Consider the following 100,485-nt stretch of genomic DNA (forward strand, 5'->3'; position numbering starts at 1 on the left):
TTATATCAACTACTACAACAAAGACAGGATCAGGCTTAATTTAAATGGAATGAGCCCGGTACAATACCGAGCTCATCACACTAATCGTTAATTCTTAAACTCGTCCAACTTTTGGGGTGCAGTCTAATGCTGTTCCGTGCTTCTTCTTTTATATTTAAATCAAAAACTTCTTTATCTAAAAGCCAATTCCTGAAAGCTAATAGCCAAAAGCCAGCCAATCAGCCTTCTACAACGCTTCCGTTTTCACATTTTAAAACGCGTGCCGGATAACGTTTCAGAAAATCATGATTGTGCGTTGCCATCAGAATGGCGGTTCCGGCATTGTTGATCGTCCTGAAAACCTGCATAATTTGTTCACCAACTTCCGGATCAAGGTTTCCCGTTGGCTCGTCGGCAATCAGGATTCTCGGTTCGTTCAGCATGGCGCGTGCAATAACCACACGCTGCTGCTCGCCGCCGGAAAGCTGATGCGGCATTCTTTTCTGAGCCGTTCCCAACCCGACCTGCATCAAAACTTCTGCAATACGTTTCGCAATTTTCGCCTGCTGTTTCCAGCCGGTTGCACGCAGAACAAAAGAAAGGTTATCCTCAACAGAACGGTCGGAAAGCAACTGAAAGTCCTGAAAAACAATTCCGATGCGCCGGCGGAGAAAAGGAATGTCGGCACGCTTGATATTATGAAGTTCATAACCGGCAACTTTGGCAGATCCGGTATGCAGCCACAAATCGGCGTACAGGGTTTTGAGAAGTGAACTTTTACCGCTTCCGGTACGGCCAATCATATACACGAATTCGCCGTTTTTTATTTCAAAATGGACATCGTTCAGAACAGGCCGCTCACCTTGATAAATATCTGCCCTATCCAGTACAATAATTGGCTCTGTTGACTCAATCATGTTAATTCAAGAAAATAATTTCTAGACTAGGAATTTCCCTTATTATAATCTGCAAGGAATTTCTCCAGACCAATATCCGTCAGCGGGTGCTTCAGCAATGCCTCCATTGCGCTCAACGGGCCTGTCATTACGTCTGCTCCTACTTCTGCACACTGAATGATATGCATCGGGTGGCGAACGGAAGCTGCAAGCACCTGCGTATCAAAACCGTAATTTCTGTAAATGGTAAGAATCTGTTCAATAAGCCCGATTCCGTCCGTGGAAATATCGTCGAGACGGCCAATAAACGGAGACACATACGTTGCGCCTGCTTTGGCAGCCAGCAATGCCTGTCCTGCAGAAAAAATCAATGTACAGTTGGTACGTATGCCTTTGGAGGAAAAATATTTCAAGGCTTTTACGCCTTCTTTGATCATTGGAATTTTTACTACAATTTTATCATCTATTTCAACAAGTTCTTCTCCTTCACGAATCATTCCTTCAAGATCAACTGAAATAACTTCTGCACTTACGTCGCCATCCACAATATCACAGATTGCCTTGTAATGACGCATAATGTTGTCCTTGCCGCTGATTCCTTCCTTGGCCATTAACGAGGGATTGGTAGTAACGCCATCCAGCACGCCAAGCGCTTGTGCTTCCCGGATTTCGTGCAGGTTAGCCGTATCAATAAAAAATTTCATATAGGGAATTGATTGTTTTGAATATTCACAAAAGTAGAAAACCCTGGCCAAAAGCAAAAAGAATGAGGATAATTGAAGGGGAAGGGCATAAAAAAAGGCAAACCGAGAATCTCACCGCATCGACCACCTACCCTTGCTTCCGTCAGGACCTGGGGGATTCGGAAGGAGCTGGTAGTTCCGATTTGCCGCTGCAAAGATAAAGACATTTTATTGACAAAAAGAAAACAATCGTTTCATCTTTCGCTTTACTTTTGTGCGAATCAATTAGAAATGAAGCCATATGCCCCGATTATTTTTTTTATTTTTTTTAATTTCCCTGTTTTCCTGCTCCGAATCTGCCGATGCTTTCCTCCAAAAAGCCAAGGAACTGATGCATGAAGGGAAATCCCGTGAAGCCATCGAATACATTAACAAAGCCATTGAAAAAAGTACGGATAATGCCGAGGCTTTCAATCTGCGCGGCGTAGCATATTATGAACTGAAAGAATACCCGAGTGCCCTGCTGGATTTCAATCAGGCCATCAGAATACAGCCAGATTCCTATCGCCCTTACTTTAACCGCGCTTTGCTGTACACCGATGAAAACCGCCTTGATTCTGCCTTTGCGGATTACAGCAAATCGGCTGCGCTGGCGCCGGATACCGCCGATATTTTCCTGAACAGAGGCCAGCTTCTGGTTTTGATGGAGAAAAATCAGGAAGCCATTGCTGACTTTGAAAAAGCTACCAAACTGGATGAAAACAACAAACAGGCATGGTATAATCTCGGAAACACTTATTACCGCAGCAAGGATTACACAAAAGCAGCACTGGCTTTTCGCCAGACGGTAAAACTGGATGCAGCGTACAGCAAGGCATTTTACGGCCTCGGACTTGCGCAATGGAATTCCGGCGAAAAGGATCTTGGCTGCATAAACCTCAAACAGGCTGCAAACCTGGGCTATGCCGATGCTGCCGGGGCAATTGCGCAGTTTTGTCAATAAAATTGTGGAAAAATAACTCGCAAATGATTAATAATTGTTACTATGCGGCTTATTACAACAGCATCCATTTTATACATTCAACAAGTTTGAACAATGAGATTCTTCAAAATATTTTTCGGAATTGTATTTGTAATTTTTGCTTATCTTCAGTGGAACGATCCCGATTCCGGCATTTGGATTGCCACCTACAGCTTTGCCGCACTGGCCTGTTTTATGAGCATCCGGGATTTATGGCCCAACTGGGTTTTTTACGTACTTGCCGCCGGTTATCTCGTTGCCGCCATCCTGCAATGGCCGCCGGAATTTGAAGGTATTTTCTTTGGTGAAACCGCCATGCGCAGCCTGAACATTGAACTCGCCAGAGAATCACTCGGGCTGGGAATGTGCGCTCTGGTTATGGCCGTTATCGGAAAGTGGGGCCAAAGTCCGGTTATTGAATAATCCATTCGATTTCTTTCAATCCCAGTTCCAGTATTTCAGGTTCGTTTTCCAGTTTCACCATGATTTTCCCAATGGCTGTAACGCCGGTTACCGTTCCTTTTACAATTCGGTTTTGGTAGTTGAATGTCACGGTTTCATTGTAACCGTACAAGTGGCTGAGGTATTCCTGACGCAGGTCATTGTGTCTCCGCAATGACTTCATTTTCTGATAATAGACATCCAAAAATGTTAGAACTTTCTGAAACTCTTCCGTCAGCACAAACGAATTCCCTGTTTCTCTGGAAAGTGATGTAGCATTGCTGTTTTCAAATTCGATCTGATTCACATTCAGGCCAATCCCGACTATGGAACCGGCTATTTTAGTCCCTTGAATCGAGTTCTCGATCAGTATGCCGCATACCTTCCTGTTATTTACATAAATATCGTTCGGCCATTTTATTTTCACATGTTCGACATACTGGCTCAGATAAGCTCTGATTGCCAAAGCAATAACCTGACTGATCAGGAACTGCTCTGAAATAGTTATAAACGACGGAGCAAGCATTACTGAAAAAGTAAGATTCTCACCCGAACTGGCCTGCCATATGGTTCCTCTTTGTCCTTTTCCTTTGATCTGATTATCCGTTATGACAATTGTCCCTTCCGCGAATAAACCTGCGTGCACTATTTCAGCCGCAATGTCGTTTGTAGAGTGACAACTTGGCAGATATATAACTTTTTTACCAATTATTAAGGTATCCTGTATAGAGTTGTACAATTTTTTTGCTTTACTTTAGGGTTTAGAAAAGGATTTAACTACGAATGAAAGAACGTAAAAATAAAGAACTATCATCAAAAGATCTCTCTGAGCTGGTAGCAAAAGGAATGATTGAAAAGAAAGGCTTGGATATTGCAATTCTTGACCTAAGAAACGTAAAAAACTCAATAACTGATTTTTTTGTAATCTGTTCGGGTAATTCTGATACCCAGATTGATGCATTGGCAAACTCGGTTGAAGACGAAGTTTATAAAATATCCAAAACAGAGCCCTGGCAGAAGGAAGGCAAGGCGAATGGAGAATGGATTTTGATTGATTATGTGGACGTTGTAGCTCACATTTTCAATAAAGACCGCCGGAAACATTACGATCTTGAAGAACTTTGGGGAGATGCGGAAGTAACATACCTGGAAGAATCCATGGTATAAATCACGGGCATGATGAACATTCATTATGCCCGGAATGTTGTTTAATATATTTCCTCTTAATTAAATACACAGAATGTCTGAAAACGATAACAAAAGAGGGCCGCTCAGTCCTAAAAGTCCTCAAAAAGGATATCAGGGCTGGATTATAGCCGCTCTGATTGCCACCATACTTGGAATAACATACCTTAACAGAACCTCAACCATCCGCGAAACGACTCAGAAGCGCTTCGAGAAAATGATGGCTGACAAGGAAGTGGAACGGGTAACCATTGTCAATGATAAGTCAGTGGAAGTTACGCTGAAACCCGAAGCGCTGAAACAGGATAAATACAAAGTTGTTGCAAAAGAAAATAATTATTTCGGCGGCGAATCTGTATCCCATTATCAGTTTCAGGTAACCTCGGCAGAAACTTTCAAGAAAGATTTTGACAAGATGCAGGAAGGTGTCCCCGACGACGATAAAGTGCCGTTTGTAGTGGATACGCGCAATGACTGGACCAGTTTTCTCGGAACCTGGGGCTTTTTCATTGTCATGATTCTGGTGATGTATTTTATTCTTGGCAGAATGTCGGGCGGAGTTGGGCCTGGCGGTCAGATTTTCAATATCGGCCGTTCCCGCGCTACTTTGTTTGATGCTGAAAATAAGGTTAAAATAACTTTTAACGACGTTGCGGGTCTGGATGAAGCAAAAGAAGAGATCAAGGAAATTGTAGAATACCTTCAGAGTCCGGATAAATTCAAGAAACTGGGTGCTAAAATACCGAAAGGTGCTTTGCTTGTAGGCCCTCCGGGAACCGGTAAAACTTTGCTTGCAAAAGCTGTTGCCGGTGAAGCAGGCGTTCCTTTTTTCTCACTCTCAGGTTCTGACTTTGTAGAAATGTTTGTGGGTGTCGGAGCAGCACGTGTACGGGATTTGTTCAAGCAGGCGAAGGAAAAAGCACCTTGTATCATATTTATTGACGAAATTGATGCGGTAGGCCGTTCCCGCGGAAGAGGTGCCATGCCGGGCTCCAATGATGAGCGCGAAAATACGCTGAACTCTTTGCTGGTTGAAATGGATGGTTTTGCCACGGATTCCGGTATTATTATTGTTGCCGCAACCAACCGTCCTGACGTACTCGATCCTGCTTTGTTGAGACCGGGACGCTTTGACCGTCAGATTTCAGTTGACAAACCGGATGTTATTGGCCGTGAAGCCATTTTCAAAGTGCATTTGAAACCTTTAAAACTGGCTACTGACGTAAATATCCAGAAGCTTTCTTCGCAGACTCCGGGTTTTGCAGGAGCGGAAATCGCGAACGTCTGTAATGAAGCTGCCCTGATTGCAGCACGTCGTAACCGTGAAGAAGTAACCATGCAGGATTTTCAGGATGCCATGGACCGTGTGATCGGTGGTCTTGAAAAGAAAAACAAACTGATTTCTCCCGAAGAGAAAGAAATAGTTGCTTATCATGAAGCCGGCCACGCAGTAGCGGGATGGTTCCTAGAACATGCCGATCCTTTGGTTAAAGTATCTATTGTGCCTCGTGGTGTTGCTGCATTGGGTTATGCACAGTATCTGCCTCGCGAACAGTATCTGTACCGTACAGAACAGCTTTTTGATGAAATGTGCATGACACTTGGCGGACGTGCAGCAGAAGACGTTGTGTTCGGCAAGATTTCCACAGGTGCATTAAGTGATCTGGAAAGGGTTACGAAAGTAGCTTACAGCATGGTGACCATGTACGGAATGAACGAACGTATCGGAAATATTTCCTATTACGATTCCAAACAGAGTGATTATGCGTTTACAAAACCATATTCCGAATCAACTTCGCAGGCCATTGATGAAGAAGTAAGAAAACTGATTGATCAGGCTTATCAGTTTGTTAAAAATCTTTTAAGTGACAAACGCGACAAACTGGAAGTACTGGCCAAAGAATTACTTGAAAAAGAAATTCTGTTTCAAAGTGATCTTGAAAAACTGATTGGCAAAAGGCCGTATGAGAAAGAAACCAGTTATCAGGCTTATATCAATCGCAGATCGCATGAAGAAGCTGCCATTCACGAAGAAGTAGTAAAGCATACGCTTGAAAAAGAGCATAAAGAAGAAGAAATGGCAGAAGCTGAAAAAAGCGCTTCTGACGATTAATTTCTAATTGAATATTCAAAATAAAGCCGGATAAGTTGATTCTTGTCCGGCTTTTTATTTTAGATATGCACTATATTTACTGACCTTAACTTTCATTAAAAATGGCATTTGAAATATTTGAACAGCAATTTGGCGATCTGAAAGAACTTGTAGTTCAGGATTCAGCAACAGGAAACAGGTTTGTCATCATGCCGGAACTTGGCGGGATTGTACGGCAGCTTTCTTTACTAAAAGATGAAACCCTTTTTTCCGTTCTGAAAACACCTGCTACGCCGCACTTGCTTGCTGAAGATTCCAGAAGTGCCAGTGAATTGCTGTTCCCTTTTGCAAGCCGTATTCCGGATGGGAAGTACAGATTTCTGGGGAAGGATTATGAACTGGATAAAAATGAAGATGGAAACTTAAACGCCATTCATGGGCTTGTTCGAAAAAAGCCGTTTCAAATAGATGAGCAAACCATTGAGGATCAGTACGCATTGATTAAATTGTCATTTCACCTCAAGGAACTGAAAGGTTATCCCTTTGAACTCCACTTTTCCATTACATACAAACTGGATGCTGCCGGAACATTTACATTGAAATACGAAGCTGAAAATAAAGGCACTTCTCCGGCACCTGTTATGTTTGGCTGGCATCCGTACTTTCTGCTGGGAAATGAATCCGTCGATGCCTGGAAAATCAACATTCCTTCCGATGAGATCGTAGCATTTGACTATAATTCAATTCCGACCGGCAAAGAACCATTTAAAGTGCACATGCCAACTTTGCTTTATAAAAAGGCCTTTGATAACTGCTTTGTTATCAATGCACAAAACGGCACTGCAGTTACTCAGCTTATTTCTGAAAACCAGGATGTAACTTTGAATATCCGTCAGGAAACAGGGGAAAAGAAATTTAACTTCCTTGTCATTTACACTCCTCCGGCAAGAGACTGCGTGGCAATAGAGCCTTTAACTGCAAACGTTAATGCATTCAATTCCGGCGAAGGACTGAATGTTGTTGCTCCGGGAAATCATGTCGAAGGTACAATTCAGGTATTTCTGACTTAAAACCGGTTTTTACGGTACCAGATTATTTTATGCCAGATAAGCTGCAAGTTGGAAATATACAATAAATGGGCCGCGATAATGGAGAACCTGATTTTCCAGTTATCGCGGTATTGTAAATTGTACAGCAAAATTCTCCACGATTTGGTTTTAATGGCCGGACGCTCATTTTCCCAGTGACTGATCATATTCCGGAAAAATGAAGCCGAAGGTGAAAATGGTGCTTCTGGATTCAGGTACTTAAGATAATCTTCCGCAGTAATGATATTGACCGCATTCAAGGATTCAAGCAGAAGGCGGTTAAAACCTTTTTTTCTGGCTGTTTCAGAAATGTAGTTCCAGTCAAGTTTGTCTGCATACAAGCGCAGTAAACGAATAAAATCAGCCATGTATTTCAGTTTGTCCCACTGCTCAACGCCTCCGTGATGAATCATCATCATCAGCAGCTGATTTTCCATTCCTGGTATTTTGACCAAAGCTCCTGACATGCTGAACTCGGTCATGTCACTGGCTATTTCGGTCCAGGAAAAATGATAGCAATAACGGGGATAACTACAATCCCACTGAATTTCAAGGGATTGTAAAATATTTTCATTAATCGGATTCAATGGAAGCTGATAATCGGTATTCAGATACTGCCTGGCAACTTGCATTCTGCTCAACAAGTAACTTCGGTAATGATCAGGTTCGAAGCCGTTATCCGATAATATTTTCAGACTTTGCTTGATGCTGTCTTTATCAATGAAGAAATCAATATCGCCAAATTCCCTGTTTCCGGGTTTGTCATAAAGCATCCACGCCCACAAAGCGCCTTTCATCAGAAATGCAGGAACATGGTTTTCAATAAGTTGCTTGTATAATTTAAGAGAAACACCCAGAAAAGCCATATTGGTTACGGCCTGGCCAAGACTGTATTCATGAAGCGATTGAAGATTTTTTTTCGGAATGCCTTCCAGCTTATTTTGCTGAATGTAGTCAAAAAGCAATGGCCTGACTTGGTGCCAGTTTGCCAGCTTGGCCAGCCTGTCCCAGTGCACAGGTCTTTTATAAATACCAAAGGAAAGATCGTGCGTTATATGCAATGCAGCCTTGATCAGATGCGATAGTTCCGGCGAAATTTTGATTTTCTGCATATTAACCGGCATTTGATTGTTCCGGAATGTTTTCCAGAACCCATTTTTCCAGATTACTGAATCCGTCCGGTCTCTTTTTTCGCCACATTTGTGCAGATTTTGCACATTGGAAACTTTGCAGAAAGTGCCTTTTCAGTGCTTCATTGGACAGCAACTGAACGGGTAGAGGAAAATTTTTCAGCATTTCTGTCGGAATTTCAGCAGCAGTCAGCATTTGCAGTGCTTTTCGGTTTCTTGCTTTATGAAGGAAAAAAACCTGACCCAGTTTAACCGGATCGTGCAAAAAACCCGATTTTGGCTGATAGGAAAATTTGTTGACCCCTTCGCTTACAGGCTGTAATCCGGATTTATCGTAATCAAGTCCTTTTACTGTATTATTCCAGATTTTGAGCTGCGGATAAGCCGGGATAACAAAAGGCAGCCCCTCATTGCCAAAATGAATGGCCGTCAGATCGTCACTTAACAGCTTACATCCGGCTTTGATAAACGCGGCGGCAGTTGTCGATTTTCCGGCACCGGGCGCACCCATAAAACACCATGCTTTATCTCCTACCTGAACAGCACTGGCATGTAGTAAAAAGTAATTCTTCTGAAACAGAATTAGTCCAAGCGCTTCACTGACGGTAAAGAGACTGAGAAGATTCGGATCTTCACAAAATGGCATGATTGTAAGAAACTTCCCGGAACTTGCCTTGAACCCGGCTATATTTTCCCAGTGCAAATACAGATTTTCATTCTGATCTTTTCCAAAATCAGCTTTGACCCCTCTTCTGTGAATCTGTGTTGATTTCAGCTTTGGAAACCCAAATTGCGCAACATGAATGTGAAGATCGTAATCTGCGGTTGTTTTTACTTCACTCAGTTCCGGCAGCCGGATTTCGGAAAATATATTCAGGCCGTATGCAATATAGGAATACATGTGTGTCAATAGTTATGTCCAGGCCCAGAGACGATGATATGAAACCGATTCGGGCCACTTGCCCATGATAACGGTTCCGTTGTTTTCAACCCATGCATGCGCTTCAAAATGCTTTGCAGGATTTACTTCTATGCCGATCTCAAGCGTCAGAAACGGTGCCTTTCGCAGCAGGTATTTGGTAGCAAGTGCACGCGGCAGACAAAGCAGCTCAAATGGCAGCAGGTTGGCCGCCGTATCCACAGCCCAGACGGTGAGTTCAATCTGCTGCTGTGAAACTTCCTTTACTGTGCTTGTACTGGTAATCCAATGGAATACTTTCCGGAAGGCTGCAAACGGCAATAATGCAAGGCCGGCTTTGATCAGGGAAAGGCATATAACCGATTTGAGAAAGATCACCTTTCCGTTATAGCTCAGATTTTTCCATCTGTTTATGAATTTACCCGATTTGCCCAAAGTGACTATTTAATAATTTCAACCAGTTTCTCAGACATCAGATCTTTAAGCAGCACATCAACATCGTTTTTACATGTTTCTGTGTCTACATCATATTCATTAATAATGACTTCACAAAGTGCATCCATTGTCTGCGGCCCTTTTTCAAGTGTATCCCAAATCAGGACGCCCACTTCATCAAGCCCGTAATAAGCGCCTTTGCTATGGTTCAGTATGACCGTTTCACCCGCAACTTTGGACGAAATCTGATCTGATGTCAGCTGATATTTCATGATTCCGGATTATTCTTATTTGAAAACTACCGTTTTCTGTATCTTACAAAGTTAAAAATTTTAATAACTTCCTGTTAAACTTTATTCCCTGCGCCCAATGTTATGCAGCACAGCAATCAGTCAGAAAAGCGGAATATCCTGAAAGAAACTGCAACATTAATCACAAAAAACCAGTTAATGTCATAACAATCAGGATGGCTTGCAAGAAATTCTCCCATGGCGGCAGTTGAAGTACAAAAGGTGCATTTCAATTTTCAGATGAATTTGGAACTTTTATAACCGGCATGTCTTTTTCATCATGATTTTAAAAGTTGTTTCATGCAGATTGCAATAGTTGGCGGAGGCGCTTCCGGATTTATGGCAGCCATCAGCGCCGCAGAAAATTACCCGGATGCAAGGGTTCTTATTATTGAGAAAAACAGGACGGTACTTAATAAAGTCAGGATTTCCGGCGGCGGAAGATGTAATGTCACGCACAATCCGTCTGACTTGCGGTTCTTTATAAAGAATTATCCGAGAGGAGAAAAACTGTTACGCAAGCTTCTTGGCCGTTTCGATGCTGCCGCAACGATCAGCTGGTTTGAAAAGCGCGGAGTAAAATTGAAAACAGAACCGGACGGACGCATGTTTCCGGTTTCCGATTCTTCCCAAACGATTATTGATTGCTTTCTAAAAGCAGCCAGGAATGCGAATGTTGAAATTCGTACAAGCGTTTCAGTAAAGTCATTTTCAAAGATCACAAATGACACGCAGCAGGGATTTCTATTGTATACCGACCAGAATGAAACCATCTATGCGGACCGCCTGCTGATTGCAACAGGTGGTTATCCGAAACCTGAAGGATTTGGCTGGCTCCGATCGCATGATCACGAAATTGTTTCCCCGCTTCCTTCCCTTTTTACTTTTAATACGCCGGATAATGATTTGCTTCCGCTTGCAGGCGTTTCCGTTCAGGATGCGCTTGTAAAAATTTCCGGTACAAAGCATGAATGGCGCGGGCCGCTGCTGATTACGCATTGGGGATTCAGCGGGCCGGCAGTTCTGAAATTATCAGCCTGGGGCGCACGTGATCTGGCGGAAAAAAATTATCATTTTACATGCAGGATAAACTGGCTGCCGGACTTCAACGAGCAACAGGTTCGTGAAATCCTGATTCAGGAAAAAGTCAAAACGCCCAGGCAGCAGATTACTTCGCATGCAAGGTTCGGCATTCCGCTGCGCCTATGGAAGGCCTTTGCAGAAAAAGCGGAAATCAACGAAAACTTGCGCTGGTCGGAAGCGACCAACAAATCATTGAATAAACTAACGGAACTGCTGACAAACAGTCAGTTTGAAGTAAAAGGAAAAACGACTTTCAAAGAAGAATTTGTTACTTGCGGGGGAATTTCCCTAGCTGATGTAAAGCCGGAAACACTGGAAAGTAAAAGTGTTCCCGGATTGTTTTTCTGCGGCGAAGTGCTGGATGTAGACGGCATTACAGGCGGTTTCAATTTCCAGAATGCGTGGACGACCGGCTATATTGCAGGCTTGCACATCGGCGCTGAAAACGTTATTGAGCCATTGCATCAAAATAAGCTCTGACCTTCTTTGCACGGTCAAGTCCGATCAGTTCTGTGAGCGTTTCCACTGAACTTTCCCGTATTCCGCGTACAGAACCAAAATGTTTCAGCAGCTTGGCTGCAGTTACTTTTCCCACTCCGTTGACGTTTTCCAGCTCACTGATCAGGCTTCCTTTGCTTCGCTGGTCGCGATGGAAAGTAATGGCAAACCGGTGCGCTTCATCGCGGATCTGTTGAATCAGTTTCAGCGATTCCGATTTTTTGTCAATGTACAAAGGCAATGAATCTTCCGGAAAATATATTTCTTCCAGTCTTTTTGCAATACCTATGATCGGGACCTGGCCATAAATTCCCAGGCTTTTCAATGCATCGCAAGCTGCTCCGAGCTGCCCTTTGCCGCCGTCAATAACAATCAGGTCCGGCATGGGCTGTTCTTCTGCAATCAGCCGCAGATAACGACGTCCAACGACTTCGTTCATGGAAGCAAAGTCGTTCGGGCCGATAACCGTTTTGATATTAAAATGCCTATAATCCTTCTTAGACGGTTTACCGTCTTTAAAGCAGACCATTGCCGAAACAGGATTCGTACCCTGGATATTGGAGTTATCAAAGCATTCAATATGCCGCGGAAGCGTTTTCAGCTGCAAATCCGCTTTCAGTCTGATCAGAACACGGTCTTTTTTAGATGAAGTTGCGGTATTTTCCACTTCTCTCCTTTCCGCTTTTTCCCTGCGGAAATACATCACATTTTTCATGGACATATCCAGCAGTTTTTTCTTGTCACCGATTTGCGGCACGGTAATTTCCAGCCGCATTTCAAGATCGGGTTTCAGGTTTGAAATCAGCTCTTTAGCTTCGGAGCCGTAAGTAGCACGCATTTCCACGATCATCATGGCCAGTATATCCGCATCGCTTTCGTCCAGCTTTTTCTTAACTTCAATGGTTTGCGCAGCAACCATATAACCCTGTTTTATTTTCATAAAATTCAGGTAAGCCGCTTCTTCGTCCGAAACAATGGTAAGCACATCGATATTTCCGATCCTTGGATTGATAACCGTAGCCTTGCTCTGGAAATTGGAAAGATGCTCGATTTTGGTTTTCCAGGAATGTGCCTTTTCAAATGCCATCTGTTCCGCTGCTTCAAGCATTTTTTCCTTGAAATACTGCTGAGGCAAAGACAGATTTCCTTTTAAAATATGATGAATCTGTTCAATTTCCGCATTATACTCCTTTTCACCCTGCAAACCTTCGCACGGGCCTTTGCAGTTGCCGATATGATATTCCAGACAAACCTTGAATTTCTTAGCTTCAATATTTTCCTTGTTCAAAGGAAGCTGGCAGGACCTGATCTGATACAAGGATTTGAACATGTCCAGCAACGTGTACATGGATCGCAGATTTGCAAAAGGCCCGTAAAAAGTACCTTTTTTACGATCGAGGTTGCGCGTCGGGTAAACGCGTGGAAAAGGCTCATCCGTAACGCAGATGAACGGATACGTTTTATCGTCCTTGAGCAGGATATTGAACTTGGGCTGAAGCTGTTTGATCAGCTGATTTTCGAGCAGCAGCGCATCCCATTCACTTAATACAATGGTATATTCAATACGCCTGATCTGACTGACGAGACGCTTTGTTTTACGGTCATGCTGATTGGATTTCAGAAAATAACTGGAAACCCGGTTACGCAGACTTTTGGCTTTGCCGACATATATAACTTCTCCGGTTTCATCAAAATACCGGTATACACCGGGCTCAAGAGGAATTTTGGAAAGTTCTTCTTTATAATTGAATTCAGACATTTAATTTTTGATTGTCTGGACAATGGAAATGAATTTGTCCAATAAGTTACACAACCCTTTTCACCTATTTGAAAAAAACAACCTCACCAAATGAAAAGTTGCGTCTTTAACAAGGTCAAATGCATCTTTTTGTGCAACATTCAGATCCATTGGCCGGTTTATGACGGATACAGCATAAGTCATACCAGCAGCACGGACCTGTTCGGGAGTTATCTGCAAAGTACCGCAAACAACGGCCAGCGGAACGTTGAATTTCCGGCAATAATCGGTAAGGCCTTTTACTAATTTACCGCTAAGCGTCTGTTCGTCCACTTTGCCTTCGCCGGTAATCACCAGATCCGCATTTTCAATCAGCTGCGTGATACCGGATTGCTCCATTACAATGCTTGTTCCGTCTTTCAAAACTGCATTCAGGAACCATAAACAACCGGCCCCAAGCCCGCCCGCTGCACCTGCACCCGGATTCCGGCTTACATCTTTCCCGAAAGTTTCAGAAGCAATTGCTGTAAGATTTTTCAGACCTTCATCCAGCTTTTTGACCATTTCGGGACTGGCTCCTTTTTGCGGACCGTAAATGTATGCGGCTCCGTTCAGTCCGGTCAGCGGATTGGTTACATCGCATGCAACCGTTATGCTGACATTGTTCAGCCTTGGATCCGCATGTGCGGAATCAATGAATTTTATCTCATTAAGAGAAGCGCCGTTAGGCTCAATAAGATGTTTTTCCTGATCATAAAACCGAAAACCCAGTGCAGCCGCCATACCCGTTCCGCCGTCCGTAGTTGCACTTCCTCCGATTCCCAGAATAATTTCCTGAACACCCTGATCCAGCGCATTTTTTATCAGTTCGCCGGTTCCGAATGTATTGGCCAGCATCGGATTATGTTCTTCCACTGTAAGAAGGCTCAGTCCGGAAGCCGCAGCCATTTCAATGAAAGCAGTCTTTTTATCCGCTGAAATTCCGTAAGAAGCTTTTATCAATCTGCCAAGCGGGTCCTTCACATCGGCCTTTATGCTGGAACCGGAAGCCTGCCTGGTTAATATTTCGGCAGTTCCTTCACCGCCATCCGCAAGCGGAACGGAAGTAACACTCGCATCCGGGTAAGCAAGTAAAATCCCTTTTTCTATTGCGCTGCAAACCTCAGCTGCTTCCAGCGAACCGCGAAATTTGTCGGGTGCAACAAGAATATTCATAATCAGGGCACATTATATTAAAATAACACACCTTCATCATCCGAGCGGGACGGCGGAACATAAGTATCGGTACTGTCCGAAACAACACCTCCGCCGCATTCTCTGACATAATTTTCAGGCTTGTTGAACGGCCCTTTGCGGTATTGCACCAAAGATTGATCGTTATAAACTTTCTTCATAAAAATTCCCCAGGCAGGCATTGCAATCCGTCCGCCCTGGCCCAGTTCTATGGTACGGAAATGAATACTGCGGTCTTCACCGCCCACCCAGATGCCGGAAACCAGATGCTGCGTCATACCCATAAACCAGCCGTCGGAGTAATTGGATGTTGTTCCGGTTTTTGCAGCGATTTCATTTCCTTCAGTAACACCGTATTGTTTCAACCGTCCCGCAGTTCCGCCCGGATCTTCCACAGCACCACGCATCAGGTACAGCATATTATATGCCATATTTTCACTGATTTCCTGATTTTGTTTCTGAAAAAATTCCTGTAAAACGTTTCCGTAACGGTCTTCAATACGCAGGATAGTCATAGGTTCTGTACGATGACCGCCATTTGCAAAGGCGCAGTAGGCACCAACCATTTCATAAACAGATACGTCGCTGATTCCCAGACAAAGCGAAGGCACTGCCTGCAGATTACTTGTAATGCCCAGTTTATGCGCATAATCCACAACTGTTTTGGGACGTACCATTTTCATCAGGTACGCACTGACCGTATTCACAGATTTTCCAAGTGCCTGCCTCAGCGACAATGCCTGATAGGAATATTTATTATTGGAATTATGCGGAGACCAGCCGCTCGGAGCACCGTCGGACGGGCCGAAGTAAACCGGCTGATCCGTAACATGATCACAAGGTGTCAGGAAATTCTTGTCAAGCGCAGAAACATAAACAAACGGCTTGAATGTAGAACCCGGCTGACGGGAACCCTGCTTGACATGATCGTATTTGAAGTATTTGAAATTGATCCCTCCTACCCAGGCTTTTACATGTCCGTTTCTTGGATCCATTGACATCATACCTGCGCGTAAAAAACGCTTATAATAACGAATGGAATCTATCGGGCTCATGGTTACTTCTTTTTCACCGTTCCATGAGAAAACCTTCATTTTATAAGGCTTCTTCATAATTCTCCATGCTTCCTCTTCGCCGAGGTCTCTTTTAAGCGAAATGAAATGAGGCGATTTCCGGACAGCTGAATTAATGAATCCCGGGATTTCCTTGCCATTTTTATCTATCCACGGATCACGGCCTTTCCAGTGCGCGTCAAACAGTTTCTGCTGCTGTTTCATATGCTCCGTCAGCGCCTCTTCCTGATACCGCTGCATGCGTGAATCGATGGTCGTGTAAATCCTCAGTCCGCTTGTATAAAGGTCGTAAGTTTCGTCATGCTCTTCATTGTAGACCTTGATCCAGTTTTTAAGATAACCGCGCATGGATTCCCGGAAATACGGCGCCAAACCGGTATTATGGCTGTCAACCGTAAAATTCAATCCCAGTGATTTTTCTTTATAGCGGTCGAATTTATCCGTAGACAGATAATCGTATTTCATCATCTGGCCAAGAACGATATTCCTGCGGTTCAAAGCATTTTCAGGAAAACGGAGCGGATTAAAGAGCGTCGGATTCTGAAGCATGCCGACAAGCAGTGCAGCTTCCGGCACATTCAGGTCCCAGGCTTCCTTGTTGAAATAAGTTTTGGCCGCCACCTTGATACCATAGGTATTGTTCCCGAACGAAACCGTGTTCAGGTACATTTTCATGATTTCCTGCTTGGTATATTTCCGTTCCAGAATCACGGCCAGAATCCATTCTTTCGTTTTGGCAATAACGATTCTGACCAACGGAATTTTCCCCAGAATGCCTTCAAACTCTTCAGAACGGGTATTGAAAAGGTTTTTTGCAACCTGCTGCGTTAAAGTACTGCCGCCGCCGGAACTGGAATTTCCTGAAACAATTCCTTTGAAAACACGCAGCAAACTTCTCGGGTCAATTCCGGAATGGTTTACAAAACGCGCATCCTCGGTCGCTATAAGCGCATTGATCAGATTCGGTGAAATCTGTGCGATGTCAATGGAAATCCGGTTTTCAAAAAAATACTTGCCCAGCGATTTGCCGTCTTCACTGATCAGTTCGGATGCCAGTTCGCTTTTCGGGTTCTCAAGTGTTTTCAGATCCGGCATTCCTCCGAAAAGCCAGAAAAAATTGAAACTTACGGCAACAATGTAGAGTATAACAAGACCCAGCCCAAATGCAACAAACCGCCAGAGGCGAACAATGCTGCGCCGGTACTTTCCGGGTTGTAATTCAATCATAAATGATAGGGTATTTTAATTGTAAACGGACAAAGATACGATTTCAGACAGTTATCTCTCTCCCATCGACACAGAATTAAGTTCCTGCATTTCTTTAAGCCTTGGCAGGTATACGCTGGAAGGATACAACCGCATAAACTCTTCAATGGCCTGTGCATAAGCCTCCTTTCCGCGTACTTTCCCGATTATGAAAACCCTCAGCAATGCAAATTTATCTTCCATCGGGCCGCCTTTGTAGGCAGGAAGATTTTGCTCAATGTCGTCGAGTGCTTTGGAATAATTCCCGTCCAGATACAATTTGTAAGCGGCTTCATATTCCTTTACAGGATTGGTCCCGATTGCAGTAGCATTACCCGCAGCATCCGGCGACTTGCTTACCAATCGCGCGTAAGTGGAGGTCGGGTACTCTTTCAGCAGCTTGTCTTTCCAGGCCAGTTTATTGCTGTTACCTTCGTCATAAGTAAGGTAAAGAAGGTAATAAATTTCATCCTTGTGCTGCGTGTTTGGAAAATCAGCAAGGATGCGTTCAAAAGTCGCAATCGAACGGTGGGGTTCTTTCAGGTCGAAGCGGTAAATCTTACCCAGATTATACAGGGCATCTTCCTTTTTCTTCTGCGATTCTGCAAGTTGTGCTTCTGTCAGCGGAACGCTCTGCTTCATGGTATCATGCAGTTCGTTCCATTCCCGGCTGCCTTTTTTCATGATGCTGTCCGACGATGCAACAGGCACTTCGGCAGAATCGAGCGGATTGTCCGGACTTCCGGCTGCCAGTGTCTTGAGCTGGCGGCTGCTTCTCCGCCAGTCATCTTCAAGCGGGCGGTTTCCCCAGGTTCTTTTAAACTCTATTTTTCCCTGATTTACCAAAGCCGGATCGTACAGTTCCCATCTTCTTTCATTTCCGTTCATCATTGGGTTGGGCGTACTCCGGCTGGTTGCATTTTGTGCCATTTCCATTTCTTCTCTGGCTTTTCTTTGTTCCTCCACTCTGGCTTTTTCCTGCGTCTCAATGATGTTGTCAATATAATTGTCCAGCGCCGCAGGATTCATTTTCGCAAGATTCTGAAGACTGTCTTCCATATTGACGAGCATGTATTGCGTCACGAAATCGTCCAGCGCCTTTTTACGGTCGGCAACCAGCCTGTATTCCGGCGCTTCTTCCGGAAGTATGATCAATGCACTGTCATAATACGACTTCGATTTTTCAAAATTTTCAAGCGCTTCATAGTTGATGCGCGCCAGCTGGAGATAAGTATAAGCCTTTTGCTGCGTGTTGGTTCCTTTGGAAGCGGAAGCAGCTTTCTGAAGATAATCGATGGCTTCGGGAATTTGTTTGCGGTGTTCAGCCAGCAGACCCATCGTAAAATAGATCTTGTCCTTTAAATCATCATTTTTACGGTCACGAAGCATTTTTTCAAAACCGACTGATGACAGATCTCTTTCCGGATTGAGCACAACTTCATTCTGAAGTGAATTCATGGATGAATAAAAACCCAGATTATAGTCCGGTGTATTTTTCTGCACGCTTTTGTAATGCTTGTTTGCAAGCGCATACTGTCCGAGGCGGTCATACATCTGTGCAGCTGCAAAATGTATTCTGGCCGTTTCAGTGGATTTACTCAGCATGGGAAAAGTTTCTTCCAGAATGGCAACGGAAGTAAGGTATTCACCGTTCTGCTGGTGCAGATATGCTTTTGTAAGATAAAAATCACGGGTTGAATTTTTGTCCAGCGCTTGCTGGCTCAGGTATTCGGCTACGCCCAGCGCATTGGAAAAATCCTTTTGAACAATGTAGGCGCGCATGAGCAGAATCAAAGCGTCGTTTTTATCGTTTTCATCACGTCCGTTTGCATATACATAACGCAGTGCTTCAAGCCCGTCGGGCCATTCGCCCATATATAAACGCGCTTTGCCCAACACGATGTAACTGTTGTCGAGCCATTTGCTGTTCTGGTGTTTTTCGGCGACAATCGAAGCTTTCTTGACGGCATTTTCCAGCTGCGGTTTCACAGGAAGCGACAAAATAGAGTCCATCGGCAGCAAAATCGGCAGAATCTGATTGTAATCTTCTTTAAAAGCCTTTTTCATTTCATATTCGGCATTCAGAAGATCCTGTTCTGCCATGAAATAGGCATTGTACCTTGCAGAAAGATTATGAAAACCGATTGCACCCCGCTTGGAGCTGAATTGCGAACAGGCAAAGAAACAGCTTATAAAAATCAGGCATAATAACAGCCGGCTGATATGAGTAATGTAACGGTCGATCACGAATTTGGCTATTAGGGATGGTCTTATTATCTTCTTGACAAGCAAAACTAAAACGGCAATTTGAATATTTACGTATTGAAGATAGCGTCATTTCTAAAATTTAGAGCAATTTTACCATTATATTTTATATGTACCCCAATGAAGAAAAATAATCCTGACCCGTTCAGTGAAGAAAGGAAATCGGCGTTGAAAAAACAGTCTTCGGGATTTCTGAAATATTCCGGAATGGCAACCCAGATGCTGGGCACCATACTGCTATTTACTTACGGCGGCTACAAGCTTGACGAATGGCAGCAGAACAAAGTGCCGGTCTGGACATTGATACTTTCACTGGTTTCCATTGCTGCATCGCTGTACATGTTGATCAGAAGTTTTAACAAGAAGTAAATATTAAAGCTTACGCATGTTACGCAGCATTATAGCAACGGCCGTTCTTGGAATTGTATTTTTCCTTGCTCAGCATTTTCATTTCGATTTTTTCCTTCACCGGCATATCTGGTATATTCTGGCCTTCTTTTTCGGGCTGTCCTTTTTCATTCACAGGTTAATGGAATTCGGTTTCAGAAACAAACGGGAAAAATTTGTCACTTTTTACATTTCCACGATCGCAGGCAGGATTGTCCTCAGCCTTGTCTTTATTGCACTGTTTTTGTACAACGGGCTAACTGATTCATTACTATTTGTCATCAACTTTTTTGCACTCTATTTATTTTATACATGCTTTGAAATATATGGTTTGTATCGTAACTTGCGCCGCGATTGACAAAGCATAGCATTTCAAGCCTTTATGTATACCCATTTGAGACTGTTTTTTACTACGGCCCTAGTTGTGGCAACCTGCCTTTTCAATGCTCCTGCCAATGCAGCGGAACCCACCCAGCATGAGTCTGGCGGAGTTGCCGAAGGTATTAATGACCAAGAGCATAAAATTGAACATAATCTTGAAGAGTCGGAAGAAAAGTTTGATATCGGAAGCATGATCATGCACCATATTGCCGATTCTCACGAGTGGGAAATGACGCATGGCGTAACCATTCCTTTGCCTGTTATTCTTTACTCCGCTGACCGTGGAATTGAGGTTTTTTCTTCTTCCAACTTTCATAACGAGCACCACGAATACAACGGTTATCATCTTGTTCACGGCGAATCGGAGCAGATTGTTCCGGTGGATGAATCCCGCAAGATTTATGATTTCTCGATTACGAAAAACGTAGCTTCCATGCTGCTGAGCGCCGTAATCCTGATCCTTGTCTTTACAAGCATTGCAAGCTGGTACAAAAACAATAAAGGCAAAGCGCCCAAAGGTTTTCAGTCTGCAATGGAAGTAATCATCCTGTTCATCCGGGATGAAGTGGTGAAACCGAATGTTGGCCCTAAATATGAAAAGTATCTGCCTTATCTTCTGACACTTTTCTTTTTCATCCTGATCAACAACATTCTTGGGCTGCTGCCGGGATCGGCCAACCTGACCGGAAATATTGCGGTAACGATGGTGCTTGCCGTACTGACTTTCATTATCGTTCACCTGAATGCAAACGGTCATTACTACAAACACCTTGTCAAACCAACCGGCGTCCCTGCTCCGTTGTTGCTGATTATGATTCCGGTTGAAATTGTTGGTGTATTCATGAAGCCGTTTTCATTGATGGTGCGGTTATTTGCCAACATTACGGCGGGTCACATTATCCTTTTAAGTCTTTTCGGACTGATCTTTATTTTCCAGAGTTTTGTTATCGCACCGGTTATTTCATTGTTTGCTCTTTTCCTGAACTTCATTGAAATCATGGTTGCCTTCATTCAGGCTTTTATCTTTACGCTTTTGTCTTCCATGTACATCGGAAGTGCGATTGAAGATAACCACGATGCTGATCTCGGACATTAATTTGCATTCTCTTTTATTAATTTATATTTAAAACAAACACAATTATGTTGCTTCAAATTTTGCTTCAGGCTACAGAACAAAGCGGTGCAGGTCTTGCAGTTTTCGGTGCTGCTATCGGTGCAGGTCTAGCTGCTATCGGTGCTGGCCTTGGTATTGGTAAAATCGGTGGAAGTGCTGTTGAAGGTATTGCTCGTCAGCCAGAAGCTGCCGGTGCTATCCAGACTGCCATGCTTATCATCGCTGCTCTTATCGAAGCTGTGGCGCTTTTTGCAGCGGTTATCTGTCTGCTTATTTCGTTCAAGCTTTAGTAAAAAAACTCGGGCTGGTTTCAGCCCTGCTTTCATAGCACTAGGCATGAAAGTAAATGAAATTGCATCGTGGAAGCATTAGGCTTCCACGACTTTTTAATAAAGAGAGAAAAAAATAAAAGGATCAATCCTTTATTAATCTTACACTCAAAACTCATTTATACTATGTCATTGCTTACTCCAAACCCAGGCCTTATTTTCTGGATGCTGGTGGTATTCTTACTGGTTGTTTTCATCCTGGCGAAGTTTGCCTGGAAACCGATTATCAAAGGCCTTAAAGATCGTGAAAATGAAATTCAGGGCGCTCTGGACCTTGCGGAAAGAACAAGAGCTGAAATGATTCAGCTGAAATCCGATAACGAAAAGCTGATTGCAGAAGCCAATGCCGTACGCGATCAGATCCTGCGTGACGCCAAAGAAGCTGCTGACCGTACAATCCTTGAATCAAAAGATAAAGCTGCCGCTGAAGCGCAGAAAATGATTGAAGGCGCTCGTGAAACTATTCGTAACGAACAACAGCTGGCTGTTTCCAAAATCAGAAAAGAAGTTGCTGTACTTTCTCTTGAGATTGCTGAGAAAGTTTTACAGCGTGAACTGAAAGATAAAGAAGCGCAGGAACGCCTTATTGCAGAACTTGCTTCATCTGCACGTCTTAATTAAAATACCTAAATTAATTTCCGATGTCAGTAAGTATAGTTGCTTCCCGATATGCAAAGTCACTGATCGAACTTGCGAAAGAGCAGAACGTTCTGGAAGAAGTTTATCAGGATATGTTATTGTTTAAAGACACAGCTGATAAAAACAGAGCATTGATGCTGGCACTGAAAAGTCCAATTGTGCGTCATGAAAAGAAGCTTGGAATCCTGAAATCGCTTTTCGAAAACCGCGTCAATCCGGTTTCCTATGCGATTTATACGATCATTACAAAAAAGAACAGAGAGTCTATTCTGGATGAAATTGCGGCCGAGTTTATAAAAAGCTATAACCTTTTCCGCGGTATTCAGAAAGCAACGGTCATTACAACTACACCGCTTACAGATGAACTGCGCGCGCAATTTAAAAGCATCGTTGCTACTTCTACGGGAAATACTGTGGAACTAAGCGAAAAAGTAGATTCAAGCCTGATTGGAGGTTATATTCTCAGAATTGATGACCGCCAGGTGGATGCTTCGCTTCGCAGCCGTTTGAATGAACTTAAGTTACAATTAACAAACTGATATTTTTTATCTGCTAATTTGGAAGACCCGGCTGCCATGCGGCCGGGTCTTTTTATATACTACACATTCATTTTTGCCACATTCTTGAAACTGATCTCAATGGCTTCAACCGGAGGCCTTTTCGCCATATCCTGCTCCACAAAGAAATGAGTCATACCGGCTATCTTGCGAGCATCAAATATCTTTTTAAAATCAATGGAGCCTGTTCCGACTTCTGCAAACGACTGATCGCCCTTGTCCATGTCTTTTACATGCCACAACGGGAAGCGGCCCGGATATTTTTTGAACAAATCCACAGGATCCAGTCCGGCCTTTACAATCCAGTACAAATCCAGTTCAAGCTTGACAAGTTCCGGATCAGTACTTGCTATCAGGTCATAAGGAAGCTGCCCGTCCATTTTCTTGAACTCGAAATCGTGATTGTGATACCCAAACTGCAGACCGGCCTTCTTGGCAACTTCTCCTGATTTATTGAACAGGTCAACGTACTTTTTGTAATCATCAATTGATTTTCTTTCCGCATCCGTCAAATAAGCACAGTTGACATATTTCTGGCCCAGTTCCGCTGCGTCGTCCACTGCACGTTGCCAGTCATTGCTTAACGTACCTTTTACATCTTTTCTTTCCACACCGGCGCCATAATGGCCGCTGACCGGATCAAGGCCAAGATTTTTCAGCATTGCCTTGAATTCCTTGGTTGTTTTACCAAAAAATTTCCCGTCCGTATATCCGAAAAGTTCCACTTCTTTATATCCGATTGCCGCAACCTTTTTCAACGTACCTTCCAAATCCTTCGAAAGCTCATTTCTCAGCGTATAAAGTTGCAGCCCGACTTTTGAAGATGCTTTCATTTCCCAATTCGATAACATCGGTGTTGCCATCAGCAAAGCTCCTGCTTTTACAAATGACCTGCGGGAAATATTTTCTGTGCTTTTCATTTTTAAATTGTAATTATATGATTGTTTCTATTTGGTAATGCTAAGTACACTGGAACCCGCCATCGCTTTCTTCATTTCATCCGTTAACTGCCAGTTTTCCGAAAAATATCCTTCCGAAACCATGTTGGAAACAGAACCTTTGAAGAAAATGAAATCCTTGAAATCCGGCAATTTTCTGTGCATGACGGGAACAAACGGGAATCCTTCATCTTTGCTTCCCGCCCACCACGGCAATCCGGAACTGATGGCAACATAATGCTTGTCAACCGGAAATATATAAAACAAACCGTGATCTTTGTCGGCGGAATTCAGATGCAACGGCAGTTTGTCTGCATGGCTTGCTATTAAACTATTGGTCTCTTTCGTTCCGAACAGGATCAGATCAGCGCTTTCCAGATCACTCGGCCTTACTTCCTTATCGGATAAAACGCGTGGAAAAAACATCATTCTGCCCAAAAACGGGCCACGATACTGCGCCCAGTCCGCAGCCTGGTTTGCTATATCCATTCTGCTTTTCAACTCTTCCTGCGGAGGATTGTCGGCTGTTCCGTACACATAAACATGCCTGGACGAAAAAGCATCGAAAATCGGCCCTTCTGCTCCTTTTTTCTTCCTCATGGAAGAAGTGACAGCCATTGTACCAACTTCCCATGCATTGTTCTTTTTTACAAATGAAATAATACTGTCAGCCTTTGCACTAATTTCGTTGTTATCAATCTTAAAACTCACAACCGAGGCATTGGTGAACTTTGGATGGTTTTTCAGATTCAGCGTAAATGCTTCCAGGTTCTTTGTAGTAACGACTATGTTATTTGCTTTTGAAAATCTTGCATCTATTTCTGCCAGCGTTCCGTAACTGATGTTGTCAAACTTTACCCAGAATGCCTTGTCATATTTGTAAAGTTTGCTCACAAATCTCACACGATCCGGATAAGGGTTTCGTTCAGCATGGCCAAACCATTCAAAGATAAATTCATTGTCATAAGCACTGACCCAACTGTCATGTTTCACATCTACAAATTCCTTGTAACTTACTTCCACACCCATATCCTGTAATTCCGAAACCCATTTCTGCGTTCCTGAAACGGGTACAACCGGATCAGCATCGCCATGAAAGAAATGAATCGGAAAGTTCAGCGCATTGGGAGCCAGATCAAATGTGCCGTTTGGAGGCGCAGGACAAACCGGCGCAATGGCAGCCCAGATATCAGGGCGCGTAAGGCCGAGCCAGAGCGTACCGCCGCCGCCCATGGACAAACCGGTAAGATAAATCCGGTTCTCATCAATTTTAAACCGTTTCTTAATGTCGTCCAGAACGTCATAAACATCTTGTTCAGGAATTCCCTGATAGCCCGCTGTTCCTCTTGCCAAAGGTGATGCAACAATGAAATCGACATTTTCCCATTGCGGAAAATACCTTGTGGCTTCTACATCCGTTTCACCTTCTGCATTGCTTTTCCCAAAAACCCGGCGCAGTGAAAGCCGGTGATTATCGCCGGCGCCATGCAGCATGATGACAAGCGGATACTTCTTGTTTTCATCAAAATTCTTTGGCAAATAGAGGCCATAAGGCTGTTCTGTATCGTCGGCATCAGAAAAAAAAGTTAATACCTGCGGTCCGGAAGGAAGTTTTTGTGCGTTGGAATCAAAAGCCGGAAAACTCAGGCACAGCCCAAGAACAAACAGGATTTTGCAGGAATTTACATTCATTTTAATATAATAATTTTCTGGGGCTAAATATAAACTAAATCATAACGGGATTTTGCTAAAAACGCATTTTCCTTTTCCGCACACGGTGTTAATATTTGCAAACAAAAAAAGGCAGATCTTGCGACCTGCCTTTTTGCCTAATTGCTGCATTCCTGGCTGAACGGCTTAGTTGGCCAGTTCCTCCTCTTTTTTACGAACACTGATAACGAGTTGTTCACTATTTTCTTCGTGATTGACAACCAGTACGTCACCTTCACGCAAGTCACCTTTCAGGATTTCTTCTGCAACGGGATCTTCAAGATATTTCTGAATGGCCCGGTTCAATGGACGTGCTCCGTATTGCGGATCGTAACCTTTATCCGACAGAAAATCTTTCGCAGCTATGGTAAGTTCGATCTCGTAGCCCAAACCTTTTACACGGTTGAACAGTTTGCCAAGAGAAATGTCAATAATTCTGTGCAGATCTTCGCGCTGCAATGAATTGAAGACAATTACATCATCCAAACGGTTCAGGAACTCCGGCGAGAATGCTTTGCGAAGTGCACTTTGAATCGTGCCTTTCATTATTTCATCCTGATTTTCAGATTTCGCCTTTGTAGAGAAACCGATTCCTGTTCCGAAATCTTTCAGATCACGTGCGCCGATGTTGGATGTCATGATGATGATTGTATTTCTGAAATCGACACGACGTCCAAGTCCGTCGGTCAGAATACCGTCATCCAGAACCTGCAACAGAATATTAAATACATCCGGGTGCGCTTTTTCAATTTCATCCAGCAGCACAACGCTGTATGGCTTGCGTCGGATTTTCTCAGTTAGCTGGCCACCTTCTTCATAACCCACATATCCCGGAGGAGCTCCTACCAAGCGGGATACGCTGAATTTCTCCATGTACTCACTCATATCGATACGCACCAGCGAATCGTCTTTATCAAACAGATAAGTAGACAATACTTTTGCAAGTTCGGTCTTACCTACACCGGTTGGTCCAAGGAAAATAAATGAACCAATTGGCTTTTTAGGATCTTTCAAACCGACTCTTGTACGCTGAATGGCTTTAACCAGTTTTTCAATTGGTGGATCCTGACCAATCACCTTGGCTTTAAGCTCATCGGCCATGTTCAGCAATTTCTTGCCTTCATCCATTGAAACGTTGGTTACAGGAATGCCCGTCATCATGGCGACTACTTCCGCAACATTCTGCTCGGTAACGGTATAGCGTTTCTGCTTGGTTTCTTCTTCCCAGGCAAGTTTGGCGCGTTCCAGCTGATCAATCAGTTTCTTCTCACGATCTCTCAACTGCGCTGCTTCTTCGTATTTCTGGCTTTTTACAACCCTGTTTTTTTCCTGTTTGATATTCTCGATTTGTTCTTCGAGAAGAAGAATATCTTCAGGAACCGTAATGTTGCTGATGTGGACGCGTGCGCCTACTTCGTCCAGAACGTCAATCGCTTTGTCCGGCAGGAACCGATCCGTAATGTAACGCTCTGATAATTTTACAGCCGTGCTGATTGATTCCGGCGTATAATTTACATGGTGGTGATCTTCGTATTTATCCTTGATGTTTTCAAGAATCTGGATTGTTTCTTCGATTGAAGTTGCATCCACCATAACCATCTGGAAACGACGAGCCAATGCACCGTCTTTCTCGATATACTGGCGGTATTCGTCCAGTGTTGTGGCACCGATACATTGAATTTCACCGCGTGACAATGCAGGCTTGAACATGTTGGATGCATCCAGGGAACCCGATGCACCGCCAGCGCCTACAATGGTGTGAAGCTCGTCAATGAAAAGGATAACGTCCGGCGATTTTTCAAGCTCGTTCATGACTGCTTTCATTCTTTCCTCGAACTGTCCGCGGTACTTGGTTCCTGCAACCAGAGATGCCAGGTCAAGCGTAACAACACGTTTTCCAAACAACACGCGTGATACTTTCTTCTGAACAATTCTCAGAGCAAGACCTTCTGCGATGGCTGTTTTACCAACGCCGGGCTCACCGATCAGAATCGGATTGTTCTTTTTACGACGGCTCAGGATCTGCGCAACACGCTCGATTTCTTTTTCACGTCCTACAATCGGGTCCAGTTTACCGACTTCGGCCATTTTAGTCAGATCCCGTCCAAAGTTGTCCAATACAGGTGTGCGGGATTTTTCAGCTCCTTTTGACTCTTTTCCGGATGCGGAACCGCTTCCGCCTCCGAACATGCCACCTCTTGCTTCATCATCTCCGTCTTCGGTCTCCGGCCCCATATGAGGTCTGGATCCTGATGATTGATATTCTAACATTTCTTTGATGACTTCGTAGTTAACATTGAATTTATGCAATATCTGGGTTCCGACATTATCTTCATCCCTTAAAATGGACAAAAGCAGATGCTCGGTCCCGATTAAAGTACTCTTGAATATCTTGGCCTCCAGATATGTAATCTTTAATACCTTTTCTGACTGCCTTGTTAACGGAATATTCTGAAGGTTTTTAACATTATTGGTAGCAGCACCTTTGGTAGCCTGCTCGATATGCTGCCTTACATCATCCAGGGAAACGCCAAGTTTCTTCAGTAAACCAATCGCAACTCCATCGCCCTCACGAATCATTCCTAATAACAAATGCTCTGCTCCAATGTAATCATGCCCGAGACGCAGGGCTTCTTCCCGGCTCATCGAGATTACTTCTTTCACTCTATTCGAAAATTTTGCTTCCATTGTGTAGCAATAAAAAGTGTTTTAATATTCTAAACGCTACTTGATCCTTGTTTGTTCAAAATAGCTTACTGAGACTTACAGGATCTTAACAAAACACTTTTTGCTTCCGGCCCCATATTAAAAAGTAAATCAACAATACTTAAGTTACTCACAAAATCATTCCCGAAGGTCTGATAATAAGGTATTGGCTGATAATATTTAAATAAATTTGTGCCTTTCCTGTTGTTTATAAGCGAAATATCATTAACCACGCACTCCGATTTATTTATTTCACCTGACAAATTGTACATGACTTCCTTTTTGACTCCAACCAATTTAAGACAAAATGTCAATAATTCATAATTCAGGTCAACAAGAAAAGCGAAATTCTTCTGGTAAATCCGTAGCAGCCCGGGTGCATAAAACTCATAAAACGGCGACTTCCCGTAAGCAGATTTAAAACATCCCAGGTGACGGCGTACCCAGTCCTGATTGTAATCGATTTTTACATCCCTTGTAAGACAGCCCGCTTCATAACTTTTAACCGGAACGGTCAATACATCAATTTTATTTGTAGTAAGCACTTTACAGCGGTTGCGGTAAGTTTGCTTTACATACCTTTCTTCAATATCAACGTGAATACGGTCGTACTGTAGTATACAGGTAAAATATTCCAGACAAGGCAAATACTGCAGTTCAAGCCGCACTTCCCGGCACTGTTCGTTTATAGAAAAAAAATCCGGCACTACCAAATATGCTAAAGGCTTATGATATTATCAAAAAATTTATAATAATTATTTTACCAAAACCGTCCTGTTCATGAACGGCTTAAATCATTACAATTCTGATTTTACAGGAAAACACTCACGTCGCCCAAACCTTCCCGAAGAATTTCAAAATCCCCGGAATCCGCTTTTACAATCGTAGATGCAACATTTCCGCCATATCCGCCGTCGACAACCATATCCACCTGATGCTGAAATTTTTCATAAATCAGTTCGGGATCGGTAGAATACTCTATAACTTCATCGTCATCTTTAATAGAAGTTGTTACAATTGGATTGCCCAGCTGTTTTACGATCAGCCGCGGAATCAGATTGTCAGGAACGCGGATACCGACTGTTTTCTTGTTTGTATTCAATAATTTCGGAACGTTGCTGGTTGCTTCCAGGATAAAAGTATACGGTCCCGGCAAAACCCGCTTCATGATTTTGAAAGCGGAATTCTCAACTCTGGCAAAATCGGAAATGTGGCTGAGATCGTAGCATATGAATGAAAAATCATTTTTTTGCGGTTTGATACCCTTGATCCTGGCTATGCGTTCCACTGCCCTTGCATTGTAAATATCGCAGCCCAGACCGTAAACCGTATCCGTAGGATAAATGACAAGACCGCCGTCCCGAAGGCAGTTTACAACCTGCAGGATTCTTCTTTCATCAGGATTCTGGGGATAAATTTTAATAAATTCAGCAGGCATAGAAAAAATTCTCTTTATAATTAAACAATCATAAAGCACAAATCCTCCCTGACTATCAAACTTTTTTTAAGTTTTCAAGATAAAAACGATACAAGGAATTCACCGGAAGATGTAATCTGCACATTACCATAATCAGTTCCGTTTGCCAGCCGGGATTCTCAATATAATTTAAAAGCTTGCAAAACTGCTCTGCAAGTTCGAATTCTTCGGCGTACAGACATTTTCTGATAAACGTACGGATTCGGGCGGCAAGCAGATCAAATTCCTCCTGATCGCGGTTCAGATCGTATGCTTTGTTACAAACTTCGTAACAGGAAAAAAGCATTCCACTTCCTTTCTGATACACCTTGGCCGACAAGGAACCGGGCACCATTCTCTTTTTGGTGAGAATCTCATCCAGATAAAAATATTTGAACTGCGCCGAAGAACGCACCCAGAAATCAAAATCTTCAAAACAGAGCGATTCATCATAACCGCCCAGGAAACTCAGCACGGATGTCCGCATCATCATGGTTGGCGTACAGATGAAATATTTTTCCAGGACATTCTTGTAAACATCGCCTGACGGTACTTTCTGCAGTGATTTCCCGTTGACATCAACCGGATAATGCGTCTTTTTTTCCTTTCCGTCGCTATCAATATAAACGGCATTGGTAAAAACCACCGCATAATCGTCTGTAAGTGCTTCGAATGATTTTACCTGTTTTGCAACACGTTCCGGCATCAGCACGTCATCGCCGGAAAGGTCAATAGCGTATTTTCCGTCTGCAACCGCAAGTCCCTGATTAAATGCCTTGCAGAGTCCGTTATTATATGCGTTTTTTATCAGCAGGAAAGCGGGCGAAGTTTCTTTATATTGTTCAATGACAGACAAGGTTTTGTCCGTACTCGCATTATCAATAACGATCAGCTGAATGGCGGGATAAGTCTGCTGGCGTACGGATTCCAGGGCTTCTCCGATGTATTTTTCCTGATTATAGGCCGTCAGGATAATGCTGACTTCAGGTTGTTGTTTCTCTTCCATTTCAGATCGCTGTCATACCGGTTCCACACATTCAACGGCATTGAAACAAACCTGATTCCAGCCGCAGTTCACAAAATTATCAACAATGAAGACAAATATGCCCGATAATTATTTTACGGCAAATCAATGTATCAGCGACCGCTGTTTTCTTGTTGCGGCCAGTATTCCGGCATTGATTTCAAAGCCGAGGATGATTACAAATGCCAGCAGATACAGCCAGATCATGAGTGCAATCATGGTACCGATGGAACCGTAAAGCTTGTTGTAGGAACTGAAATTGGAAAGGTAAAATGAAAACCCGTAAGTAGCCGCAATAATGAGAATGGAAGCAACTACAGAACCCGTATTGACAAAATTCTGCTGTCTGCCGTGCGTCGGGGCAAAACGGTAAATAAAGGAAATCGTCAGCATCAGCGACCCGAAACTGATCAGGTAACGGGTAATGTTCAGAAGCACAATGATCCAGTTGTCTTTCAGCATATGCCATTCACTTACAATATGCATGACGCCGTCTCCGACAATGAGCAGAATGACTGAAAGGAAAAGCACTGCAATCAGCAGCAAGGTAAGCAGCGTGGCAATTCCCCTGATTTTCAAAAAGCCTCTTGTTTCCACGTCTTCATAAACCATATCAAACGAACGCATGAGCGACATCATTCCGTTGGTCGAAGCGATCATGGCAAATATGAAACCGAACGAAAGCACGCCTTTGCGCGGCCGGCTGATGATATCCATGATGGTCTGATCGGCATCCTCGTAAATTCCTCGCGGAATATTCTCGCGCAGCATTTCCATAATCTGCTGATCCAGATTTTCAATCGGAATGTAAGGAATAAGCGTAAACAGAAAGATAATGGCCGGAAAGGAAGCAAGCGTCAGGCTGTAAGCCACGGCCGAGGCGCGCTGGTCGATGTCAAATTTGTCATTGCTTTTTACCAGATTAAGCAGCACGTCATACAATGAAACCGTTTTGCCGAGCAGCAGCGGCCTCTGCAGCCAAAGGATAATTTGCTTGACATATCGGTTTCGCAACAGTTTCTCAAGCATATACGGTTTTCTGTTTATTTCCGGATTCAAAAATAAGCTCTCAGTTTGTCAAGCAGCTTTTCGGGTGCCATGCAAAGCTTGCCATTATCGCGTCTTTGAAAAACAAGCGTGGTTTCACCGGTATTGAGCAGCACATGGTGCTGATTTCGTATTTCATAATGAAAAACAACGCGAATGCCCGGCATTTCATTGAGAATCACTTTAATGCTGAGTTCATCGTCGTACCGCGCCGGCTTCAGATAGCGTGAACGGTTTTCATAAACCGGCATCATAACGCCTTCATCTTCCATGGCCTTGTAATGAAAATCCAGGCTCCGTAATGCTTCCACCCTGCCGATTTCATAATAGCGCGCATAATTTCCATAATACACATAACCCATCTGGTCCGTATCGGCGTAGCGGACCCTTATTCCCTTTACCTCGTATGTGAACATGGTTATTTCATGATTTTCAATCTGTTCAATTCGGCCTGGTACATGCGTGCATTGTTCAGATGATCCGTGTAATTGGTGGCAAATGCATGATAACCGGACAAATCGGCTTTGGCGCACATGTATACATAATCATGCTTGTCGTAATTCAGAACCGCATTCAGCGAATTGAAATCGGCAACACGGATCGGGCCGGGCGGCAAACCGGTATTGACATACGTATTGTAAGGCGAAATGATCCGCAGCTGATCGTTCAGAATGCGCTTGATACCAAAGTTCTGCAGTGCAAATTTAATCGTCGGATCGGCCTGCAGAGGCATTTGCGCGTGCAGCCTGTTGATGTACAATCCGGCTACTTTGGGCCTTTCGTCCACTTTCCGGGCCTGTTCTTCCTCTACAATAGATGCGAGAATCGAAACCTGAACCGGCGTCAGGCCGATCGCTTTGGCTTTTGCAACTTTTTCGTCAGTCCAGAACTTTTTATACTCACTATGCATCCGGTCCAGAAACTTTTCCGTACCGGTTGTCCAGTAAATGTCATATGTATTAGGCAAAAACATGGAAACGATTGTCAGGGTATCCAAACCGTATTTGCTGCAAACCTCCGGGCTGTTAAGTGCTTTGCGGAAATTGTCTTCACCGAATTCAAAACGGTTTCCGATTCTCTTGATCAGGTCTTCTTTCAGCCGGATGTTGTTGAAGGTAAGCCTTACCGCATCCTGATTTCCCGAGATCAGCTTTTTGATAACGATGTAATTATTGGAATTCGGCTTGATGACATACCTTCCGGGTTTCACCTTCTCAGTGTATTTCAGCAATTTGGCCAGAAACTGAAACGAAATATGGTCATTGATTACTTCATGCTTGTTGAGCGTGTCCAGAACCGTTTTGTAAGTGGCGCCTTCCGGAATCAGCAATGCAAAGCTTGTTTGTTTGTCAACCTGCAGATTGGGCGTTTTAAAAATCTGCCAGAAGTAAAATGTGAAAGTGGTTGTAAGAATGGCCAGTGTGACGAACAATCCTACCTTGAAATTACGGGACATGTGTTTTTTGCTTTTGGCTGTCAGCGCATGGCTGCAAGCTGCGATAAATGATTTTGAACAAAGAATTACAGATTATTTTCAAAGGGTATATTAAAACGCTTTGCCAGTTCGCCTAATGACAAAACGACAGGTTCCAGCAAAGCAATTCCGTTTGCGAGCCGGTCTGCTTCTGCTTCACGTTCCGGATCGCCGGGAATCAGTACTTTCTGTCCGTCAACCGCCTTTGCGCCGCGAAAAGCACGGATCCATTTGTCCATATCTTTTTTGAATTCCTCAGCTGGACGAAACCCGTCGATCCGCATGGCACCCAGGAAATGACCTGTTCCCAGGCCGACCCCTTCCTGTGCATTCATAAACCCGGCCGTTGCAAAGGGCGGAACCCAAGGCCCGAAGTTCGCACCGGACAAAACGCCCGAAAAAATATCCACAATGGCGCCCAGCCCGTATCCTTTATGGCTTCCATGCTCACGGTCAGAACCGAGCGGCAGCAATCCCCCGCCGCTCTTGACGGCATTGGAATCTGTTGTTGCATTGCCTTCCGCGTCCTGCGCCCAACCAAGCGGAGCCGGCAATCCTTTGCGCTGAAGAATTTCAAATTTGCCGTAAGCCACAGCCGTAGAAGCAAAATCGGCCACAAAAGGAGGCTCTTCCAGAGCCGGTACCGCTACCGCAACCGGATTCGTACCCAGCAGTTTTTCAAGTGAGAAAGTAGGCGTTACCAAAGGCGCGGCGTTCGTCATCGTCCAGCCGATCATGTCTTTTTCCAGCGCCAGCATGGCATGGTATCCGGCGATGCCGAAGTGATTGGAATTGCGTACGGAAACCCAGCCGGAACCCACTTTTTCTGCTTTTTCCATCGCAATTTCCATGGCTTTCGGTGCTACGACCAGTCCCAGCCCGCGATCTCCGTCCACAACGGCGGTACTTGGCGTTTCATATACGACTTTTATCTCCGGGTTCGGATTAAGCCTTCCGTGATCGTACAGGCGTACGTAGCCGGCCAGCCGTGCAATGCCGTGTGAATCCACACCGCGCAGGTCTGCACTGACCAGCACCTGAGCGGCCAGCCTGGCTTCCTGCTCCGGACAGCCGATGGCAAGGAAAACTTCTTCTGTAAAATGTTTTAAATAGCCGGCCTGATACATATAAGTCAATTGAATGAACTTCTGATTAATTTTATACGCGTATTCTGAAAGCGGTTTGAAGCGCGAAGCTGCAAATATCCTAATTCAATCGGCATAGTCCAATTTTTCATACTGCGGATCTGCTTTTTATCGGTCCCGGCAAAAACAGATTCAGGACCTGTTCTGTTTATAAAAACCTATTCTTTTGACTTACAGGAATTTCCAAAAATAATTATCAGATCAATTTTAATGGAAGGAAAAAATTCTCTTTTAAAACGAATCATCCGCTACTTCATTCGCGGACTTGTTCTCGTTGCGCCGCTTTATGTCACTTTACTGATCATTTGGACAGGAATCGAGTATCTGGACAACATCATTCCGGTCAACATCCCCATTTCCGGTAATCAGTATCTGTATCTGCCCGGGCTGGGCTTTCTGATTATTCTGCTGGGAATTATCCTGCTTGGCTTTTTCTTTTCCACCATTGTGCCGCAGTCGTTTTTCAGCTTTGCGGAAAGTATCCTGCGCCGTGTGCCGCTTGTCAGTCTTATTTATTATTCGATCAAAGACCTTATCCTTGCTTTTGTTGGCGACAAGAAGAAATTCAACCAGCCGGTGCTTGTGACGATGTACAAGGATACACAAATAAAAAAGATCGGTTTTATCACGCAAACTGACCTTAGCCATCTGAAAATCACTGGTCATGTCGCGGTGTACATGCCTTTGTCGTATTCCTTGTCGGGCGAGCTCTTCATCGTTCCCGCAGAGCAGGTTACGCCTCTGGAAGCGGCCTCGACGGACATCATGAAAATGGTAATTTCGGGCGGTGTGTCCGTCAAAGTCCCGAAGGAAGAAACCATGGAAGAAGATTGATCCAAAGCATATAAATTGAGCAACAATGCAACACTTTTGCCCGTTTAAAAGAATGATTCCCTATATTTGAACCATTCTTTTTACGCTATGAGACAAATACTTGCTATTGTCCTTTTACTTTTCCTGGGGAATCTGACAGCATGGTCGCAGGATCATTATGACCCTAAAAAAGCACTTTCCAGCGAAGAACTTTTCCTGAAACAGAACAACACCAACCGGATTATCGCCTCCCCTGGCCAGAAATACCTGGTTCTCGACGCCTCGCCGGTGATCGGCGGATTTCATCGTTACCGTTTTTTCCCGGGCGATAACATCAAGTTCAGGATGCGCAACGAAACCATCCGCTTCAATGAAACCATTGCCGGCGTTACCGATTCTTCTTTCAGCATAGCCGTAATCAACGAGGCTGTCGGCAGAATGGATTATCAGGAAGTGCTGCTGAAAGATGTCCGTTTGCTGAAAGTTTCACGACAGATTCCTTTTATCTCGCAGGCCGCGCCGCTTCTGCCGCTTGCCGGACTTATTTACATCGGAGCCGATTTTTTCAATAAGGGTGTTGACAACAAACGATATACAACCGACGGATCTTCGCTGATCGTCGGAGGCTCGCTAATGGCAGCCGGATTTTTCTGTTACAAACTGACTTTTTCTTCTCTGAAAATAAACGGAAGAAACAAGCTGAAAGTCCTGGAAACCTATTGAATTGTTAAACCGCTGCCGAGCAGTTCGGCATACTTGTACTAATCTGATTTTTTTGAAGTGAAATCCATTATTGTCCATCCTCCAAAGCAACCCGTACGTACCGAAATACGCCTTGCAGCTTCCAAAAGCGAATGCAACCGTGCCCTGATCATCAATGCCCTGACGGGTTTTCAATGCGCGCTTTCCAATATTTCAGAAGCAAGGGATTCACAAACCATGCAACGGCTTCTGCAGTCGGATGACTATACAGCGGACGTTATCGATGCAGGAACGACCATGCGTTTTCTGACGGCATATTTTGCGGTTACCAATCAGAAGAAAAGAATGACGGGAACGCCGAGAATGTGTGAACGCCCGATCGGTATTCTGGTGGATGCCTTGCGGATTTTAGGCGCAGATATCGAGTATGAGCAGAACGAAGGGTACCCGCCGTTGAAGCTGAACGGATTTTCATATTCCGGGACCAATGAACTGACGATGCGCGGCGATGTAAGCAGCCAGTATATTTCTGCATTGCTGCTGATCGCGCCGGAATTGCCGGGCGGACTGAAAATTAGACTGGAAGGGGAAGTTGGTTCCAGGCCATACATTGAAATGACGCTGAATCAGATGGCGCATTTCGGAATTGAATATCAGGCAGACTGGCAAACCAATACTTTGACGATTCCGCCCTATAAATATCAGCCGCAATCTTACAGCATCGAATCGGATTGGTCCGGCGCAAGTTACTGGTACAGCATTGTAGCGCTTGCCGACGATGCAGAGGTGGAATTGCTCGGGTTGAAAAAAAATTCTCTGCAGGGTGACAGCGCCATTGCAGAAATCATGCGGAATCTGGGTGTGGAAAGCGTATTTACAGAAGAAGGTGTTTTACTGGCTAAAATTCCGGAAGCCGCATCCATTGGCTGGGACTTTACAAACTGTCCGGATCTGGCACAAACGATTGCCGTATGCTGCGGGCTGAAAAATATCAAGCTTTCATTAACCGGCATTGAAAGTCTGAAAATAAAGGAAACAGATCGCGTTCTCGCTTTGCAGAATGAACTTGTAAAACTTGGCGCTGAACTGAAAGAAATCGAAAAAGATCATCTTTACGAAGTTTCCACACTAAAAAATGCAACGCTTTCGGAGCTGCCTTCCATCCTCACGTATGACGATCACCGAATGGCAATGGCTTTTGCACCGGCAGGAATGATCAGCCCTGTACGTATCGAAGAGCCGGGCGTTGTCGTGAAATCGTATCCGGGATTCTGGAAAGACCTGGCCAAAATCACCACGCTGGAAGAAGAATAACTTTCAGATATGCTGAAACATTACGCTTTTTTGCTTCTTGTTTTATCATTTGCTCCCATTTCCTGTTCCGGCCCACCCAAGCCGGAACAGCTGAAAGAACCCGGATATAATCCGCTGGAAGCCGGAAACTTTTCGGAATTTAATGTGGAAAAAACAACCTATGTTTCCGGACAGCCCGATAAAATTACAAAGCATGTGATCCGGCAGCTTACCCAGACTCCGTTTACAAATCCGGAAGGCAATCCGGTTTTTCCTCAACAATATGCAACGCTGACTACGGATCAATCCTGGCAAACGGATTCGGTAGCCGTTTCATGGCATTCGGCAAATAAAGTTTTTGTGCAGGAAAACGGCCGTACTGTTGTAAAGATGATTCTTCCGGTTGCAGAAGGTTTGCAATGGAACGGCAACGAATACAATGCTTCCGGAAAATGCATGTTTGAAGAAACAGCAGTAAAAAAGCCTTTTCAAACCGGCTCTTTGTTTTTCCCCAATACCGTTACAGTGATCCGGCAAAATGATTCCACACTTTTGTCCAGAAGCAAGTATACCGAAACGTATGCTGCGGGCGTTGGTCTGATATGCCGCGAGCAAATTTACCTGCGCTATTGTTATGATGGCGATTGTCTTGGAAAAGGGATTGTCAGTTCGGGCTGGAAAAAAATTACAAAAATCAGCAAATACGGAAAGCAATGATCAAATCTTTACTTATTCATCTTGTTACATTTTCACTGATTTCATTTCACAGCTTTGCACAAAGCAATCCGCGATACCTCGTTCTGTACAAGGACAAGGCGAATTCTCCCTTTTCAACGGACAAACCTTCCGATTTCCTTTCCGAGCGCGCCGTAATGCGGAGAACACGGCAGAATATTGCATTGACCACACGCGATTTTCCCGTAAACCCGGCATACGTAACGGCTGTAAAACAGACCGGCGCCACAATTGTATTTTCCTCGCGCTGGTTTAACGGTTCCGTCGTTGAAGCTTCCGATGCACAGCTGGAAGCGATCAAAAAACTGCCTTTCTACAAAGGAATCGAACTCAATCTTCCCGTTGCCAATTTAAATTCAAAATCCGAAGGTGTCGAACGCATCAATGGCGCAGACCGGAAACTGGAAACCGAAGAGGATCTGGATTACGGAAGCATGAATGCCCAGCTTGCGCTGATGGAAGTGGCGCAGCATCATCAGAAAGGTTATCATGGCGAAAATATGCTCATTGCTGTGATTGACAACGGATTTAACAGCGGCGATAAAGTTGGTTTCTTGAAACCGCTCCGCGATGAAAACCGGATTGTGGATACGTATGATTTTATGGCGCGTGAAAGCAATGTTTACAATGACGGCTCGCATGGGCTGAACGTGTTGTCAACAATGGCCGCTTATCTTCCCGGCACAATGATCGGAGCTGCTTTTAAGGCAAGTTATGCCTTGTACCGGTCTGAAAACGACTACATTGAATCGCCGTACGAAGAAATTACATGGCTGATGGCCGCCGAACGTGCCGACAGCATCGGTGCGGATGTGATCAATACTTCGCTGGGCTACTCCTATTTCGACAACGAATTCGACAGGCCTGAATACAATTACACGTATGCCGATATGGATGGAAAAACCACCATGATCAGCCGGGCTGCACGATTTGCCGTGCGTACGGGAATGCTGGTTGTGTGTGCCGCCGGCAATGAAGGAAATGATGCATGGCATTATATAACGGCACCAGCAGATGTGGATTCCGTTCTGACTGTGGGTGCCACCAATTACGAGCGCAGTTATGTGCCTTTGAGTTCAGTCGGGCCGAATGCGGCCGGCCAGCAAAAACCGGACGTTGCAGCGGTCGGTCAGCAGGCCATTGCCGGTAACACAGCCGGGAATGTTTCGGGTCTGAACGGTACTTCGCTTGCTTCGCCGCAGATCGCAGGCTTATGTGCGATTCTCTGGCAGGCTTATCCGCAGCTTACTTCGCAGGACATTATGAAAGCAGTAAAAATGTCGGGGCACCAGGCTACGGCACCGGACAATCTGCTGGGCTACGGCGTTCCCGATCTGGTTAAAGCGGCGGAATATATCGACAGTAACTTCAAACCGCTGGGCACTGAAAGTGAAACGATCAGGCAAATTGTCATTGCCCCGAACCCGGCACAAAAAGAACTGGTATTAACAATTCCTGCTGCTTTGGTTGGAAAAAAAGCAGATCTTGCACTTTACGGCGTGAACGGCGCATCTTTGGGAAACACGGAATCGCAGCTTGCAGCCAGCCAGGTCATTTCCACGGCACATTTATCTTCCGGACTTTATTTTCTCAGAATCCGCGTCAATAATCAGGAACGAGCCTTGAAATTTATAAAGCAGTAGTTTTCCTGACCATGCGCATAATGGATTCCGAATTGTTAAGCTTTTCAATATCTGCAACCGGAACCCAGCGGACGTCCATGGATTCATCATTTAAAACAATAGACTGGCCGGGTTCAGCCCTGAACAGAAAGCGTACATCATAATGATTATGCGCAGGCAAATTGTTTCTTTCCGGGATCAGATGAATGTCTATATCAAAAATCCCTTTTTTGAATAATACAAGCTGTTCTATGCCGGTTTCTTCACTGATTTCCTTGCGTGCAACCGCTTCCACATCCGGATCGCCGTCACAATGGCCGCCAGGCTGGAACCAGCGGTCCAGCTTGCGGTGATGCAGCATTAAAACCGAACCCAGATCTGACGAAAGTACCCATCCGGAGGCTGTTACATGCCCTGTAAGCAGCGTTCGTTCAAAGCATTCGGGATTGTTCCTGACAAAATCCAGCATTTCCCGGTACATATCGTTTTCATTTCCGTTTTCCGGTTCATACGCTCCGAGCAGGGATAATAAACTGTTTCGCTTCATGTAGGCTATGTAATTTTTTCATTCTAATTTCACCACAAGTTTAATACATCAGGAATAAACCATTTGTCAGAAATGAAAAAGTATCTGTTATCTGTTTGCTTTGCTGCTTTGCTCGCAACCAGTTCCATGTCACAGCGCACACCGCAGCCAAGTCCCGCAGCCGGCGTGATGCAGACGATCGGCGTTACGGATTTTAGCATAAAATACTCCAAGCCAAGCCTGAAAGGACGCAAGGTTTTTGCAGACAGCTCTGAACTCGCACCATATAACCAGCTTTGGCGCACCGGAGCCAATATGGCCACCGTTTTCGAATCGAGCACGGAATTTACTTTCGGGAACAAAAAAGTGCCTGCCGGAAAATATGCGCTTTTCTCCATTCCTTCCGGCGCAGCATGGACGGTCATTCTGAATAAAAACTACAATCAGCCGGGAACCAACGATTACAAGGAAACAGAAGATGCAGCCCGCATTATGGTATATCCGACTTCAGGTGAATTTACAGAAACGTTCAAAATTGACATTTCACCGCTTTCCGACAGCAGTGCCGTTATGGATCTTGCCTGGTCATCGGTTCATGTTCCGGTTCCGCTTTCCGTAAGTACAGAAAGCCTGACGACGACGGCATTGAACAAGGCAGTTGCCGAAAAACCCGAAGACGTGGCTACTTTGCAAAGCGCCGCCGGCTATATGCTGTCAAAAGGAAAAGATCTGCAGGTCGCACTTTCACTGGCCGACAAAGCCATTGGATTAAAGGAATCCTTTTCCAATCTTTGGCTAAAAGCGCAGATTCTCAACAAACTTGGAAAGGTCAATGAAGCGCTTCCGGTTGCGCAGAAAGCCCTGGCAATGGGCAGTACTTCCGGCGAAGGCTCATTCAGTTTCTACAAAGGTCAGATTGAAAAAGGCATCGCCGAAATGCAGGCCAAAGCCGCTTCCACAAAGGCAGTCGCTTCCGCAACAAAGGCTAAAAAGAAAAAGTAATTGATTCAGAACAATATAATTGCGGCAGGACTTGAAAAGCCTGCCGCAATTATCTAAAAAATTTCGGAACACTCCAGTGATACCGCACGGCCAGAATCCGGAGAATAATAATTACAAGCGATGCCGCAATGAATGCCGTGTTGCGTTCTGCACCGAGCTTGTTCAGCAGCAAATAACTGCATGCGCCTGTAAAGCAAGCCGTAGCATATACTTCCTTCCGGTAAATAATCGGAATTTCATTGGTCATGACATCGCGGAGTACACCGCCCATAGTGGCAGTAAAAACGCCCATAATCACGGCAATTTCCGGTCTTACGCCTAAGTACAGCGCCTTTTCGGTTCCGATAATGGTAAAAAGCGCAATGCCGAACGTATCGAAAAGAAACATGGTCTTTCTTAGCCTCAGCACAAATTTGTAAAATACCGAAGTCACCAGAATGCCGGCAATAATAGCGTATATAATCGTGATGTCACTGATCCAGACCAGCGGGTAACTGCCCAACAGAATGTCGCGCAGCGTTCCGCCGCCGATGGAAGAAATAAAAGCCGTAAAACTGGCACCAAACCAGTCCTGATGCTTCTGATCCTTAACTGCCAGCGCACCTGAAATGGCAAATGCAAAGGTTCCTGTTATTTCCAGAATATACTGAATACCCATTCTGACTTTCTAGACTGCAACGGGTGCTTTTATGCCCGGCCACGGATTGTAATTCTGAAGTTCGAAATCCTCAAACCTGAAATCAAATACACTTTTTACGTCCGGGTTGATGGCCATGACAGGCAATGCACGCGGCGTACGGCTCAACTGCAGTTCAACCTGTTCAAGATGATTCAGGTAAATATGCGTATCGCCGCCTGTCCAGATAAATTCTCCAAGATCCAGTTCACATTCCTGCGCAATCATCATCGTAAGCAGTGCATAGCTGGCAATATTGAACGGAACACCCAGAAAAACATCCGCACTGCGCTGATAAAGCTGGCAGGACAGCTTGCCTCGGGTTTCACCGGCTTCTTCATCGGGCGGCGCCACGTAAAACTGAAACAATGCATGACAAGGCTGCAATTTCATTTCCGACAGCTCGGAAGGGTTCCAGGCCGAAACAATGATACGGCGGGAGTCCGGCGTACTTTTCAGCTGTTTAAGAACTTCCTGAAGCTGGTCTACGGTTTTGCCGTTTGCGCCTTCCCAGCTGCGCCATTGCTTTCCGTAAACCGGGCCAAGGTCTCCGTTTTCGTCCGCCCATTCGTCCCAGATGGAAACGCCGTGTTCTTTCAGGTAAGCAATATTGGTGTCGCCGCGCAAAAACCACAGCAGCTCGTAAATGATCGATTTGGTATGGACTTTCTTCGTTGTGACCAAAGGAAAACCGTCTTTCAGGTTGAAGCGCATCTGATAACCGAAAACGCTGATCGTTCCGGTTCCGGTTCTGTCGGTTTTACGGACGCCGTTATCCAGTATATGGCGTAATAAGTCGTGGTATTGCTGCATTGTATTAATAAAAAGCGCTTGAATTAAATCGGTTAAACAGTTACAATTTCAATATCGTACGTGATTGTGGCAAGCGCTTCCAGCTGTGCAGTTGCTGAACAATACTTTTCCATCGACAAGGCCACAGCGCGGCTGATCTTGTTCTGGTCCAGATTATTGCCTGCAAACTGGTAAATCATATGAATTTTCCGGAACGGCTTCCGTTGGGTGTCTTCTTCCTGCACGCGGTCGCCTTCGGCCGAAATGCGGAAATCTGTAATGTCCTGACGTTGTTTTTTAAGGATCAGAACCACGTCGATGGCACTGCAGCTGGCAAGTCCCATCAGCAGCAATTCCATAGGCCGCACGCCAAGGTTGCTTCCACCTATATCCGACGATGCGTCGGTATGTACTTTGATTTCCGATGAACCGCTTCCTTCAAAATGAAAGGCGTCATCCACACGAACAAGTTCTATTTTCATAATTTTACTTCGGTTACTGTAATTGAGGTTTTGTTAATGACAAGATCGTTAACCCGTTATTGCCATTCAACCGTTCCTGCCCTGATTTAATGCCTGTTTTAAGCCGATTCTGTTTTAATAAGGATTTGAGCTGTATCAAAGTTCAAATATACTTCATCAAACGTGATTCGGCTATTTGACGGAATAATTTAAAAACAAGTATAATCCTTGTATATTCGTTTTATCAAAAGATCAACGTTCTATAAATATGTTCAGACTATATTCGAGCATTCTGATTTCAGCCATTCTGTTTTCCAATTGTCAAAGCGAATCTGAATCAACGCCTGTTGAGGCCGAAAAACCTTTAACCCAGAAGGATTTGTCCGGAATGTATAAAGGTTACAAGGTTTTTAATAAATCAACCGAGGATTCTTCGGAAGTTTCGCTGCAGCTTAACTGGATATCGGACAATAAAATGAAGCTGGAAGAAATCACGCCGTACAATTATACGACCCAGATCGAAATGGACGGCTTTGATTTTGTTTATGACCGCGGCATCGGCGAGGACGAATGCGGCGCTACGTCGCTGACAGGAACCGGGAATTTCAAGGGAACACAGCTTTATCTGATTGAAACCATTAAATGTGTGAACGGAAACGGCCCTGATAAATTTATGGAATACCGGGTCAAAAAAATTCAGTAAAAAGCCCTGCAAAAAATGTGGAAAGAAGAAGATAACAGACTGAAGAAAAGTTTCACGTTCAGGAATTTCAAGGAAGCTTTCCGTTTCATGACCGAAATTGCTTTCATTGCCGATGAACTGGACCATCATCCTTTCTGGACCAATTCCTATAATAAAGTCAGCTTTGAACTGAATACACACGATGCAGGAAACGTTGTTACAGGAAAAGACAGAAACCTTGCTGCTGCAATCGACGAAATCTTTAAAAAATTTGAATAAAATAACCGCGCGGCTGACGGATCAATATATGCCGGTCAGAATATAGATGAAACTTTACATTGTTCCCACACCGATCGGCAATCTTGAAGATATTACGCTTCGCGCTGTCCATGTTCTGAAAAGTGTTGATGTTGTACTGGCAGAAGATACCCGTACATCCGGCACTTTGCTGAAACATCTCGGCATTTCCAAACCGATGCACAGCTATCACATTCATAATGAGCACCAGACCGTTATGCGCGTAACGGAGCGTATCCTGAAAGGTGAAACCATGGCGCTCATTTCCGACGCAGGCACGCCTGCCGTTTCCGACCCCGGTTTTCTGCTGGTGCGCGAGTGTATAAAACAGGGCGTAACCGTTGAATGCCTTCCCGGCCCCACGGCCTTTGTTCCCGCACTTGTCAATTCCGGACTTCCCTCCGACCGCTTCACTTTCGAAGGTTTTCTGCCGCACAAGAAAGGCCGGCAGACACGTCTCCAGAACCTTGTACAGGAAGAAAGAACGATGATTTTTTACGAATCGCCGCACAGACTTGTAAAGGCGCTGCAGCAGTTTGCCGAATATTTCGGAAAAGAAAGGCAAGTAAGCGTTTCCAGGGAACTGACAAAGATTTATGAAGAAAATGTGCGTGGCACTTTAGAGGAAGTAATTGCTTATTTTTCCGGAAAAACGGTGAAAGGTGAAATTGTGATCGTGCTGGCTGGAAAAGCAGAGGAAAAAAAGAAATCTGAAAAATACGAGGATTAAATATCCTGAATGACTGATATGAACCGATACCCGGAACGCATTTTATCTGATAAAAACGCATTTTTAAAAAAATACCAGGTCATCAGAAACCTTATTCTGTTTATTGCCATTTCGCTGATCCAGCATCCGCTTGCTTTTGGCCAATTTGGCACTTTGAGCCAGGAAGCAAAAGTGAGCCTGATTACAGTCGGGCCGGGACGGGAACTGTACTCCGGTTTCGGCCACAGCGTGATCTGGATTTATGATCCGGTCCTGAAACTTGACAATGCTTACAGTTACGGCTCGTTCAGCTTTGAAACAGGGAATTTCTACGTCAAATTCCTGCGTGGCACTTTGCCTTATACGATTTCGGTTGCGCCGCTTGCGCCGCAATCCGCATACTGGCGTGCTGAAAACCGCTCCATCAAAGAACAGGTCCTGAACCTTTCGACCAGCCAGAAACAGAAGCTTTACAATTTTCTGGAAACCAATCACCTGCCTCAGAACAGGGAATATCAGTATAAATTCTTTTACGACAACTGCGCTACAAGGCTGGCCGTTGCCTTGAAAGCGGCGTGCGGCGACAGCCTGGAATATGAAGGGTACAAACAGGAAAAACTGAGTTTCCGGCAATGGATCGACCGTTATGCATACCTGCAGAATCCGTGGGCGGATTTCGGGATGGACCTTGCCATCGGAACGCCGTCAGATGAAATTGCCGATCCGGAACAGGCTACTTTCTTGCCGGATAACCTCAGCAAGGCCTTTTCAAAGGCACGCATGATTACACCGTGCGGAATTCTGCCGCTTGTGGCTTCCACAAAAGAACTGAACAGGGCCAATCCGATGAGCCGCAACCACCGTTTTACGCCAATGGTTGTATTCTGGAGCCTGGCCATTTTTGTGCTTGCCTTTACGTACTGGCAGATCAGAAGACAGAAAGTCAATTTTACTTTGGACAAAATCCTGTTTTCCATTGCCGGATTGACAGGCTGGCTGATTTTACTGTTATGGTTCGGGACCAACCACGGCGTTACTGCTTACAATTATGACATTCTGTGGGCATTTCCTTTATGGATGCCGCTTATTTTCTTTATTTCAGAAAATAGAAAACCGTCCTGGTTCCAGTATTTATTGATATTCTACGGATTTCTTTTACTTTGCGCTACGGGCAATCTGATGAAGCATAACCTTGTACTGATCCCCATTCTGCTGATGCTCATCATCAGGGTTTATTATATGAATAATACACTTTCTAAAATCCCTAATGGATAACAAGACAATGGATCTGGAAAAGCTGACACAACAAACTATTGAAATCGTAAGACAGGCTTCTTCCTTTATTCAGCGGGAAGCTGCACAGTTTTCACGCGATAAAATTGAATATAAAGATCTGAACAATCTGGTTTCTTACGTTGACAAGGAAGCTGAAAAACTGCTTGTTGCAGGGCTCAGCCAGTTGCTGCCGGAAGCAAGTTACATCACAGAAGAAGGAACCACAGGTCAGGAACCGGACCCGTCGGCACTGAACTGGATCATCGATCCGCTGGACGGCACCACCAATTTCATTCACGGAATCCCGGTTTACTGCGTCAGCGTAGGGCTTGCCAAAGGAAAAGAGCTGCTTGTGGGCGTGATCCATGAACCCAGTCTGGACGAAATGTTTTACGCATGGCAGGGCGGCGGTGCATGGTGCAACGGAAAAAAAATCAGCGTAAGCAACGTTCCGCTCCTGCAGGAAAGCCTGATCGCAACCGGCTTTCCTTATGCCCGGTTCGACAAGCAGAAACGCTATATGTACATTCTGGAACTGCTCATGCAGAAAACGCACGGTATCCGCCGCATGGGTGCAGCAGCCGTAGACCTTGCTTATGTTGCAGCCGGCCGTTTTGATGGTTTCTACGAATACAACCTGAATTCCTGGGATATGGCCGCGGGCGTTTTACTGATCAAGGAAGCGGGCGGAAAAGTGACCGATTTTAAAGGAAGCGACAATTATCTGTTTGGCGGTGACATTGTTGCAGCTTCCCGCGCTCCGCATCAGGAACTTGTGGATGTGATCCGCGAAAATTTTAACTGATCGTTCTTTTAAGTTTTCACTTATTTATAATATAAATGGACCTCGAACAGCTTCGTTATCCAATCGGACAATTCAGATTTCAGGACAGTTATACGCCGGCCGAAATTAAATCCAATATTCAGATCATCAGTGCTTTGCCTTCCCGTTTTATCAATTTGCTAGGGGGCTGGGATGATGAAAAATACAATACGCCTTATCGTCCCGGCGGCTGGACGATCCGGCAATTAATCCATCATGTTGCTGACAGCCATATCAATGCCTACACCAGATGCAGACTGGCGCTGACGGAAGACAATCCGGTGGTCAAACCGTACGATGAAGCGGCATGGGCCGAATTGCCGGATGGAAAAGCAGCGCAGGTGGAGTTGTCTCTTCAGCTTATGCGCTACGTTCATTTAAGATGGGTTTTACTCCTGAATTCCATGCAGGAAGCGGAGCTGGCCAGAACTTATACGCATCCGGCGACAGGGCGTGTTTTCAGGATGGACGAGGTTATTGCCAATTATGCATGGCATAGCGAGCATCATTATCAGCATGCTTTTCAGCTGGCAGTCAGGAACAATTGGCATTAAGCGGTTGTTTGCAGGAATATGATAACGCAACAGATTATTATTCTCATTCTTTTTCTTGCAGCTGCCGGTTACATGGGCTGGCGCCTGTGGAAAGCATTTGACAGCAGAAACAGCGGCGGCTGTGCCAAAGGATGCGGCTGCGCTGCCGACAAGAATGTTTCTGCAAAAGCATGATCGGTTTTTGAAAAAATTCAGGATTTCAGTTTTTTTTAAATATATTATAACAAAACAGAAAACCGCTTTGCACGCAAGTGTAAAGCGGTTTTCTGTTTCAAGGCTGTTTATTCAAAAACCCGGGCCGGATTTCCTATAAAGCGCCTTTTTTGATATCTTCCACAACGGCCGGATCGAGCAAAGTAGAAATATCGCCCAGATTGCCCATATCGCCTTCAGATATTTTCCTTAGAATCCGGCGCATGATCTTTCCGGAACGTGTTTTCGGCAAACCCGTTACAAACTGGACTTTATCCGGTTTTGCAATAGGTCCGATAATCCGGGAGACCGTTGCGGCAATGTCTTTTCTGAACATTTCGGCATCTTCCGGTTCGCTTTCCGCAATGACATACGCATAAATGCCCTGTCCTTTAATATCATGCGCATAACCGACAACAGCCGATTCTACTACGCCAAGGTGCATGTTGATCGCGTTTTCTACTTCCGCCGTTCCGATCCGGTGACCTGAAACATTCAATACATCGTCTACACGGCCTGTAATGCGGTAGTAACCGTCTTCATCACGCAGGCAGCCGTCGCCGGTAAAATACATGCCCGGATACGTAGAGAAATAGGTTTGCTTGCAGCGTTCGTGATCGCCGTAAGTAGTCCGGATAATGCCCGGCCACGGAAATTTCATGCAAAGATTGCCGCTAACGCCATTTCCTTCGATTTCCTTGCCGTTTTCATCCACAATAACGGGCTGAATGCCGGGCAAAGGCAACGTGGCAAAAGTGGGTTTTTCAGGGGTAATGCCGGCAAGCGGAGAAATCATGATGCCGCCGGTTTCCGTCTGCCACCACGTATCGGCAAGCGGACAGTTGTCTGAACCAATGTTGGTTTTAAACCAGTGCCAGGCTTCTTCGTTAATCGGCTCTCCTACCGAACCCAGTTTTTTCAGCGAGGAAAGATCATGGCCTTTTACATAATCCAGCCCGAAACTCATCAGCGAACGAATGGCCGTAGGCGCAGTATAAAGGATATTCACCTGATGTTTTTCAACGATCTGCCACAAACGGCTGGCATCCGGGTAAGTCGGGACGCCTTCAAAAATAAGCGAGGTAGCGCCGGTGCAAAGCGGGCCGTACACGATGTAACTGTGGCCTGTAATCCAGCCGATATCCGCCGTACAGAAATAAACCTCTTCCGGTTCATACTGAAATACGTTGGCAAAAGTATAAGCCGCATAAACCATGTAACCGCCGCAGGTATGCACAACGCCTTTCGGCTTTCCGGTCGAGCCCGAAGTATATAAAATAAATAAAGGATCTTCTGCGTCCATCGGCTCGGCCGCACATACCGAATCCACATGCTTCACTTCTTCTTCCCACCAGAGATCGCGGCCTTTCAGCATCGAAACCGGCGTGCGGGTACGGGTCATGACAATGACATGTTTTACCGAGCGGCATTGATCCAGCGCGGCATCAACGGTTTCTTTCATCGGAATTACCTTGGAACCACGATATGCGCCGTCCGAAGTAATCACCATTGTGCATTCCGCATCATTGATCCGGTCCGCAATGGATTTGGCAGAAAAACCACCGAACACAACCGAGTGAATGGCCCCGATCCTTGCGCAGGCCAGCACGGCAACGGTCAGCTCGGGAACCATCGGAAGATATATACAAACCCGGTCGCCTTTTTTAACGCCATGTTTTTTGAGCACATTGGCAAACCGGCAAACGCGGTCGTGCAGCACATTGTAGGAAATGGAAACCGCCTTGTCTTCCGGATCATTGGGTTCCCAAATAATGGCAGGCTGATTGCCTATTTGTGCCAAATGCCTGTCGAGTGCATTTTCAGTGATATTCAATACGCCGCCTTCAAACCACTTTACATTTGCCTCATTGAAATTCCAGCTTAATACTTTTTTCCAGGGCTTGCGCCACTGGAATTGTTGGGCTACTTCCGCCCAAAAACCTTCGGGATCTTCTACACTTTGTCTGTAGGCAATCTGATACGCTTCAAAGGTCTTGATTCTCATGATAAATAAAGGTTAAACTTAGGGATAAAGGATAATGGCTGACAATTTATAATTTTCATCTGGTTAGTCCTACTTAATGCATTACAGAATGTTGCGCTTCGTAAATGCCTTGCATTCCGCGTGCGCCCGAAGTGTATTTGCACGATCCGGCATCATGCTGTTAATCTTCATGTTGGATTTTTCCTGAACCGTTTTTTGTGACCCGCATGCAAAAAGATGTACTTTCGGATTTGCAAAACGCAGCTATGTTTTTTCATGAATGAGCAGGACAACAAAACAGACCGGCAGGAAACCGGATTTTCCGAAACAGAAATCCGTTTCATTCAGACGCATCTTAAGGAAAATCCGGGTCAGCTGATTTTGCGTGCCGGGCAGTTTAAAGACCTGGATATAAAGAAACTTGCTTCACAGATTTTATCCAGACAAAAAGCCGTTAAAAAACTGCCCGAATGGTCTGCAAATGAAAAGCTGATTTTTCCGCCGGCGCTTTCTGTCGAGCAATGTTCTTCGGAAGCAACGGCGCGTTACAAGGCCAGTCTGGTTTCTGGAAACCGGCTTATGGATATCACCGGCGGCATGGGCGTTGACTGTTTTTACATGAGCAGAAAATTTGAGCAGGCAATTTATTTCGAGCAGCAGGAAGAAGTTGCAAAAACGGCGAAATACAATTTTAAAGAACTTGGTTCCGGAAATATAACCGTACATAACGCCGATTCACTATTGACGCTTGCAAAGGAAACAATGCCTTCGGACTGGATTTTTGCCGATCCTGCAAGGCGGAACACAAACCGAGAAAAAGTAGTACTGCTTTCCGACTGCACGCCGGACATTACCGCCAATCTTTCCGCCTTATTTGAAAATGCGCCCAATATACTTTTAAAAACTTCGCCTTTGCTGGATATTGATCTGGCATCGAAAGAACTGACCAATCTTGCAGAAGTGCACGTCATTGGCTATGAACAGGAATGCAAGGAGCTGCTTTTTGTCCTGAAAAAAGATTATATAACTGAAAATTTTGTCATTAAAACACGCATTATCAATGCAGCCGGAGAAGTCGTTCATTCGCTTGATTTTGACCGTGAATCGGAACGTAAAGCCCTTGTTTCGTATTCCAATCCGCTCGGTTATTTGTATGAACCGCATCCGGCCGTTCTGAAAGCAGGCGCATTCAGGACTTTGTGCGAAACATTTGATACGAGCAAACTGGCCGTCAACAGCCAGTTATATACTTCTGAAAACTACATTCCTGATTTTCCCGGAAGGTCATTTAAAATCGTTGCCGTCTGCAGGCCGGATATGCGGGAAATTTCCGGATACATACAAGGCGACAAAGCCAATCTGACGATCCGGAATTTTCCGGGTAAAACCGAAGATCTCCGAAAAAAATGGAAACTGAAAGAAGGTGGCGATTTTTACCTTTTTGCAACAACGCTTGCTGACCATTCCAAAGTAGTCATTGTGACGACAAAGCCGTAAAACGCTGATTTTTCTAAAACCTGAATGACACTCTTAAAGAAATGCTTCTTCAAATTCCTTTTCTGAAAACCCGAGCGCCACGGGCTTGCCGCCTGCATCTTCCACAAGCGGCCTTTTGATGACGGACGTTTTGGAAATCATCAGCTGCACAGCCGAGTCTTCGTCTTTTACCGAACTTTTTTCTTCATCCGAAAGCGCTTTCCACGTCGTTCCGGATTTATTGACCAATTTTTCCCACGAATAATCGCCGAACCAGCTTTTCAGCTTTTCGGGCGTAATTCCTTTCTTTTTGTAATCGTGAAAAGTGTAGGTAATCTGATGCGCATCCAGCCAGGTTCTCGCCTTTTTGACCGTGTTGCAGTTGGGAATTCCGTATACGGTGAACATAAAATAATTTACCTGAATTTACGCTTCTGTTTCTGTTACAACCGGCTCGTCCAGCAAAAGATCGGAACTGTGCATTTTCTGATCGTCCAGTTCACCTTCCCAGCGTGCAATAACCGCCGTAGCAAGGCAGTTTCCGGTAACATTGACGGAAGTACGCGCCATATCCATCAGTTCATCAATACCCATAATGAGCAAAACCGGCCATTCGGGCATACCGAAATTTGCAATCGCGCCTAAAAGAATAACCAGCGTAGCCCGCGGGATTCCGGCAACGCCTTTACTCGTAAGCATCAGCAGAAGAACCATTGTAAACTGCTGTCCGAGTGACATTTCCGTTCCGGTTGCCTGCGCTACGAAAACGGTTGCGAGTGCCAGATAAAGCGTGGATCCGTCCAGATTGAAGCTGTAACCTGTCGGCATTACAAAAGAAACAATCTGACGCGGAACGCCGAATTTCTCCATTTTCTCCATGGCCTTTGGCAGAGCCGCCTCGGAACTTGTCGTGGAAAATGCGATGGAAACCGGCTCCACAATGGCTTTGGCAAATTTCAGAACCGGAATTTTTGCAATTAACGCAACGGGCACAAAAACGATCAGTATAAAAACAATCAGCGCGCAGTAAAGCGTCGCCAGCAGCAGTGCAAGGTTTTTCAGTACATCAATGCCCATATGCCCGACTGTTTCCGCAATGGCCGCGCCAACGCCGATCGGCGCAAAAAGCATGATGATTTTGGTCAGCTTAAACATGACTTCCGCCAAAAGCTCCACGCCGTGTACGAATTTTTCCTTTTTAACCGTCGGCAGCAAGGCAAGACTGATTCCGAAAAGTACGCTGAAAACAACAATCTGCAGAACTTCTCCGTGGTAAATGGATTTGGCGATGTTTTCCGGAAACGAATGCGTTACAATATCCTGCCAGGTCTGCTCATTAACCTTCGGCAACGTGGCATTCAGCGTTGCAGGCGGAATAATGCCTTCACCGGGCTTGAACCAGTTGGCAAACAGCAAACCGATCAGCAATGCAAAAGTAGTAACGACTTCAAAGTACAAAAGCGATTTCCAGCCCATTCTGCCGACCTGCTTCAGATCCGAGTGACCTGCAATCCCGGTTACAAGTGTGGCAAAAAGCAGCGGCGCAATCACCGTTTTGATCATCTGCAGAAAGATCTGTCTCAGAAAATGCAGTCCGGTTCCCAGAGCCGGAAAATCGTAGCCGATTTCCGTTCCCACGAGCATGGAAATCAGAATGGAAGTCGTCAGGTTTTTTTTGAGAATAGCGTAATAGATCAGCCCGGCCAAGGCAAGCCAGCGCAGGATGATCAGAACGTTTGCGGATATGGGAACGATGTTGTAAGCACTTAATACGGTTGCTATTGCTGCAATGGTAATCAGTGCAATATTAATAAGGGTAATCTTGCGCTTCATATGGGAAATTAAAATAGGGAAATCGTTTGTGATGGTAAACTTATAAAAAATCAGTTTAAGACCAACTATGAAGTTTAATGCTATTTAACTGATTATCGAAATAAATTGTAGGTTTTGAACAATCGGATTTTATGATTGTATTAAACAAATGCTTATTTATAAAATAAATTTTGGTTTGAAACAAATTCAGTTTTTAGTTTGACGGATAAAAATACTGAAATTTTAAGTCCGCAAAACAATCCTTTTTTCAGAACCTGTCCATACGATTACGCATTCTTTCCAGCTTTCAGAACCGGAATTTGTACGCGGATTTGCTACTTTGCTGCATGTTTGTCAGAAAACATGACGCGAATCTTTGGTTTGAGTCTGTAAATTTGATATGTTCGAAAAGTACATTTGCCAATTCAAATCACGGAACAAAAATGAACAAAATACTTATTCCGATCGACTTTTCTGAGAATGCCGAGCGTGCCCTTGCTGCGGCCAGAATTATAGCGGAAAAAGGAAGCACCGAACTCCTGATCATGCATGCCTATGAACCTTACATCGCCGATGTAAGTGTAACGCCCGGCAATGTCCTTCCCGGCGTAGGCGGCGCAGACTTTCTTACGCTTACGGATGAACTGGAAAATGAATTCCGCAAAAAACTGGAAGATTATGCCGCCAATCTGACTGCGGAAGGCTATAAAGCGCGTGCGATCTGGGAAATCGGGAGTGTGCAGTCGTCTGTTGAAAATGCAATCAAGGAATATCAGCCCGATATGGCCGTGATCGGAAGAACCGGAACGGGCGGTTTTCTGGATAAGCTTGTCGGAAGCTCGGCCACGCACATTGCATTGCATTCCACTTGCCCGGTCCTGATTATTCCGCCTCAGACCAGTCCGAGTAAGTTCAGCAAGGTCGTATATGCCACGCAGTTTGAATACAGTGAAAACGACATCCTGAAAGAAGTATTTGTATTGCTGAATCATCTGGGCGGCAGCCTTACACTGCTGAAAATCGATTCGGACAGCCAGCCGAATATTCAGCCCGATAACCAGTATATTGATGAAATAAAGGCAGAATTCGGCATTACTGATAATGATATCGTGGTCAGAAGTTCAAGAAATGTGCTGGACGGCATTGAGGAATACTGCGACGAGGTCGGTGCCGATCTGCTGATCATGTCCGCAAGGGAACGTTCTTTTCTGGAAGAATATCTGATCAATCCAAGCGTTACAAGAAAGCTGATCGTTGACACGCATGTTCCGTTACTTGTTTTCCATCTTAAGTAAGCATACCGGTGAATAATCCAGAAGAAGGCAGTCAGGTAAAAGAGGAAATCGAAAAGCAGGCGGTCCATAAACGCAAACGTTACAGAAAGCACAATCTGCTTACTTCTCCCGGCACGCTTACATACATCGGCCCGGAAGTTGCCTTAAAAACCAAAATAAGGAAAATACAGTATAACGAAAAGAAGTTCAGTGACCAGCCCGTGAAATCACTACAGGAATGCCTGCCGGCAAATGGCCAGGAAAAACAGGTGAACTGGTTGGACGTGGACGGCATTCATGAAATTTCCCTGATTGAAAAACTGGGAAAACTGTACAAGCTGCATCCGCTTCTGCTGGAAGACGTTGTGAACACGGAGCATAAGCCCAAGCTGGAAATTTATGATACAGGCCATTTGTTCCTGACGCTGAAAATGCTGCATGTGGAAACAGAATCGCCGATCTGCATTTCTTCGGAGCACGTGAGCTTTGTGCTGACAGACAATTATCTGATTTCCTTTCAGGAAGAACTCACCAGCGATATTTTCACGCCCGTACTGAAAAGGCTGGAAGCGTCCGTCGGGAAAACACGTCGCAACGGCCCTGATTATCTGCTGTTTGCCCTGATGGATATTATCGTGGACAATTATTTTATTGTGCTTGAAAAACTCGGCGATAGTCTGGATCAGGCCGAGGATCAGGTCATTCGCGGTACCGAAAATATGTCTCTGACCGATCTGTATTCGCTCAAACGTGAACTGACGACGGTCAGAAGACAGATATGGCCATTGCGCGATATGATCAGCCAGCTGATGAGAGAAGACAACCCGCAGATTAGCAAAGATGTAATCCCTTATTACAGAGATTTATACGATCATACGATGCAGGTTCTGGATACGATTGATTCCTATCGCGAGCTGGTGGCCAGCCTTGCGGACGTTCATTTGTCCACGATAAGCAACAAGATGAACTCGGTCATGAAAACACTGACGATTTTCTCGGCCGTATTCATGCCGCTTACGTTTATTGTGGGTGTTTACGGAATGAATTTCGAGTATATGCCCGAGCTGAAAATGCGTTACGGTTACTTTTATGTCTGGGGTTTGATGGCGGTTGTAACCGTTGCGCTTATTTTCTATTTCAGGTCTAAAAAGTGGTTTTAAGTCCGTTTGTTCGGATTGAGTCGTACTCATTTGCGTTATTTCTGGCGGCAAAACTGTGATGAATTCCGGGGTTTGATACCTTTGCAGTGAAAAATCATTGGAATGAATAGTATCGGACACAACGCCCAGACGATTACAACAAGTGCTGCTTACATTCTTACAGACAGCCGCCAGATTTCTTTTCCGGAACAAAGCATCTTTTTTGCGATCAAAGGAAACCGGCACGACGGCCATCAGTTTCTCCCCTACTTGTACGAAAGCGGCGTGCGGGAATTTGTCGTGGAAGAAAATGCATTTACGGAATCGCTCCGGAAAGAAGCCGACAAATGGCATGACGCCAAAATTTGGGTTGTGCCGTCGAGCATACGCGCCTTGCAAAAGCTGGTGGCGGATAAAAGAAGGAATTTCCATATTCCGGTCGTGGGAATTGCCGGCAGCAACGGCAAAACGATTGTAAAGGAATGGCTTGTGCAGCTGATGTCGCCGGGTAAAAGAATCGTTTCAAGCCCGAAAAGCTATAACTCGCAGATCGGCGTTCCATTGTCTGTGTGGAATATGGGGAATGAACATGAACTGGCCATCTTTGAAGCCGGCATTTCCCAGGTGCACGAAATGGAATATCTTCAGCCGGTTATGCTTCCGACAGTCGGGATTTTTACCAATATCGGTTCCGCGCATGATGACGGTTTCAAAAGCCGGAAGCAGAAAATTACCGAAAAACTCCGCCTTTTTACCAAAGTCCGAAAACTCATTTATCGTAAGGATTACACGGCCATTGATGAAGAAATCAGTCTGATTCTGCGTCCTGTCAATTCATTCCTGCAAACCGTTAACTGGGGAAAACCGAATTCAGGCGCAGACATCAGCGTGGTATTCAAGCCGGAAAATTCAGGAACATCCGTTTCTCTTTCAGGACTATTTGGCGAACTGCGGTTTGAAACCGCGTTCAGAGATGATGCCTCGCTGGAAAACCTGACGCACTGCATCGTTTTTATGCTTGATTTCGGCATTTCGGCACCGGTTATTCAGGAAAGAATCCAGCTTCTCAAGCCCGTTTCCATGCGGCTTGAACTGAAAGAAGGAATTAACCACAGTTATTTGATAGACGACACATATAACAATGATATTCAGGGGCTTCTGATGGCGCTCAACTTTCTTTCACAACAGGAACAGCGGCAGAAGAAAACGGTTATTCTTTCGGATGTGCTGCAAACCGGGCAAACACCGGGCGAGCTTTACGGAACGGTTGCGAAGCTGTTAAAAGAAAAATCGGTCAGTCACCTGATCGGCATCGGCAAGGAAATAGGCAGTCAGTCCGCACTTTTTGATGTCCCTCAAAAGAACTTTTTTAAAGATACGGATTCATTCCTGCACGATTTCCCGTTTGATACCCTTTCAGACAGCATGGTGCTTGTGAAAGGTGCCCGGCCTTTTTCATTTGAAAGAATTGTCCACCGCTTACAGCAAAAAGCGCATGGAACCGTCCTGGAAATCAACCTGGATTCGCTATCGCATAACCTGAATTATTACAAGTCCAAAATCGGTCAGGAAACCAAGGTGATGGCGATGGTGAAAGCATTTGCTTACGGAAGCGGAAGCTCGGAAGTGGCTGCCTTGCTTCAGTATCACCGCGTGGATTATCTGGGCGTCGCTTATGCGGACGAAGGTGTTTCATTGCGGCAGAACGGCATCACGCTGCCGGTTATGGTCATGAATGCTACATTGCCCGCTTTCGATCTGCTTTTGCAATACAAACTGGAACCTGAAATTTACAGCCGGCGCATACTCGCAGACTGGATTGCTTACGTCAACAAAAACAGCGCACAGGCAGAAATTCCTGCTGTTCACCTGAAACTGGACACGGGCATGCACCGGCTGGGATTTGTCAAAGACGATTATGAATGGCTGACCAAACAGCTGCAACAGAACCCGGCTATCAAAGTTGCTTCGGTATTTTCACATCTGGTCGGCGCGGATGAAGGCGTTCACAACGAATTTTCAAGAAAGCAGTTTGAACTTTTTATGGAAGGTGCGCTGCGGATCGAGGCAGCACTGGGTTATAAAACCATCAAGCATATCCTTAATTCTGCGGGCATTGTGCGCTTTCCGGATTACAAACTGGACATGGTGCGGCTTGGGATCGGGCTTTACGGCGTGGAGGCAACCGGACAGGAACAGCATGCGCTTTTGCCGGTCGGGACGCTGAAAACGATTGTATCGCAGATCAAATACCTTTCTGCGGGAGAAACGGTTGGTTACAGCCGTAAAGGAGAACTGAAACATGATTCTGCCATTGCAACGCTGGCCATTGGATACGCCGACGGTTATGACCGCGGTTTAGGCAATGGAATCGGACAGATTTGTGTAAACGGGACTTTATGCCCGACTGTCGGAAACATTTGTATGGATATGACAATGATCGACGTAACGAACGCCAGCGTGGATGAAGGCGATGAAGTGATTGTTTTCGGAAAAGAAGTACCGATTACTGAACTGGCAAAACGCATCAGCACGATCCCCTATGAAATTCTGACAGGCATAGGAGATCGTGTCAAACGGGTATTTTACAAAGAGTAATCAAGCATTCTGATCGCTGTGTGTTTCGGTTTCCCGATCGGCGGGTTCGGCCAATTCCGTTACGGCCGAATCCGCTCCGGCGACGGTTTCATCTTCAAATAACTTGGTGGCCATTACTTCTTCCAGCGTTACATAGTAAAATGCCTTGTGCACGTTCAGCGGTTCGCTGCCTTCTTCTATTTCACATTTCTTGTAAGTGCCGTCTTCCTGCATTTCATACGCATTGACATTGTCTTTCAGGCTGTAATAGAGAATATGAATGGCTTCCTGCCTCACGCGCGGATCGACCAGCTTGAACAAGGATTCAATGCGTCTGTCAAAGCTTCTGACCATGGCATCCGCGCTTCCGCCGTAAACCAGCGGATTTCCGTTCTGATGAAAATAGAATATCCGCGAATGTTCCAGAAAATCGCCGACAAGCGAACGCACCGTAATATTTTCACTCAGGCCAACCCTTTGCGGGCGCAGGCAGCACATACCTCTCACAATGAGTTTGACAGGAACGCCTGCCGACGATGCTTTGTAAAGTTCCAGAATTGTATCCCGGTCTTCCAGCGAATTGATTTTAATGCAAATCCCGCTTTTCAGGCCGGCCGCTGCATTTTCCGCTTCTTTCTGGATCAGCTCAATCAGCTTGTGGCGCATGTAGCGCGGTGCCGTAATCAGGTTCTGGTATTCGGAAGGAATGGAATGGCCGGTTATAACGTTGAAAAACTCCGAAATATCATGCGTGTATTCCTCATTGGAAGTAAGCAGCCCGGTGTCGGTATAAAGCCTTGATGTGTCTTCATTGTAATTACCGCTGGATAAATGCGCATAGCGCAGCACACGGTTTCCCTCATTCCGGACGATAAGCAAAAGTTTGGTATGGGTTTTCAGCAAACCGATTCCGTAAATGACAAAGCAGCCCGCTTTCTGAAGGCGCTGTGCCTCGCGTATATTGTTTTCTTCATCAAACCGGGCTTTTACTTCAAAGAGTACTGCAACGTGCTTGCCGTTTTCCGCAGCATGCAGCAAAGCTTCCGTTACCCTTGAATTTTTGGCCAGCCTGTAAATAGTCAGTTTGATAGACAGCACTTTGGGGTCTTCGGCAGCTTGTTCCAGCAACTGAAGAACCGGCTCGAAATTGTTGTAAGGATGATGCAGCAGAATATCCCTTTCCCGCATGGCCTCAAAAATGTCCGGAATGCGTTCGCGTTCCAGCCCCAGCGGCGGAACCGGCGGATGCGTTGTCGGAATCTGGTCTTTGAACTCCGGATGTTTGATTATGCTCCATAATGCCGTATAATCAATGAGACCGTCAATCGGAAAAACATTGTAATCATCGATTTCCCAGCGTTTTTTAATCAGATTCAGCAAATCCGGGTTCATATCCGGCTCAATGGAAACCTGCACAACGCGGCCCAGACGACGGCTTTTGATCTTCTGCTTGATTTCATCAATAAAATCCGCTTCAATGTCATCGCTTTCTTCCAGCGTAAAATCCCCGTTTCGGATGATCCGGAAAAGGTTGGTGGACACAATATCCACATTGCGGTAAAGCTTGTCGATATATGCCCGCACAATGGTTTCGACCGGAATCAGCAACAGTTCATCTTCGCGTTCAATTACATAAAACCTCGGAAGATTGGGCGGAAGCTGCACAAACGAAAGTTTCCGGTCTTCCTCGGAAGTCGTACCTTTGACCTGCGTCATGACGCCCAGCACAAGCACTTTTGCCAGCAGAATAGGAAATGCATGCGTATAATCAAACAGCATGGGCGTGAGCATCGGGTAAATGGTGCGCTCAAAATATTCTTCGACAGCTGCTTCTTCGTCCGGTTCGGTTTCATCCAGACCGATGATCCGGAACCCATGCTGTGCAAACAACGGCAGTAACTGATTTTTGTAGCACTCGTTTTGCCTGTGTACATAATCATGCAGTTCGCGCATCAATACTTTCCTGAAAGGGATTTCGCGCAAGCCCGAGTAATCGAGCCGTTCCTTTCCGAAATCAAGGTAATTGTATAAACTTCCGACGCGGATCGTAAAAAATTCATCCAGATTGGAAGCCGTAATGGCGAGGAATTTAAGTCTGTCAAAAAGGTTGCGTTCTTCGTTGGTCGCCTGATCCAGAACACGGTCATTGAATTTAAGCCAGCTCAGGTCACGACTGATTAAATCACTTTGCTGAACGAGCGTATTGGCTTTTTCCGTAGAAGAATTGACCGCTTTGACTTCTTCCAGCGGAGCCTGCGTCCTGGGACTTTTGAGAAAAGAGAACAAATTAGTCAGTTTGTTGCCTTTTTCATTATTGTATATGGAATCTGAGCCGAACATATCTTGATTCAATTAACGTTTCTGTAATTAATGGCACCTGAAATTTAACGTATACGCGTGTGTATTGTTTTTGTTTTTATCCGGATTCTGCTTGCAATGCCCTGAAAAAAAGAAACGGATGACTGATTTTTACAGCCATCCGTTTCGCATATTTACAGGAACTGACCGCTATACATCAACACGCGCATATTTTGCATTTTTCTCGATAAAATCGCGCCTCGGCGCCACTTCGTCACCCATGAGCATGGAAAATAAATGATCCGCCTCGGCAGCTGATTCCACAGTAACCTGTTTAAGACTTCTGCGCTCGGGGTTCATGGTTGTTTCCCATAATTGTTCCGCATTCATTTCTCCCAGACCTTTGTAACGCTGCACGTTTACAGAATCTTCACGGCCTCCGCCGATTTCTTTGACCGCAGTTTCCCGCTGTGCTTCGGTCCAGCAATATCTTTCCTCCCGGCCTTTTTTCACAAGGTACAGCGGCGGCTGTGCAATGTAGATATAACCGTTGTCAATAAGTATTTTCATATACCGGAAAAAGAAAGTAAGAATCAGCGTCCGGATGTGGCTTCCGTCAATATCGGCATCCGTCATGATCACAATTTTGTGATAACGCAGCTTGTCAATATTCAAAGCCCTTTCGTCACCGTCCTTTCCGATCTGCACACCCATGGCAGTGAACATGTTCTTGATTTCTTCATTTTCGTAGATACGGTATTCCTGCGCTTTTTCCACGTTCAGGATCTTACCGCGCAGCGGCAGTATCGCCTGAAATGCACGGTTACGGCCCTGTTTTGCAGTTCCGCCCGCAGAATCCCCTTCCACAAGGTACAATTCGCATATATCAGGATCCGTTTCAGAGCAGTCGGACAGCTTGCCGGGCAATCCGGTGCCGGTCAGGACGTTTTTGCGCTGCACCATTTCACGTGCTTTTTTAGCCGCGATACGTGCTTTTGCTGCCAGAATGACCTTGTCAATGATAATCCGTGCTTCTTTCGGGTGTTCGTTCAGGTAAGTATCCAGCATTTCCGCAACGACCTGGCTTACAGCGCCTGTTACTTCGGAGTTTCCGAGTTTGGTCTTGGTTTGTCCTTCAAACTGTGGCTCGGCTACTTTAATGGAGATGACGGCTGTCAAACCTTCACGAAAATCGTCTCCGCTGATCTCTACTTTTTCTTTTGCAAGAATCCCGGATTTCTCGGCGTAGTTTTTCAGCGTTCTTGTCAATGCAGCCCGGAAACCGGAAACGTGCGTTCCTCCTTCAATGGTGTTGATGTTGTTCACGTATGAAAACACATTTTCACTGTAAGAAGTATTGTACATCATTGCCACTTCAACCGGAATAACGCCTTTGGCATTTTCCATGTAGATCGGCTCCGGGATCAATGGCTGGCGGGTAGCATCCAGGTAAGTAACAAACTCGTTCAGGCCGACTGTCGAATGAAATTCTTCTCCGCGGAACTTGCCTTCTTCATCCTCTTCCCGCTTGTCTTCCAGCGTAATCCGGATGCCTTTGTTCAGGTAAGCCAGCTCACGCATCCGCGTAGCCACCGTTTCGTACTTGAACTCGGTAACGGTAAAAATGGTATCATCCGGCAGAAAGTGGATCATGGTTCCGGTTTTCTCCGATTCACCAATCACGCGGGTCGGGTACAAGGGTTTTCCTTCGCTGAATTCCTGCTCGAATATTTTTCCTTCGCGGTGCACTTCGGCACGAAGATGTATGGAAAGTGCATTTACGCAGGAAACCCCCACGCCGTGCAAACCTCCTGAAACCTTGTAAGTATCTTTATCGAATTTACCGCCGGCATGCAGCACGGTCAGTACAACTTCCAGTGCTGATTTCTTTTCTTTCGGGTGCATTCCGGTGGGAATACCGCGGCCGTTGTCCTGAACAGTAATAGAGTTATCTTTTTCTATCGTAACATTGATGGTGTCGCAGTATCCTGCCATCGCCTCATCAATGGAATTATCAACTACTTCCCATATCAAGTGGTGAACGCCTTTAAAACCGGTATCACCAATATACATGGCCGGACGCTTGCGGACGGCCTCCAACCCTTCAAGAACCTGTATATTTTCGGCTGAATAACTATTTACTTCAATTACTGTTTCGTTTGACATATAGTTTGTTTTACACTTGGATAAAAAGAACCATTTTCAGGCTTTTTAAGCTTGTAAAGATACGCATTTTCCGGCAGGAATCCAGGTTTTCGGCCGGATTTGTTGCAGCTTCCGGCACAGAATAAAAATATTAAATAACCAATATGGAGAATGCCCGGCTATTTGAATGCCGGGCACTGAAAAGAATAAATTCCTATTTCAGGACTAGGCTTCCGTTTTTTACAGAAAGTTCTTTGTCAAGTCTGTAAAAAGCCATTTTTCCGGCATTCTGCACATTCAGGACCGCAAGCTTGTATATTCCGTTATCCAGATCATCTTCCCGGATCAATGCATGGAAACCACTCTTGAAATAATTTCCTGATCTGACGATTTGCCTGCGGCCTTCTTTTTTCGGATTTGCATTCATCATATAAATCCTTCCGCTGCTGCTATCCTTTAAAACCAGAAAACGGTTATCTGAAAAACGCATCCGCTCCGGCTGCAAATTACTTCTCAGAAAATGGTAATTCAGGTATTCCTTTCCGTCACGCACAGGTCTTTCCACTTTCCAGTCTTCCAGAAAAATGCCGTAATCCGTACCCGGTTTTTCATTGGCAGCAAACATGGAGTCCAGTTGCGCTTTCCGGACAACAGGGTCCGGCAGTTTGAAGAAACCTTTATCATAAGCCGGAAGCAGGTAAAAATTACCATTTCTGACAATGGTTTTTTCTACCGAAAACATATTGCGGTTATACTGCCAGTTATAAACGTCTGCAAGATAAGTCGTCTTTTTGCCGGCGACTATATCCGTATACATGTAATACGAATAGGAGCAATAAAAAATACTCAGAGCGGTCATTGTAAAAAGCATCACTTTCTTCCGGAAAAACGGAAGATAATCCAGCATAAGAATATAGAATATAACCGTTGACAAAGAAGCATAGATCTGGAAACGGCTGGCGATTGTAGTGCCCGCCCACGAGCGGAAAAGCGCAATAACGGTGCTTGTAATGAAGATGAAGGCAAACAATGTCAGCAATTCAATGGTGCCGGGCTTTACAGTAGTTTCTGCATTGAAATAGATCCTGGAAGCTTTAATCAGCAGAAACACCATAAAAGCCGTAATTACCGCGCCCCAGAGTGTCGATATAAAAATCGGATTGGTCCACATGGCAAGCGCGGAACCGACAAATGCAAACAGCGAAGTAAAAAATACAGTTATGCTCGTGGGCAGTTTCACCGCCTGCCCGGATTCATAACCGGCCATATAAATACCCAGACTGATGACCATGACAACGGCAGTAACCGTCGCTTTCTTGAAATCTTTGAAACACAGAAAACAGAATATAATTGCCGGAAATGAAAGAATGCCGTTTCCATGCGTGAATGTTGCCAGAAAGCAGCAGAGCAAAGCGCCGGCAAGAGCCCTGTCGGTTCGTTTTGAAGCTAGCAGGATGGCCGTTACCGTGAATGCAGTCAGATAGGAATGCTGCATGCCGTTCAGCGCCCAGCCTGAAATTTCATGATAAAGCGGGTGAAAAAACAGGAACGGAACCGGTATGAAATAATAGAGCGGAAGCTTTGTTTTCCTGAACTGAAGATATACAAAAAAGAAAATGTAAGTAATATTCAGCAGGACAAGCGCGATGTAAAACCGGAAGTTGAGATGGCCGGCTATTTTGTATTCGGCAAATGCTATAAGCCTGGGAATAACTGCCTTGTGATCATTGAACGTCCTGAAAAGCTCCTTTACAAAACCGGTAAATCCAAGTCCGCCCTGCGTTACTGTTTCCACAAACTGAATCAGCAGGAAATCGTCCTGAAACGGAAAGTTGACTGAAAAGAAGTAATTGTAAAAAAGATTCAGAAAGACAACAAGGCAAATCACAAAACCGGCAAAATAACGAAGCATTTTCAGAAAGCAGGAAGGTATAGTTAGTATTGAAATTCAGGCAAAACTAAATTATTATTATAGCTAATGTAAACAATGTCCTGATTTCTTGCATCCAGTGGCAGTTGACATGCTGCATGATATTTACCTAAGTGCAAAAAAAAGCCGGAGAACGGTGGTTTGTCCACGTTATCCGGCTTTTAATTTTTTGTATAATTTCTAACTAAAATGCATGTTACATGCTTTCCATCGGATGCTCTTTCAGCAACTGATCGGGCGAGTAAAAATCTTTCTTGTTTTCTGTTGCCGCCCTTACTTTGGTCACTTTATCCGGCAATATGGCCGGGCCTTTGTTCCCGAATGAATTTCTGACATAAGTAAGTACCGCAGCCAGTTCCTCATCTTTGAGCAAGCCTCCGAAAGGCGTCATCGGAACTTGTCCCGGATATTTTTTCCCGTTTACTTCAATCGGGCCGAGCAAACCTTTCAGGGCCAGTTTGATCAGGCGTTCATCGCTGCCCATAACCCAGTTGGTTGCCGCCAGCGGTGGAAATCCGGAGGCTGCAAGTCCTTTTCCATCCGGCTGGTGACAAGTTGCGCAGTAACCTTCCTTGGAATAGATTTCCTGGCCCATGGTGTAAAGTTCCAGCTCTTTGCCCTTCAGACCCGATTTGGCAACTACCGTTTTCTCTTTCTTCATGTTTTCTCCTTTCAGGTGCGCCACAGCCGTTTCATAGGCGTGGATTGTCCAGTCGTCCAGCGGCATTTTACTGGCTTCCGCCAGCACGGCCAGTCCTTTTTCCTTTTCAATCCAGGATGCGGCTACGATGGCGACCAGCCTGACCCGGCTGTTTTCATCGCGTACGGCCTGCGTCAGCAATTCAGCCTGATCCGGAACCTGATGACCGGTGTAGCGTACAACCTGAACAGCCGCAGCACGTGCATGATAATCTTTTGCTTTCAGTACCTGTTTCAGCAATTTCTGATCTACTTTGTTCATTCCCCAGCTTACCCAAAGGCCTTCCAGCAAATGATGTTCGTATTTCGGGTCATTTTTATCCAGACCTGCTACCCATGTATTCAGCTTGGAAAGTACTTGTGCAGCGTCTCTTCCTCTGAGTTCGCGGCGGGTTCTGTAACGCGTACGGTATTCCGGCAATTTCAGGTTATCCAAAAGTTCTTCTATGCTTGCGCCGGCCACTTTGGCGGGTTTTACCAGCGGTCGCGAAGGATAAGTAATTCTGTAAACCCTTCCGTGCGAATGGTCGCGCAAAGGATCACGCGCATTGTGCTGCATATGGCCGATGAGGATATTATGCCAGTCGATCAGATAAAGCGAACCGTCGGGTGCAAATTCCATATCGACCGGACGGAAGTTCCTGTCTTCGCTCACAACCAGATCCGTGCGGTGATTGCTTTTGTAGCCGGTTCCGTCATCTTTCAGGGTATGCTCTTTTGTTCCAAGAAAACCAATTGTGTTATTGATCAGGAAATCGCCTTGTATTTCATCCGGAAAATGACGGCTTGAAACAAATTCCAGACCCGAAGTCGGGCGTACGCGGTGCGCTTCTTCGATCAACTGGACGGACTTGTGCGTGGCTTCACCGTAACGCGGCAGAACGCTTCCCGGCATCATCCAGCGTACATCCGGGCTGGAAGTTTCCGCAAAAAACGGCTGCCCCCATTCATCAAATGCAATTCCCCACGGGTTCGGAATCGAAAGCTGCGCAGTACGTTCCAGTTTCTTACGCTGCGGCGCATACCGGTAAAAACCGCCGTTTGTAGCACGAACCGGACCATAGGAAGTTTCTACATTGGTATGCAGGAAAACGCCTTCCCCCGAATAAATGGCACCTGACGGGTCCACTGTAAATGCATGGCTGTTATGGTGCGTATCGTGGTCATCAAAGCCGCTCAGCAGGATTTCACTTTTATCTGCTTTATCATCGCCGTTTGTATCCGTAAACAGTTTGAGGTTGGTTCCCTGAGAAACATATACGCCTTCGGCAGCAATCTCAAAGCCCAGCGGCAAGTGAAGACCGTCGGCAAAAACCGTTTGCTTGTCCGCTTTTCCGTCTCCGTTTGTATCTTCCAGAATAATGATTTTATCGTTTGGCTTTGTATCGCCCGGCTTGTAATGCGGATAGCTGGGCATGGTGGCAATCCACAAACGGCCTTTGTTGTCAAAAGACATCTGCATCGGTTTGGCCAGATCGGGAAATTCTTCTTCCGAAGCAAACATTTCTATTTTATAACCTTCCGGCACTTTCAGCTTTTTCAGCGCGTCCTGCCCGTAAAGGTATTCCAGGCTTCCGTTCTTTTCAGGATTGAAATTGGTTTTCACCGGAGGCAGCGGCCTGGTATTTTTATCCGCAGCGGCTACGTCCATTTTCTCGCCTTTTACAGCCATCCAAATCGCTTTGTCACGGATATCGGTCATTTCTCTGATTTTTTCAATCTCCGCAGGATAATTGTCCGGGCCAAACGGGTTGTAACGCCTTCCGTAAACGTGCACGCCATTGGGGATTTTGAAATCATTATGCCACATCCAGTTCTTTTCCATGACCGCATCGTGAACCAGTTTCCGGTTGGCCTCAGCTTTGGGCGCAACTTTCCCGAAAATCATATCCGTAAGCAGTACGCCGAGTTTTTTATAACCTGCTTCGTTGAGTTGTGAACCGTCGATCGTCAACGGCTCTTTCGAATCGTTGTACCATTTCTGGGAAGGCGTAAATGCGTCTACAAAAAGCACATTGTTCTTGTCGGCAATTTCCTTCATGGCCTTGGAATACATGGAAAGGTTTTCATTTTCCTTCTTGCCGTTCGGAAGGTCAAACTGGCCGGATAAATCTTCAAATGCGATCGGTGAAACAATGGCAAGCTGCGGCGCGGTGCTTCCGTTGTATTTCTGGCTTAATGTGTACTTGATAAAAGCATCCAGCTCCGCCTTGTAATTTTCCAGCCCTTCTTTTCCCTGAAAAGATTCGTTATAGCCAAAAAAAGCAATGATGATATCTGTTTTCAGCCTTGTAAGCCATTGGTCGGGCGTATCAAAATGGCCTTCGCTCTGAGAAGGATTTGCATATTCCGTCTGAAATTTTTCCGCACCCGGAAATGCCCATGGTGAATTTCGGCTGGCATGCGGCCTGAATCCGGGCGTATCGCCGCCGTCGCACATGTTCCGGATGTACAGCATATTGTCCGGATATCTCACCTGCATTTCGGTCTCGAAAGTGCCGTAATTCATCATTCTCGAACCCAGATTATTGCCGAGCAGAACAATGTGGGAACCTTTGGTAACGGTCAGCGGCTCAGACCGCCCGAATTTGAAAGCACTGAATGCAATAACCGCCAGCGCAAACAGCACGAGCGATATACGGATACTGATTTTTTTGGGTTTAGACATTTGTTTTCAAACCTTTAAGTTGGATTTAGGAACTATTTCAATCGTTTATTTTGCTTCTCTGTACGGAACCTGAATGTCCATTTTACCTTTCCATTCCTTCGGGATCTTCATGCCGAGTTCCCAGTGAACGGCGTTGATAATCAGCCGCTGGAAAGGTTCAAGCCGGAAATCTTCCGGATGGCCGAGCGTTGTCATAAATACTTTACCGCCAAATGAATTGGTACCCGTCCAGGCAACCGGATTATCGATGGCTTCCTTGTCCGGATTAACGGATTTTCCCATCAGCAGCCATTGCGAACCTTTTGTCGGGTAATCCGGCAGAACGCGGTAAAGCCATGATTTGGCATGAAACGGCGTTGTAACGCCTGTCAGAATCGGATTTTTGGCCTGCTCGGGAATAACGGTCACGTCCGTACTGCTTTTATGGCCGTAATGCGTATGAGCCGCAGCGCCGCCCCAGCCCGGAGGCGCATTCAGCGCAAATTCACCGAATGCATTCCATTTTTCACTTTCGTCACCTTTTGGAAAATTGAAGGCATGCGTGGAAGTACGGAACCCCATGACGGGCTTTCCCTTTTTCAGGTATGCCTCAATATGCGCAAGCTGATCCTTGGGCAATTGCCGCCAGCGAAGATAAAATACGGCAAGATCGGCTTTTTCAAGCGCTTCAAGGCCCGGAATGTTTTTCTCACTGTTATGATCCGGGTATGCTTTCAGGACGATGGTTTTCATACCGTAATTTTTTTCCAGCTCGGCTGCGATGATCGGCAAGGTTTCCTCACCGCTGTATTCATGATCCCCGGTTACAAACACAACGAGCGGCTGTTTGTCTTTTGATCTGGAAGACTGCGCATTAGCTGTATTTTGAAAGAACACAGAAAAGGCAACAAGCAAATAGGCAAGGAAAGAAACCTTTCGGTTTCCCTGGACAAAAGTTGTATTCATTATGATGGTTTAGAAATAAATGAAGTTAAAAAAAGACCGGCATTTATAAATTAAGGCTGCTACTGATTCAATCTACCATTGCAGATCCGATTTTCGTTCTCCGGCAACGGCGAATTATAGTGAAGACTTTTTTATCCTATTTTTCCCTTACTTTTTTATAAACTTTAAAACGATTTCTGTTCCGGTTTTCGCATGATTTTGCAATGCGCAAAGCTGAATACAGGTCTTTCAGGAAAATAGCCGGGAATTTCAGAAAATTTTGAACCCGAGTGAAACGGAAACGCGCGACAGATCGACACTGTCGTCTTTGGATAAATGCAGTATTTCGGTATTGACGGAAGTTGCCCTTTTCAGCCTGTAAACAGCGCCCATAATGGCGGTTCCTGTCAGGTTCATGGCGAATTTCCTGCTGAAACGGTGTTCAACGCCGGCGCTTATGCCCCAGCCCATTGTGTTAGCAGTGAAATTCAGGTTTTCATTTCCGACAAATGTATAGTTGCGATACGGCTGATAACCAACTAGTAAGGAACTCAGTATGATATTGCGGCCGTTTTTAGAAACGGAACGGTGCGTCACCGAACCGCCGAAAAACTGGATCATCACATCTTCACCCAGATCATTTTCGTTTTCCGCTTTGCTCAGATACCGGTCGTAATGAAGCCCGATACCGAATTTTTTCCAGAAAAAGTAAGTCAGCTCACCGCCAAATGCAATGCCTGATTTCAGGTTTTTCACGTATTTCTGATCTGCGGCATTCAGTCCGATGCCCGAGCGGAAAAGCCTGTAACCATAACCGCCGTTTACGCCGAACCTGATTCTGGAAAGATCTGCAAAAGCGGCTTCTTCTTCCGGCTGGACTGCCGTACTGTCCGGCTCTTTTCTCCATTCCGTTGAAATAACCGCATCCTGTGCGCTTAACTGCATGCAGTTCAGTAGAAATATCAGCAGGAAGACGGAGAATATTCTGTTCATTTTAACATCAATGCGGCATGTCGGTTTCAAAGCTACCAATTTCACAGGAAAATTGCTGATCAATAGGGTTAATTTGTCAGATCAACGGCTTAACACCCTGTTTATGAAGTTTTTCAATAATGAAGCGGGCAATTGCTTTTCCCTGCGCCTGACCGTTTTCAATGGCATCGCGGTAATGTATCCCGCCGTAAAGCCTCGAAATGGCTGCTTCTTCTGCCGCCTGCCGGAATGATCTGAAATCGCGTGTCGGCAAATCGAAAATCACCTCGGTATCGTCCCGGAAAGCAAAGTTGTCGCCCAGAAAGTAAGTCAGCACTTCGGAAACGGAAGTGGAAATCACGCTGTGGCCGCTCGTATATTCCGGAAAAGGCGGCGTTTGCAGAAGCGGCTGCCATTTCGGGTCAATGTACCGGTTAATGACCGTTTCCGGCCGTATTCTGCTGCTTCTGTATTTTTCGTCCCAGCAACTGATAAAGGAATCCATTAACGTGGCGGCAACCAGCGCATGCACCATAATGCCTTTGTCCAGATCCAGGTTGGCTTTGGTCGTTACAATGCCTGTGATATTCATCCAGTGCCCGCCCGGGCTTATTTTCTTGAAACCAATGGACATATGCCCGGAAGTATTGATCGCAAACGGATTGCAATCCCAGTAAGAAGCAATAAACCGTTCTTTTTCATTCATTTTTTTACCCACTGCATACACTTCATGCGCCAGTTTGTAAAATTCGCTGGTGCTGTCCTTACTGAACGCAACCGGAGGTTTCGGCACAAACTGGTTACAGGAATCGATGAGCATCGGCCGGATCGTTTTCCAGTGCGGCTCAATGCCTTCGATGTAGCCCGGCGGTGTCGGGTACCAGTATGCATCGCCTTTTTTCGGTCTGTACCTTACTCTGGTGCTTAATTTCAGATAGCCGTCCGTTGCTGCGTTCGCTGCTATTTTTTTGGAAACTTCCTGTGCGACCGCAATGGCTTCATCGATTTTTTTCTGTGAATGCCCGTCCCTCAGCAATGTAATAACCAGTTTTTTCTGGTCTTCTTCCAGCATATATCCCGACGGCAGAATAAGCCGCCCGGTTTCCAGAATGGCATACAATGCAGCCATGCGGTAATCATACCCTGATGCAGCCTCGATTTTCAGCGGTTCAATGCTTTTGATAAATGCGGTCGGCGAAACGATTTCCTTGTTGTTCTGCGCCACGATTTCATATGCGCCCAGCATGCAGTACGTATAAAACCGGCTGGCGGCAGGCGGGTTCACAACGTCGTGGATCATGACCATGGTAACCGAAAATACCGCCGGCTGCAAGTGCACGCGAATATCGTTCTTTGCCTTTTCTGCAAAAGCAAACTGGCATAAAAACAAAATACAGACTATTATTCCGCGCATTATTTTTTCTGTGTTTTATAAAACTGCAAGGAATGGTTAAATGCCCCGATTACAATACAAGGCGCTTTACCAACCTGCATCCGGACAAGCGATTTTACGTCTCCGTTCACTGACAAACCTGAAACAGACTGATTTACGTAAGTAAAATCACCCTTTCCGTTTCCTTCGAGCAAACAGCCGTAATTGGCATCCATACTGCCGAGTTTCAGCCGGTTATCCGTTTTGTTTCCCAAAAGCAGCAAATCCTTTTTTCCGTCACCGTTGAAATCCTCGGCCAGAATGGAAGTAACGGGCGCAAATTGTGCCTGAACGGGCAATATCTTTTTTTCAAATTTTCCATTTCGCTGAAAATAACAAACAGAACGCGCTTCTTTCACTTCAAGCTTTGTCGCCTTGCTTAGTTCTTCCGCTGAAAAAACGTCCGTAATGGAAGCATTTGCGTAATCTTTATAATATGGAAATTTCCTGCGCATCGGATAAATCTGATCGTTGAGCTCGTCGCGGCTGACGAACGGGTACGATTTTCCCTGAATGTAAAAACTGAAAAACGGATCAATCGAGCCATTCTTGTCAAAATCTGCAAAATAAAGTTCCGCGGGCTCTTTGGCCGAAACCTTGATCTGCGAATTGAGCCCGAGATTTCCGGCCACGATATCCGGTTTGCCGTCCTGGTCAAGATCTTCTATTTTCAGTGCAGACCAGAAACCGGGTTCTTCTTCCTGAAAATACTGCAATGTCTGATCATCAAAATCTTTTCCGTTGTACGAAAACACTTTTATCGGCATCATTTCTCCGCATATAACCAGTTCCGCTTTTCCGTCTGCGTTCAAATCCGTCCATTGCGCGTCCGTCACCATTCCGATCTTGAAAAAAGGCGAATCCTTTACTGTAAACTGCCCTTTTCCGTCATTGACAAGCAGATAGGAAACCGGCGTTTCCGGATAACGGCCCGGAATAATGCGCCCGCCGATGAACAGATCCTGATCGCCATCCTTATCGTAATCAAACGGACGTACGCAGGATTTGCTGCTTGCTTTCAGATTGGGCAATGACAAAACGGAAAGGTTCAGTTTTCCTTTTCCGTCATTGAGATAAATTTCATCCTGAAGAGAAAAGGTGTTGGGCTCAAAAAGGGAATAACCGCCTTTGGCAATGTACAGATCGTCGAAGCCGTCGCCGTTTGCATCCAAAAAAACAGCCGCCGAAGTTGCCGAAACATTTTCGTCGCCAACTGCAAAATCCGGCATTTCACTGAAAGTCCCGCTTGGTTGCTGCAGCCAGATTTTCGCCTGCTTGCTCTGATCGCCGCTGACGAAAATATCTTCCAGTCCATCCTTGTTCACGTCGCCTTTGGCAATCACCGGCCCGGTTTGCGAATACATGGAAAGCATTAGAGGCTGCCGTTTGAAATCGTTTTCATTGAAACCTTCGTGCTGATACGCAACGCCAAATTCCGCCTTTTTGAAAAACGGCTCCGTTTTCGGATTTGCAGCCATGTACTTCTCCGGCCTGTCACTTTTTTCAATGACATGCAGCTGATTGGTTTTCAAATCTTTCAAAACCTGAAAATGATGGTCCGGCCAGATGATTTTTACAGAATCGACGGAAGAACTTTTTTGCAAACCGAAATGCAGCCTCAGCGGCGTGCACGAAAGGTATCCGCGGTTCGGGTTTACTTCCTGATATTGCTGAATGCCTTTTGAAAATACATAAACCTTCGCGCCGACAGCATTTCTGTTGCCTGTTTTTTCCTTTAATTTCAACTGAATCCATGCATTTCCGGATTGCTCTGCACCTGTATTCTGGTAAACAAAAGCCGGGTCATTGATGTTATTTACAACCAGATCAAGGTCGCCGTCATTATCGAGGTCCGCATATACGGCCCCACTTGAAACGGACGGCGTTTGCAAACCCCATTCCTGCTGCATTTTGCTGAAAGTAAGGTCGCGGTTGTTGCGGAAAATATAGTTGGCCAGTTTGGTCGAAGGCATGGCTTTCACCAGATCCATTAACTGTACGGCTTCTTTGTCCACGGCTCTTCGGACCTTGTAATCGCCCCAGTATTTCAGAAAATCCTTGTTGGTATAATCCCGGAAATAACCGTTTGAAACAAAAAGATCCTTGAAACCGTCGTTGTCAAAATCGGCAAAAAGCGGACTCCAGCTCCAGTCGGTATTGGAAACGCCTGAAATCTGCGCGATTTCGCTGAAAGTACCGTCACCATTGTTGAGCTGCAGCATATTGCGCATGTACTGTTTGTAAAGGTTCTGCTTCATCATCAACTCAAAGGATTCGTAATTTTCCTGAAGCTGCAACAGTTTCTGCCGCTGATTATCTTCAGGAAGCATATCCAGCGACATGATGTCGGGCAGGCCGTCGTTATTGAAATCAGCGATGTCAATGCCCATGGAAAACTGCGCAAGGTGCCGGAAATACTGCTGCGTTACTTCCTGAAAAGTCCCGTCCTTTTTATTGATATAGAGGTAATCCGGCTCGTTGTAATCGTTGGTGACGTAGATATCCTGCCAGCCATCCTGATTAACATCCGCAATAGCCATGCCCAGCCCGAATGTCAAAGGATACTGATGAATCCCGGCTTTCTGCGTTACTTCGGTAAAATGATTGTTCCGGTTTTCAAACAGTTTGTTACCCGCCAGTTCGTCCGTTTCCTGCCTGAACTTGGCCAGTTCCATGTTATCAATCTTCTTGACGCTGTGATTCAGCAGCATCATATCCAGATCGCCGTCGTTGTCATAATCAAAAAATGCAGCCTGCGTGCTGTAACTGATGTTATCGAGTCCGTATTCTCTGGACTGCTCAATGAATTTCAGATTTCCCTGATTAATGAACAACTGGTTTTTCCGCTTTTCATCTTCCACTTTACCGGAGTAGCATATATGAATGTCCAGCAAGCCGTCGCCGTTTACATCCGCCATGGTGACGCCTGTTTTCCAGCCGTCCTTTCGTCCTTCCAGCCCTTTTCCGGCCGAGGAAGTTATATCTTTAAACCGCAATGATTGCCCTTTTGTAGCTCCGAGATTGAGATACAGTTTGTTGGCGCCCATGTTGGAAGTGAAGAAAAGATCTTCGAAACCGTCGTTGTTGATATCGCCCGCCGCAACGCCGCCGCCATTGTAGAAATATTCATAAGCCATTACATTCAGCCTTTCATCCTCGCTGATCGTATTTACAAAATCAATTCCGGTTTGTCTGGAATTCAGCAACTGAAACAACGGCTGCTGCGCATTAACAGTAAACTGCTGAACCAACAGAATGACAATCAGAAAAAAAGAATTACAACAGGCTTTTATGTTCATTATGAAAAATGCCGGCGATCAGGAAAAGGAAAGATCTGCTTGTAACTGAAAAAACTTCAACAAAGGTTGAAGTTAAAACTTAGTTAAGTTATTTTATTTGAAAGCGGCAAGAAATTTATATCTCCTGCCGCTCCGGCTTTTCATTTCAGAAATTATTTTTTCAGTTTCATTTTATTTAGCTGAAACGTCTGCAGTTCCGCATTGTTGATCGCTGAAATCAGAAACGTTTTGTCGGCTTGTGTAAACACCGCCAGATCGCGGACATCGCCGTTCACATAAAGTCCGCTTTGTGCCTGCGGTATGTATTCAAACGTCCTATTTCCTTTGTTCACAAAAACCTGTAAAAGGCTTGCGTCATTTTTCCCGATCCTTACTCGCGTTTGTTTCAGGTTCCCGCCAAGCATGATATCCGGTTTTCCGTCGGCATTCACATCGTGCAATGCAATGGCGTAAACCGGGGCAAATTGCGCCTGAACGGGCAGTGCATGAAAAATCAGTTTGCCATTCCTGTTTTCCAGAATACCGCTTCTGAATTCCCTGGCCGTGAGTTTTTGCGCCTGGCTCAGCTTGTCCGACGGCAGGATGTCCGTTAAGGTTGCCTTGGAATACGTGACGTAATTGGAGTATTTCTTTTTCAGGGACGGAATCTGATCAAGTAATTCATCGCGGCTTGCATACGGATATTCCTTGCCGTTTTCCGTAACGCTGATAACCGGAACAATACGCCCAAGATTATCAAAATCGGCGGCATACAGCGATAAACCTTGCGATGAAGTCACGTTCCACTGCCAGTTTGTTCCCATATTTCCGACCACGAAATCCATATCGCCGTCGCCGTCCAGATCGGCCGGCCGGATCACGTTCCAGCAGCCGTTCAGCGCCGACGTTCCCCATGCCGCACTTGCATCGTCCAATTTTCCCTTGTTATTACTGAAAATCTGAATGGGTTTCCAGTCTGAAGTCAGAATCAGTTCGGGAAATCCGTCTTTGTTCAGATCCTGAAATGCCGCATCGGTGATCATGCCTGCGTTTGCAAGCTGCGGGGCTAGTTTCTTTGTAGCATCAGTAAATTTACCTTTGCCTTCATTAACCAGAATCACACCGCCCGCACTTTCAGGAAACCGGCCCGGATTTACTCTGGTACCCAGAAAAATATCCATATCGCCGTCATGATCCACATCGGCAACGGTTACCGCAGAAGCATTTGGCCCAACTGCGGGAAAATCGGCTTTCCGCCACTTTCCGTTATCATTAATATATAAGCGCGGCATCAGCAAAGGATCGCCGGCATTCAGTTCGTAACCTTCGCTGGTCACCAGCAAATCGAAATCCTTATCGTTATCTGCGTCAAAAAAGGCCATTCCGGCATCTTCAAAAGCAGCGTCTTTTTCAAAGGTTTCCTGCGATACTTTCCGGAACGTTCCGCCTTCGCTCATGAACAAAGCGCCGGCTTGCCCGCGTCCGCCGCCGATGTAGAAATCGTCTGTTCCGTCCCCGTTCAGGTCTTTTTGTGCAAGATGCGGCCCCTGATACGTAAGCATGTTTGGCAAAAGCGTCTGGATCCTGAAATCATTGCGCGGATCTTCGGCATGTCTGAAATCAATTCCGTTTGCAGCTTCCCAAAGAACCTGCGGCTTGCTTTCGGAAAAATCCGGACCTTTCCGGGCATCCGTATATTTCAGAACGAGCTGCTTCTCTGCTTTCGGATCTTTTATTGTCTGACTGCTGCCATCCGCCCAAAGCACAGTCAGCGAATCTATTTTCGGGTTATTGCCCAATCCGAAATGAACCGGTTCCCACTGCGCCGACTGAAAACCGCGGACGGGCATAAAGTTCTGCGCTTGTGTCAGTGAATCCGAGTAAAGCGTAATTTTTGTCCCGGCCAGAAAAGCGTACTTTGGCGATTCCAGCTTTATGTTCAGCGACTTGTTCGTCAGCTTGGTTTCTGCATTATTGCGGTACACAAAAGCTTTCTGATTCACATTATTGGTAACCAGATCCAGATCGCCGTCATTGTCGAGGTCTGCATAAATGGCGCCGTTGGACTGGTTATTTTCCTCGAATCCCCACTCCGTTATTCTTTTGGCAAAAGTCAGGTTTTTCCGGTTCTGGAAAATATAATCCGGCTCGTTGATCGGCGGCATTTGCTCGATAATGTCCATTTGCGTGGGCGCTTTGCCGCCTTTTCCGGCTTCCAGCTGAATATCCGTCGAGTATTTCAGGAATTCCATGTTGGTGTAATCCCTTGCATATCCGTTCGAAACAAATATGTCTTTCCAGCCGTCATTGTCAAAATCGGCCATTAACGCCGCCCAGCTCCAGTCCGTATTGGAAACGCCTGCGAGTTGCCCGATTTCACTGAAAACCGGAACGCCGCCGGCATTGACGCCATTGTTCAGCTGCAGCATGTTGCGCATGGTCTGGTCGTGGAAACCCGCCCGTAGCAACTGCTGGTATTTGTCGTAATTATCGTCTCCGGCAGTCAGTTTAATGCGTTCATTGGAAGCAGGAAGCATATCCAGCGTCAGAATATCGGTCAGGCCGTCATTGTTCAGGTCTGCCGCATCCGTTCCCATGGAATACAGCGAAACGTGGCCGGTTGCTTCACGGATTACTTCCCTGAACGTGCCGTTCTTTTGATTGAGGTATAAGTAATCATTTTCATTATAATCATTGGAAATGTAAATGTCCTGCCATCCGTCGTTGTTAAAATCATTGACGTTGATGCCGAGCCCGAAGCTCAGCACGTTGGAAACAATCCCGGACGAATCCGTTACATTGGAAAATCTCCCGTTGTTGTTCTGTAAAAGTTTATTTCCGTATGCTTCATTCCGCTGTTCGCGGTAGCTTCCCAGCAGATTACTGAAACCCGCATATTTCTGAACCGAGTGATTTAAAAGAAAACAGTCGGTATCGCCGTCGCGGTCGTAATCAAAAAAGACGGCCTGTGTCGTGTAAGAACGGTCGTCGAGCCCGTACTCAGCGGCTTTTTCGGTAAAAGTCGGAATGCCGTCGGCCGTTTTTCCATTGTTCACATAAAGCAGCTTGCTTCTCAGTCTGGGGTCCTGAGCGCCTGCCCGGCATACGTAAATATCAATCCATCCGTCGTCATTAATATCCACAACCGAAACGCCTGTTTTCCAGCCTTCATTCAGCGCCGTACCGGATTTTTCAGAAACATCTTCAAAGTTGAAATCGCCCTTGTTGAGGTACAGTTTGTTGGCAACCATATTCCCGGTAAAGTAAAGATCCACCAGACCGTCGTTATTGAAATCGGCTGCCGCCACGCCTCCGCCGTTATAGAAATAGCCGTATTCCAGAACGTTATTGGCTGCATCCTCATCAATAAAGTTATTGAATTCTATTCCGGTATCGCCGGATTTCAGCAGCGTGAAAAGCGTGTCTTTATTTTGGCAGGAAGCAAGCAGGAAGATCAGAAGAACGAGTATGCAGCTTTTTTTCATGTAATCTGTTGTAAACTTTTTTAAGATTAAAAAACGCTGTAAAACCAGCAAACAGGCAGCAGTCCTTGATATATTTTTGATCATTAAAAATACAGTACTTTATAAAACAGCAAAAAGGCAGGCATGTTGCCCGCCTTTTGCCTACACTCAAAGCATTGCCCGAGGTTAGTTTTTATCCCACCACAAAGGCGTACTTGCTTTATCAGGACCACCCAATAATTTTTCGGCTTCCAGAACAGCCGCACCGTTTGTCTGTCTTTCGGAAGTAAGGAAAGGAATCCTTCTGAGGACAGCACCTTTCGGTACATCTTCGTTTTCAGAGTTCACAACCGGATACAGTTTCGGGAAACGGGTTCTTCTGTATTCAGCCCATGCTTCCATACCGTCCGGATACAGCGCCAGCCACTTCTGCGTACCGATTTTTTCACGTTTAACAGCCTCCGAAGCAGCTTCATCCCATTTGATCGGAATGTTGGACAATGCAGGAGAATTCTGCTGATCGCCCGGTGCAACAGGCACTGCGGAGCTGTTGATGTAAGCAGTAACGGCTGCACCTGTAATGCCCCACTGCGCCATGGATGCAGCGATTCCCTTTTCATAAAATTCCTTGGCAGTTCCGCCCATGTTCCAGCCATTCAAGGCACCTTCTGCACGCAGGAAGTAAGCTTCTGCCGAATGCATGATGTCCTGAGGCGTGGTGAAATTCGTGTTCCATGCAGCGCCCGAGCCTGTTACCCATCTTGTACCTACGTTGGAATTATCATTGTTTCCATTTTTCGCAAGCGCCAGTTCAGCCGCAGTCAAACCGTTTCTCAAACCTTCGTAAGTTCCGGTTGCTGTTGCTGGCTGATAGTAAATTCCGATACGCGGATCCGCGTAACCTTTCAGTACCGATTCCATCGATGCACTCATGCGGAATTCGTTCCAGACTGCAATCCGGCTCAACCCGTTGGCATCGTCACCGGCCAGGTTTTTAACCATGTAGGCATCGTCGGCAACATCCGTCATGACACCGCCGGCAACCGCCGCTTCAGCCTGTTTCTTTGCTTCTGCAGGATCCACTTTTGAAATCCTCAATGCCAGGCGCAGACGGAGCGTATTGGTAAATTTCAGCCATTTGGCCGCATCGCCTTTGTAAATAAGATCAAAATTCCCGTACGGTTTGGCCGTTGCATTGGCTTTAAGCGCGTTTGCAGCAGCATCCAGCCTTACAAAAAAGTCTTTGTAAATGTCGCTTTGTGCATCGTACTTCACACTTAAGGCAGGTTTTCCAGCCTCGGAATAAGGAACCGGTCCGTAATAATCCGTCAAGCGGTGAAAAGCATAAACCCACATCACATTCGCCAGCGCATATTCAGCAGATGCCGGGTCGGTTTGTTCAAAAAGCGTTCTCAGCTGCGGTACAACCTGTGTATAAATCGGGTTCCAGTGGCCGGTAAGCCAGTCAAAACGCATGACATACCGGTCGGAAGGGAAATAGGTTGCAGACGTTGCATAGTACTGCGCATACAAGTCGGCAAACAGGTTCTGGGCAATCTGGTACGTACCGCTTGAATAGGAAGCCTGTTGTTCAGCCCTTGAAAAGAGAAACGGCAATTCATCCTCACCCAAAGCCGTCAGTTTGGTTTTGCTGGTATTCATTTCCTCGAAATCACCGGTACAAGCCTGCCAGAGGCCTGCAGAACCCATGATCAATCCTGCAATTGCTATTTTCCTGAATTTATGATTCATTTTCATTTGTTAAATCGAAAGAGTGGTTAAAATCAGAATCCTAATTTAAGATTCAATCCGATGGTTCTTGTTGATGGTAAATTTCCGTATTCCACACCCTGGAAATTGCTTGAACCCAGGTTAACATCCGGATCAAACGGCAGTTTCCGTTTTTCGATGCCCGGAATGTCCATGGTTGCGTAGCCTCTGTAGAAGAAGAACAGGTTACGGGCGATCAGAGACAGGCGCGCATCTTTGATGAAGAACTTGTCACCGGTTGGAATCTCATATCCCAATGAAATTTCCCTCAGACGAACATTGGTCGTAGAATAGGTAAAGAATTCGCCCCAGGAGTAACGTCCGCCGGAAACCGTTGTCCAGAAAGTTTCTGCATTGATCGGCGTGTTGTTGGCTTCGCCAGTGGAAGTTACACCCGGCAAAATCCAGCCGCCTTCGCGGTGTTCGGTTGTGAAGTCGCCCGTTCCGTCCGACGCCAGGTTGGCCTGCGTTCCGGAAGTCATCACACCGCCGAAACGTCCGTCGATCAGGAAGCTTCCGACAAATCTCTTGTATTTGAAAGAGTTGTTGAATCCGGCAGTGAATTTTGGATTGAAGTTTCCGATGTACTGGTTATCCGTAGTAGCAACCGGTTTTCCGCCGTTTTTACCCTCTGCGTCCGGTGCAGTCACAATGTATCTGCCCTGCGCATCCACAGCCCAGCGCTGTGCATAAAGGTCTCCGTACGATCCGCCTTCTGAAACGACCGGCGTTGCTGTACGTCCGAAACCACCAGAAAGTGGTGAAATCTTGATATTCGGGTCAAGCTTTACAACGGTGTTTTTGTTTCTTGCAAAGTTCAGCGTCATGTCCCAGTTGAAGTTATCGCTCTTCAAAGGCTTGGCTGTCAGCGAAAGCTCCACTCCCTTGTTGTTGATCTTACCGGCATTGATAAACTGATCCGAGAAACCCGAAGCAGGAGCAAGACTTAATCTGAGCAACTGGTTAACCGTATTGGAATTGTAATAAGTAACATCAACACCGAATCTTCCGTTGAACAAACGCAGATCCAGACCGAATTCTGTAGAAGAAGAAATTTCCGGTTTCAGGTTGGATGCAGGCTGTGTCGGGTCGCGGTAAATGAATCCGCCCGTTCCGCCTTGTGTAAATGAATACGTCTGGCTAAGCTGATACGGGTCCGTATCGTTACCCACCTGCGCCCATGAACCTCTCAATTTGGCAAAACTGATAACGGCAGGAAGCTGGAATGCATCGGAAAGCACAATATTCGCTCCGAATGACGGATAGAAATACGAGTATGGCTTTGGCAGCGTAGACGACCAGTCATTTCTGGCAGCTGCATCTACTGTAAAGAAGTCTTTATAAGAGAAAGAAGCCGTTCCAAAAACATAGTGCAGTTCTTTTTCAGAGAAACCGGCAATTTGCGTCAGTGCCGTGGCAAAGGACAAATCAAATTTGTTAGGTACAAGCAAGCCGTTTGCATTGGCTCCTACCTGTGAGTAACGCTTGTAAGTTTGTCCGGCCCCGAAGTTATACGTCAGCGCAAAGTTGCTTCCTACATTGTTGTTCCCTGAAACAATCACATCCATATTGCGTTCAACGATGGCAACCGAATAATCCTGGTACGATCCGCCCGGTCCGGCAAATAAAAGGGTACGGTTGGCCCAGCTTCTGGTTACACGGTCGTCATAACGGTCGAAGCTTATTCTTCCCTGAACATTCAGCCAGTCCGTCAGATTGTATTTGGCAGATCCCAGTACAATAGTCCTGTTGCGTTTTTCCGAATCAGTGGTTTTGTTGAGTGTCCAGTAAGGATTCATATAAATGGAAGATGTAGTCCAGTAAGTTGGCTCGCCGTTTTCATCTTCGTAGTTTTTATACGTGTTAAGATCCACATTGCGCGGAACTTTGTACAGGTTCATGATAATCGCACTTTCTTCTCCCGACCGCGGCTTGTTGTTGATCACCTGGTTGGTATAAGTAATTTTGGCATCCGTTGAAAAACGTTTCGACAACTGCGTATTGATACGCAGGTTCAATGTATGCCTCGACAGATCATTATTTGGGATAATACCCTGATTATTGTTGTAAGCATAAGATGCATAAGTCGTTACTTTGTCCGTTCCGGCAGAAATACCGAACGAATTGTTTGTAGACAGTGCATTTCTGAAAAAGTCCTTCACATTGTCAGGATATGCAGTGGCTACAGCGCCCCAGCTTCCGCTGGCTGTCGCAGATGCCGTACCGCCATTTCCCTGGCCGTAGGTATTCTGGAAATTGGGCAGTACAAAAGGTGTTTCTATCACTACACCGGAATTGATATTGGCACTTACCCGGCCTGCTGTACCTCTTTTGGTTGTAATCATGATGACACCATTCGCAGCACGGCTACCGTAAAGTGCCGAGGCAGCCGCACCTTTCAGTACGTTCATCGACTCGATGTCGTCCGGGTTGATGTTTGCAGCTCCGTCACTTCCGTTGGTTCCTCCGAAGTCACTTCCAACCTGTCCTTGCACCGTATTGTCGATCGGTACGCCGTCCACAACAAACAAGGCATTGTTGCTTCCTGAAATAGAGCGGTTACCGCGAAGCACAACGCGTGTAGCCGATCCCGGGCCGCTGGCTCCTTGTGTCACCACAAGGCCGGCCACTTTTCCCGAAAGCGTGTTCACGAAGTTCGCATCACGGACATCCGTAAGCTGCTTTCCGTCAATTTTCTGAGTTGCATAAGTAAGTGACTTGGCGCTTCTTTCGATACCAAGTGCCGTTACAACCACTTCTCCAAGATTTCGTACATCCGGATCAAGACTTACCTCCACAGTGGTCATTGACGCTGTCACACTGATTTCTTTCGGCGTGTAGCCAACAGAAGAAACAGTCAGGAATGTCTCGGTTGGTGGCACACTGATTGTAAAGTTACCGTCGGCATCCGTAGTCGTGCCCCGCGTTGTTCCTTTCACAAGAACGTTTGCACCGGGAAGACCTGCCCTATTCTCATCAATAACCTTTCCAGTAATCTGCCGGTCTTGGGCGATTGATGGTAAAACAAAAATTACTGCCACGAGAAACGCCAGCAGCAATCGTAGTACACTTTTTTCCATAGGTTAATTTGGTGAATTAAATTTTCAGGAAATTTATAATTAATAATCAATACAAGCAATATATTTTAAATATTTAGATTGCACTAATCTAATATTTGGGCGATATACATTATGGAAGTAATTAAAGCCACATATAGTACGCAATGTAAAATAAAATTTGCTTGAATGTATTTTTAAATACTGAATAATATTTTGACAGGAGCAATAATAGCCAATAAAGATTTCGTCAGCACAAAAAGTGCTCGAACACACCATCCGGACGTAAACAAAGTGAAGTAAATGGCAGAATGCCGGAATAATTGTACGCAAACAGCACTATTAATTATGCCGCAAGTAGCTGAAACTGGTACTATACTAAGAAATTGCTAGTCGTAAGTCCGCCATATGCCCAGTATGCTGCCGGTAATGGTATATACTATAACGCTGGCACCGCCGTCAATAAACGAAAGCAGCAACGGCCGCAGGGAAAACATATCCTTGACGATGATTTCAAAAAGCACGAATACGGTACCGAACAGCAAGCCGATGAGGAATCCGAGGAGCAGCGTTTTGACCGGGATTTTGGTAAAAACCCACGCCATTGTGTAGGCCATGAAGGAAGTGGAAACAATTCTGGCAAGGTAAGGAGCCGGCCCGTGAGCTGCCTTTACCTGTTCTGCTGTAAAGCCGTTTAATTGTGTCCATAGCTCTGAAAACGAAGCATGCCATAAAGCCGGCACCAGCTGACCAATCACCACACATACAAGCACGGCCCAAAGATTGACAGATTGTCTTCTCATGTTTTGAGTGTTTTATTCAGTCATCGAAAGGAACTCCCCGGCTTCAAATATAAGTGCTTTAAATATTAATTGTACTTTTTATTTGGGTGATCTGACAAAATCAATATTCCGCTTCAAACCTTCCAATTTGGTTCTTTTTATCGGCGAACGCCTGAAAAGTTCCCGGAATACTTCTTCCGAGATTTCCTGCCAATCGTTGTTTGTAAGTCCTGCCAAACTTTCAGGCAATGAGAATTCCTGCGTGGTATGCGGCTTCGAAAAACGGTTCCACGGACAAACATCCTGACAGATATCGCAGCCGAAAATCCAGTTTTCAAACTTTCCCTGCACTTCCTGCGGAATAGCATCTTTCAGCTCGATGGTGTAATAACTGATGCATTTGCTTCCGTCCACAACAAAGGGTTCGGTAATGGCATCGGTCGGGCAGGCATCCACGCATCTTGTACAGGTTCCGCAATAATCCTTGACAGCTCCGTCGTAGGCAAGGTCCAGATCGCAGATGATTTCGCCAATGAAAAAGAAGCTGCCCATTTCCTTGTTAAGCAGATTCGAATTTTTTCCGATCCAGCCCAGACCGCTTTTGGCAGCCCATGCTTTGTCCATAACAGGTGCAGAATCCACGAAAATCCGCCCGCTCACTTCGCCTATTTCTTCCTGAATGCCCTGTAATAACGATGCCAGTTTTTCCTTCAATACAAAATGATAATCCGTTCCGTAAGCGTATTTGGAGATTTTAAGGTCTTCTTCGCCTTCGGGAAGCTTTTCGGCAGGATAATAATTCAGTAAAACGGAAATTACACTTTTCGCACCGTCCACGAGCTTGCGCGGGTCAAGCCTTTTGTCAAAATGATTGGCCATGTAGCCCATAGCGCCATGCTGATTGCGGTTCAGCCAGTTTTCCAGCCTCGGTGCCTCTTTTTCCAGAAACTCCGCTTTTGAAATACCGCAAAAATTAAAGCCGCATTCCAGTGCTCTGGCCTTGATGAACGTACTTCTTTCCTGCCTCACAAAATCTTCTGTTATCATTCTACAAAGTTACAAATTGATTGTAAAATGCCATCTTGTCAGTATTTTAGCAGTGGCAAAATAATTTAGGCTACAAAAAATGATTGATTACAATTCATTTATGCTGAAAAATGATGCCTGAAAACACTGACTTCAACATAGATCAAGACAAAAATTACGATATGAACGAGGAAAAATCTCCATTGGAAACTGACAATCTGGTGAACGAAGAAAATAACGAAACATCCAATTCCGTACCGCTGGACAATGCCGGACAGGAAATTACAGGCGAAGCTCCTTCTGCTGCCAATCATGAGCCGCTTGAAGCCGCTAAAACGGAAATTGCAGAACTTAAGGACAAATATTTACGTCTTTATGCTGATTTTGAAAACTTTCGCAGACGTACGGCAAAGGAAAGACTGGAAATGATTTCCGGTGCAAGCGCGGATACAGTCAAATTAATCCTGCCAATTGTAGATGATTTCGAGCGTGCCAAAGTTTCCTTCGATTCCACTACGGATATAGATGCGCTGAAAGAGGGTGTTGACCTGATCTATACCAAACTTTTCAAGACGCTGGAATCCAAAGGGCTTAAACCGATGCAGTCGAAAGGTGAAGTTTTTGACGCAGAACTTCATGAGTCCATTGCGCAGTTTCCGGCGGCTACGGAAGATCTGAAAGGGAAGGTCATTGACGAGATCGAAAAAGGTTATTTCCTGAACGACAAAGTCATACGTTACGCGAAAGTGATCGTAGGTGCATAAGTTACTCAACAATGTTATGATGTATAATGACCAAAGGCATCCATAATCATTTCTTAATATGGCGCTAGCCGCTTACATTATACATTCAGCAATATAAAAATGGCAAAGAAAAGAGATTACTACGAAATCCTTGGCGTGGATCGCGGCGCAACCGCCGATGATATCAAGAAAGCTTACCGAAAGCTGGCAATCAAGTTTCACCCTGACAAAAATCCGGATGATCCCACTGCCGAGGACAAATTCAAGGAAGCCGCAGAGGCATACAGCGTTCTGAGCGACGACAACAAACGTCAGCGTTACGATCAGTACGGCCATGCAGGCGTTGGCGGTGCAGGCGGTGGTGCGGGATACGGAGCCGGCGGCGGTTTTTCTATGGACGATATTTTCTCCCAGTTTGGCGATATTTTTGGCGACAGCAGTCCGTTCGGCGATATATTCGGCCGGGCCGGAGGCGGAGGCGGCGGTCGCAGAGTGCGGCGCGGATCAGATCTGCGGATTAAACTGAAACTTAATCTGGAAGAAATTGCAAACGGCGTTGAAAAGAAAATCAAGGTAAAAAGACATGTAACCTGCGATACATGCGGCGGAAACGGCGCTAAGAACGGTACGTCACTCAGCAACTGCAATGGCTGTAACGGAACGGGCCAGGTCCGCAAGGTTGTAAGCACGATGCTTGGACAAATGGTTTCCACAAGCACATGTCCGACTTGTAACGGTGACGGAAAAATCATCAGTGAACGTTGCGAAGCCTGTGCGGGAGAAGGAAGATTACTGCAGGACGATCTGATTACGCTGAATATTCCCGGCGGCGTTGCGGAAGGTATGCAGCTTTCCATGTCCGGAAAAGGAAACGTGCCGGCACGCGGCGGCGTAGCAGGCGATCTGCTGATTGTGATTGAAGAGGAAGAAGATGCAGCTTTGAAAAGAGATGGCAACAACGTTGTTTTTGACATGCATATCAGCTTCATTGACGCAGCACTCGGAACATCCGTTGAAATTCCGACGCTCGACGGCAAAGCAAGAATCAGTATCGAATCCGGAACACAGGCGGGAAAAATACTTCGTCTGAAAGGAAAAGGAATCAAAGACCTGAACGGTTACGGCAAAGGCGACCAATTGGTACATATCAATGTATGGACACCGCAGCAGCTGACTTCTGACGAAAAAGAAACGCTTGAATCGTTGCGTCATTCACCAAACTTCCAGCCGAAGCCCGGCAAGAATGAAAAAGGTTTTTTTGACAAAATGAAGGATTTTTTTCATTGATATTCAAGTCAAAACTATATTTCCCGAAAAGCCGTTTCATCACAGAAGCGGCTTTTCTTTTTAAGCCTGATTTTAAAAACTCACTTTTATTCTCTGTAAACACAGACCTAATGAAAACAATGTTGCTGTTCACAGCCCTTTTTTACTCAAGAATGCTCTTTGCTCAACCCGTTGCTACCAATGAACTGACATTCGCTACATACAATGTGAGTATGGAAGCGGAAAACTATGTCCCGAAAGGAACACCCGGAATTTCCGAACAGATTCTGGTTAAAGAACTGGCTTCCGGAAACAATGCACAAATCCGGAACATAGCCAGCATTATTAAATCCGTAAGGCCGGACGTTATTTTACTGAATGAATTCGATTACGTGAAAGATCCGCAAGCCGGCGTTCTGCAGTTTGTAAAAGCCTATCTGCAGGACAGCTCGGACGGCAAAAAAGGAATTGATTATCCTTATTACTATTACTCCACGGTAAATACCGGCCAGCCATCGCCTTACGATCTTGACAATAACGGAAAAGCGGAACAGTTCGGAGCCGATGCATGGGGCTACGGCCTTTATCCCGGACAATACGGAATGGTGCTTTTGTCCCGGTTTCCGATTGACCTCAACAATGTCCGTACTTTTCAGAACTTTAAATGGAAAGACATGCCCGGTGCATTGAAAGTCACAAAAGCGGACGGAAGCGACTGGTATGCGCCCGAAGCCTGGGCACAGTTTCCGCTTTCTTCCAAATCGCACTGGGATATTCCGGTAATGGCCGGAAACAAAACCATACATGTTCTTGCCAGCCACCCTACTCCGCCGTCCTTTGATGGCGATGAAGACCGGAACGGAAAGCGCAACCACGACGAAATCCGCTTCTGGCGGGATTACATCAGCGATCACCTTAGTTCCTATATTTATGATGACAAAGGCGTAAAAGGCGGACTTAAGCCCAATTCCTCCTTTGTGATTTTAGGTGACCAGAATGCCTCGCCGGATGAAGGCAATGCCATTTCAGGAGGCATCCGGTCATTGCTTAGTCATCCGAAAGTAAACAGCGAACTTGCTCCTGCCAGTAAAGGCGGTCCCGAGCACAGCAACACAAATGCATTTGCCAAAAACCATACGGCTGTCTGGAGAATGCGTGCAGATTATGTCATTCCTTCAAAAACAGGCCTGAAAGTACTGGACAGCGGCGTATTCTGGCCGGCAAAGGGCGAACCTATGGCCGATCTGGTCGAAAAAAGAGAATCCAGTTCGGATCACCGGCTGGTTTGGGTGAAAGTGAAACTGGATTGATCGTTTATATTCAAAGCAAAAGCGGGAAGTGTATTTTACACCTCCCGCTTTTGCTTTGGATACTTCTTTGTTTTACTGCTGGCCGCCGTACATATTATATCCGGCCATATGCTTCTGGAAAATGGCTTCATATTTCTTTGCAGCCGCTTCCTGCTTGGCCTCGCGGCATTCCTGAACGATTATCTGCATAATGTACAGGTAAACACTGCTGTCGCGGCGTTTTGTAGTGCCGTTATCTTTTGCCCAGGTGAGCACTTCATCCGCACGGGTTGCCATGGTCTCAGCGATATCCAGTGCTTTTTTGGTTTCTCCAAGATCAAAAAGCGGACCGATGAAATTGGCTGAAAACTGATCGTAAGGAATGCTCTTGTCGGGCATGGTTGCAAGCGACTTGTCAATGGCCTTTTTAGCCTCCTCCTTGCGCCCATCGGCAATCAGCTGGCCGGTCAGACGGAGAAATGCAATCCGGGCAGTAGCAACCGGCGATCCGAGATAGGTATTGTCGTAATACGTGTTCGGGTTATCCAGTTCTCTCCAGAACATTTTGTTCATCAGATTATTATACATTACATCCGTGTTTACATAGCCGTCTGTTGCGCCCGGCACTTTTACCGGCAGTAAACGAAATGCATAACCTTCCAGCTGCATGTATTCTTTCAGATTCAGATAACTTGATCCGCCCAGTGTTGAAGAAAAATAGATCGGACGTTTCCAGTCATTTGTGGAAATAATATCCAGCATGATCAGATCGGATTTGTACAAGTTTCCTTTACCGATTGTCCAGCTGATGGAATCGCTTACGAATGGAAGCAAATCACTTTTGATGATATTCATTTTCTTGACCGCTTCGGCATTGACCGGCAGGAACAGAACGGACGACGGCAGAATGGAAGTCATGTCGCCGCTTGTCAGAGGAACCTGAATGGCTTTATTTTCCTGTTTTACCAATCCCATGTATTCTTTCAGATTGATTCCGCCTTTTACACTGGGGATTTCATAAAACGGCACAATGTCGTTTTTCCCGAATGCATAGTTGTTTTTATCCAGCGAAATCGGAAGTGCTTCGGATTTGTACGTTTTCCGCTTCATCTGATCGATATACCAGTCGGTTCCGAGCAAGCTCAGGTTACATACGCGCACATCCGTACGGAAACCTTCCACTTCCTGCACATACCACAACGGGAATGTATCGTTATCGCCGCCTGTAAACAGGATTGCATTGGGCGCACAGGAATTAAGCAGGTTTTTGGCAAAATCAACAGAGTGGTACCTATGGGCGCGGTTATGATTATCCCAGCCTTTTGCACCCATGATGATTGGAACTATAAGGCTCAATGCAGTGGCTGCACCGGCACGCGTTGTCGGACTTTTAACAAAACGGCTTAATGCATCTGCAACGGATATGACACCGAAACCAATCCAGATACAGAAAATATAAAACGATCCGACATAGATATAATCTCGTTCGCGGGGCTCGGTCGGTGGAGAATTGAGGTAAACGACAAGCGCAACGCCGGTAAGAATAAATAACAACCCGAGAACCAGAAGATCCCGTTTGCTGCGGTAATAAACGATTACAATGCCCAGCAAGCCCAGTATAAAAGGAAGCATGAAGTAATTGTCATGTGCCTTGTTGTTGGCGATCGGCGCAGGATACTGTTTTGCGGTATCCCAAGGAAGCATGTTTCCGGCTCCTTCTTCGTCGCTTTCACGGCCTACGAAATTCCATAGGAAATACCGCCAGTACATATGCCCGATCTGGTAAGAAAACATAAACGACAGGTTGTTGCCCATGGTTGGCTTTTGTCCTTCGGCCAGTCCGGTCATTTGCTGGTAAAGCTGCGGGTGTCCGGGCTGCGTACTGTACATCCTCGGCAGAAGCATGTTGCTTCCCGGTTCGTATTCATATTCAGGACGATAATCGTAAATGGCGTATTTTCCATCCTGCTTGCGGTACATCGGCGCGCCGCGTTTCTGGCTTACCGGAGAAGAAACAAAAGACGGACCATATAATAAAGGTCGGCTGCCGTATTGTTCCCTTTTCAGATAAGAAACAAAGCTCAGAACGTCGTTCGGGTTGTTTTCATTGATCGGCGGATTGTATTCTGCACGCACCAGAACCATTAAATAACTCGCATAACCGATTAACACGAAGGCAAGTGAGAGCAAACTTGTATTCAGCAGTACATTTCCTTTCTTCTGTGAAAAGCGGATTCCCCATATGAGAGCGCCCAGAAAAATAATGATAAAGAATATAACGCCTGATTTATAAGGAAGCCCAAGCGAGTTCACGAAAAAAATCTCAAATCTGCCTGCAATGCTCGGCAACCCGGGAATAATTCCGGAGTTGATAATGGCCAGAATGACAAGGCCGCCAGCAAATGCCATGATTCCACCAAAAACGCTTGTTTTAGGATATTTCTTGAAATAATAAACCAGTGCAAGCGCAGGAATTGTAACAAGGTTCAGCAAGTGGACACCGATGGAAAGGCCAACCAGATAAGCAATCAGGATCAGCCAGCGGTTTTCAGCAGCCGGATCTTCAATTCTTTCCCATTTGAACACAGCCCAGATTACAATGGCCGTAAAGAAAGAAGACATTCCGTAAACTTCCGCTTCCACGGCAGAAAACCAGAACGAATCGGACCACGTGTAAGCCAGTGCTCCGACTATACCGGAACCCATCAGCAATATAATATCGCTGGAATCCAGTTCTTCATCCGTTTTGTTGATCAGTTTGCGGGCAAGCAAAGTAATCGTCCAGAACAGAAACAGGATCGTGAATGCGCTGCTCACGACGGAAACCATATTGACCCAGTAAGCGACATTGGTTAAATCACCGAATGCAAAAAGGGAAAAGATACGTCCGATAAGAAGAAAGAAAGGTGCTCCCGGCGGATGCGGCACCTGCAGTTTGAATGCACAAGCTATGAATTCCCCGCAATCCCAGAAACTTGCAGTACGCTCCACTGTAAGCGTGTACGTAATTAATGCAATTGCGAATACAATCCAACCCGTAAGGTTGTTGGAACGGTTGAAACGGGTCATTTGAAAGAAGATAAGATTAAAAAGTTAAATGCAAACATTGGAGTAAGATGATGACGCCTATCGTACAGTTTTGTCAATAGTCGGCCAAAATTAGCAAAATTACCTCAACACCAAGGTTCAAACAGTCTTAAAAAGTGTTAATATGAGGAAGTATTAACGGCACAAAATGCAGAATATTCAGTCAAAAGCAAATAATTTGCCTGGAAAACTCACTTGTAAAATATCCATTTTGCCAGTTCCTTGTACGTGACTTTTTTCCCGTACATCAGGATCCCGACTCTGTAAATCCGGGCTGCAAGCCAGGTCGTTCCCATGAATCCCAGCACAAGCAATGCCATCGAAAGCGCAATTTCCCATGCCGGAACGCCGAAAGGAATCCGGACCATCATGATAATCGGCGACGTAAACGGAATGATCGACGTCCAGAATGCCAGCGTTCCGTCCGGATCGCGCAGGACAAGCTGGGCAAATACAAACGAGAAAATGATTGGCAAAGTAATGGGAAGCATAAACTGCTGCGTGTCGGCATCGTTGTCCACGGCAGCACCGATTGCCCCGAAAAGCGCGCTGTAAAGCAGATATCCGCCGAGATAATAAAACAGAAAGCAACCCACAATCAGCGGAATATTCAGACTGTTGACAGCGCCAAGCACTTCGGCCACCGGATTTTCCACGTTCCCTCCCGGCATTCCCTGCGCAGGCATTCCTTTCTGGATGGATTGCATTTCCTGTGCCATTTGTGCCGGATTTTCAGGCATTTTGCTGCTCAGAACTGCAGAAGCGGCACTTGTCAGCGCGGTACTCAGCAAGATCCAGAGTACAAACTGCGTTAATCCGACCAAAGCCACGCCAATGATTTTTCCGAGCATCAGTTGAAACGGTTTGACCGAAGAAATAATTACTTCCACGATCCGGCTCGTTTTTTCTTCCGTAATGCCGCGCATCACCTGCGTTCCGTAAATGAAAACCGACATATAAATCAGAAATGCACAGATTCCGCCGATGACCGTTGCAGCACCGGAACTGCTTGTTTTCTCACCTTCTTCGCTGAGGCTGATCGTTTCCGAACTTACATTCACCCTCGAATCTTCCAGTATTTTGTGCGTGATGCCTGCTTCCGAAAGCTTGATGTCTTCAATCTGTTTTTCAATGACCTTTTCTATCTGCGATTTCAGGTCCATACTGACATTCTTTTCGGCATAAATCCGGACGCCTTTCGGATCGCGTATGATGTCGCCGGGAATGTAGACCAGCGCATTCGCATCGCTTTTTTTGAATCCCGTTTTGGCCGAATCAATGGAAGAATCGATATAAATGAATTTCAGCGTTTCCGTATCCTTGAATTCCTTGCTGAACAATCCGCTTTCATCCAAGACCTGAACTGTTTTTGTATCAACCGATTCGATCGCCACCCAGATGACGGTTGCATAAAAGCCTACAAAAAGCACCGGCGCGAGCAATGTCATGATGAGAAAGGATTTTTTCTTGACCCTCACCAGATACTCCCTTCTGATAACTAGTAATATATTACGCATTGAATAATGATTTTTAAGGTTGGAACGGCTGAGTAGTTATGATTCCGGCACTTCATTGACCGAACGCATGAAAATGTCGCTCATACTCGGAATGTTTTCGCCGAAAGAACGGATTTCAACTCTCTGCAATAAACCGAATAATAATTCATTCGGACTTACATGCTTTGCCAGATGAATGTTGATGCGCTTGTAATCATTTTCAAGGTTTTTCTCCTGACCGAGTTCATACAATTGGCCCAGATCGTCCAGGTTTCCTCTGTATTCGACAAAATAGGTATGCGTTTTGAACTGTTCCTTGATCAGCAGCTTGGGGCCGTCCAGCACTTTTTTTGCCTTGTGGATCAGTGCGATATTGTCGCAAAGTTCCTCTACGGTTTCCATCCGGTGCGTGGAAAAAATAATCGTACTTCCCTTTTTTTTAAGTTCCAGGATTTCGTCACGGATCAGATTGGCATTGATCGGGTCGAATCCCGAAAAAGGTTCGTCGAGAATAATCAGGTCGGGCTCGTGAAGAACAGTGGACACAAACTGCACTTTCTGCTGCATGCCTTTGGAAAGGTCCGAAACGCTTTTGTCCCACCAGGTTTTGATATCAAATTTGACAAACCAGCTTTTCAGCTTTTCCATCGCCTGTTTTTGTGACAATCCTTTCAGCTGCGCCAGATAAAGCAGCTGCTCGCCGACCTTCATCTTTTTATAAAGCCCTCTTTCTTCCGGCAAATAACCGATCCTGGAAATATGGCTTTGGTCAAGATGCCGGCCGTCAAACAGGATTTCGCCTTTGTCCGGCCCGGTAATCTGATTGATGATTCTGATCAGTGAAGTTTTTCCGGCGCCGTTCGGCCCGAGCAATCCGAAGATACATCCTTTGGGAATAGAAAGGCTTACATTGTCCAGCGCTACATGGTTTGCATATTCCTTCGTTACATTCCGGACTTCTATGATATTCATACTTGTGAAAGGGTCTGTGAATAATTTTGTGCCGCTGCCTGTAAATGCGGAAGTTCTGCTTTGTTGCGGCGGTAAAGATGCAAAATTTTAGAAGGCCGGATTAAAGTTACAAGTATCAAAGCATTAAAAGCCGGATTAATGGTAAAATAAAATAGCGGACGGATGCCCGTTCGCTATTTATTCAGTGAATTTCAAGAAAATATTTACCCGATGTACTTTTCGCGTATCTGAAACAGAATCCAGAATCCGAGCACACCGCTTACAAGTGCCACGAAAATGTTCAGCTGCACGATATTGCTGACCAATCCGACCAGCAATGCATAATAAAGCAGGTTCCATCCTGATCGTTTACGTGCTCTCAACGGTGAAAATGCCATGAGATACATAATCAGCACAAAAGCCCCGAGTGCAATATTAAGATAAAAACTGACTCCGAATGCTGTTGAAACACTGCCCATTCCCGAAACGGCCCCCATAATCCCGAATGCGGTAAACAATCCCATAAGCCCCAGAACGGACAGGATCAGAATGAAATAAGGCCCGTACTGAACTACAAATTCCTTGACCTGTTCTGAAAACGGAGGGAATTTTTGTAAAAAGACAGGTTCCAGTTCTCGCTCCAAAGGTAATTTTGATTCCATATCGGGATGTTTACGTAAATCAGTTAATGTTCAATAAATCTAATTCAATTTTCTCAAACCGCTCGGAATGTTACGCAAACATACCTTTTTCATTTAGCTGCCGGCAGGCTCTTATTTATATCCGGTAACCTGTTGTGAGCTGAACAGCACTCAGTCTTCCGGATAAGGGACAAACACAAACCCGGAGAAATCGCCGATTAACGCAAAAAGGCAGCAGAACTCGTCCGCATTCTTGTAATTTTCCTGAAACAGCAGAACCGATTCTTCTCCGATCAGCTTGCGCTCAACAAATTCCTGCATGTAAGAAGCGCGGTACGTGTAATTATTGGCAAGTTCCGTAGCATCGATCAGCAGAACGCCCAGTTCCAGTTCATTGTTGGTCACCACAAAAATCGGATTGTCGGAAAAACCCCGTTTCCTGATCTGGTAAGAAGCTTCTTTAAGCTGATCGGCAACTTTTATAAAATCTTCGGATATATAACCCATCAGTTTCTGATTCAATTCCGGAGAATTGGCATCATCCATCAGGGCATTTTCATTGCTGTTGTTGATCATGGTTTTTGGCGGTTGGCTTTTGGCTCTTTGTGAAATGTAAGATGTTAGATGTAAAAAGCTAGCTGTTCTTTTTGGCTTTTAGCCTTTAGCTATCGGCTTTTAGCTTTCATGTTAACCGAATGCTGAAAGCCGATCCGCTAACAGCCAAAAGCTTTTTACATTCTCGCAGCCAGCAGCAGCGTCAGGTCTTTGTAACGCATGTTGAAGCTTCTGGCGATGTGCGAATTGGTTAACGTTCCTTTATGACAGTAAACACCTTTCATAAACCATTTGTTTGCATAAATCATTTCTTCAATTCCGCCGATTGTACCCGTCTGGAGTAAAAAAGGCAGAAAAACGTTGCTTAATGCCGTACTCGCCGTATGTGCTACGCGCGAAGGAATATTGGGCACACAGTAATGAATAATGTCATTATATTTAAAAGTCGGGTTTTTGTGCGTCGTCATGCGCGAAGTTTCAAACGATCCGCCCTGGTCAATGCTGACGTCGATAATCACCGAACCGGGCTTCATCTGGGAAACCATTTCTTTGGTTACGACCAGCGGACTGGCCCCGTTTTCTGCACGCATGGTCCCAATCACCACATCGGCACGCGCAATGGCTTCGCCTAGTGTATCGGAATCTATAATGGAAGTATAAAGATTCTGCCCGATCGAGTATTTCAGCCTTTGCAAACGGTAAATATGTTTATCAAACACCTTGACATCCGCTCCAACGCTGATTGCTGCGCGTGTGGCATATTCGGCAACCGTTCCTGCCCCGATGATAACGATTTTGGTCGGCGGCACGCCGGTTATTCCGCCCAGGATAATGCCTCTTCCGCCATTCGGGGTTGACAGATATTCTGCGGCAATGAGCAGCACGGTACTTCCGGCAATTTCGCCCATCGCACGTATGATCGGCTTTCCTCCTACTTTATCTTCAATCAGTTCATAACTGATGCCGGTGATTTTAAGCTCGTTCAGTTTTTCAAAATACCTTTTCTGAAGAACCGGAAGGTTCAGGACGGAAATCAGTGTGGTTCCGGGTCTGATGTACTCAAATTCTTCATCGACCAGAGGCTCCACCTTTAGTATGACATTGGCCTGATAAACTTCCTTGGCACTTTGCACGATTCTGGCTCCGGCTTCACTGTATTCGTGATCCGATAGATTGGCGCCTTTCCCCGCATCCTTTTCAACCCATACCTCATGTCCGTTCCTGACCAGTATTCCGACAGCGTCCGGCGTAAGCGCAATCCTGTTTTCCTGCAATGAAACTTCTTTCGGCAATCCGATATGCAACGAGTTTTGATCTTTCCGAACAGCCATTAAAGATTCTTGCGGATACAGCACGGACTGTTTAGCTAGCTCTTCAAAACCGGTTATCTGAGGTTGTGCCATTTACTACCAAAAAAATGAAAGTGAAAAATTACTGATTATATAACCGCTTATATCCTGTTTATTTCCAATATTCTCATGCCACTTTCGTCTGCCTGCAGATTAAGCAGCATATACTTTTCAGGCCACAGGTTTTCAATTTTGCCCGGCCATTCCACAAAGCAGAAGCAACCCGAATCGAAATACTCTTCTATGCCCATATCCAGCGCTTCGGTCTCATCTTTAATCCTGTAAAAATCAAAATGATACACGCAGCCGTTTTGTGCTTCGTATTCGTTTACAAGCGAAAAAGTAGGGCTTTGAACATGGGATATTACACCCAGCTGCCTGCAAATTGCTTTGATCAGCGTGGTTTTACCGGCACCCATATGGCCTTCAAACAGCCAGACCGGCGTATCGTTACCCGTTTGCAGGAGTTTAGCCGAGACTGCTGCCAATTCCTCCTCATCCCTGAAATATATTGTGGCAGGCTGTTCAATCATATTACAAAAATACACAATTTGGAAAAATACATTGCATTTTTATCATGGGCCGAAGTACGGCACCGGACTTCCGCTGGAAACTTTTTACATTTTCCGGAATTATTATTTTGACAGCTTCCCGAATAATTCCTGAAATCATTTGACTTTACGCCGGTAAAAAACTGTCCGCACGATCTTATGATTCTAAAAATTTACTGAAATATTAAAGCCAAAAAATGGCGAATATAATATGTCCACACCCATATCACGCCGTGACTTTCTTGTTCATACCGCCTTGGCCGGCGCCGTAATCCCCGCAATGGCCAGCGAAGTTTTTTCCGGAAAAACGAAAACCGCAGCAGAACCTCTTAAGATCAATATTTTTTCAAAACACCTGCAGTTTCTGAACTATACGGATATGTGCGCGGCGGCAAAGGAAATCGGGTTTGACGGAATTGATCTTACGGTCCGCCCAAAAGGACATGTTGTTCCGGAAAATGTAGAAACGGATCTGCCCAAAGCCGTGGACGCCATGAAAAAAGCGGGCTTTACGCCTTCCATGTTCTGTACGGCTGTGGAAGATGCGAACAATGCGGTTGATAAAAAACTGCTGGAAACGGCTGCAAAGCTGGGCTTCAGATATTACAGGATGAACTGGTACAAATACAATGACCAGAAAACAATTCCGCAGCTTCTTGATGAATACAGGAACAAAATGGCAGGGCTGAGCAAGCTGAATGACAAACTTGGCCTCATTGGCTGCTATCAGAACCATGCGGGCAGAATGGTGGGTGCATCCATGTTTGAAATCTGGGAAATTCTTCAGAAAGCAAATCCCGGAAACATGGGTGCGCAGTATGATATACGCCACGCCACGCTGGAAGGCGGACTTTCCTGGCAAACCGGCTTTAACCTGATCCGGCCAAACATCAAAACCATTGTGTTAAAAGATTTTATGTGGGAAAAAACCAATGGAAAATGGGCGCCTAAAAGCGTTCCGCTTGGCGAAGGAATGGTGGATTTCAAGACTTACTTCAAATTGCTGAAAGACACAAAAACCGAAGTGCCGGTCTGTTTGCATCTGGAATATCCGCTGGGCGGCGCAGATCAGGGTGCGGATAAAATTACGGTGGACGAAAAAGTTGTATTTGACGCAATGAAAAGGGATTTGCAAAGAGCGAAAGAACTCTGGCAGGAAGCATGATCAGACTGATCCTGATTTTGACGGGCATTGCACTTGCATCTTTTCTGCTCGATACAGACTGGCCCGAATACAACGGCGACGGAGCGAGGAGCCATTATTCTACATTAAATCAGATCAATGCGGATAATGTAAATCAGCTTAAAGTAGCCTGGACTTATGCTTCCGGCGGAGCGGACACAATCCGGAACCGCAGCCAGATACAAAGTAATCCGATCATTATTGACGGCGTTCTTTATGCTGTTTCGGCAGCTACGCAGGCTTTTGCCGTCAATGCGGAAACCGGGAAGGAAATCTGGAAATCAAATGTCCCGGATGTCGGCGGAACCATAAGCCGCGGCGTGACTTACTGGGCGGATAAACAAAACAAACGCATTTTCTTCGGTGCAGGTCAATGGCTTTATGCACTGAATGCCGAAACCGGATTGCCAATCCGTTCTTTCGGGGAAAACGGCAGGATCAATCTTAAAAGCGGCATTGAACGGCCGGGAGCGGATGATTTTGTTACTTCCAACACGCCGAATACAATCTATAAAAACCTGATCATTGTCGGGACGCGTGTTGCCGAATCCGAAACTGCCCTTCTGGGCGATGTAAGGGCTTATCATGTACTTACCGGAAAACTTGCATGGACTTTCAAAACGATTCCGGACAAAGGCGAATCCGGTTCTGAAACCTGGCTTGTGCAGCTTGCAAGAAAAAAATTCGGCGGGGCAAATGCATGGGCAGGAATGGCAATCGACAGAAAAAGAGGCATCGTTTACGTTCCGACCGGTTCTGCTGCTTACGATTTTTACGGCGGCAACAGGCCGGGAAATAATTTGTTTGCCAATTGTCTGCTTGCATTGGACGCTGCAACAGGTAGGCGTTTATGGCATTTTCAGTTTGTTCATCATGACATCTGGGACCGTGATCTTCCGGCACCGCCGAATCTGGTTACAGTAACGCACAACGGAAAGCGCATCGATGCCGTTGCACAGATTACCAAACAAGGTTATATCTTTATTTTTGACCGGGTTACAGGAAAACCGCTTTTTCCGATAAAGGAAGTTTCTTTCTCTTCGGATGCCATTTCTGGTGAAAAACTGAGTGCAACCCAGCCTGTTCCGGAGTTGCCCGTTCCGTTCACACGCCAGCATTTTAATGTAAAAGACCTTAATTCTTTTGTTGCCGGCCGTGATTCTGTTGAAAAACTGCTGCTTCATGCGCGCACCGGACAGGCTTACATTCCTGTAACATCACAGATGACCATTTTTTATCCCGGTACAGACGGCGGTGCACAATGGGGCGGTGCTGCTACCGATCCGGACGGCATCATGTACGTGCCGGCAAAAGAAATTCCGGTTTATACTTCTTTGATTAAGAAAGATTTAAAAGCAAGCAATCAGCGCATAACCGGAGCCGGTTTATATCAAAGGAACTGCGCTTCCTGCCACGGCGCAGACAGAACCGGAAACCATGACGGATCGTATCCTTCTCTGGCCGGCATTGATAAAAGGCTTACAACTTCACAGATTCATTCCATTCTTGAAAAAGGCAAAGGAATGATGCCTTCGTTTTCACACATTTCCAAGGCTGAAAAAGATGCAATTGTTGATTTTTTATATAACCGGAATTTAAAAGAATCAATCGCAGCCACAAACACATCGCAGGTTCCCTATCAGCATACAGGTTACAATCGCTGGTATGATAAAAACGGCTATCCGGTAAGCCAGCCGCCATGGGGAACGCTTACCGCCGTTGACCTGAACACGGGAAAACACCGCTGGCAGGTGCCGCTGGGCGAATACAAGGAATTGACTGAAAAGGGCATTCCTCCAACCGGAACGGATAATTACGGCGGGCCGCTGGTTACTGCAGGCGGATTGATATTTATAGCCGCAAGCCGCGACGAACAGTTCAGGGCAATTGACAAACGCACCGGAAAAACAATCTGGAAAGCCAAACTGCCAGCCGCCGGATATGCCTCGCCGAGTACTTATTCCGTGAATGGCAAACAATTTGTCGTCATTGCCTGCGGCGGCGGAAAGCTCAATACAAAGTCAGGAGATCAATTTGTTGCTTTTGCATTGCCTTGATGTTACTTGCCAGTTTGCAGTCAAAAGTTACCTTTGTGAAAAGTCTAAATTCAATCGTATGTCTTCAAGAATTCTCAATGTCGGGTTAATTGGTTTCGGTTTGTCCGGACGTTATTTCCATTCTCCATTTTTAAGTACGAACCCCGGATTCAAAATCAAAACGGTGGTTGAAAGAAGCAAGAACGAAGCGCAGGAATTTGATCCGTCCATCGGCAACGCAAGATCCGTCGATGAACTTTTGAGCGACGAAGAAATAGACGTTGTATTCATATGTACGCCCAATGACACGCATTTTCCATATGCCATGGATGCGCTTGAAAACGGAAAGCATGTCGTTATCGAAAAACCTTTTGCTGCAACCGAAGACAAAGCCAGACAACTTGTAGCACTGGCCGAAGAAAAAGGACTGATCCTGACCGCATACCAGAACCGCCGCTGGGATTCTGATTTTCTTACGGTTAAAAAACTGATTGCTGAAAACAAGCTGGGCGATATCATTGAGTACGAATGCCATTATGACCGCTTCCGGCCCGTGGTTCCGACTGAATCCTGGAAAGAGAAAAGCGTTCCCGTAGGCGGAAACCTTTATAACCTCGGCCCGCATCTTATTGATCAGGCTCTTGTGCTTTTCGGTGAGCCGCAGACGGTTACTGCAGAAATCCGTACCGTAAGGCCAAACAGTGAAATCGACGATTACTTTGATGTACGGCTCGGCTATGCAGATAAAATGGTCATTATCAAGTCAAGCCTGCTGGTTTATGAAAATTTTCTTCGCTATAACCTGCACGGCACAAAAGGTTCATTCATCAAAGGCGGACTGGACCCGCAGGAAGAAACACTCCGCCAGAATATTTTACCTACAACCCAACCCTGGGGCGTAGAGCCTGAAAACCGCTGGGGACGGCTGTTCAGTGAAGAATATACAGGAATTATCAAAAGTGAAGCCGGCGATTATGCTCCGTTTTATCAGAACGTTTACGATGCGATTGTCAACGGAGCCGAACTTGCCGTGAAACCGGAAGAAATTATCCGCACGACCCGCGTTATTGACCTTGCCTTCGAGAGCAGCAGAGAAAAGAAAGTAATGAATTATTAAGTATTTTTTCCCAAAAAAAGGCAGCCCTGAATTTTAGACTGCACCCCAAAAGTTGGACGAGTTTAAGAATTAACGATTAGTGTGATGAGCTCGGTATTGTACCGGGCTCATTCCATTTAAATTAAGCCTGATCCTGTCTTTGTTGTAGTAGTTGATATAA

The 100,485-nt window shown here is 45.5% G+C and carries 85 protein-coding genes; 35 read left to right on the forward strand and 50 right to left on the reverse strand.

What is annotated here, in order from left to right:
• The first annotated feature begins 4 nt into the window (after positions 1 to 4).
• The gene (locus FEM33_RS26960) at positions 5 to 91 is read left to right on the forward strand and encodes an IS3 family transposase (protein WP_374756416.1); all 87 of its coding nucleotides are present in this window, start codon (positions 5 to 7) and stop codon (positions 89 to 91) included.
• 127 nt (positions 92 to 218) lie between these two features.
• Here FEM33_RS26960 and FEM33_RS03650 read toward each other — a convergent pair whose 3' ends face one another.
• Both FEM33_RS03650 and fsa read right to left on the reverse strand, forming a co-directional pair.
• On the reverse strand, positions 219 to 896 hold the full coding sequence (locus FEM33_RS03650) for a cell division ATP-binding protein FtsE (RefSeq protein ID WP_374756419.1): 678 nt from the start codon (positions 894 to 896) through the stop codon (positions 219 to 221).
• A gap of 26 nt (positions 897 to 922) precedes the next feature.
• Entirely contained in the window at positions 923 to 1,579 is a 657-nt protein-coding gene (gene fsa, locus FEM33_RS03655; RefSeq protein ID WP_138281959.1) for a fructose-6-phosphate aldolase, read from the reverse strand.
• Between the two features lie 280 nt (positions 1,580 to 1,859).
• On the opposite strand from fsa, the gene FEM33_RS03660 reads away from it, so the two are divergent.
• Together FEM33_RS03660 and FEM33_RS03665 are read left to right on the forward strand one after the other, a co-directional pair.
• A complete protein-coding gene (locus tag FEM33_RS03660) occupies positions 1,860 to 2,561 on the forward strand; it encodes a tetratricopeptide repeat protein (protein WP_139010754.1) in 702 nt (233 codons plus the stop codon).
• Positions 2,562 to 2,654: 93 nt separating this feature from the next.
• Entirely contained in the window at positions 2,655 to 3,002 is a 348-nt protein-coding gene (locus tag FEM33_RS03665) for a transmembrane 220 family protein (RefSeq protein ID WP_139010755.1), read from the forward strand.
• Here the strand turns inward: FEM33_RS03665 and FEM33_RS03670 are convergent.
• The gene (locus FEM33_RS03670) at positions 2,992 to 3,759 is read right to left on the reverse strand and encodes a biotin--[acetyl-CoA-carboxylase] ligase (protein WP_139010756.1); all 768 of its coding nucleotides are present in this window, start codon (positions 3,757 to 3,759) and stop codon (positions 2,992 to 2,994) included. The genes FEM33_RS03665 and FEM33_RS03670 overlap by 11 nt on opposite strands.
• Positions 3,760 to 3,803: 44 nt before the next feature.
• On the opposite strand from FEM33_RS03670, the gene rsfS reads away from it, so the two are divergent.
• The 3 genes from rsfS (at position 3,804) to FEM33_RS03685 (ending at position 7,367) form a co-directional block, all read left to right on the forward strand.
• On the forward strand, positions 3,804 to 4,187 hold the full coding sequence (gene rsfS, locus FEM33_RS03675; protein ID WP_139010757.1) for a ribosome silencing factor: 384 nt from the start codon (positions 3,804 to 3,806) through the stop codon (positions 4,185 to 4,187).
• Between the two features lie 73 nt (positions 4,188 to 4,260).
• Entirely contained in the window at positions 4,261 to 6,318 is a 2,058-nt protein-coding gene (ftsH, locus tag FEM33_RS03680; protein ID WP_139010758.1) for an ATP-dependent zinc metalloprotease FtsH, read from the forward strand.
• Positions 6,319 to 6,419: 101 nt separating this feature from the next.
• A complete protein-coding gene (locus tag FEM33_RS03685; RefSeq protein WP_139010759.1) occupies positions 6,420 to 7,367 on the forward strand; it encodes an aldose 1-epimerase in 948 nt (315 codons plus the stop codon).
• On the opposite strand, the gene FEM33_RS03690 is transcribed toward FEM33_RS03685, so the two are convergent.
• From FEM33_RS03690 to FEM33_RS03705, 4 genes are all read right to left on the reverse strand, one after another.
• Positions 7,364 to 8,497: a nucleotidyltransferase domain-containing protein gene (locus tag FEM33_RS03690; RefSeq protein WP_161597063.1), complete on the reverse strand. Its 1,134-nt coding sequence runs from the start codon at positions 8,495 to 8,497 to the stop codon at positions 7,364 to 7,366. The genes FEM33_RS03685 and FEM33_RS03690 overlap by 4 nt on opposite strands.
• Before the next feature lies 1 nt (position 8,498).
• Positions 8,499 to 9,416, reverse strand: a complete 918-nt coding sequence (locus FEM33_RS03695) for a serine kinase (RefSeq protein WP_229214074.1) — start codon at positions 9,414 to 9,416, stop codon at positions 8,499 to 8,501.
• Between the two features lie 12 nt (positions 9,417 to 9,428).
• Positions 9,429 to 9,812, reverse strand: coding sequence for a lasso peptide biosynthesis B2 protein (locus FEM33_RS03700; protein WP_229214075.1), 384 nt, complete (start codon positions 9,810 to 9,812; stop codon positions 9,429 to 9,431).
• 62 nt (positions 9,813 to 9,874) lie between these two features.
• Positions 9,875 to 10,141, reverse strand: coding sequence for a PqqD family protein (locus FEM33_RS03705; protein ID WP_139010762.1), 267 nt, complete (start codon positions 10,139 to 10,141; stop codon positions 9,875 to 9,877).
• A 318-nt stretch (positions 10,142 to 10,459) separates the two neighbouring features.
• Between FEM33_RS03705 and FEM33_RS03710 the strand changes: the two genes are divergently transcribed.
• Positions 10,460 to 11,722 (forward strand): BaiN/RdsA family NAD(P)/FAD-dependent oxidoreductase, encoded by a 1,263-nt coding sequence (locus tag FEM33_RS03710; RefSeq protein WP_139010763.1) that lies wholly within the window; start codon positions 10,460 to 10,462, stop codon positions 11,720 to 11,722.
• On the opposite strand, the gene uvrC is transcribed toward FEM33_RS03710, so the two are convergent.
• Genes uvrC through porW form a run of 4 tightly spaced genes read right to left on the reverse strand, consistent with a single transcriptional unit; the run spans position 11,691 to position 19,276 of the window.
• Positions 11,691 to 13,499 carry an excinuclease ABC subunit UvrC gene (gene uvrC / locus FEM33_RS03715; protein ID WP_139010764.1) on the reverse strand — a complete coding sequence of 603 codons (1,809 nt, stop codon included), beginning with the start codon at positions 13,497 to 13,499 and terminating at the stop codon, positions 11,691 to 11,693. The genes FEM33_RS03710 and uvrC overlap by 32 nt on opposite strands.
• A gap of 60 nt (positions 13,500 to 13,559) precedes the next feature.
• Complete coding sequence (locus tag FEM33_RS03720) at positions 13,560 to 14,693, reverse strand: glycerate kinase (protein WP_139010765.1); 1,134 nt, start codon at positions 14,691 to 14,693, stop codon at positions 13,560 to 13,562.
• Positions 14,694 to 14,710: 17 nt separating this feature from the next.
• Positions 14,711 to 17,011, reverse strand: a complete 2,301-nt coding sequence (locus FEM33_RS03725; protein ID WP_139010766.1) for a penicillin-binding protein 1A — start codon at positions 17,009 to 17,011, stop codon at positions 14,711 to 14,713.
• Between the two features lie 51 nt (positions 17,012 to 17,062).
• A complete protein-coding gene (gene porW / locus FEM33_RS03730; protein ID WP_139010767.1) occupies positions 17,063 to 19,276 on the reverse strand; it encodes a type IX secretion system periplasmic lipoprotein PorW/SprE in 2,214 nt (737 codons plus the stop codon).
• Between the two features lie 138 nt (positions 19,277 to 19,414).
• Here porW and FEM33_RS03735 point away from each other — a divergent pair, with 138 nt between their 5' ends.
• Positions 19,415 to 19,663 carry an AtpZ/AtpI family protein gene (locus FEM33_RS03735; protein WP_139010768.1) on the forward strand — a complete coding sequence of 83 codons (249 nt, stop codon included), beginning with the start codon at positions 19,415 to 19,417 and terminating at the stop codon, positions 19,661 to 19,663.
• Positions 19,664 to 19,682: 19 nt separating this feature from the next.
• Here FEM33_RS03735 and FEM33_RS26820 read toward each other — a convergent pair whose 3' ends face one another.
• The gene (locus tag FEM33_RS26820; RefSeq protein WP_262711957.1) at positions 19,683 to 19,817 is read right to left on the reverse strand and encodes a hypothetical protein; all 135 of its coding nucleotides are present in this window, start codon (positions 19,815 to 19,817) and stop codon (positions 19,683 to 19,685) included.
• Between the two features lie 246 nt (positions 19,818 to 20,063).
• On the opposite strand from FEM33_RS26820, the gene atpB reads away from it, so the two are divergent.
• The 4 genes from atpB to atpH all read left to right on the forward strand — a co-directional run bounded on the left by atpB (position 20,064) and on the right by atpH (position 22,683).
• On the forward strand, positions 20,064 to 21,158 hold the full coding sequence (atpB, locus tag FEM33_RS03745; protein WP_139010769.1) for a F0F1 ATP synthase subunit A: 1,095 nt from the start codon (positions 20,064 to 20,066) through the stop codon (positions 21,156 to 21,158).
• Between the two features lie 44 nt (positions 21,159 to 21,202).
• Positions 21,203 to 21,466, forward strand: a complete 264-nt coding sequence (gene atpE, locus FEM33_RS03750) for an ATP synthase F0 subunit C (RefSeq protein WP_131957818.1) — start codon at positions 21,203 to 21,205, stop codon at positions 21,464 to 21,466.
• 165 nt (positions 21,467 to 21,631) lie between these two features.
• Entirely contained in the window at positions 21,632 to 22,126 is a 495-nt protein-coding gene (atpF, locus tag FEM33_RS03755; protein ID WP_229214077.1) for a F0F1 ATP synthase subunit B, read from the forward strand.
• Positions 22,127 to 22,146: 20 nt separating this feature from the next.
• Positions 22,147 to 22,683, forward strand: a complete 537-nt coding sequence (gene atpH, locus FEM33_RS03760) for an ATP synthase F1 subunit delta (RefSeq protein ID WP_139010770.1) — start codon at positions 22,147 to 22,149, stop codon at positions 22,681 to 22,683.
• 59 nt (positions 22,684 to 22,742) lie between these two features.
• Here atpH and FEM33_RS03765 read toward each other — a convergent pair whose 3' ends face one another.
• The 10 genes from FEM33_RS03765 to FEM33_RS03810 all read right to left on the reverse strand — a co-directional run bounded on the left by FEM33_RS03765 (position 22,743) and on the right by FEM33_RS03810 (position 34,183).
• Entirely contained in the window at positions 22,743 to 23,621 is an 879-nt protein-coding gene (locus FEM33_RS03765; protein ID WP_139010771.1) for a sugar phosphate isomerase/epimerase family protein, read from the reverse strand.
• Between the two features lie 27 nt (positions 23,622 to 23,648).
• The gene (locus FEM33_RS03770; protein WP_139010772.1) at positions 23,649 to 25,331 is read right to left on the reverse strand and encodes a carboxylesterase family protein; all 1,683 of its coding nucleotides are present in this window, start codon (positions 25,329 to 25,331) and stop codon (positions 23,649 to 23,651) included.
• Between the two features lie 165 nt (positions 25,332 to 25,496).
• Positions 25,497 to 28,037: an ATP-dependent Clp protease ATP-binding subunit gene (locus FEM33_RS03775; RefSeq protein ID WP_139010773.1), complete on the reverse strand. Its 2,541-nt coding sequence runs from the start codon at positions 28,035 to 28,037 to the stop codon at positions 25,497 to 25,499.
• Between the two features lie 65 nt (positions 28,038 to 28,102).
• Positions 28,103 to 28,723 (reverse strand): WbqC family protein, encoded by a 621-nt coding sequence (locus FEM33_RS03780; protein ID WP_229214078.1) that lies wholly within the window; start codon positions 28,721 to 28,723, stop codon positions 28,103 to 28,105.
• A 143-nt stretch (positions 28,724 to 28,866) separates the two neighbouring features.
• Positions 28,867 to 29,493: an L-threonylcarbamoyladenylate synthase gene (locus tag FEM33_RS03785; protein ID WP_139010775.1), complete on the reverse strand. Its 627-nt coding sequence runs from the start codon at positions 29,491 to 29,493 to the stop codon at positions 28,867 to 28,869.
• 55 nt (positions 29,494 to 29,548) lie between these two features.
• Positions 29,549 to 30,517, reverse strand: coding sequence for a glycosyltransferase (locus tag FEM33_RS03790; RefSeq protein ID WP_139010776.1), 969 nt, complete (start codon positions 30,515 to 30,517; stop codon positions 29,549 to 29,551).
• Positions 30,518 to 30,640: 123 nt separating this feature from the next.
• Complete coding sequence (locus FEM33_RS03795; RefSeq protein ID WP_139010777.1) at positions 30,641 to 31,564, reverse strand: YihY/virulence factor BrkB family protein; 924 nt, start codon at positions 31,562 to 31,564, stop codon at positions 30,641 to 30,643.
• A gap of 26 nt (positions 31,565 to 31,590) precedes the next feature.
• Entirely contained in the window at positions 31,591 to 31,998 is a 408-nt protein-coding gene (locus FEM33_RS03800) for an acyl-CoA thioesterase (RefSeq protein WP_139010778.1), read from the reverse strand.
• Between the two features lie 2 nt (positions 31,999 to 32,000).
• Positions 32,001 to 33,038 (reverse strand): endolytic transglycosylase MltG, encoded by a 1,038-nt coding sequence (mltG, locus tag FEM33_RS03805; RefSeq protein WP_139010779.1) that lies wholly within the window; start codon positions 33,036 to 33,038, stop codon positions 32,001 to 32,003.
• 65 nt (positions 33,039 to 33,103) lie between these two features.
• A complete protein-coding gene (locus tag FEM33_RS03810) occupies positions 33,104 to 34,183 on the reverse strand; it encodes an Ldh family oxidoreductase (protein ID WP_139010828.1) in 1,080 nt (359 codons plus the stop codon).
• Positions 34,184 to 34,411: 228 nt separating this feature from the next.
• Between FEM33_RS03810 and FEM33_RS03815 the strand changes: the two genes are divergently transcribed.
• The 5 genes from FEM33_RS03815 (at position 34,412) to FEM33_RS03835 (ending at position 39,387) form a co-directional block, all read left to right on the forward strand.
• On the forward strand, positions 34,412 to 35,035 hold the full coding sequence (locus FEM33_RS03815) for a DUF502 domain-containing protein (RefSeq protein WP_139010780.1): 624 nt from the start codon (positions 34,412 to 34,414) through the stop codon (positions 35,033 to 35,035).
• 87 nt (positions 35,036 to 35,122) lie between these two features.
• Positions 35,123 to 35,737, forward strand: coding sequence for a hypothetical protein (locus tag FEM33_RS03820; RefSeq protein ID WP_138281930.1), 615 nt, complete (start codon positions 35,123 to 35,125; stop codon positions 35,735 to 35,737).
• Positions 35,738 to 35,794: 57 nt separating this feature from the next.
• Positions 35,795 to 37,030: a 3-phosphoshikimate 1-carboxyvinyltransferase gene (locus FEM33_RS03825; RefSeq protein ID WP_139010781.1), complete on the forward strand. Its 1,236-nt coding sequence runs from the start codon at positions 35,795 to 35,797 to the stop codon at positions 37,028 to 37,030.
• Positions 37,031 to 37,039: 9 nt separating this feature from the next.
• Positions 37,040 to 37,726, forward strand: coding sequence for a hypothetical protein (locus FEM33_RS03830; RefSeq protein WP_139010782.1), 687 nt, complete (start codon positions 37,040 to 37,042; stop codon positions 37,724 to 37,726).
• Positions 37,723 to 39,387: a S8 family peptidase gene (locus FEM33_RS03835; protein ID WP_139010783.1), complete on the forward strand. Its 1,665-nt coding sequence runs from the start codon at positions 37,723 to 37,725 to the stop codon at positions 39,385 to 39,387. Before FEM33_RS03830 ends, FEM33_RS03835 begins: the two co-directional genes overlap by 4 nt.
• Here the strand turns inward: FEM33_RS03835 and FEM33_RS03840 are convergent.
• Positions 39,374 to 39,913, reverse strand: a complete 540-nt coding sequence (locus tag FEM33_RS03840) for an NUDIX hydrolase (RefSeq protein ID WP_139010784.1) — start codon at positions 39,911 to 39,913, stop codon at positions 39,374 to 39,376. The genes FEM33_RS03835 and FEM33_RS03840 overlap by 14 nt on opposite strands.
• Positions 39,914 to 39,985: 72 nt before the next feature.
• On the opposite strand from FEM33_RS03840, the gene FEM33_RS03845 reads away from it, so the two are divergent.
• On the forward strand, positions 39,986 to 40,894 hold the full coding sequence (locus FEM33_RS03845; RefSeq protein ID WP_139010785.1) for a DUF2911 domain-containing protein: 909 nt from the start codon (positions 39,986 to 39,988) through the stop codon (positions 40,892 to 40,894).
• 49 nt (positions 40,895 to 40,943) lie between these two features.
• On the opposite strand, the gene FEM33_RS03850 is transcribed toward FEM33_RS03845, so the two are convergent.
• From FEM33_RS03850 to FEM33_RS03860, 3 genes are read right to left on the reverse strand one after another with little or no spacing between them, the layout of a single operon-like run.
• Positions 40,944 to 41,552, reverse strand: a complete 609-nt coding sequence (locus FEM33_RS03850) for a trimeric intracellular cation channel family protein (protein WP_139010786.1) — start codon at positions 41,550 to 41,552, stop codon at positions 40,944 to 40,946.
• A gap of 9 nt (positions 41,553 to 41,561) precedes the next feature.
• Entirely contained in the window at positions 41,562 to 42,383 is an 822-nt protein-coding gene (locus FEM33_RS03855; protein WP_139010787.1) for a thymidylate synthase, read from the reverse strand.
• Positions 42,384 to 42,415: 32 nt separating this feature from the next.
• Positions 42,416 to 42,844 (reverse strand): OsmC family protein, encoded by a 429-nt coding sequence (locus FEM33_RS03860; RefSeq protein WP_139010788.1) that lies wholly within the window; start codon positions 42,842 to 42,844, stop codon positions 42,416 to 42,418.
• Positions 42,845 to 43,091: 247 nt separating this feature from the next.
• Here FEM33_RS03860 and FEM33_RS03865 point away from each other — a divergent pair, with 247 nt between their 5' ends.
• Genes FEM33_RS03865 through FEM33_RS03895 form a run of 7 tightly spaced genes read left to right on the forward strand, consistent with a single transcriptional unit; the run spans position 43,092 to position 47,337 of the window.
• Positions 43,092 to 43,526 carry a hypothetical protein gene (locus FEM33_RS03865; protein WP_139010789.1) on the forward strand — a complete coding sequence of 145 codons (435 nt, stop codon included), beginning with the start codon at positions 43,092 to 43,094 and terminating at the stop codon, positions 43,524 to 43,526.
• 15 nt (positions 43,527 to 43,541) lie between these two features.
• On the forward strand, positions 43,542 to 43,784 hold the full coding sequence (locus FEM33_RS03870) for a 4a-hydroxytetrahydrobiopterin dehydratase (RefSeq protein ID WP_139010790.1): 243 nt from the start codon (positions 43,542 to 43,544) through the stop codon (positions 43,782 to 43,784).
• A gap of 46 nt (positions 43,785 to 43,830) precedes the next feature.
• Positions 43,831 to 44,532, forward strand: a complete 702-nt coding sequence (gene rsmI, locus FEM33_RS03875) for a 16S rRNA (cytidine(1402)-2'-O)-methyltransferase (RefSeq protein WP_139010791.1) — start codon at positions 43,831 to 43,833, stop codon at positions 44,530 to 44,532.
• Between the two features lie 18 nt (positions 44,533 to 44,550).
• Positions 44,551 to 45,786: a lipoprotein N-acyltransferase Lnb domain-containing protein gene (locus FEM33_RS03880; protein ID WP_139010792.1), complete on the forward strand. Its 1,236-nt coding sequence runs from the start codon at positions 44,551 to 44,553 to the stop codon at positions 45,784 to 45,786.
• A 7-nt stretch (positions 45,787 to 45,793) separates the two neighbouring features.
• Positions 45,794 to 46,591, forward strand: coding sequence for an inositol monophosphatase family protein (locus tag FEM33_RS03885; protein ID WP_139010829.1), 798 nt, complete (start codon positions 45,794 to 45,796; stop codon positions 46,589 to 46,591).
• A 35-nt stretch (positions 46,592 to 46,626) separates the two neighbouring features.
• A complete protein-coding gene (locus FEM33_RS03890; RefSeq protein ID WP_139010793.1) occupies positions 46,627 to 47,163 on the forward strand; it encodes a YfiT family bacillithiol transferase in 537 nt (178 codons plus the stop codon).
• 18 nt (positions 47,164 to 47,181) lie between these two features.
• The gene (locus tag FEM33_RS03895; RefSeq protein WP_139010794.1) at positions 47,182 to 47,337 is read left to right on the forward strand and encodes a FeoB-associated Cys-rich membrane protein; all 156 of its coding nucleotides are present in this window, start codon (positions 47,182 to 47,184) and stop codon (positions 47,335 to 47,337) included.
• A 133-nt stretch (positions 47,338 to 47,470) separates the two neighbouring features.
• Here FEM33_RS03895 and acs read toward each other — a convergent pair whose 3' ends face one another.
• A complete protein-coding gene (gene acs, locus FEM33_RS03900) occupies positions 47,471 to 49,360 on the reverse strand; it encodes an acetate--CoA ligase (protein WP_139010795.1) in 1,890 nt (629 codons plus the stop codon).
• A 255-nt stretch (positions 49,361 to 49,615) separates the two neighbouring features.
• Here acs and FEM33_RS03905 point away from each other — a divergent pair, with 255 nt between their 5' ends.
• Positions 49,616 to 50,836, forward strand: a complete 1,221-nt coding sequence (locus FEM33_RS03905) for a THUMP-like domain-containing protein (RefSeq protein ID WP_139010796.1) — start codon at positions 49,616 to 49,618, stop codon at positions 50,834 to 50,836.
• Between the two features lie 33 nt (positions 50,837 to 50,869).
• Here FEM33_RS03905 and FEM33_RS03910 read toward each other — a convergent pair whose 3' ends face one another.
• Positions 50,870 to 51,223, reverse strand: coding sequence for an ArsC family reductase (locus FEM33_RS03910; protein ID WP_139010797.1), 354 nt, complete (start codon positions 51,221 to 51,223; stop codon positions 50,870 to 50,872).
• An 18-nt stretch (positions 51,224 to 51,241) separates the two neighbouring features.
• Positions 51,242 to 52,648, reverse strand: a complete 1,407-nt coding sequence (locus FEM33_RS03915; protein ID WP_139010798.1) for a dicarboxylate/amino acid:cation symporter — start codon at positions 52,646 to 52,648, stop codon at positions 51,242 to 51,244.
• Positions 52,649 to 53,070: 422 nt separating this feature from the next.
• On the opposite strand from FEM33_RS03915, the gene FEM33_RS03920 reads away from it, so the two are divergent.
• The 3 genes from FEM33_RS03920 (at position 53,071) to FEM33_RS03930 (ending at position 57,638) form a co-directional block, all read left to right on the forward strand.
• Positions 53,071 to 53,922 (forward strand): universal stress protein, encoded by an 852-nt coding sequence (locus FEM33_RS03920; protein WP_139010799.1) that lies wholly within the window; start codon positions 53,071 to 53,073, stop codon positions 53,920 to 53,922.
• A gap of 8 nt (positions 53,923 to 53,930) precedes the next feature.
• Positions 53,931 to 55,061 carry a magnesium/cobalt transporter CorA gene (gene corA / locus FEM33_RS03925; RefSeq protein ID WP_229214079.1) on the forward strand — a complete coding sequence of 377 codons (1,131 nt, stop codon included), beginning with the start codon at positions 53,931 to 53,933 and terminating at the stop codon, positions 55,059 to 55,061.
• Positions 55,062 to 55,163: 102 nt separating this feature from the next.
• Positions 55,164 to 57,638: a bifunctional UDP-N-acetylmuramoyl-tripeptide:D-alanyl-D-alanine ligase/alanine racemase gene (locus FEM33_RS03930; RefSeq protein WP_139010800.1), complete on the forward strand. Its 2,475-nt coding sequence runs from the start codon at positions 55,164 to 55,166 to the stop codon at positions 57,636 to 57,638.
• On the opposite strand, the gene ppk1 is transcribed toward FEM33_RS03930, so the two are convergent.
• The 13 genes from ppk1 to queG all read right to left on the reverse strand — a co-directional run bounded on the left by ppk1 (position 57,639) and on the right by queG (position 84,082).
• Positions 57,639 to 59,957, reverse strand: a complete 2,319-nt coding sequence (ppk1, locus tag FEM33_RS03935) for a polyphosphate kinase 1 (RefSeq protein WP_139010801.1) — start codon at positions 59,955 to 59,957, stop codon at positions 57,639 to 57,641.
• 168 nt (positions 59,958 to 60,125) lie between these two features.
• Positions 60,126 to 62,081, reverse strand: a complete 1,956-nt coding sequence (gene gyrB / locus FEM33_RS03940; RefSeq protein WP_139010802.1) for a DNA topoisomerase (ATP-hydrolyzing) subunit B — start codon at positions 62,079 to 62,081, stop codon at positions 60,126 to 60,128.
• A 193-nt stretch (positions 62,082 to 62,274) separates the two neighbouring features.
• A complete protein-coding gene (locus FEM33_RS03945; RefSeq protein ID WP_139010803.1) occupies positions 62,275 to 63,972 on the reverse strand; it encodes a hypothetical protein in 1,698 nt (565 codons plus the stop codon).
• 214 nt (positions 63,973 to 64,186) lie between these two features.
• The gene (locus tag FEM33_RS03950; RefSeq protein ID WP_139010804.1) at positions 64,187 to 67,357 is read right to left on the reverse strand and encodes a PVC-type heme-binding CxxCH protein; all 3,171 of its coding nucleotides are present in this window, start codon (positions 67,355 to 67,357) and stop codon (positions 64,187 to 64,189) included.
• A gap of 45 nt (positions 67,358 to 67,402) precedes the next feature.
• Positions 67,403 to 68,302, reverse strand: coding sequence for a ThuA domain-containing protein (locus FEM33_RS03955; RefSeq protein WP_201747693.1), 900 nt, complete (start codon positions 68,300 to 68,302; stop codon positions 67,403 to 67,405).
• A 249-nt stretch (positions 68,303 to 68,551) separates the two neighbouring features.
• Entirely contained in the window at positions 68,552 to 69,274 is a 723-nt protein-coding gene (locus tag FEM33_RS03960; RefSeq protein WP_139010805.1) for a putative outer membrane beta-barrel protein, read from the reverse strand.
• Between the two features lie 76 nt (positions 69,275 to 69,350).
• Positions 69,351 to 70,667, reverse strand: coding sequence for a vanadium-dependent haloperoxidase (locus FEM33_RS03965; RefSeq protein ID WP_139010806.1), 1,317 nt, complete (start codon positions 70,665 to 70,667; stop codon positions 69,351 to 69,353).
• The gene (locus FEM33_RS03970) at positions 70,667 to 73,984 is read right to left on the reverse strand and encodes a VCBS repeat-containing protein (RefSeq protein WP_139010807.1); all 3,318 of its coding nucleotides are present in this window, start codon (positions 73,982 to 73,984) and stop codon (positions 70,667 to 70,669) included. The genes FEM33_RS03965 and FEM33_RS03970 overlap by 1 nt, the downstream gene beginning before the upstream one ends.
• Positions 73,985 to 74,136: 152 nt before the next feature.
• The gene (locus FEM33_RS03975) at positions 74,137 to 77,448 is read right to left on the reverse strand and encodes a VCBS repeat-containing protein (RefSeq protein ID WP_139010808.1); all 3,312 of its coding nucleotides are present in this window, start codon (positions 77,446 to 77,448) and stop codon (positions 74,137 to 74,139) included.
• Between the two features lie 165 nt (positions 77,449 to 77,613).
• Positions 77,614 to 79,179, reverse strand: coding sequence for a SusD/RagB family nutrient-binding outer membrane lipoprotein (locus FEM33_RS03980; protein ID WP_310588805.1), 1,566 nt, complete (start codon positions 79,177 to 79,179; stop codon positions 77,614 to 77,616).
• Between the two features lie 32 nt (positions 79,180 to 79,211).
• The gene (locus FEM33_RS03985; protein ID WP_139010810.1) at positions 79,212 to 82,277 is read right to left on the reverse strand and encodes a SusC/RagA family TonB-linked outer membrane protein; all 3,066 of its coding nucleotides are present in this window, start codon (positions 82,275 to 82,277) and stop codon (positions 79,212 to 79,214) included.
• 365 nt (positions 82,278 to 82,642) lie between these two features.
• Entirely contained in the window at positions 82,643 to 83,056 is a 414-nt protein-coding gene (locus FEM33_RS03990; protein ID WP_139010811.1) for a DUF1761 domain-containing protein, read from the reverse strand.
• 78 nt (positions 83,057 to 83,134) lie between these two features.
• Positions 83,135 to 84,082 carry a tRNA epoxyqueuosine(34) reductase QueG gene (gene queG / locus FEM33_RS03995; RefSeq protein WP_139010812.1) on the reverse strand — a complete coding sequence of 316 codons (948 nt, stop codon included), beginning with the start codon at positions 84,080 to 84,082 and terminating at the stop codon, positions 83,135 to 83,137.
• A 113-nt stretch (positions 84,083 to 84,195) separates the two neighbouring features.
• On the opposite strand from queG, the gene FEM33_RS04000 reads away from it, so the two are divergent.
• The 3 genes from FEM33_RS04000 to FEM33_RS04010 all read left to right on the forward strand — a co-directional run bounded on the left by FEM33_RS04000 (position 84,196) and on the right by FEM33_RS04010 (position 87,380).
• A complete protein-coding gene (locus FEM33_RS04000) occupies positions 84,196 to 84,825 on the forward strand; it encodes a nucleotide exchange factor GrpE (RefSeq protein WP_139010832.1) in 630 nt (209 codons plus the stop codon).
• A gap of 99 nt (positions 84,826 to 84,924) precedes the next feature.
• Complete coding sequence (gene dnaJ, locus FEM33_RS04005; RefSeq protein WP_139010813.1) at positions 84,925 to 86,091, forward strand: molecular chaperone DnaJ; 1,167 nt, start codon at positions 84,925 to 84,927, stop codon at positions 86,089 to 86,091.
• Positions 86,092 to 86,201: 110 nt separating this feature from the next.
• The gene (locus FEM33_RS04010; protein WP_139010814.1) at positions 86,202 to 87,380 is read left to right on the forward strand and encodes an endonuclease/exonuclease/phosphatase family protein; all 1,179 of its coding nucleotides are present in this window, start codon (positions 86,202 to 86,204) and stop codon (positions 87,378 to 87,380) included.
• Between the two features lie 72 nt (positions 87,381 to 87,452).
• On the opposite strand, the gene FEM33_RS04015 is transcribed toward FEM33_RS04010, so the two are convergent.
• The 7 genes from FEM33_RS04015 to tsaE all read right to left on the reverse strand — a co-directional run bounded on the left by FEM33_RS04015 (position 87,453) and on the right by tsaE (position 95,971).
• Positions 87,453 to 90,428 carry a glycosyltransferase family 117 protein gene (locus tag FEM33_RS04015; protein ID WP_139010815.1) on the reverse strand — a complete coding sequence of 992 codons (2,976 nt, stop codon included), beginning with the start codon at positions 90,426 to 90,428 and terminating at the stop codon, positions 87,453 to 87,455.
• Positions 90,429 to 90,637: 209 nt separating this feature from the next.
• A complete protein-coding gene (locus tag FEM33_RS04020; RefSeq protein WP_139010816.1) occupies positions 90,638 to 91,963 on the reverse strand; it encodes an ABC transporter permease in 1,326 nt (441 codons plus the stop codon).
• A 36-nt stretch (positions 91,964 to 91,999) separates the two neighbouring features.
• On the reverse strand, positions 92,000 to 92,914 hold the full coding sequence (locus FEM33_RS04025) for an ABC transporter ATP-binding protein (protein WP_139010817.1): 915 nt from the start codon (positions 92,912 to 92,914) through the stop codon (positions 92,000 to 92,002).
• Positions 92,915 to 93,117: 203 nt separating this feature from the next.
• On the reverse strand, positions 93,118 to 93,555 hold the full coding sequence (locus tag FEM33_RS04030; protein WP_139010818.1) for a hypothetical protein: 438 nt from the start codon (positions 93,553 to 93,555) through the stop codon (positions 93,118 to 93,120).
• Between the two features lie 150 nt (positions 93,556 to 93,705).
• On the reverse strand, positions 93,706 to 94,110 hold the full coding sequence (locus FEM33_RS04035) for a hypothetical protein (protein ID WP_139010819.1): 405 nt from the start codon (positions 94,108 to 94,110) through the stop codon (positions 93,706 to 93,708).
• Positions 94,111 to 94,265: 155 nt separating this feature from the next.
• Entirely contained in the window at positions 94,266 to 95,492 is a 1,227-nt protein-coding gene (locus tag FEM33_RS04040; protein ID WP_139010820.1) for an alanine dehydrogenase, read from the reverse strand.
• 47 nt (positions 95,493 to 95,539) lie between these two features.
• A complete protein-coding gene (tsaE, locus tag FEM33_RS04045) occupies positions 95,540 to 95,971 on the reverse strand; it encodes a tRNA (adenosine(37)-N6)-threonylcarbamoyltransferase complex ATPase subunit type 1 TsaE (protein ID WP_139010821.1) in 432 nt (143 codons plus the stop codon).
• A gap of 229 nt (positions 95,972 to 96,200) precedes the next feature.
• Here tsaE and FEM33_RS04050 point away from each other — a divergent pair, with 229 nt between their 5' ends.
• Genes FEM33_RS04050 through FEM33_RS04060 form a run of 3 tightly spaced genes read left to right on the forward strand, consistent with a single transcriptional unit; the run spans position 96,201 to position 100,325 of the window.
• Positions 96,201 to 97,154 (forward strand): sugar phosphate isomerase/epimerase family protein, encoded by a 954-nt coding sequence (locus FEM33_RS04050; RefSeq protein WP_139010822.1) that lies wholly within the window; start codon positions 96,201 to 96,203, stop codon positions 97,152 to 97,154.
• On the forward strand, positions 97,151 to 99,229 hold the full coding sequence (locus FEM33_RS04055; protein WP_139010823.1) for an outer membrane protein assembly factor BamB family protein: 2,079 nt from the start codon (positions 97,151 to 97,153) through the stop codon (positions 99,227 to 99,229). The genes FEM33_RS04050 and FEM33_RS04055 overlap by 4 nt, the downstream gene beginning before the upstream one ends.
• A gap of 58 nt (positions 99,230 to 99,287) precedes the next feature.
• The gene (locus FEM33_RS04060) at positions 99,288 to 100,325 is read left to right on the forward strand and encodes a Gfo/Idh/MocA family oxidoreductase (protein ID WP_139010824.1); all 1,038 of its coding nucleotides are present in this window, start codon (positions 99,288 to 99,290) and stop codon (positions 100,323 to 100,325) included.
• A 69-nt stretch (positions 100,326 to 100,394) separates the two neighbouring features.
• Here FEM33_RS04060 and FEM33_RS26965 read toward each other — a convergent pair whose 3' ends face one another.
• Complete coding sequence (locus tag FEM33_RS26965; RefSeq protein WP_374756416.1) at positions 100,395 to 100,481, reverse strand: IS3 family transposase; 87 nt, start codon at positions 100,479 to 100,481, stop codon at positions 100,395 to 100,397.
• Positions 100,482 to 100,485 lie beyond the last annotated feature (4 nt).

Source organism: Dyadobacter flavalbus, from assembly GCF_006149045.1.
Taxonomy (GTDB): domain Bacteria; phylum Bacteroidota; class Bacteroidia; order Cytophagales; family Spirosomataceae; genus Dyadobacter; species Dyadobacter flavalbus.

Bases quoted from the DNA above. Each gene is read 5' to 3' on its own strand.
- rsfS (WP_139010757.1), top strand. From the start codon at position 3,804: ATGAAAGAACGTAAAAATAAAGAACTATCATCAAAAGATCTCTCTGAG.
- FEM33_RS03720 (WP_139010765.1), bottom strand. From the start codon at position 14,693: ATGAATATTCTTGTTGCACCCGACAAATTTCGCGGTTCGCTGGAAGCA.
- tsaE (WP_139010821.1), bottom strand. From the start codon at position 95,971: ATGATTGAACAGCCTGCCACAATATATTTCAGGGATGAGGAGGAATTG.
- FEM33_RS03870 (WP_139010790.1), top strand. From the start codon at position 43,542: ATGTGGAAAGAAGAAGATAACAGACTGAAGAAAAGTTTCACGTTCAGG.
- FEM33_RS03905 (WP_139010796.1), top strand. From the start codon at position 49,616: ATGAATGAGCAGGACAACAAAACAGACCGGCAGGAAACCGGATTTTCC.
- FEM33_RS04040 (WP_139010820.1), bottom strand. From the start codon at position 95,492: ATGGCACAACCTCAGATAACCGGTTTTGAAGAGCTAGCTAAACAGTCC.
- FEM33_RS04060 (WP_139010824.1), top strand. From the start codon at position 99,288: ATGTCTTCAAGAATTCTCAATGTCGGGTTAATTGGTTTCGGTTTGTCC.
- FEM33_RS04030 (WP_139010818.1), bottom strand. From the start codon at position 93,555: ATGGAATCAAAATTACCTTTGGAGCGAGAACTGGAACCTGTCTTTTTA.
- FEM33_RS03955 (WP_201747693.1), bottom strand. From the start codon at position 68,302: ATGAATACAACTTTTGTCCAGGGAAACCGAAAGGTTTCTTTCCTTGCC.
- FEM33_RS03665 (WP_139010755.1), top strand. From the start codon at position 2,655: ATGAGATTCTTCAAAATATTTTTCGGAATTGTATTTGTAATTTTTGCT.
- FEM33_RS03840 (WP_139010784.1), bottom strand. From the start codon at position 39,913: ATGAAGCGAAACAGTTTATTATCCCTGCTCGGAGCGTATGAACCGGAA.
- FEM33_RS03685 (WP_139010759.1), top strand. From the start codon at position 6,420: ATGGCATTTGAAATATTTGAACAGCAATTTGGCGATCTGAAAGAACTT.
- FEM33_RS04055 (WP_139010823.1), top strand. From the start codon at position 97,151: ATGATCAGACTGATCCTGATTTTGACGGGCATTGCACTTGCATCTTTT.
- FEM33_RS04015 (WP_139010815.1), bottom strand. From the start codon at position 90,428: ATGACCCGTTTCAACCGTTCCAACAACCTTACGGGTTGGATTGTATTC.
- FEM33_RS03965 (WP_139010806.1), bottom strand. From the start codon at position 70,667: ATGCGCGGAATAATAGTCTGTATTTTGTTTTTATGCCAGTTTGCTTTT.
- FEM33_RS03915 (WP_139010798.1), bottom strand. From the start codon at position 52,648: ATGAAGCGCAAGATTACCCTTATTAATATTGCACTGATTACCATTGCA.
- atpH (WP_139010770.1), top strand. From the start codon at position 22,147: ATGTCAGTAAGTATAGTTGCTTCCCGATATGCAAAGTCACTGATCGAA.
- FEM33_RS03845 (WP_139010785.1), top strand. From the start codon at position 39,986: ATGAAAAAGTATCTGTTATCTGTTTGCTTTGCTGCTTTGCTCGCAACC.
- FEM33_RS03695 (WP_229214074.1), bottom strand. From the start codon at position 9,416: ATGTATTCCTATATTGCATACGGCCTGAATATATTTTCCGAAATCCGG.
- FEM33_RS03975 (WP_139010808.1), bottom strand. From the start codon at position 77,448: ATGAAAAAAAGCTGCATACTCGTTCTTCTGATCTTCCTGCTTGCTTCC.
- FEM33_RS03785 (WP_139010775.1), bottom strand. From the start codon at position 29,493: ATGCCTGCTGAATTTATTAAAATTTATCCCCAGAATCCTGATGAAAGA.
- acs (WP_139010795.1), bottom strand. From the start codon at position 49,360: ATGAGAATCAAGACCTTTGAAGCGTATCAGATTGCCTACAGACAAAGT.
- FEM33_RS03815 (WP_139010780.1), top strand. From the start codon at position 34,412: ATGGAAGGAAAAAATTCTCTTTTAAAACGAATCATCCGCTACTTCATT.
- FEM33_RS04000 (WP_139010832.1), top strand. From the start codon at position 84,196: ATGCCTGAAAACACTGACTTCAACATAGATCAAGACAAAAATTACGAT.
- FEM33_RS03885 (WP_139010829.1), top strand. From the start codon at position 45,794: ATGGATCTGGAAAAGCTGACACAACAAACTATTGAAATCGTAAGACAG.
- atpE (WP_131957818.1), top strand. From the start codon at position 21,203: ATGTTGCTTCAAATTTTGCTTCAGGCTACAGAACAAAGCGGTGCAGGT.
- FEM33_RS03850 (WP_139010786.1), bottom strand. From the start codon at position 41,552: ATGGGTATTCAGTATATTCTGGAAATAACAGGAACCTTTGCATTTGCC.
- FEM33_RS03820 (WP_138281930.1), top strand. From the start codon at position 35,123: ATGAGACAAATACTTGCTATTGTCCTTTTACTTTTCCTGGGGAATCTG.
- FEM33_RS03795 (WP_139010777.1), bottom strand. From the start codon at position 31,564: ATGCTTGAGAAACTGTTGCGAAACCGATATGTCAAGCAAATTATCCTT.
- FEM33_RS03835 (WP_139010783.1), top strand. From the start codon at position 37,723: ATGATCAAATCTTTACTTATTCATCTTGTTACATTTTCACTGATTTCA.
- FEM33_RS03830 (WP_139010782.1), top strand. From the start codon at position 37,040: ATGCTGAAACATTACGCTTTTTTGCTTCTTGTTTTATCATTTGCTCCC.
- FEM33_RS03960 (WP_139010805.1), bottom strand. From the start codon at position 69,274: ATGAACAGAATATTCTCCGTCTTCCTGCTGATATTTCTACTGAACTGC.
- FEM33_RS03765 (WP_139010771.1), bottom strand. From the start codon at position 23,621: ATGAAAAGCACAGAAAATATTTCCCGCAGGTCATTTGTAAAAGCAGGA.
- FEM33_RS04025 (WP_139010817.1), bottom strand. From the start codon at position 92,914: ATGAATATCATAGAAGTCCGGAATGTAACGAAGGAATATGCAAACCAT.
- FEM33_RS03990 (WP_139010811.1), bottom strand. From the start codon at position 83,056: ATGAGAAGACAATCTGTCAATCTTTGGGCCGTGCTTGTATGTGTGGTG.
- FEM33_RS03865 (WP_139010789.1), top strand. From the start codon at position 43,092: ATGTTCAGACTATATTCGAGCATTCTGATTTCAGCCATTCTGTTTTCC.
- FEM33_RS03985 (WP_139010810.1), bottom strand. From the start codon at position 82,277: ATGGAAAAAAGTGTACTACGATTGCTGCTGGCGTTTCTCGTGGCAGTA.
- atpB (WP_139010769.1), top strand. From the start codon at position 20,064: ATGTATACCCATTTGAGACTGTTTTTTACTACGGCCCTAGTTGTGGCA.
- FEM33_RS03880 (WP_139010792.1), top strand. From the start codon at position 44,551: ATGAACCGATACCCGGAACGCATTTTATCTGATAAAAACGCATTTTTA.
- FEM33_RS04020 (WP_139010816.1), bottom strand. From the start codon at position 91,963: ATGCGTAATATATTACTAGTTATCAGAAGGGAGTATCTGGTGAGGGTC.
- FEM33_RS03945 (WP_139010803.1), bottom strand. From the start codon at position 63,972: ATGCTTCGTTATTTTGCCGGTTTTGTGATTTGCCTTGTTGTCTTTCTG.
- gyrB (WP_139010802.1), bottom strand. From the start codon at position 62,081: ATGTCAAACGAAACAGTAATTGAAGTAAATAGTTATTCAGCCGAAAAT.
- FEM33_RS03860 (WP_139010788.1), bottom strand. From the start codon at position 42,844: ATGAAAATAGAACTTGTTCGTGTGGATGACGCCTTTCATTTTGAAGGA.
- ftsH (WP_139010758.1), top strand. From the start codon at position 4,261: ATGTCTGAAAACGATAACAAAAGAGGGCCGCTCAGTCCTAAAAGTCCT.
- FEM33_RS03650 (WP_374756419.1), bottom strand. From the start codon at position 896: ATGATTGAGTCAACAGAGCCAATTATTGTACTGGATAGGGCAGATATT.
- queG (WP_139010812.1), bottom strand. From the start codon at position 84,082: ATGATAACAGAAGATTTTGTGAGGCAGGAAAGAAGTACGTTCATCAAG.
- FEM33_RS03770 (WP_139010772.1), bottom strand. From the start codon at position 25,331: ATGAATGTAAATTCCTGCAAAATCCTGTTTGTTCTTGGGCTGTGCCTG.
- FEM33_RS03855 (WP_139010787.1), bottom strand. From the start codon at position 42,383: ATGCAGCAATACCACGACTTATTACGCCATATACTGGATAACGGCGTC.
- rsmI (WP_139010791.1), top strand. From the start codon at position 43,831: ATGAAACTTTACATTGTTCCCACACCGATCGGCAATCTTGAAGATATT.
- FEM33_RS03950 (WP_139010804.1), bottom strand. From the start codon at position 67,357: ATGTCTAAACCCAAAAAAATCAGTATCCGTATATCGCTCGTGCTGTTT.
- fsa (WP_138281959.1), bottom strand. From the start codon at position 1,579: ATGAAATTTTTTATTGATACGGCTAACCTGCACGAAATCCGGGAAGCA.
- mltG (WP_139010779.1), bottom strand. From the start codon at position 33,038: ATGTCCCGTAATTTCAAGGTAGGATTGTTCGTCACACTGGCCATTCTT.
- FEM33_RS04050 (WP_139010822.1), top strand. From the start codon at position 96,201: ATGTCCACACCCATATCACGCCGTGACTTTCTTGTTCATACCGCCTTG.
- uvrC (WP_139010764.1), bottom strand. From the start codon at position 13,499: ATGTCTGAATTCAATTATAAAGAAGAACTTTCCAAAATTCCTCTTGAG.
- FEM33_RS04035 (WP_139010819.1), bottom strand. From the start codon at position 94,110: ATGATCAACAACAGCAATGAAAATGCCCTGATGGATGATGCCAATTCT.
- FEM33_RS03970 (WP_139010807.1), bottom strand. From the start codon at position 73,984: ATGAACATAAAAGCCTGTTGTAATTCTTTTTTTCTGATTGTCATTCTG.
- FEM33_RS03705 (WP_139010762.1), bottom strand. From the start codon at position 10,141: ATGAAATATCAGCTGACATCAGATCAGATTTCGTCCAAAGTTGCGGGT.
- FEM33_RS03660 (WP_139010754.1), top strand. From the start codon at position 1,860: ATGCCCCGATTATTTTTTTTATTTTTTTTAATTTCCCTGTTTTCCTGC.
- FEM33_RS03800 (WP_139010778.1), bottom strand. From the start codon at position 31,998: ATGTTCACATACGAGGTAAAGGGAATAAGGGTCCGCTACGCCGATACG.
- atpF (WP_229214077.1), top strand. From the start codon at position 21,632: ATGTCATTGCTTACTCCAAACCCAGGCCTTATTTTCTGGATGCTGGTG.
- FEM33_RS03725 (WP_139010766.1), bottom strand. From the start codon at position 17,011: ATGATTGAATTACAACCCGGAAAGTACCGGCGCAGCATTGTTCGCCTC.
- FEM33_RS04010 (WP_139010814.1), top strand. From the start codon at position 86,202: ATGAAAACAATGTTGCTGTTCACAGCCCTTTTTTACTCAAGAATGCTC.
- FEM33_RS03775 (WP_139010773.1), bottom strand. From the start codon at position 28,037: ATGGAAGCAAAATTTTCGAATAGAGTGAAAGAAGTAATCTCGATGAGC.
- FEM33_RS03890 (WP_139010793.1), top strand. From the start codon at position 46,627: ATGGACCTCGAACAGCTTCGTTATCCAATCGGACAATTCAGATTTCAG.
- FEM33_RS03910 (WP_139010797.1), bottom strand. From the start codon at position 51,223: ATGTTCACCGTATACGGAATTCCCAACTGCAACACGGTCAAAAAGGCG.
- FEM33_RS03790 (WP_139010776.1), bottom strand. From the start codon at position 30,517: ATGGAAGAGAAACAACAACCTGAAGTCAGCATTATCCTGACGGCCTAT.
- ppk1 (WP_139010801.1), bottom strand. From the start codon at position 59,957: ATGTTCGGCTCAGATTCCATATACAATAATGAAAAAGGCAACAAACTG.
- FEM33_RS03710 (WP_139010763.1), top strand. From the start codon at position 10,460: ATGCAGATTGCAATAGTTGGCGGAGGCGCTTCCGGATTTATGGCAGCC.
- FEM33_RS03735 (WP_139010768.1), top strand. From the start codon at position 19,415: ATGAAGAAAAATAATCCTGACCCGTTCAGTGAAGAAAGGAAATCGGCG.
- FEM33_RS03930 (WP_139010800.1), top strand. From the start codon at position 55,164: ATGAATAGTATCGGACACAACGCCCAGACGATTACAACAAGTGCTGCT.
- FEM33_RS03690 (WP_161597063.1), bottom strand. From the start codon at position 8,497: ATGCAGAAAATCAAAATTTCGCCGGAACTATCGCATCTGATCAAGGCT.
- FEM33_RS03920 (WP_139010799.1), top strand. From the start codon at position 53,071: ATGAACAAAATACTTATTCCGATCGACTTTTCTGAGAATGCCGAGCGT.
- FEM33_RS03895 (WP_139010794.1), top strand. From the start codon at position 47,182: ATGATAACGCAACAGATTATTATTCTCATTCTTTTTCTTGCAGCTGCC.
- FEM33_RS03980 (WP_310588805.1), bottom strand. From the start codon at position 79,179: ATGAATCATAAATTCAGGAAAATAGCAATTGCAGGATTGATCATGGGT.
- FEM33_RS03810 (WP_139010828.1), bottom strand. From the start codon at position 34,183: ATGTATCAGGCCGGCTATTTAAAACATTTTACAGAAGAAGTTTTCCTT.
- dnaJ (WP_139010813.1), top strand. From the start codon at position 84,925: ATGGCAAAGAAAAGAGATTACTACGAAATCCTTGGCGTGGATCGCGGC.